Source organism: Marilutibacter chinensis, from assembly GCF_021725675.1.
GTDB classification, from domain to species: domain Bacteria; phylum Pseudomonadota; class Gammaproteobacteria; order Xanthomonadales; family Xanthomonadaceae; genus Marilutibacter; species Marilutibacter chinensis.
This window is the reverse complement of record NZ_JAKJPO010000008.1, coordinates 114228-228322: the sequence shown is the minus strand read 5'-3', so window position 1 is coordinate 228322 and position 114095 is coordinate 114228. Positions and strand designations below refer to the sequence as shown.

Genomic DNA, 114095 nt, shown 5'->3' with positions numbered 1-114095 from the left:
CAGCCGCGCCCAGCCATGCCGCAGCAGCAGCCAGGGGATCAGCGCGCCGATGCCGAACACCAGGATCGAGAGCGACGAGGCGCGCAGTTCGCGCCGCAATTGCGCCGACGTTACCGGCCTGGGATCGAGGCGGCGACCGATGCCGAGGCCGGGCAGCACGTGTTCGGTCAGCAGCCAGGCGACGGCGCCCGTGAGCAGGTACAGGGCGGCGAACCAGGCCGTGGCCGCGGCCACCACCGTCCATGCGTCCCATTCGACGAAGCGCGCGCCCATTCCGGCCACCATAGCGTCCTGCCGCGTCCGCTCTCAGTACGCGCGGCGGGGTTGCCGCCGTGGCCGGCACGCGCGCGCGGGTGTCGGCGTCAAAGTGTTGCGGTCTGTGCAGGCCGCAGCGCCAGCTCGGGCCAGCGCGCCAGCAGCGAGCGACGGATGCCGTCCGCATCGAGGCCGGCCTCGGCGAGCAGTTCCTCGCGACTGGCATGGTGCTGGAACGCGTCCGGCAGCCCGAGATGCAGGACCGGCAGGGTCACGCCTTCGGCCGCGAGGAGCTCGGCCACGCCCGAACCGGCACCGCCTGCCACCACGTTGTCCTCGAGCGTGACGAAGCCGTGGTGGGTCTTCGCCAGCTCGAGGATCAGCGCCCGGTCGAGCGGCTTGACGAAGCGCATGTTGACCAGGGTCAGCCCCAGCGATGCGGCGACGGTCTCCGCCGCGGCGACCACCGCGCCGAATGCGAGCAGCGCGACCGGACCGCCGCGCCGCCGCAGTTCGGCCCTGCCGATCGGCAGGGTGTCCAGGTCCGTCCCGACCTCGACGCCGGGGCCGGTGCCGCGCGGGTAGCGGACCGCGGCCGGGCCTTCGTGGTAGTGGCCGGTCGACAGCATCATCCGGCATTCGTTCTCGTCCGCCGGTGCCATCACCACCATGTTCGGCACGCAGCGCAGGTAGCTCAGGTCGAGATTGCCGGCGTGGGTGGCGCCGTCCGGGCCGACCACGCCGCCGCGGTCGATCGCGAACAGCACGTCGAGGTTCTGGATCGCGACGTCGTGGACGAGCTGGTCGTAACCGCGCTGCAGGAAGGTCGAGTAGATCGCCACCACCGGTTTCGCGCCCTCGCAGGCCATGCCGGCGGCAAGGGTGACCGCGTGCTGTTCGGCGATCGCGACGTCGAAATAGCGCTCCGGGTATTCACGGCTGAAGCGCACCAGGCCGGAGCCCTCGCGCATCGCCGGGGTGATGCCCATCAGCTTCGGATCGGAGGCGGCCATGTCGCACAGCCAGTCGCCGAACACGTCGGTGTAGGTCGGTTTTTTCGCCGCGGCCTTCTTGACCATGCCCTGCGCAGGGTCGAACGGGCCGACCGCGTGGTAGCCGATCTGGTCGCCCTCGGCCAGTTCGTAGCCCTTGCCCTTGGTGGTGATGATGTGCAGCAGCTGGGGGCCTTTCAGGGTCTTGAGCGTCTTCAGCGCTCCCAGCAGCGAGGGCAGGTCGTGGCCGTCGATCGGGCCGGTGTAGTGGAAGCCGAGTTCCTCGAAGAACGTGGACGGCACGAACATGCCCTTCCAGTGCTCCTCCCAGCGGCGGACGAAACGCGCCGGCGCGCCGTGCTTGTCGCCGAGCAGCTTCTTGCCGCCCTCGCGCAGCGCATTGAGCGTGCGGCTGCCGGTCAGCCGGCCGAGCATGCGGGTGACGCCGCCGACGTTCTCCGAGATCGACATCTGGTTGTCGTTGAGGATCACCAGCAGGTTCGGCTCGATGCCGCCGCGTTCGTCGCCCATGCCGCCACCGTGCGCCAGCGCCTCGAACGCCATGCCGCCGGTCATCGCGCCGTCGCCGATCACCGCGACTACCTTGCGTTCGTCGCCGCTGCGCTGCAGGGCGATGGCCATGCCGAGCGCGGCCGAGATCGAGGTCGAGGAGTGGCCGACTCCGAAGGTGTCGTACTCGGATTCCTCGCGCTTCGGGAACGGCGCCACGCCGCCCTTCTGCTTGACGGTGTGGATGCTGTCGCGGCGGCCGGTCAGGATCTTGTGCGGATAGCACTGGTGGCCGACGTCCCAGACCAGGCGGTCGACCGGGGTCTCGTACAGCCAGTGCAGGGCGACGGTCAGCTCGATCACGCCCAGGCCCGCGCCGAAATGCCCTCCGACCCGCGCCACCTGCTCGATCAGGTAGGCGCGCAACTCATCGGCGATGGCGGGGAGCTCCTCCTCCGGGAACTGGCGCAGATCGGCGGGAACGGCGATGCGGGAGAGGCGGGGATAGCGTTGCGGATCGATCATCAGGACAGGCAGCCTCGCCGCGGAAACGCGGCGCATCCGTCATTGTCCTGCGGCCAAACGAGGGGGGCAAGCGTCCGGCAGGCACGACCGCAGGGGGCGGCCCCGATCAAATCCGGGACAGGCCGCGGCCGCGATCCAGGCATCCCAGAGGCCCATCGCGGCTCGCGCCGCTCCTGCGGGAGCGCTCCCACGGGGGCGGCGGGCGGAGCGCCGCTGTCAGCGGCCGCGCAGGCGGCCGAACAGCCCCGACTTGGGCTGATCCGTCTCGGGTTCGGGCTCGCGGTATTCCTCGGCGAAGCCGGTGGCCAGGTTGGCGTTGATGAAGTCGGCCACGTCGGTCGCGGGCACGCCGCTGGCCGCCGCGATCTCGGCCAGGGTCGCAGGCCCCTTCATCATCACCGTCGAGATGCGGAAATGCTTGGGATACTCGCGTTCGGTCTGCGGCCACTTCAGCATCTGGAAGCGGCCATCTGGGTCGTAGCCTTCGACGATGCGGCCTTTGCCGGCCAGCAGTCCGCCCAGCCAGACCAGACGGACCAGCGGTTGCGGTTCGGCCTTGCCGGCCTCGGCCGCCCAGCGGGCGTCGTCGACCGGGGCGAAATCGCTGCCGATGACGCCGCCGTCGAACAACGGTGCCAGCGGCTTCAGCGCGCTGCCGGCGATGTACTGGCGGGCATCCGCGTCGATCAGAATCTGCTGGCCGCCGCGTTCGAGTCTGACCCGGCCCTTGAGCCGGCCCTCGGCAAGCCAGTGGGCAAGATTGGCGGCGGCCGCCCCGGGGGCCGGTGTCGCAGCCGGAGCGGGCGCCGGCACGACTGCTGCTGCAGCCACAGCAGCGGGCGGTGTCACCGGGGGCGCCGGCGTGGTCGGACTCGCCGGTTGCACGGTGGCGACCGGAGCTGCCGGCCGGGACGGTGCGATCACCGGTCGCGGGGGCGGTGCCGCCGGTGCGACGGCCGCGTCCACGGGTTCGCGGACGGTGGCGGGGCTGGCCGGGGCAGGAGCGGCAGGAGCCGCGCTGGCCGGAGCGGGGGCGGTCGTGGTGGCGCCGGCTGCGGACAGTGGCACGCCAGCCGCCGTCGCGAGCTCGCCGAGCAGGGTGGCGACGGTGTCGGCATCGAACGGGCGCTCGAGACGGAAGTCGGTCTGCGTGCGCGAGGCGGTGGTCAGGCCCACGACCTGCTTCTGCGCGGCATGCAGTCGAAGCCAGCTCATCGGCCCGTACATGCTGTCCATGTCGACGATCACGTATCCGGCATCCTTCTCGGACAGCAACTGCCAGGGCCGGCCGAGGCGGGCATTGGCGGCATTGAAGGCGGCGGTGAGCGCCGATTCGGTGTCCGGGTCCATTCCGGTAAGGCCCAAGGTCAGAGGCATCGTCCAGTCCGTTCGCATGCGGGTCGCGCGTTAACACGCGAGTGTTGCCAAGCCCGCCGGTCGCGTCAACGGATCGCAATCGCTTTCAGGCAATCCGTCCGGAGTGGGCGGTGCGGCGTGCCCGCGAACGGCACATTGGGACGCTGCAGGTCCACTCCCGGTGGCGCGCAGCGGTCATCGATCGCCGGTCCACGGCCGCATGCTGCATTGCGGCGGGCGGCGTGCGCGGACCGGTCGGGATCCCGGCGCGGTTCAGGTGACCAGTCGGGTGTTCTTCGGCAGCTGGCTGCGCAGGAAGCTCATCTGGTCGGCGAGAATGTTGCGGTTCGACAGGATCAGGTGCTCGACCCAGCTCGGGCGATACGGCACCGCCAGCAGCGGCATGTGCGCCTGCTGCGGAGTGCGGTTGCCCTTGCGCGAGTTGCAGCTGAAGCAGGCGCTGACCACGTTCTCCCAGATGTCGCGGCCGCCCTTGGAAACCGGCTGCACGTGGTCGCGGGTCAGCTGCGGGCGGTTGAACTGCTGGCCGCAGTACAGGCACAGATAGCTGTCGCGGGCGAACAACGCCGCGTTGGTCAGCGCCGGGGTCGGGTCGAGCGCGCTGGCACGGGCATGACCGCGTGCGGCGATGATCGGCGGCAGGTCGAGCACGCTCTGCTCGCCGGTCAGGCGACTGGTGCCGCCATGCACGCGCAGGCAGGGCTCGCCGAGGGTCCAGGCGACCGCGTCGCGGGCATAGAGGCAGGCGGCGTCCTGCCAGCTCATCCAGTCGAGTACCCGGCCGCATGCGTCGAGCGACAACAGCCGCACCGAGTTCAGGCGCTCGATCGCGTTGCGTGGGACGGGTCGCGGGAAGCCGGCAGCGGAATGGCCGGAGTGGAAACCGCCGGACGACGCCGACAGGGTGGCCGGGTCGCTTCGATGCCGGGCATCGGATGCATCCCCGTGGATCAAGCGTAATGGCGCTCTATCGGTCTCCATCGGGACACCAGCTTATACGCCATTGTTTACGTTTTGTGTAGACGAAGGGAATGAAGGCAGGCCGCGGGGTGCCGCGGCCTGCATCGTTCAGCCGGCGGCCGGCAACGGTTTGCTCATCCTCAGCAGATCGTCCTCGTAACCGACGGCCTCGTACAGGCGCCGTGCCCGCACGTTGCCGGGGAATACCGACAGGGTCAGCCGGCTGCAGGCGTGTTCGCGGGCGAAGCGTTCGGCATGGGCCAGCAGCCGGCGGGCGAAGCCGCGTCCTTCGCACGCCGGCAGCACCGCCAGGTCCGACACGTGGCAGGTCGGTGCACCGCCGAAGAAGTCGGTGCCCAGCAGCAGGTGGACGAATCCGGCCGGCATGCCGCCCTGTTCGACGACGAAGAAATGCGAACCCTGCGGGCGCTCGTCCAGATGCCGGACGATGTCGGCGCGTACGCCAGCGTCGACGGCATCGCGGCTGCGACCGGCCGGCAGCGGAAACGCACTGAAGCTTTCCGCGAAGCCGAGGATGAAATCGCGATCGGCGTTCGCCGCCGCACGGATCCGTACCGCGTCGCCGACGGCGCCGTCAGTCACCGCCGCCTCCGTCGCCACCGCCACCGCAACCGTCTCCGCCGAACGCGCTGCCGCAGGCGCCGTCGCCGGAGAGGGCGGGGTAGCCATCGCCACTGGCTCCATCGCTGCATGCATATGGATCCAGCCGTTCGCGTTCCCTGGCGTCGCCGATCGCCTGCGACCGGGCGAACGCGATGCAGATCGTCGCGCCCATCACCGGCAGCAGCCAGGTCAGCATCAGCTGAACCAACTGCTGCGACGGCGAGAACGCGACCGCGCGCAGGATCCGCGTGGTCGCCACCAGGTTCAGCACGATCACGACGGCTGCCGCGACCAGCATCCAGCCGGACATTCCGCTCATCGCCGTTGCGTCCGGGTCATTCCAGCGGCAGCTCGGGCAGGCCGGCGATGCCGCTTTCGATCGCGGAGGCGTGGGTGGCGGTGCGCGGCAGGATCCGGGCGAAGTAGAAGCGGGCGGTCTCGCGCTTGTCGTCCTTGAACGCCTGCGGCTGCGCTGAGGACTCGGCCGCAGCGACGCTGCGCGCCCACCAGTAGGCCAGCGCGACGTAGCCGGAATACATCAGGTAGTCGTAGGCGGCGGCACCGATCTCGTCCGGGTCGGCAGCCGCGCGCTTGCCGATCGCGAGTGTCAGCTGCTGCCACTGCGTGGCCTTCTGCATCAGCTCGGCGACGAACGGCGCCAGCGCCGCATCCTCGGCGTGCGCCTGGCAGAACTCGGCGATCATCCCGAGCATCACCTTCAGCCCGGCGCCCTGCAGCTGCATGACCTTGCGGCCGAGCAGGTCGAGCGCCTGGATGCCGGTGGTGCCCTCGTACAGGGTGGTGATGCGGGCGTCGCGGGCCAGTTGCTCCATCCCGTGCTCGGCGATGTAGCCGTGGCCGCCGAAACACTGCAGCGCATGGTAGGTGCATTCCACGCCCCACTCGGTCAGGCAGGCCTTGACGATCGGGGTCATGAAGCCGACCAGGTCGTCGGCGCGCTGGCGCGACTCCGCGTCGGGTGCGTGATGGGCTTCGTCGACCAGCAACGCGCCGTGGTAGCCCATCACCCGGCCGCCCTCGACCAGCGCCTTGCAGGTCAGCAGCATGCGCCGCACGTCGGGGTGGACGATGATCGGATCGGCCGGCCTGTCGGGGAACTTCGCGCCGCTGAGCGCACGCATCTGCAGGCGCTCGCGCGAATAGCGCAGCGCGTTCTGCAGTGCGCGGTCGGACAGGCCCAGGCCCTGCAGGCCGACCGCGAGGCGGGCGGTGTTCATCATCGTGAACATGCCCATCAGGCCCTTGTGCGGTTGGCCTACGAGGTAGCCCTCGGCGCCATCGAAGTTCATCACGCAGGTGGCCGAGCCGTGGATGCCCATCTTGTGTTCGAGGCTGCCGCAGCGCACCGCGTTCGCCGCGCCCATGTTGCCTTCACGATCGACCTTCACCTTCGGCACCACGAACAGCGAGATGCCCTTGCTGCCGGCCGGGGCGTCCGGCAGCCGCGCCAGCACCAGGTGCACGATGTTCTCGGTCATGTCGTGCTCGCCGGCGGTGATGAAGATCTTGGTGCCGGTGATCCGGTAGCTGCCGTCGGCCTGGGGCTCGGCGCGGGTCTTGAGCAGGCCCAGGTCGGTGCCGCAGTGGGGCTCGGTCAGGCACATCGTGCCGGTCCAGCGGCCCTCCACCAGCGGGCCGAGGAAGGCCTGCTTCTGCCAGTCCTCGCCGTGCTGCAGCAGCGCCTCGGTGGCGCCGTGCGAGAGCAGCGGGAAGTTGCCCCAGGACAGGTTGGCGGCGTCGATCATCTCCTTCATCGGCACGCCGGCGGCATGCGGCAGCCCCTGGCCACCGAATTCCACCGGCGACACCAGGCCCGGCCAGCCGCCCTCGACATACTGCGCGTAGGCCTGACTGAACCCCGGCGGCGTGCTCACCTTGCCGCTGTCCTTGTCGAACGTGCAGCCCTGCTGGTCGCCGACCGCGTTCAACGGCGCGAGCACGGTCTCGCAGAAGCGGGCGCCTTCCTCTAACACGGCATCGAGAATGTCGCGGGTCGCGTCGGCGAAGCCCAGGCGCTGGAACGCGGCCTCGGCGTGAAGCACGTCGAACAGGGCGAAACGGATGTCGTCGAGCGGGGCTTTGTAGGCACTCATTGCGGATATGTCGTCCTTAGGAAATGGGGCGGCGATGCGGGAAAGCGGTCAGCGCAGCACGCCGGGCAGGCCCGGCGCCGGGTTCAGGCTGCTGCGGTACTCGACCTCGAAGTCGCGCGGCTTGCGGCTTTCCTCCGGCGTGGCGACGACCTTGCCGGTGAGCTGGTAACCGAGCCCGCGACCGGCCGCCAGCGCGTCGGCGACCGCCAGCTTCGCGGCCGCGGAAGGCATCAGGCGGGTCTCGACCACGTCGGCGGACTCCGGACCGATGTCGAGCGCGGGGCTGGCCTGCAGCGTGCCCGCTTCATGGCCGCCGGCCTGCAGCGTCAGTTCGAAGCGATCGAAGCGCATCGGGATGCTGCTGTAGTTCTCGATCCGCACCTGCACGGTCCAGCTGCCGTCGGTGCCGACGGTGAGCTGCTGCAGGCGCGCGGCCGGTTCCGACACGCGCCGCACCGGGCCGCTCGAGCACGCGGCGAGCAATGCCGCCAACAGCGCGAAACCGAGCCAGTAGCCGAAACCATTCGCCTTTATGCCCATGCGTCGCCTCGCTGTCCGATCAGGGAAGCGCGAGGATACTACGGCGCATGGAACCGCGAGGAAGTGCCGCGTTCCGTCGCCCGCCGGCGTGGCTCAGTCCAGCAGTCCCTTGCGCAGCGCGTAGCGCACCAGCTCGGCGGTGTTGCGCACGTCGAGCTTGGCCAGCACGCGGGTGCGGTGGTTCTCGGCGGTCTTGGCGCTGATCCCGAGCTGGCGCGCGATCTCCTTGGTGGTCAGGCCTTCGGCGATGAGGTGGAACACCTCGCGTTCGCGCGCGGTCAGGCGGCCGTAGGGATCGTCGACCACGCGCTGCGGGTTCTGCATCTGCTCGGCCAGGGCCCGCGCCGCCTGCGGACCGAAGTAGCCGCGCCCGGCCTGCAGGCTGCGCACCGCGGCCAGCAGCTCGGACGCCGCGCTGTCCTTGACCAGGTAGCCGGAGGCGCCGGCGCGGACCGCCTGCAGCACGTACTCGTCCTCCTGGTGCATGGTCAGTACCAGCACCCGCGTCTGCGGCAATGCCTCGTGCAGGCGACGGACCACCTCGATGCCGTTCAGCCGTGCCATCGAGATGTCGGTCACGACCACGTCCGGACGCACGGCGATCGCCTTCTCGATGGTTTCCGCGCCGTCGGATGCCTGCGCCACCACCTGCACGTCGCCATCGGCCTGCAGCATGCCGGCCAGGCTCTCGCGGACCAGGGTGTGGTCGTCGGCGAGCAGCACGCGGATCGGCGCATGCGGGTTCCAGGAATGGGGAGCGGCTGACATGGACGATCCCTCCCGCGCGTGGAACACGCCCCACAGTGTATGCCATGCCCGGATGGCGGGTGGAAATGCGACCCGTTCTAGCCGTCCAGCGGCACGATCGCGCGCAGGCGCGCGCCGTCGCCGGGGTTGGAGTGCAGCTCCAGGCGGCCGCCATGCAGGCGCAGGCGTTCGCGGATGCCGCCCAGCCCGCTGCCGCCGGCGGCGAACACCGCCTGCGGATCGCAGCCGCGGCCGTCGTCGGCCACCTGCAGTTGCAGGTCGCGTCCGCGTGCGACCAGCCGCAACAGCACGTGCTCGGCGCCGGCATGCTTGGCGACGTTGTTCAGCGCCTCCTGCGCGACCCGGAACAGCAGGGTCTGCAGGTCGCCGTCCAGCGCGGGCAGCGGTTCGATCTCGACCGTGATCGACAGCCCGCTGGCCTCGCCCTGGCTGCGCGCCAGCCAGCGCAGCGCGGGCTCCAGACCGAGATCGTCGAGGATCGGCGGGCGCAGCAGCCGCGACAGCTGGCGGGTGTCCTCGAGGGTCTCGCTGCACAGCGCGATCGCGGCGTCGAGGCGGGCGTGCTGCTGTGCGTCCATGCCTTCGCCCAGCTGTGCCAGGCGGTGCTTGAGCGCGGTCAGGTTCTGGCCGATGCCGTCGTGCAGCTCGCGCGCCAGCCGCCGCCGTTCGTCCTCCTGCACTCGCCAGACCGAACGCGCGAGCCTGCGGAACTCGCGCTCGTTGGCTTCCAGTCGCTGCAGCAGGCGCTGGTACTGGTCGCGGATCGCCGGCAGCGAGAACGCGTCCGGCGCGTCTCTGGAACCGTGATTCCCGTGCTTCATCGTGGATCGTCCTGACGGGCGGTCACCGTCGCCTCGGGTTCGGCGGCGACGTCGAAGCCCGCGCGCAGGGCTTTGGGCAGGCCCTCGCGCAGACGCGCCTGGGCGGCGTCCGCGAGGGCCCGGGTGCGTGTGGCGGCGCGGACGTCGCCGGTTGCGGCATGGGCGGCGGCGGCAAGCCGGTGCAGGTCCGCGGCGCGCCGGTAGTCGCCATTGCGCAGCAGACCGGCGGCTTCGCGATAGGCGTCCAGTGCCGTCCGGGGCTCGGCTTCGGCGAGCGCCAACTCCATCGCCAGCTCCAGCCATCCCAGCCGCAGACCGGCATGGCCCAGTGCGGCGGTGGCGGCGTCGAGCCGTTCGCGGGCTTCGCGCAGGACCGCCGGGTCGTCGCGGGCGCGATCGAGTTCGATCTGCAGCTGCAGCTGGCGCACGCCCGAGGTCGCGGCCAACTGCCGCGCCTGCTGCAGGGCGGCCGCGGCCAGTGCGGGATCGCCGGCGCGGCGTGCGAGTCGTGCCCGCTGCAGTCCGGCGATCGCCTGCTGCTCGGCTGGGGCCTCGGCCAGCGCCGGTGCGAGCGCGTCGAGGGCGCGCCGAGCCTGATCGTCGGCATGGGCGGCGAGCAGCGCCTGCGCCTCGAGCAGGGCGCAGTCGAGGGTTCCACGCTGGTCTTCGCGCTGGCGGAACAGTGCGCCGGCTGCTTCGGCCTCGGTGATCGCGTCGCCGAAGCGGCCCTGCCACAGCGCCAGCTCGGCCAGGTTGCGGCGGCTGACCGCGGCCTCTTCGGGCATCTGCTGCTGTTCGGCGCTGGCGAGCGAGTCCTGCAGGCGACGCTGCGCGTCGTCCCAGTCGCCGCGCGCGGTGGCGAGCAGGCCCAGATTCTGCGCCGTGCGGATCAGGCCGGTCTGCGAGCCGAGCTTGCGGTACGTTTCCGAGGCCTGCTGCCAGTAGACCTGGGCGTCGTCGTAGGCGCCGAGCTGGTAGTGGGCGAAGCCGATGTTGTTCAGCGCCTGGGCGCTGCCGTGGCTGTCGCCGGCCTGCTGCCAGCTCTGCAATGCGCGACGGAATGCGGCCAGCGCACCGGCGTAGTCGCCGCGTTCTTCCGCGAGCAGGCCGAGTTCGTTCTCGATCGCCGCCAGGCCCTCCCGGTCGCCCAGTTCGTTGTAAAGCGCCCGCGCCTGCTGCAGATGGTCGGAGGCCTCGTCGAAGCGGCCGGTCAGCGACAGCACGTTGGCGAGGTTGCGCAGGCTGGTGGCGACGCCGCGGCGATTGCCGACCGTGCGGCGCAGCTCGACTGCCTTGCGGTACTGCTCGGCGGCATCGGCGGTCTGGCCGAGACGGCCGTAGCCGATTCCGAGCGCATTGACCGTCTCCGCTTCGCCGAAGGTATTGCGGCTGCGCTTGTACAGCACCAGCGCGCGCACGAGGTACTCGTCGACCGCGCGTCGCGCGTCGCCGCCGAGGATGCTGAACTTGCCCAGTTCGTACCAGCCGCGCGGGTCGTTTGCGTCGCGGCGGGTCAGTGCCTGTGCGGTCGCCGCCGCGGCGGTGAAGTCGCCGCCCGCGCCCTGCGCGCGCGCCAGCTGCAACTGGGCGTAGGTGTCGTCCGGCGCCACCTGCAGCCTGGCCTGCCATTCGCCGGCTGCGCCGGCTGCGTCGCCGTCCAGCAGCAAGCGTGTCGCGGCCAGGCGGCGTTGCAGGCTGGCCGGAGCCGTCGATGCGCCGCGTCCGGCCCGTTCGACCGCATCCCAGGCGCTGTCGACCTCGCCGATCGCCTGCGCGGTTTCCGCCGACGCCATCCAGGCGGCGGTGTAGCCGGGCGCGGCGGCGGTCGCCTCGCGCAACCGTTCGATCGCCCGGTCGAGCGCACCGTCACGGCCCGCGAGAAGTCCGGCGCCGTAGGCGTCGAGGGCGGCGGTGGACGCCGGCAATGCCAGCAGCTCCCGGCCGTCGTCGTCACCGAGCGCAAGCACGCGCCGGGTCGTCGCTGCCGCCATCCATGCGTGCAGCGCGGCCGATGGATCGGCGGCCGCAGGACCATCGAGGACGGTGGGCGCCGCATCGTCATGGTGCAGTCGTGCGCGTACCTGCCAGTGGCCGTCGACGGACTGGAGACGCGTCTGCAGCACGTCGCGGGCAGCGGCGATCTCGTGCAATGCAGCGATGTCCGGCCGTGCGGCGCCGGTCGGATCGAGCTGGCGCAGCGCCTGCGCGGTGCGCTCGCCGTCGACCACGGCCAGGCCGGAGCCGAATGCGAGCGCATCGCGCAGGTGGGCGCCGAGCGCGGCCAGGCGGACCGGGGGCAGGTCGCTGCCGGGGTCGCCCGCCATCGGCAACACCAGCACCCGGCTCAGCGGAGCCGACGCCGTCACCGGCATCTTTTCGGCGGGCGCACCGACCGGCCATTGCCACCACGCAACGAGGCCAGCGCCCAGTGCCAGCACCGCTGCCAGTGCCCAGACCATCGCCTTGCGCGGCCGCAGTTCCCGCGGCACTTCGCGGCGGTCGATCGCGGCGATCACCTCGGTACCGGTCTGGAAGCGATGCGCCGGCTGTGGACGCAGCAGTTTGTCGAGCAGGCGTGCGACCCACGCCGGCACGTCGGCGCGCTCGCCGGTCACCGGCGCGGGCGTGCGCAGCATCCGCTGCGCCAGCACCTCGGCCATCGTTCCGCTGGCGAACGGCGGCTTGCCGGTCAGCATCTCGTAGAGGATCAGGCCGAGCGCATAGAGGTCGCTGCGGCCGTCGATCGCGTCGCCGCGCGCCTGCTCCGGCGACAGGTAGTCCGGGGTGCCGATGACCGAACCGGAGCGGGTCAGTCCACTGGTCGCCAATGAACGCGCCACCCCGAAATCGCTGATGTACGCGTTGCCCGCGGCATCCAGCAGCACGTTGGCCGGCTTCAGATCGCGATGGATCACGCCCTTCGCGTGCGCGGCGGCCAGCCCCTGCGCCAGCTGGCGTGCGATCCGCAACGCATCCTCGACCGCGAACGCGCCGTCGCGATCGAGCACGCGGTCGAGCGCAGCGCCGTCGACGTAGTCCATGCTGATCAGCCACTGGTCGTTGTGGCGGGCGAGGTCGTGGATCCGGACCACGTGCGGATCGGAGACCTGCCGTGCCAGCAGCAGTTCGGAGCGGAAGCGTTCGAACGAATCGCTGCGGTGCGCCAGTTCCGGACGCAGCAGCTTGATCGCGACCGGCACGTCCAGCGCGAGATCGGTCGCGCGGTAGACCACGCCCATGCCGCCGATTCCGAGCAGCGACTCGATCCGGAAGCGCCCGGCCAGCACCGTGCCCGGTACCAGCCCGGCCTGGGCGTAGATGCCGGTGGCGGTCTCGTCGCCGGACGGGGCGCCGGTGCTCATCTGAAAGCCCCGGCATGGGCGGCGACGATGCCATCCCAGTACATCGCGTCGGCATCTCCCGGGTCCTGAAGCCGCGATGCCGACGCCGACGCCGATGCATGCGCATCAAGCAGTTCGCGGGTCCGTTGCGCCGCGATCCACATCGCCGCGTTGTCGGCGAAGGCGGCGAGCAGCTCGACGTCGAGGTCGCTGACCGGCGGTCCCGGACGCACCCGGTCGGCATAGATCGCGCCCAGCACGCGGGTGCCGTCGAGCAGCGGCACGCAGACCAGGCTGTTGAGGCCGGCCACCGCGACCGATGCGCGTTCGGCCAGCCAGGCGAGGCGGGCGACGTCGTTGGCGACGATCGCCCTGCGTTCGGCCAGCGCCCGTCGGACCGCGCCGACGCTGCCGGAAAAGGCCCGCGTCGACAGCATCGCCGGGTCCAGCGCCATGCTCGCGCGCACCGCGTAGCCGCGGTCGCTCTCCAGCAGTACGAACCCGCGCTCGCAGTGGGCCAGCTCCACGACCGCGCGCAGGCTGGCGTCGACGAGATCGCCGATCCCGGTCATCTGTTGCAGCTGGGCGGTGTGCGCGGTGGCCAGCGCGCGGCGGGCGGTCGCCTGCTGCCGGCCGGCTGCGGCTTCGCCTTCGTCGATTGCCGCGAACTCGCAGTGCACGTCGCCGAAGCGCAGCCAGCACGTCGGCGGCAGGTGCACGTCCTCGCCCCGGGCGCCGTCGACGAAGCTGCCGTTCTTGCTGCCCAGGTCGAGCAGCCGCCAGCCGTCCTGCGTACTGCGCAGCTCGGCGTGGGTGCGCGACACCGAGGGATGGTCGAGGATCAGGTGGACGCTGCCCGGTGGCGCGGTGGCCAGGCCACTGTCCGGGGTGCGGCCGATGCGCAACGTTCCGTCGGCCTGGACCAGACAGATGTTGGCAGCGCCTTCGGGCGGATAGGCGATCAGTCGCGCCGGCATCCGGTCATCTTAGCGCGGGCCGGTCCGACGGCCAGGGGCGGGTCCGTGCCGGGCCCGGCCGGGGAGCCGTAGGCGGCGGATGCGGTCGCGCCCGGCGCGTCCGCCTTACGGTCCGTAGTCGCGCAGGTAGGCGATGCTGAACTTCAGCGTGTTCGCGCCCGCGATCAGGTCGCCGGCCTGGTTGCTGCCGCCGCCGCCCGCCTGCCACTGCTGGCTCAGGCTGCTGCCGGCCTGGCTGGCGGCGCTCGCGCGCAGGGTGTCGAGTTCGGCGATCGCGGTGGCGTAGTCCTCGGCGGCGATCGCGGCTTCGGCGGCGTCGAGGCTGGCGATGTGGCCGGCGCGTACGCCGACGGGCAGCGCATCCACGCGGTCGCGCAGCCAGTCGAATTTCTCTGCGACCACCTCGTCGGTATCGCGCAGGTCGAGCAGCACCAGGAACTGCGAGAAACCGCCGGTGGTGCCGCGTGCGCGCACGCTGCCGGGGGCGATCTCGTCGGTGATGTCGCGGAACGCGCCGCCGAGCGGCGCCTTGAACAGCCGATAGGCGCTGCCCGCGGTGTAGCTCAGTGCGTGGGTGTGCACCTCGACCCGCACCGTGCGGTTGAAGGTCAGCCCGCCGCCACTCGGTGGCTCTATCGTGATCAGCAGCGGCAGCGCGGAATCGAGCTGGGTCAGCTGCAGGTCGGGCAGGCGGGCGAGCAGCAGCGGATCGTTGAGACTCACCAGCGTCGCGCCGACGCCGAGACTGGAAGCGCTCAGGCCGCTGGCGTCGTCGAAGTTCAGGCTCACGTCGGCCACGCTCTGCCCGAGCACCCCGATCTGCGCGGTGGCGTTGTTGCCGGACACCTGGACCTGCACGGGCAGCGTTTGCGCGGTGGCGCTGCCGACCGCAGCGAACATCAGCGCGAGCAGCACGACCGGCAGCAGCCGGACCGGCGACGGTCTCTGGAACGGGGCGAATCTCGGCATTGCTTCCTCCGGGGTGGGCCGCTGCCGGGGGGCGTGCGAACGGACAAGCAGGGCGGATACGCGCCCGAGCCTAGCGCGAAACCGTGAGCACCGTCTCTAGGGGTTTTCCCTCAGGCGCGCCCGCCTCCCTGGGTTCTCGGCTCCGTTTCCGATCCCTCGCCGGCAAGGAGTGGGTGTATTCACCTTCATGAACTGAAGGAAATCCCCGATATGCCCGCGAGCGCGGCTGGGAATACTCGATGCGGATCCCGATCAACGAGTCCGAGGAGAGATCCGGCATGAGCAGTCCGCACCCGCACCGTATTCCCGCCCGCCTGCGCCTGTGTGCGATCGCGGCAGGCCTGCTGGCCAGTGGCGTCGCCGTGGCCGAGGCCCGGCTGGATCCGCAACTGGTCGCGGAGCTGGCCGGCGCGCTGCCCGTCGACGAGCTGGAGATCGTGATCAGCTATGGTCAGTCCGGCCCGCTCACCACCGGGCAGCTCGAGGTGCTGCGCAACCTGGGCATCACCCGCGGTCGCACCATGCACCACCTGCCGATCGCCGGCGCGCTGGCCACCCCGGCGGAGATCCGCGCGCTGGCCGGGCGCAACGACGTGCTGTCGATCCACCTGAACCGCGAACTGCGGTACTACAACGCCGATGCGCGGGAGCTGTCCGGCGTCGACGCCGTGCAGGCCGATCCCGATTACGGCTATACCGGGCAGGGCGTGACCGTGATGGTCAACGATTCCGGCATCGACGCCACCCACGAGGACCTCAAGCTCGGCGAGAACGTCGTCGAGAACGTGCAGGCGCTGACCAACCTGTCGTCGGTGCTGGGTTTCCTGCCGGCGACCTATCTTGAGGGCCAGCCCAATACCGACGTCAGCTCCGGCCACGGCACCCACTGCGCCGGCTCGGTCGGCGGCACCGGCGAGCGTTCCGGCGGCCTGCATCGCGGTGTCGCGCCCGGCGCCGACATTGTCGGCTACGGTTCCGGCGCGCTGATCTCGATCCTCGATGCGGTCGGCGGCTTCGACTATGCGATCGGCAACCAGCACGCGTTCGACGCACCGATCAAGGTGATCTCGAACTCGTGGGGGACTTCGGGCGACTTCGACCCGACCGACCCGGTCAACATCGCCAGCTACGAGGCCTACAAGCACGGCATCGTCAGCGTGTTCGCGGCCGGCAACGATGGCCCCGGCGCGGACACCCACAACCCCTACGCGCAGGCGCCGTGGGTGATCTCGGTCGGTGCCGGCAACAAGGACGGCACCCTGGCCGACTTCTCCTCGCGCGGCAACCCGGGCGAGAGCGGCAGCTTCAGCATGCCCGACGGCAGCCAATGGACCTACGTCAACCAGCCGACCCTGGTGGCGACCGGCGTGGACATCGTCTCCGCCCGTGCGCTGACCGGCGCGCTGCCGCTGCTGGCGACCGGCCAGGACGCCAGTCTCGACCCGCTGCACGTGCCGTTCTACACCCACATGAGCGGCACCTCGATGGCGACGCCGCACGTGGCCGGCATCGTCGCGCTGCTGCTGGAGGCCAATCCGGCGCTGACCCCGCTGGAGGTCAAGACGGTGCTGCACGACACCGCCGACCCGATGCCCGGCCGCGCCAGCTGGGAAGTCGGCGGCGGCCACGTCGATGCCTACGAGGCGGTCGGCGTCGCGGCCGGACTCTGATCGAACGCCTGCACCCCGGGGCGAGGGGCGCGGGCATCACCGGAGCAGTCCGGGCAGCACCGGCGGCAGGATCGAGGGGGCTCGGTCCTGCTGTCCGGTGCTGTCTTTTTCGGAGTGCCTGGATCGGGCAGCACGTGCCGCCCTCTTCGCCATCGCACCGGAGGGCGGCTGGTTGGGGAGGGCTGATTGGAGAGGGCTCGTTGGGGGGAGGGCTGGTTTAGGGCGGCTGGTTGAGGGGGGGCTGGTTCAGGAGGACTGGTCTGGCGGACCGCCCCGAGCCGCACGTGAGCCGACCCCGCCGGCTGGCCGGTCCGCGCAGACGCCAGCATGAGGGCTTTCCCCCAGTACGGTTGAAGGCAATCCCGGATGGCCGGCGGCGCCGCGCCCGGCGAAGGTGATGCGACCCCCGGTTTCCCGGGGGATCCACACCGGAGCCTGTCCATGTCATTCCAGTCCCGTTCCATCACCCGTCGCAGGAGCTTCCGCGTCTGCGCCCTGGCCGCCGGCCTGCTCGCCAGCGGCGTGGCGCTCGCCGACGCCCACCTCGACCCGCAACTGCTCTCGCGCATGGACAGCGCATTGCCGACCGACCAACTGCAGATCATCGTCAGCTACGAACAGTCCGGGCCGGCCACCGCCACCCAGCTCGACGCGCTGAAGCTGCTCGGCATCGACCGCGGCGTGCGCATGCAGAGCCTGCCGATCGTCGGCGCGCTCGCGACCCCGGCCGAGATCCGTGCGCTGGCCGCGCGCGACGACGTCGCCTCGATCTACTTCAACGCGCCATTGCGCTACTTCAACAAGGAAGCGCGCGAGATGTCCGGTGCCGCACGCACCGTGCAGAACCCGGGCGACTACGGTCGCGCGATTCCGTTCAGCGGCTGGGGCGTGACCGTGCTGGTCAACGACTCGGGTGTCGACGCCACCCACGAGGATCTGAAGTTCGGCGAGAACGTCGTGCAGAACGTGCTCGGCCCGCAGAACATCCTCGCCGAGCTGGCCGGCGAGCTGGTCGCACCCGGCATCGTTCCGATCACCTATCTCGAGAACATTCCCAACACCGACCTCGGGTCCGGCCACGGCACCCACTGCGCCGGCACCATCGGCGGCACCGGCGAGCGCTCGAACGGCCTGTACCGCGGCGTCGCACCGGGCGCCGACCTGGTCGGCTACGGTTCGGGCGCGGTGATCCTCGTGCTCGACGCGGTCGGCGGCCTCGACTACGCCGCCACCCACCAGTTCAGCTTCGACTCGCCGATCCGGGTCACCAGCAACTCCTGGGGCAGTTCGGGCAAGTTCGATCCGCTGAACCCGGTCAACATTGCGACCTACGAGCTGTACAAGCGCGGCATCGTCAGCGTGTTCGCGGCCGGCAACGACGGCCCCGGCGAGGACACCCACAACCCGTACGCGCAGGCGCCATGGGTGATCTCGGTCGGCGCCGGCGAGAAGGACGGCGTGCTGACCGGCTTCTCCTCGCGCGGCAAGCGCGGCGAGATCGGCGATTTCACGATGCCCGACGGCAGCCAGTGGACCTACATCAACGAGCCGACCGTGGTCGCCACCGGCGTCGACATCGTCTCCACCCGCGACACCGCCGGCTCGCTGCACCTGCTGGCCGACGACAGTTCGCTCGACCCCGCCCACCAGCCCTTCTACAGCCACATGAGCGGCACCTCGATGGCGACGCCGCACGTGTCCGGCATCGTCGCGCTGATGCTGGAGGCCAACCCGAACCTGACCCCGGCGCAGGTCAAGGACATCCTGCAGCGCACCGCGACCAACATGACCGGGCGGTTGCCATGGGAAGCCGGCGCCGGTCACGCCAACGCCTACGCCGCGGTCGCCGAAGCCGCCGGCCTGCGCGACGATCACGGCGGCACCGTCAACGCGCTGCGCGAGTTCAACGCCAACGCGATCCTGGTGCCGGGCAGCAGCCAGCCGTTCTCGTTCGACTTCTCGCCGGTCGGCGAAACCGGCAAGCAGCAGTTCACCGTCGGCGACAAGGCGGCCTGGGTCTCGGTCCGCGCGACCATCGGCGAGAACACCCTGGCCCTGGTGCTGACCGACCCCGACGGGGTCAGGTACGGCTCGGCGATCGCTCTGCCGGTGCTCGGCGACACCGTGACCACTGGTGCGCCGGCCAAGCCGGGCGTGTGGACGGTCAGCGCGCGCGGCATCGGTTCGGTGTCCGGCACCGGCCTCGACCCGCTCGGTGTCACCAACGGCTATGGCCTGCCGGGTACGGTCAGCGGCGAGATCAGCCTGATCAACAGCGGCGGCTACACCGGCATGGGCGACGTCGCCAGCCACCCGGCGCGGTCGGCGATCGAATACGCGGTCGGCAACCGGTTGGTCGATGGCCACTCCGATCACCAGTTCCGTCCGGACGCGGTGCTCAAGCGCAGCGAACTGGCCGAGTACCTGGTGATGGGCGCCAGCATCCGCCAGTGGCTGCCGTTCTCCGGCAACAGCAGCTTCAGCGATATCGGTCCGGGCCACGCCGCGTATCCGTTCGCCGAATCGGCCGTCGCCCGCGGCGCCGCGCTGCGCGACCTCGGCCAGTCGCAGGCCGGGGTGATGGGCACGGTCAACGGCGCGTTCCGTCCCAACGACAAGGTCACCCGGATCAGCCTGGCGTATTCGCTGGTGCAGAGTCTGGCCCTGCAGAGCGAGGCGCAGGCCTTCAGCGGCGAGCTGACCGCGTTCTACGACGGCAAGCGCATCCCGGTCGAGGACGCCGGCAGCATCCCGGCCAGCCTGCGCGGCTACGCCCAGCTGGCGCTCGACCTGGGCCTGATCAACGCCCGCTTCACCGTGACCCAGGGGCCGTTCGACCTGGAGCCGACCCTGCATGCCTGGTTCGATCCGTCCCTGGGCGTGACCCGCGCCGCCTACGCGGTCGCCGCCGGCCGCTACATGGCGCACTACCAGAGCGCGGAGGACTGACTCGCAGACACCGAGCAGCAAGGAGCGGACGGTATCCCCCCGTCCGTTCTTCCCCGAGTGGCCCGGCATCCCCCCGGGCCACTCTTCTTTCTGCAATCTCCGCCGCGCTACCTGCGCAACGCCCGGGCGACCAGCAGCGCGATCGGCAGGCCGAACAGGAACATGTGCGACAGCAGGTCCAGGCTCGATGACAACGGCGGAAAGCTGACCGGCCGCGGATAGGCCGACAGCGGCAGCACCACGCAGCGCATCGCCAGGAACACCACGATGCCGAACAGCGGCCCCGTCCACATCGGCCGCTCGCGGAACCAGCCGATCCGCATCGCGACCGCTGCGTAGATCCCGGCCCAGCCGACCGATATCGCGAAATGGCAGAACAGACCCAACGCTGCGCTGGCGTTGCCGCCGTCGTAAGCGTCGGCACCCTGCAGGCCGCTGGCGATGGTCTGCAACACCCGGACCGGCGTCACCCCCAGCGTGGCGGCGAAGGAAATCGCGTAGACCAGATCCAGCGCGCCGCCGAGCAGGCCGCCCAGCAGCACCCCGGCAGGCAACGAAAGCTTCCGCATCGTGTATTCCCCGGTAGCGACGAAGGCGACGACTCTAGCGCGCTGCAGATGCGAGCGGAGGGCCGATCCGAATGGCTCCGGTAGGTCGGGGCGAACCGGTTCCCTGGGGCAGGCCGGCGCGGCACCGTCGAGCTCCATCGTCGCGGCGCCGGCAACTGGTGGCCTTCTCCGCCCCGCCTATATCCTGACCCGGTGCGGACGCGACCACCGGCGACATGAGCGATTCCTGTTGCGGATGCGGAACGACGATCGACGTGCAGGCGATGCACGCCAAACAGCGCCGCGTGCTGGTCACCGTGCTCGCGATCAACGCCGCGACCTTTCTGATGATGATCGCCGCCGCGATCCTTTCGCGTTCCTCGTCGTTGCTGTCGGGCGGTCTCGACAACCTCGGGGACGCGCTGACCTACGCCCTCAGCCTGGCCGTCGTCGGCGCCAGCGCCACGGCAAAGGCCAGGGTGTCGCTGTTCAAGGGCGGGTTGATCCTGATCGCGGCGCTGGCGGTCGGCGCACAGACCGCCTGGCGGCTCGTCAACCCGGTCACGCCGCTGTTCGAAGGCATGGGCCTGGCCGCCCTGCTGAACCTGGGCGCGAATATCGTCTGCCTGCGGCTGCTGACGCCGCACCGCGACGGCGACGTCAATCTCGCCTCGGCCTGGGAGTGCTCGCGCAACGACGTCGCCGAAGGCTTCGCCGTCCTTGCCGCCGCCGCGCTGGTCTGGCTGTTCAATGCCGGTTGGCCCGACCTGGTGATCGCTGCCGCGCTGCTGGTGATGTTCCTGAGGTCGGCGATGCGCGTGTTCCGCGCATCGTGGAACGAACTGCGCACGGCGGAAGCTGTCCGGCAGGGCGGGGCGGGGTGATTGCGCGGGGCTGCGGCTCGCGAAAATGTACCTGACCCCATTTCTGACCCCATTTCTGGTTATGTTTTTGGAGCGCCCGGCGCTGCGGCTCGCGCAAGGTGTCGCCATCACCAGTGGGCGCGAGGTCATTCCGAACTCCGTTGGCTGGTCGGTTCCGAAGGTGGAGCTGGTGAGCAAGGTCCAAGCGCTGCTGCACTCGGGCAGCTTGAATATCCGCCGGGATTTGTCTGACGCCCCGGTGCTGGTGCGCGAGTTGAAGGACTTTCGCGTGAAGTACTCCGACGCGGGCAATGCGACGTTCAACGCCCGCGAGGGCGCTCACGACGACCTGGTCCTTGCGCTGGCCCTTGCCGTGTTTGGCCTTTCGCGGCCCGAGTACGCGACCGCCGACGACCTGAAGGTGATATGGCCCCGTCGGGGACTGGTCCGCTAAAGGTAGGGCAAACGGCCTGACCGTCTTCTCAGCCTGTGCGACAGAGGGTATGGTCTAATGAGCCGTTTCATTAGGGGCGATGGGCGGGCAAACGTGGAGGCGCTGGAACTCTCCCGCGATGTGCTTGATTGGGCTGCTGAAAAGGCGGGCCAAACGCTGCACTCTTTCGCCGAAAGCGTAGCCAAGCGCGAGAAGGATCGCGAGCGCATCACCGAAGGCCGCTTGACCGTGCCACAGGCCGAGAAGCTGGCGAAGAAGGCGCGCATTCCCTTCGGCTACCTGTTCCTTGCCGAGCCGCCCGAAATCACGCGCCCTAGCATTCCCGATCTACGCCAAATCCAAGACGCGCAGCCGTTGAGCGAAGACTTCTATGAAACGCTCGAAGACGTGTTTGCGAAGCAGAGTTGGCTGATCGAATATCTGACGGAAGCGGGGGGCGGGGAGCTTCCCTTCGTTGGTCGCTTCGCTGCCGATGCGAAGCGCAATGCTGACGACATTGCCGCGGACATGCGCCGCGAGCTTGGCATTACCGACGACGACCGCCGCAAGAGCCCCGATGCCGCGTCCTATTTTTCCGCGCTGAGCGCGAAGGCCGAGGCTAAGGGTGTGTTGGTCTTTAAGACGAGCTACGTCAAGGCCAATACGCACCGGCCGATCTCCGAGAAGGAGTTTCGCGGCTTCGCGGTCGCGCACAAGCTGGTGCCGCTGGTATTCGTCAACGGGCGCGATGCCGAGGTAGCGGCCGTCTTTACACTCATGCACGAGTTGGCTCACATCTGGCTTGGCGTGACTGGCGTTTCTGACGTGACGCCCAGCCGATTCGGCAACCCGACAGAACGCCTCTGCAACCGCGTTGCGGCGAACCTGCTAGTTCCGATGAACGCCTTCCTGGAGCGCTGGGCTGGCCCGCAGGACGTGGACAAGCTCGCCAAGTATTTCCGAGTCAGCAAGCTCGTCATCGCGCGGCGCGCGCTGGACAACAAGCTTGTGGATCAAGCGTTTTATGACGAGGTCGCGGCCAACACGCAGCGGGTTAAGTCCAGCGGCAAGCCGACGGCCCTTGTCACGATCCCGATTAGAAACAGCAAGAAGTTCACGAGAACGATTGTGGCGAGCGCGATGAGCGGGCAAACGTTGCTCCGCGACGCCGCGAGTTTGTTGAACGTCAAGCCTGATACGGTCGTGGCGTTGGCAAAGGGGCGTGCCGAACGTGACTAACAAGTACATCATCGATTCCAATGTCTTCATTCAGGGCAAAAACTTCCACTACCACTTCGCGTTCTGCGAAGGGTTTTGGGACTGGGTGCATGAAGGCTTCGACAAGGGCGTGATCTACAGCATCGGCAAGGTTCGCGCGGAGCTGCTCGCAGGCAAGAAGGGCGACGAAGCGCGCAAGTGGGCCGAGGAAATGCCCGATGGGTTCTTTCTCGACGACGTGGGCGACGCCGACGTGATGAAGGAATATGCCCACTGCATGACCTGGGCTGCGGCCGACAAGCACTATCAGCCTGCGGCACTGACTCGCTTCGCCGAGGCCAAGAGGGCCGACGCATTTCTGCTCGCCTACGCACGCGCCCACGGGCATGTTGTGGTGACGCAGGAGTTGTCGCAGCCCGAGAAGCGTAAGGAAGTGCCGATACCCGATGCGGCACTGAAGATCGGCAAGATTAAGACCGTGACGATCTACGAACTGCTGCGGGCACACGCGCGGCCGACCTTCGTCTTTTCGCCGTAGCGCATACGTGGCCCGCAAGAGTTCCACGCCAGCCGGTGAGTCGCCTACCGAGCGCGAGCAGCGCGAAGCTATGGAAGAAACGCTGGGCCTCATCGAGCAGTGTGATGCGCTCATGGCCGAGTACGAAGCGCTGACCAAGGCTGGCACAACGCCCGGCAGCGACGACGCGACAGGCTAGCAGCGCGCGTCCTGCGCCCCAGCGTGGCGCGACCAATGCCGTACCACTGGCGACGCCCGCAGGCAGGGCTAGCCCGAAGCGCCCTAGCGCGCACGGGGCAGGGTCGGCCGAGTCGTGCCACAGTCGGGCCAGCGCGCAGCGCCGGGCCAGTGGGCGCACTAGCCGAGCGCCCTAAAACGAAAGGCCCCGCAGGGCAAAAAGCCTTGCAGGGCCTACGTTTACAGCGTCTCGACTTGCCACGCGAAATGGTGGCCGGGGAGGGAATCGAACCCCCGACACGGGGATTTTCAATCCCCTGCTCTACCAACTGAGCTACCCGGCCACGTCGCGGCGCGGCCAAGCGGCGTGCCATGCGAGGAGCGGCATCATACGGACGCGGGGCGGATGTGGCAAGCCTGTGACCGGCGGGCGACGCGCGCTGTAGCGTGTATGGGGAGGGGGCGGTGCCGGTCCGCATGCCTCGCGTCGCGTGCCGCGGCGGCTGTCGGGCGGTCCGGCGGCATCGGCGGGCCGCGGCCGGCGCGGGGCCTGCTCGCATCCCGCAGGTCGGTGGGAGGGGCAGGCCGTCGTGGCCCTGCGGCGGGCTGATGCTGACGACAGCTTAACCGGCGGGGCGGATCATGCGACTGCGGGTCGCCGCGGCGCGTACCACCAAGACGGACACGTACAGTGGCCGACCCGCATCGGAGCCGGCATGCGGCATCGGCGGCACTCACATCAGCCAAGGAGACCGACATGAACAAGATGCTCCCGACCCGGAAATCGACGATGAGGATGCTGCTCGCCGCCGCGGTCGCGCTGGGCCTGGTGGCCTGCGCGACCGGGCGGATCAGCGACGACGAGCGGCTGGCGATCTACCGTGCCAATGCGGGCGAGCCGGTCAAGAGTTTCCGCTACTTCGGCCGCCTGGACGGCTGGACGTCGCTCGGCGACAGCGCACTGGCGGTATGGACGCGGCCGAACGAGGCCTGGCTGCTGGAACTGGGCAGCCGCTGCCCGGACCTGGATTTCGCGATGGCGATCAGCGTGAGCAACCAGGGCGGGATGGTCTACTCGCGCTTCGACAAGGTGCAGCCGCTGGGGCAGGGCGCGGTGCCGATCCCGTGCATCATCCAGGAGATCCGGCCGCTCGACACCCGGGCGATCAAGGCCGACGAGGCCGAGCTGCGCGAGGCCTCGACCGCGCCGCGCGAGGGCTGAGCCCGGTGCCTCACTCCTCGCTGGCGGGCCCTCCAGTGGGCACGTAGCCGGCCGGCTTCTCGGCACCGCCCTCGAACAGGAACTTCTCCATCTGTTCGGCGAGGAAGGCGCGGTGCTTCGGGTCCATCGGCGACAGCCGGTTCTCGTTGATCAGCATGGTCTGGTGGGCCAGCCATCTGGCCCAGGCGGCCTTGCCGATGTGGGCGAACACGCGCTTGCCGAGTTCGCCCGGCCAGGGCACGAAGTCGAGCCCTTCGGTTTCCTTCTTTTCGTACTCGCAGTAGACGGTGCGGGGCATGGTTCGTCGATCCGTGGGAAGGGGAGGCCGGGCGGCTTCGTGCGGCGGGAGCCGGGTGGCGCGGGTGCACGACCGGTGCCCGTCCGGGTGCTTCAGGATTCCAGCAGCCGCCGTATCGGGGCCGGGATGCCGAGCGAGCGCAATTCGCCGCGCGCCACCCAGCGCAGGCCGTCATTGTCGCCGACGCGGTCGCGAAGCGCGACGCCGTGCCAGCGGCGCGGGTGCAGGGTCAGCCGATAGTGGCTGAAGGCGTGGGCGATCGCCGGCAGTGAAGCGCCGGCCGCCGGTGCGGCGGTCGTGGTGCGCTCCAGCCACTGCCGCGCCTGCGCCTCGTCGTCGGCCTGCGGCAGGGTCCACAGCGCCGCCCAGATCCCGGCCGGCGGGCGCTGCTGCAGCAGGATCCGGCCCTGCGCGTCCTCCAGCCACAGCACCTGCGCCTCGCGCTGCGGCAGGGTCTTGCCCGGGCGCGGAGTCGGCAGTTCGCCGGCGCGGCCCTCGCGATGGGCGACGCAGTCGGTGTGCAGCGGGCACAGCAGGCAGGCCGGGTTGGCGCGCGTGCACAGGGTCGCGCCCAGGTCCATCTGCGCCTGGGTGTAGTCGGGCAGGCGGTCGTCGGGCAGGGCTGGGCTGGCGACGTGGGCCTCGGCGAACGCCCACAGCTTCTTCTCGACCTTCGGCGTGCCGGGCCAGCCGTCGACGCCGTGGTAGCGGGCGAGCACGCGCTTGACGTTGCCGTCGAGGATCGCGTGGCGGTCGCCCCAGGCCTGCGACAGGATCGCCGCGGCGGTGCTGCGGCCGATGCCGGGCAGGGCGACGAGGGCGTCTAGGTCGCGCGGCAGCTCGCCGCCGTGCCGTTCGACGCAGGCCTTCGCCGCGGCATGCAGGTTGCGGGCGCGGGCGTAGTAGCCCAGCCCCGACCACAGTGCCAGCACCTGCTCCTGCGATGCCGAGGCCAGTGCCGGCAGCTCGGGGAGCGCAGCGACGAAGCGCTCGAAATAGCCGGTCACCGTCGCCACCTGGGTCTGCTGCAGCATGATCTCCGACAACCACACCCGGTACGGCGTGCGCGGATGCTGCCACGGCAGGTCGTGGCGGCCGTGGCCGTCGAACCAGGCCAGCAGGCGCGGAGCGAAATCGGCTGCGCCGCCGGTTTCCGGCGCGGCGCCATGTGGCTGGCGGCCCATCCGTCGGCGACTCACTTTTCGATGCTCTCCTCGAATTCGATCTCGACGCCGTGCAGGGTCGCGCCGCTGATCTCGACCCGCGGCGCGCTCAGCCGGCCCTGCAGCGGCGGCAGCGGGGTACCGCTGTCGACGGTGTCGAGCCAGTCCAGCATCGCTGGCAGCCGCAGGCGCGCGTCGAAGCGGGTCGCGTCGCGGGCCAGTCGCAGCTGCAGCGGGTCGCCGATATCGGTCGCACCGGCGTAGCGCAGCGAGAACGGCAGCGACGAATCCGACTGGCCGATCGGCGGCGGCAGCGTCGGCCAGGCCGTGGGCCAGCCGGCAATGCGGCCATCCAGTGCGAGCTGCAGGGCTGGATCGTGCTGGCGGCCGCCGACGGTCATTCTGCCGTGGGCCTGCAACCGCGGGACCGGGCTGTCGTCGTCCTCGCCGCGGAGACTGAGGCCGTCGGCGTCGAGCGCCAGCGTTTGTCCGGCGTAATGCAGCGGCCCCTGCACGCCGAGCCGCAGCGGCAGGTCGGTGTCGCCGTTGCGGTAACGGGCCGAGGCTCCAAGGCGCAACGGCTCGACCGCGAGCGTCGCATCGATGTGGCGCAGCGGCCCGGACAGAGTCACGGTCGCCGGCACCGTGGTCGCGCCGGAGCGGATTTCGATCCGCCCCCCGGCCGTGGCAGGGGTCGCGCGGCGTTCCAGCAGCGCCTGCGCCTCGCCCAGGGTGATGTCGAGGTCGAAATCGGTTTCCAGCGGCGCATCGAGATAGCGTCCGCCCAGTGCGGCGGCCAATGGCCGGCTCGGATGGAAGGTATCGGCGGACAATGCGATGTCGCGGATTTCCCAGCCGTCCCCAATGATCCGGCCGTCGTCGACCCCGATGCCGTCGATCAGCACCGGCAGCCGCCGTGTGTCCGAGGGCGGTCGCGTCGCCTGCCAGTGCTGCAGCGCCGCCAGGTCCAGCCGCGGCGAGTCGAGTTCGACCCGTTGCACGGTCAGGTCGGTGCCCTTGCCGCGGATCGTCGACCACGGCAGCGCCAGCAGGATGCGATCGGCCTCGAGCACGGCGGAGGCGGCGCCGGGCTCGCGTGCGCTCACCTCGCGCAACACCAGCTGCGGGGTGCCGCGCAGGCGGTATTCGGCAACTCCGCTGGCGGTGATCTGAAGCCCGAGCGCATTGCCGGCGCGGTCGAGAATCAGCGCGGCCAGCTGCCGCGGACGGCTGAGCCATACCAGCGACAGCACGAGCAGCGTCACGACCGCGAGTACGGCCAGCAGGACGCGTCGCTTGCGGCTCGCCGCCATCGGGTCCGCGCGATCAGCCGCCGGTGTCGCCGAGCGACTCCGGCAGCAGCGCGTCGACGAAGGCCCCGGCATCGAACACGCGCAGGTCCTCGGGGCGCTCGCCGATGCCGACGTAGCGGATCGGGATGCCGAACTCGCGCGCCAGCGCGAACAGCACGCCGCCCTTCGCGGTGCCGTCGAGCTTGGTCACCACCAGCCCGGTCACGCCGACGGCGGCATGGAACTGGCGCAGCTGGCTCAGCGCGTTCTGGCCGGTGGTGCCGTCGATCACCATCAGCACCTCGTGAGGCGCGGCCGGATCGAGCTTGGCCAGCACGCGCTTGATCTTGCCCAGCTCGGCCATCAGGCCCTGCTGGGTGTGCAGGCGTCCGGCGGTATCGGCGATCAGCACCTCGGTGCCTCGCGCCTTCGCCGCCTGCAGCGCGTCGAACGCGACCGAGGCGGCGTCGGCGTTCTGCCCCTGCGCGATCACCGGCACGCCGTTGCGCTCGCCCCAGGTCTGCAACTGGGCGACCGCGGCGGCGCGGAAGGTGTCGCCGGCGGCGAGCATCAGCGGACGGCCCTCGTCCTTGAAGCGGTGCGCCAGCTTGCCGATCGTCGTGGTCTTGCCGACGCCGTTGACGCCGACGGTGAGCAGGACGAAGGGTTTGGCGTCGCGATCGATCCGCAGCGGCATCGCGACCGGCTGCAGCAGCTCGACCAGGTCGCCGCGCAACGCGGCGAGCAGGGCGCCGGCGTCGGCGAACTGGCGCGCCTTCATCCGCTTGCGCAGATCGTCGACCAGCTCGGTGGTCGCGGTCACGCCGACGTCGGCGGTGATCAGCGCGGTCTCGATTTCGTCGAGCAGATCGTCGTCCAGGCGAGGATGGCGCGAGAACAGGCTGCCGAGGCTGCGCGCGAACGCACTGCCGCGCAGGCGTTCGCGCCAGCTGCCCGGGGCCGGCTTGTCCGTGCGTGCGTCCGCTTCGGCCGGCTCGGCGGTCGGTTGCGTCGGAGCCGCCAGCGGGACGGCCGGCTCGATCGTCGTGGCCGTATCGGCGCTGTCGCCGGCTTCCATTGCCGCGGCGATGATCTCGGCCGGAACCGGTTCGGGCTGCGACGTCGGTGCGGCCGGCTCCGCTGCGGTATCGGCCGCTGTCGGATCGGTCGCGTCCGACGACCCGGCCGGCGGCTGCGGCGGTTCGGACGGGGGCGCCGGGGCTGCATCGGGGAACGCAGCCGCGAGCTCGGCGATGCGCCGCTCGGCGTCGGCGTCGGAGGGCTTTTCAGGTTTCTTGCGGCGGAAAAAACTGACCATCGAGCAGGGGTGTGGGGGAATGCGCGAGAATGGCGACATGCTAGCACCGCGCACCCGGCTTACCTGATGAGAGACCTTCGATGACGGCCCGCCGCCGCAACGGCGCCGCCAGGCCCGCACCCACGGGTACGCGGAATGCGTCCGCGCCCGGCAGGGTCCGGCTGATCGGCGGGCGCTGGCGCGGTACCCGGCTCGAGGTGCCGGCGGTGGAGGGGCTGCGACCGACCCCGGACCGGGTCCGCGAGACCCTGTTCAACTGGCTGATGCCGGTACTGCCGGGCGCGCGGGTGCTGGACCTGTTCGCCGGCAGCGGCGCGCTCGGACTGGAAGCGGTGTCGCGAGGTGCGGCTTCGGCCACGCTGGTCGAGCGCGACCGCGATCTGGCCCGGTCCCTGCGCGCGGTGGCCGCGCGGCTGCCCGGCGGCGATGCGGTCAGTGTGGTCGAGGCCGATGCCCGCCACTGGCTGGCCGGAGTGCCGGAGGCGGCGTTCGACATCGCGTTCGTCGATCCGCCATTCGCCGAGGGACTGTGGAACGCGGTGTTGCCGCTGTTGTCGAGCCGGGTGGCGGCGAACGGCTGGTTGTACGTCGAGGCACCGCTGGACGCGGCACCGACCCCGCCGCCGGGCTGGACGCTGCACCGCGAGGGCCGCACCCGCGAGGTCGGCTACGCACTCTACCGGCGCAGTGTCCCGGCCGGCTGATAGACTGGTGCGCGAATTCGGGCCATTGCCGGCCTGCAGGCCAGCCCACTCACTGGGAACGCATTCCGTATGACCGCGGCACGCCAACGCATCGCCGTCTATCCCGGCACCTTCGATCCGATCACCAATGGCCATGTCGATCTGGTCGATCGCGCCGCGCCACTGTTCGAGAAGCTGGTGATCGGCGTCGCCGCGAGCCCGGGCAAAGGGCCGGCGCTGCCGCTTGAGCAACGCGTGGAGCTGGCCCGCAAGGCGGTCGCCCGGCACGCCAACGTCGAGGTCCGCGGCTTCGATTGCCTGCTCGCGCATTTCGTCGCCGAGGTCGATGGCGGGGTGCTGTTGCGCGGCCTGCGCGCGGTGTCCGACTTCGAGTACGAGTTCCAGCTCGCAAGCATGAACCGGCACCTGATCCCGGAGGTCGAAACCCTGTTCCTGACCCCGGCCGAGCAGTACGGATTCATCTCTTCCTCGCTGGTGCGCGAGGTCGCCCGGCTGGGCGGCGACGTGTCCGGCTTCGTGCCCGCGGCCGTCGCCGAGGCGCTGCAGGCCGAATGGCGGCGCGAGCGCCCCGCGTCATAATCCACCCGTTCAACGATCCAATCCGTACGACCCAACCCGAGGGGAAACCCATGAAGATGTCCACCCGCCTGATCCTGGCCGCCTGCCTGACCCTGCCTGTCCTCGTCGCGTGCAAGAAGGAAGAGCAGACCCAGACCGTCGAGGCCGCTCCCGTCGCCAAGCCGGCCACCAACGACGACAACGCCTGGGCCGAGTACCTGACCGACGTGGTCAAGCGCAATGTCGGCGACGCGACCAGCGTCTATCTGTACACGCTGCCGGCGGCCGATTCGGCCGACTACGAAGGCGAGTACGCGCGCCAGCTGGAGAAGGCGCAGACCGACGTGATGCGTGGTGGTGTGGAAGGCACCCTGCTGGCCTACGGTTCGCCGGATTCGGCCAAGACCGCCGACCTGGCGGTGACCTCATTCGAGGCGGCCCAGCCGGGTTCGATGAAGGGCGTGCGCGTGCTGTTCATCGGCAATCCGGCCGACAGCGATCGCGTCAAGGCGGCGGTCGAGCCGTCCGGCGCCGTGTTCCAGTTCGTCGAAGCCAAGTAAGTCCCGTGGGCGGCCGCCGGCGCGGCCGCTCCCCGTCGTTCCGGTCGTGCGCCAGCGCCGGCCGGACGGCGCCGCCGGCGGTCGGGCCGCATCCCACCGACGACACACTGCATCCCGCGAACCGCGGCTCACGCGGCTTGCATGCCGCGGCCTTCCCCCGCACAGTCGGGAGGGCGTCCGCACCGGCGGAAGCCGCGAACCGTACAGCAGGAATCGAGCGCGAGCCGTCCGGCCGCGTGCCCCCATGTCCCTGAAGATCAACGAGCTCTGCGTCAACTGCGATGTCTGCGAGCCGGCCTGCCCGAACCAGGCGATCTCGCAGGGCGAAACCGTCTACGTGATCGATCCCGCCCGCTGCACCGAGTGCGTCGGGCATTTCGACGAGCCGCAGTGCGTCGTCGTCTGTCCGGTCGAATGCATCGATCCCGATCCCGACCACCCCGAAACGCAGGACCAGCTGCTGGCGAAGCTGGCACGCCTGCAAGAAGCATCCTGAGCCGGCGGTGACGGCTCGCGTCCCACAGGAGTGAATTCATGCGCGTGATGTTGCGAACGCTGGTCCTCGTCGTCCTGCTGGCCCCCGCGTTGGTGCCGTTGCAGGCCTGTGCCGAACAGGCATCCGCGCAGCGCGAGGCTGCGGCCGCCGGCGCGACGCAGCCGCCGGGGACGGCGATCGCCAGCGCGCATGCGCTCGCCACCGATGCCGGCCTGGAGATCATCGCCGCCGGCGGCAACGCCTTCGATGCCGCGGTCGCGGTGTCGGCGACGTTGTCGGTGGTCGAACCGATCAGTTCGGGCCTGGGCGGTGGCGGCTTCTTCCTGCTGCACGACGCGCGCAGCGGCAGGGACGTGTTCGTCGATGCGCGCGAGACCGCGCCGGCCGCGGCCACGCCCGAGGTCTATCTCGACGCCGAAGGCAATCTCGATCGCGACCGTTCGGTCAACGGCCCGTGGTCGGCCGGCATTCCCGGCCTGCCGGCGGCGCTGGTCCACGTGGCGGAGAAGTACGGCCGCCTGCCGCTGAAGCAGTCGCTGGCGCCGGCGATCCGGATCGCCCGCGACGGCTTCCCGGTGTACGGGCGGATGGCACGCGGCTACGCGGCGCGGCGCGAGGTGATGGAGCGCTATCCCGGCACCCGCGCGGTGTTCCTGGCCGACGGCGACACCGTCGAGGAAGGCGAACTGTTCCGCCAGCCCGACCTGGCGCGGACGCTGGAGCGGTTGGCCGGGCACGGCTTCGACGGCTTCTATCGCGGCGAGACCGCGCGCCTGCTGCTGGACGGCGTGCGCGCCGAGGGCGGGCGGTGGACCGCCGAGGAGCTGGCCGGCTACCGCGTGCGCGAACGCGAACCGCTGCGCTTCGAATACGACGGCTGGCAGATCGTCACCGCGCCGCCGCCGTCCTCGGGCGGCGTCGCGCTGGCGCAGATGCTGCAGGTGCTGGCGCCGTGGGACCTGGCGAAGCTGCCGGAAGCCGAGCGCGTGCACCTGACCGTCGAGGCGATGCGCCGCGCCTACCGCGACCGTACCTTCTACCTCGGCGATCCTGACTTCGTCGACGTGCCGGTCGGCATCCTGGCCGACCCGGCCTACGCGGCCGGCCTGCGCGCGTCGATCAATCCCGACCGCGCCACCCCCAGCGACATCTTCTCCGGCCGGCCGACGCCGTTGGAGGACGAGGAAACCACCCATTTCTCGATCATCGACGCCGACGGCAACCGGGTCGCCGCGACCCAGACGGTGAACCTGCTGTTCGGCTCCGGCCTGGTCGCGCCGGGCACCGGTTTCCTGCTCAACAACGAGATGGACGATTTCGCGCTGAAGGCAGGCACGCCGAACGCGTTCGGCGTGATGGGCTTCGACGCCAATGCGCCGGAGCCGGGCAAGCGCATGCTCAGCTCTATGACGCCGACCTTCATCAGTTCGCCCGACCGCGTCGCCGTGCTCGGCACGCCCGGCGGCAGCCGCATCATCACGATGGTGCTGCTGGGCATCCTCGGCTACGCCGACGGCCTGTCCGCCCAGCAGGTCGCGGCATTGCCGCGCTTCCACCACCAGTGGATGCCGGATGCGGTCTCGATCGAAAAGAACGCACTGGCGCCGGAGACCGTCGCGGCGCTGCGCGCGATGGGCCACACCGTCGATGTGCCGGGCGAGGAGGTCGCCGGCGGGCGCCGTTCCAGCGACAGCTGGGGCAACCTGCAGACGGTGTCGTGGGACCGCCGCGCGAACACGCTCGAAGGCGGCACCGATCCACGCAACCCGGTCGGCAAGGTCGGCATCCGCCCGGCACGCTGACGGGTCGCCTCGGGGAAGTGCGGATGGCCGCGAGGGCGCCGTCGGTACGATGAACGCCGACCAGCGCGTGTCGTCGGTCATGCGTCCGGCGCCGGCCACCGGCGTTACCCTTGTTCCGTCTCCATCGGTTGCAAGCGCATGAAGCTCTGGTCACTTCTTGGAAACAGTCAGAAGCTCGACGGCGGCGCGATGTTCGGCAACGCGCCACGCGCATTGTGGGAGCGCTGGGCCACGCCCGACGAGCACAACCGCATCGACCTCGCCTGCCGCGCGCTGCTGGCGACGCCGCTGGCGGGCAAGACCGTGTTGTTCGAGGCCGGCATCGGTGCGTTCTTCGAACCGAAGATGCGCGAGCGTTACGGCGTGGTCGAGCCGCAGCACGTATTGCTGGACTCGCTGGCCGCGGCCGGCTTCGGCCCGGACGACATCGACGTGGTCGTGCTCTCGCACCTTCATTTCGACCACGCCGGCGGCGTGCTGCGCGCCTGGCAGGACGGCGAGCCACCGCGACTGGTATTCCCGAACGCGACCTATGTCGTCGGCCGCGAGCATTTCGAACGCGCTCGCGAGCCGCATCCGCGCGACCGCGCCAGTTTCATTCCCGAACTGCCGGCGTTGCTGGAGAACACCGGCCGGCTCGAACTGGTCGACGGTCCGCACTGCCGGACGCTGGGCGACAGCGTCCGCTTCCACTACAGCAATGGCCACACGCCGGGACTGATGCTCGCCGAGATCGCCGGTCCGGAGCTCGTCGACGGCGAGCCGCACGGCGGAGTGGTGTTCTGCGCCGACCTGATCCCGGGCCGTCCGTGGGTGCATGTGCCGATCACGATGGGCTACGACCGCAACGCCGAGCTGCTGATCGACGAGAAGAAGGCCTTCCTCGCCGACAAGCTCGCGCGCAACGTGCACCTGTTCTTCACCCATGATCCGGGCTGCGCGCTGGCCCAGGTGGTGCGCGACGAGAAAGGGCGTTACGGCACCGCGCACGAGGTCGCCGAACTGCAGGCCAGGGCGCTGGCCGCATGAGGTCGCGGCTGCACGCCGCCTTCGGGTCGCTGCGGTACCTGGCGGTGTCGTGCATGCTGGCGGTGTCGATCGCTCCGGCCGGCAGCGCGCAGGCTTTCGACTGGGCGCAACAGGCACCGGTGGCTGGGACGGGGAATGAACGGACCGATGGCGATGCCGTAGGCGAACCGGTCGGCGAGCTCGACCCCGGCGCGCCGATCGTCGACCGCGATTTCGGCGTATCCACGCGCTCGGCCGGTCTCGATCGCCAGGTCGAGATGTACCAGTGGCGGCTGCATCGCGGCGAGTACCAGCGCGTGTGGAATGCCGCGCGCATCGATTCCTCGGATTTCGACGACGCCCACCGGAATCCTCCGTTTCTGCTCGACAACCGCCGCTGGTGGTCGGACGACGCCCGCCTCGACGGCAGGCCGGTCGATCAGGAGGTGCTGCAGGCGCTCGGCGAGTGGCGTGTGTTCCGCCCAGGCTTCTCGCGGTTGCCGCTGAACATGGCAGCGACCTTCCAACCGGAAGGCGACGGCCTGGGCAGCGCCGAGAACCCGCTGCAGCCGCAGATCGGCGACCTGCGCATCCGCTGGCGCGAACTGGTGCTGCCGCCCCTGCAGGGGCGGGTGGTGTTCCGCGACGGCGCATGGCGACTGCGCCCGTCTGCCGCTCCGGGGGCCGCCCACGCGGCCGCTCCGGCCGCCGCGCGGGGTGCCGCCGCAGCGAGCCGGTCGGGATCGAGCGACGACGGAACGCTGTCGTGGTGGTGGCTGTCGCTGCCGCTGGTACTGTTGTTGATCCTGGCGCTCTGGCGCCGATCGCCGAAGGGGAAACGCTGATGCCGGTGACGATGCCCGCGATCACGCTGCTGTTCGCATCGCTGTTCGTGCTGTTCAATCTCGTGCTGATGGCGCGCGTCAGCCTGGCGCGTCGCAGCAGCAATGTCGGCATCGGCAGCGGTGGCGACCCGCTGCTCCGGCGGCGGGTGCGTGTGCACGCCAATTTCATCGAACAGGTGCCGATCGCGCTGCTGCTGATGGCCCTGCTGGAGCTGGCCGGCCTGGCGCAGGCATGGCTGTGGGCATTCGGCGTCGTGCTGCTGGCCGGGCGCCTGCTGCACGCGCGCGGACTGTCCGCCAGCGCCGGTTACTCGTACGGCCGCTTCCTCGGCACCGTGCTCAGCTGGGGCGTGCTGCTGGCCGAGGCGGTCGCGGGACTGGCGATGGCCGCGCGCCACCTCGGCTGACGGGCTGTGGCGAATGGGCCAGCCATCGCCGGAGCGGCTCAGCCGCGGGTGCCGAAGATCTTGTCGCCGGCATCGCCGAGCCCGGGCAGGATGTAGCCGACCTCGTTGAGCCGCTCGTCGATCGATGCGGTGTAGACCTCGACGTCGGGATGGCGCTCTTCCAGCGTCTTCAGCCCCTCCGGCGCGGCGACCAGGAACAGGCCCTTGATCCGCCGGCAGCCGGCCGCCTTGAGCATGTCCACGGTGGCGATCAGGGTGCCGCCGGTGGCGAGCATCGGGTCCAGGATCAGCGCGGTCCGCTCGTCCATGCGCCCGGTCAGTTTCTCGTAGTAGCCGACCGGCTGCAGGGTCTGCTCGTCGCGCTGCAGGCCGACCACGCCGACCTTGGCGGCCGGGAGCAGTTCGAGCACGCCCGGCAGCATGCCCAGGCCGGCGCGCAGGATCGGCACCAGGGTGATCTTGGCGCCCTTGATCTGGCGGGTCGCGACCGGTCCGGCCCAGCCTTCGACCATGGTCGGTTCGGTCTCCAGGTCGGCGGTGGCCTCGTAGGTGAGCAGGGTGGCGACCTCCGAGGCGAGTTCGCGGAAGGTCTTGGTGCTGTTGTCGGCCCGGCGCATCAGGCCGAGCTTGTGCTGAACCAGCGGGTGGCGGACTTCGACGATCTTCATGGCAGCATCCGGATGCGATGACGCAAGTCTGCATCAAGGGGCCGGTGCTGTCGAAGCCGGGAGGAACTGCGCGGGCGCTGCGATGGCGGGCACGGCGTCGGCAAAGAAGAAGCCGGCGCGGGGCCGGCTTCTTCGTGACGGTGCGCAGCGCAGATCAGAACGACCAGCGCATGACCATCTGGTAGCTCGGACCGGCTTCCTCGGTCTCCAGTTCGTACTCGTCGTAGTCGCGGTCGGTCTGGTCGCCGAGGGTGTCGAACTTGTGGAAGAACTCGTCCTTCGAGGCGTCCAGCAGGTTGGCCGCGGACAGGCGCACCGAGACGCTCTTGCCGAAGCGCTTCTCGACGAAGGCTTCCAGGTCGTCGCCGTACCTGACGGTCACCTCCTCGCCCAGGATGCGCTCGTACGCATCGCCCTGCTTGCGGTAGGTCACGCCGAAGCTGGCGGCCAGCGAAGGCAGATCCTGGATGAAGCCGATATTGAACACCGATCTGGCCTGGTTGTTGAAGCGGCGCTCGCCCAGGAAGTCGTCGATTTTCGAGTCCACCCACGCGTAGTTCAGGAACACGCCGGTGTTGTCCAGGCCGAATGCGCTCAGCGGCGTGGACAAGTCGAATTCGGCGCCCCATACCTTGCCGTCGCCGACGTTTGCCGAGGTGAACACCCAGCTGTCCGCCGGTTCGGCCGCCATGGCTTCCTCGATGGTGGCGACTTCCCCGTCCTCCACCATTTCTTCCCAGGTGTCGAGCATTTCCTCGCTCGGCTCGCCCGTGTTGACGACCTCGATCAGATCCTGGACATCGCGGTAGAAGAGATTGATGCCGATCACGCCCTTGCGGCCAAGGCGGTGTTCCCAGCCCAGGTCGATGCCGTTGGCGGTTTCCGGATCCAGCTGCGGGTTGCCGATGTAGTCGTTGTCGCCGAATTCGCCGTCCAGCAGGGCCGGGATCAGTTCGTTGAAGTTCGGGCGCTTGATGCTCCTGGCCAGCGACAGGTTGATGCGGTCGGCGTCGGTCACGTCCCAGCGCAGGTGCATGGACGGGAGCAGCTCGTCGTAGTCCTTGCTGGCGGAACCTTCGACCTCGCCGTCCTCGCTGTAGCGGATCTCGGAGCGGGTGGTTTCATAGCGCAGGCCGGCTTCCCAGGCCATGGTGCCGGCCTGGCCGCTGAACTGGATGTAGGGATCGATGCGCTCTTCCTCGATGACCGATCCGATGATGCTGTCCGGCTGGTAGACGACCGGATCACCTTCGTTCTCGGCCTCCCACTCGAAGAAGGAGTAGGTGACGTCGCGCTCCTTGTTGCGGTAGTCCACGCCGAACTCCATCTCGGTCGCGCCCAGCGAGCGCATGTGCGCGACCTTGAAGCTGGTCTCTGCGTCCTTTGCATCGACGTACTCGGCTTCGCCCTCGGACTCGTCCCACTCATCGTTTTCGTACTTGTGCTCTTCCTCGCGTTCGAAGCTGTCGTCGACGAAGCGGGCGTGGTCGAGGTCGAACTCGGTGCTGCCGCCGGCCATCTCGAACCTGTATTCCAGGCCGGCGCCCCAGTTCTTCTGGTCAACGTCGGCCATGCCCGGAACGTCGGCGGTGATCACGTCTCCATCGTCGTACTCTTCCTCGTACGACACTTCGGTCACGTCGCGATCGGTCTTGACATAGAAGGCGTCGACGCCGAGGCGACCGGTTTCGCCGACGTCGACGGTGTAGCTGAAGTTGGCCGAGTAATCGCGGCCGTCCTTCACCTCGACCTGATCTTCCCAACTTGCCAGCTCTTCCTTGGACGGGTCGGTGAAACGGTCCGAACGCTTGTCCTTGCGGCGGTAGCGGTCCTGCACGTTGACACCGGCCAGCACGCGGCCGCCGAGGGCCTCGCCGCTGGTCACGGCGCCGAAGGTCGGGTTCACCTCGCCGTCGTACCAGCGGTTGACGCCGACGCGGATGTAGTGACCGTCGAACGCGTAGGCGTCGCGCAGGATGATGTTGATCGCCCCGGCGACGGCATCGCCGCTGCGGTTGGCGCTGTTGCTGCGCAGGATCTCGATGCGGTCGACCATTTCGGCGGGGATGCGATCGACCCAGAACGAACGGTCGTCGCCGGCACCCGGCACTTTCTTGCCGTTGATCAGCACCTGGGTATAGCCGCCGGCGAGGCCGCGCATCTGGGCACCGTCGAACTCCATGACGTCCGAACCGACGAAGCCGACGCCGGGCACGCGCTTGACCATGTCACCGACGGTGTTCGGCTCGAAGCGCTGGAAGTATTCGAGGTCGTACGACAGCACCGGTTCGATGTCGAGCGTGCGGTTGCGGTAGGCGATTTCGCCCTGGACGACGACCGTGTCGAGTTGCTTGGCGTCCATGCCCTCTGCGCTACTGCCTGCGTCCGGTGTTTCGACGGACTGGGCGGCGGCCTGGTAGCTGGCCGGCAGCATGACGGCGCACAACAGCGCGCGTGAGAGGCTGGTGGCCAGGAGGGTTCGCTTCATCGGCTGGGGTTCCGGTCTGGTTAAACCCCCATTTGTAGGTCGTTAAGATTTCGGGGAAGTGACACGACGGCGGCGTGTCGTCATCGCGTCGCATCGTGGCTGTCACCTGACGACGCGCTGCCTCGCGCGTCCGCGAGGGCAGAGTCGTGCGACGACACGAAACCGTCATCAAACCGCCGTAAAACTTTTCAGTTTGTTGACAGCCGTCCGTCTCCGTCCTGTATGAGGATCCGCTTCGTGAATCCAAGCCGTGTCGTTCCGCTCGCCATCGCGATCTGCCTTGCCGCCTGTGCCACGCCTCCCGCCGCCGACCGCGATGTTGCCGGCCAGGTCGCCGATGACCGCGAACCCGACGAACAGGCGGAGGTCGACCCCCTGCTGGCCGATTTCCGGATCGCGCACGCGACGGTCGCCGAAGCGTTCACGACCCGCGCGACGCCTGACGACAACATCGATTCGCCGACCGCGTGGACCGCGCCGGACGGACGACGCTGGTTGATCGCCAGCGCCAAGGCCACCGATCGGCTGGTGATCTACGATGGCGATACCGGCGAGCGCCTGCGCGAGGTCGCCGGACCCGGTTCCGGTCCGGGCCGGTTGCAGAGGCCCAACGGTGTTGCCGTGATCGACGACCTGCTGCTGGTGGTCGAGCGCGACAACCGGCGCGTGCAGGTGTTCGGGCTGCCGACGTTCGAGCCGGCGATCGACTTCGGCGCGGACGAGCTCGAGCAGCCTTATGGCCTGTGGGTGCGCAGACGGGACGACGGCTACGAGGTCATCGTCAGCGACAACTACATGTCGCCCGCCGACGAGGACCTGCCGCCGCCATTGGCCGAACTCGACGAGCGTTTCAAGCGCTATTTTCTGAAGCGCGACAATGCCGGCTGGAACGCGCGCCTGCTCGGCAGCTTCGGCGCTACCGACCCCGCGGGTGCGATCCGCATCGCCGAGTCGGTGTTCGGCGACGAAGCCCACGACCGCCTGCTGCTGGCCGAGGAAGACACGGCGTCCGGCACCCGGCTGCGCGAGTACGGCATCGACGGGCGCTATCGCGGCCGCGACATGGGCGCCGGGTTGTTCAAGGCCCAGGCGGAGGGCTTGGCGCTGTACGCCTGCGACGACGGCAGCGGCTACTGGCTGGCCACCGACCAGTTCAAGGACCGCAGCCTGTTCCATGTGTTCGACCGGGTGAGTCTCGCCCACGTCGGTGCGTTCGCCGGTACCCGTACCGCGAATACCGATGGCGTCTGGTTCGATCCGGCGCCGGGCGCGCGTTTTCCGCAAGGCGTGTTCTATGCGGTCGACGACGATCAGGGCGTGTCGGCGTTCGACTGGCGCGACATCGCCCGTGCGCTGTCGCTGGACACCTGCGAAGGGCGTTGACGATGGGCACCGTCGCAATCCGCGCGCGCTGGGCCGTCGCGCTGACCGCCGGTGTGTGGCTGGGACTGGCTGCTCCGGTCTCCGCCGAGACGCCGGCCGCGCGTGCGCCGGAACCGAACACGCTGGTGCCTGCCGGGGTGATGCGCTACGCGCCCAGCGGGTTTCCCGATCGCATCGTGGCGACGCCGGCACAGGATGCCGCGCACGGATTCGCGGTCGCCTGGCGCACCGACGCCACGGTCAGTGCGCCGATGCTGGAGGTCGTGGTGGCCGGCGACTCGCCCGACCTCGGCGTGCCGCGACGCATCACCGCCAGCACCCGCACGCTGCGCAGAGAAAATGGCGTCGCCCACCATCACCGCGCCGACGTCGACGGCCTCGAGGCCGGCACGCTGTATGCCTACCGCGTGCAGGGCGACCGCACCTGGAGCCCGTGGATGCAACTGCGCACCGCCGGCGATGCATCCGCGCCGCTGGAGCTGCTGTACTTCGGCGACACCCAGAACAAGAACGCGAGCCTGACCACCCGCGTGGTTCGCGAAGCGCTGCGCCACGCGCCCGATGTCCGCCTGGTCCTGTATGCAGGCGACCTGGTCAGCGGCGGCGACGGCGAGGACGACAACGAATGGGGCGAGTGGTTCGACGCGACCGGTGTGCTGTCGACCTCGTCGATGACCGCGCCGGCGCCGGGCAACCATGAGTACTTCGAGGAGTTCGAGGACACGCCGCAGGAGCGTCGCGTGCTCGGCGCACATTGGCCATTGCAGTTCGCGCTGCCGCGCAACGGCATCGCCGGCGGTGACGGTGTGGCGACGACCTACTGGTTCGACTACCAGGACGTACGGGTCGTGGTCGTCGACGGTACCTCGGCGCTGGATCTGGGTACCGCCGCGGCGCAGGCCGAATGGCTCGACGGGGTGCTCGCCGCCAATCCGCGGCGCTGGAGCGTCGTGCTGGTCCACCAACCGTTCTACTCGCCGCGTGCGGGTCGCGACAATGTCGAACTGAAGCGGCATCTGCTGCCGGTGATCGAGCGCCGCCGCGTCGACCTGGTCCTGCAGGGACATGACCACACCTACGGGCGACGCGGCTCGGAGAGCGGCGACGACACGCCGGTCTACGCGGTGTCGGTCGCCGGCGCGAAACAGTACCGGCTGTCGGAGCGGGCGAGGGCGACGATGGACCCGGTCGGCGAGGACACCCAGCTGTTCCAGGTGATCCGGATCGTCGACGGGCGCCTCCGGTACGAGGCGCGCACCGCGACCGGCCGCCTGTACGACGCGTTCGAACTGGTGGACGACGGCGACGCCGGGGGCAAACGCCGCGTCGAGTTGGAGCGGGAGCGTATTCCAGAGCGTTCCTGCGCCCGCGAGCAGACCCTGAAGGGGCGCAAGGACCGGTGCTGGGAATGAGCGGCCGATGACCCGGTCGAGGAACATACCGATGAGCCGGCCGACGAACCGTGCTTCGCGCGCATGCCGTGGCGTTCTTGCCGGATGGTTGCTGGCGATGGCGCCGGTGGCGATGGCGGCGGCGGATGAGAATGTCCGCCATCCCTTCCGTGCGCGGCAACCGTCGTCCACGCCCGAGGCGGTCCTGATGGTCGTGGAGATCCCGGCCGGAGGCTCGATCAAGTACGAGATCGACGAGGACGGGCTGATCCGGGTCGACCGCTTCCTGACGATGCCGATGGCCTATCCGGCCAACTATGGCTCGATTTCCCGCAGCCTCGCCGGCGACGGCGACCCTCTCGACGCCCTGGTGCTGACGCGCACGCCATTGCAGCCGGGCACGCTCGTCGAGTTCCGGCCGATCGGGTATCTGAGGATGCGCGATCGCGGCGATGGGGACGAGAAGGTCATCGGCGTGCCCACAGAACGCGTCGATCCCACGTACTCCGGCGTCCGCGACCTCGCCGACCTGCCGTTGGCCGAACGGCAACGCATCGAGGCGTTTTTCCGGGTCTACAAGGAGCTTGCCGACGGAGGCAATCCGGTCGTGCTCGACGGGTTCGCGGGGGCGGCGGAGGCTCGCGAGCTGGTCGAGCGTTCGCTGCAGCGGTTCGAACGCGGTGCGGGCGACTGACGGGCCCGCCGGCAGGGCCCGCCCCGGGCGGGGCCAATCTGGAACCGGCCGATCCGGAACGGCCGATGGAAGCGTTCGATGGGAGAGGGCGGTTGCAGCCCGCGTGCGGCCGCGCGCCGCTCCCGGCATTGTCGCGCGAAACGCCGTGTGTCGGCGACGTGGTCCATCCCGTCGACGAACCCATCGCCGCACGCAGTCCGGAGCCTGTCGTACACTGACCGGCCTGGTCGCAGCGGGGAATCGCCGCATGGATCCATCGTCCGCCAAGGGGAGCTGCCTCTGCGGCAGCGTCCGCTTCTCCGCCCGCATGCCCGCCAGGTGGGTCGCGCATTGTCACTGCACACGCTGCCAGCGTGCGCACGGCGCCGCCTTCGTCACCTGGGCCGGGATGGAAGCCGGACGGGTCTCGATCGACGACCCGTCCTCCACGTTGCGCTGGCATGTCGCCGACGAAGGCGGTCAGCGAGGCTTCTGCTCACGATGCGGCAGCCCGATGTTCTTCAAGGGCGATCGCTGGCCGGGTGAACTGCACGTGGCCCGCGCGCTGTTCGCGGATGACCTCGAACAATTGCCGCAGGTGCATGCCTATTACGACACCCACGTCGACTGGTTCGAGGTCGCCGACGCGTTGCCGAAGAAACCGGCGCCGGAAGCCTGACCGGGTCGCCACGGCGGCGTGCATCGCGATGGGCGGGTGAGGGTGCCGACCCGCAGGCGATCGCGGAAGCGCGGCTGATGGAAGTGAAGTGCTGTTGATGCAGGAAAGGGGCGACATTGCCGCCGCCCCTCGCCAGTGCATCTCCTGCCAGCTCAGGCAGCGACGGCCTGGCTCGCGCGCGGGCCTTCGCGCAGCGCACGGGCGATCATGCCGACCAGCAGGTCGATCTCCTCGCTGGTGATCGCGAAGGTCGGGGTGAAGCGCAGTGAGTTGGCGCCGCCGTGGATCACGCCGATGCCGTGCTCGCGCAGCCATTCCTCGGTCGAGCCGGTGCCGTAGCACTTGTACTCCGGCGACAGTTCGCAGGAGAACAGCAGCCCGGTGCCCTGGACCTTGGTGATCGCGCCACCGGACTCGGCCTTGAGCTTCTCCAGCTTCTCGACCGCCTCGGCGCCGCGTGCGCGGATGTTCTCGCGCAGCTCGGGGGTGACCATCGACAGCACCGTGCTGGCGACGTCGAGCGCGCGCGGGTTGGTGGTCATCGTGTTGCCGTACAGGCCTTTCCTGTAGATCCCGGCGGCACGCGCGTTGACCGCGAGTACCGACAGCGGGTACTGGCCGGCGTTGAGCGCCTTGGAATAGGTCTCCATGTCCGGTGCGTCGACGTTCTCGAAGCCCGGGTAGTCGACGATCGACAGCACGCCGTTGGCGCGCAGGCCGGCCTGGATCGAATCGACCAGCAGCAGCGAACCGTGCGCGCGGGTCAGTTCGCGGGCGGCGGTGTAGAACTCGACCGGGACGCTGCGGCCCGGGTCGCCTTCGCCCATCACCGGTTCCAGGAACATCGCCTCGATGAACCAGCCGTTGTTGTCGGCGTCGGCGAATGCCTGCTTCAGCGCCGCGATGTCGTACGGCTCGATCGCGATCACCGAGGATTCGCCGCGGTAGCTGGCCAGGTGTTGCAGGTAGGTCTTGCGGGTCGAATCCGAGTACAGCGCCGGGCGGTCGGTGCGGCCGTGGAAGCTGCCCTTGACCACGATCCGCTTGATCGCGCGGCCGGCGTGGCGCGCGCCGTCGTCGGTCATCGCCTTGGCGTTGGCGTCGGCGATGCGGGCGGCGAGGGTGACCGACTCCGAACCGGAGTTCAGGCACAGGAACTTCGCGTACGGGCAGTCGCGGCCCAGGGCGATCGCGTCGCGGATCAGGCGCTCGAAGCGCAGCTGCGACAGGCTGGGGGTCATCACGTTGGCCATCGCCTGCGGGCGCGCCATCGCCTCGATCACCGCCTTGGGCGCATGGCCGAAGCCGAGCATGCCGTAGCCGCCGGAGTCGTGCAGCACCGCGCCCTTCAGGGTCACGATCCACGGGCCGCGCGCCACCAGGGCGACGTAGGGGTTGACCGCATCGTCGGCGTAGAAATTCACGTAGCCGGCCTGGACGGCGCGGATCTGCGCGTCCTCGTCCTGGTCGAGCAGGTCGCCGAGCAGATCGGCGGACTCGTCCTTCAGCCGCGCGTACTCGGCGGCGGCGGCCTCGATCGCCTCCACCAGCGACGGGTGGCCGGCGGCGAAGCGCTCGATCGTCGCGTCGTCCAGACCGGTGGTGCGGCGCTTGCCGCCGTGGGCGCGCAGCGGGGCAAGGATGTCGGTGATGGCCATGGATGCTCCTTCTTCAGCAGTTTGTCGGGAAACGCGCATCCTCCGCGTTCCGGAATCGTGGGGCTGGCGTCTTCCCGGATCTCTGGTTCCGGGAAACCGGTCGAGGTGGCGGTGCCGGCGTCGGTCGGGTCGGCATGGCCGCTCCGGGATCGTGCAGCAGCCCCGCCGCGCCAGACGCCCATCCATCCATTATCTGGATAAAATCGTCGATCGACAGTATTAATTTGGACGAAATTTTCCACAATTTCGTCGAATCGACGAAAGAGCCGCCCCGATGAAGATTACTCCCGCCGATCAGCAGCTGCTGTCGGTCCTGCGCGAGAACGCTCGCGCCTCGACTGCCGAGATCGCCCGCAGGCTGAGGCTGTCGCGGACCACCGTCCAAAGCCGGATCGAGCGGCTGGAGCGCAGCGGCGTGATTGCCGGCTATACCGTCCGGGTCCACGACCAGGCCGAACGCGGGCATATCCGCGCGCACATCATGATCACCGTGCTGCCGAAGCAGATGCCGGCCGTGGTGGATGCGCTGAGGGCGATGCCCGAGGTGCGCAGCCTGCACTCGGTCAGCGGGCCATTCGACCTGGTCGCGCTCGGAGTCGCCCCCGGGGTCGGGGAGATGGACGAGCTGACCGACCGGATCGGCGCGATCGACGGGGTCGAGCGGACCACCTCGTCGATCATCCTGTCGGCCAAGTTCGAGCGCTAGACGACCGGTCTATTCATTGCTAGGCTCCACCCCATGAGCCAGTCCGCCGATGCCGCCGCCCGTCGTCACGATGTCCGACAGCATGCCGCCAGCCAGCATGACGGGAGACCGCGCGATGTCAGGCAGCACATTCTGGACGTCGCCCAGCCACTGCTGCTGCGCAGGGGGTTCACCGCGGTCGGCCTGAGCGAGCTGCTGGCCACGGCTGGCGTACCGAAGGGCTCGTTCTACCACTACTTCGGGTCCAAGGAAGCGTTCGGCGAGGCGGTGCTGGAGGATTACTTCAGCGATTACCTGGCCCAGGTCGACGCGCTCCTGGGCGGGCCGGGCAATGCGGCCGAGCGGGTGATGCGCTACTTCGGCCACTGCCTGGACACCCAGGTCGGCGACCAGATGCAGAGCCGCTGCCTTGCGGTGAAGCTCGGCGCCGAAGTCTGCGACCTGTCCGAGCCGATGCGTGCGGCCCTGGATCGCGGCATAGCCGGGGTGGTCGCGCGGCTGACCCGGTGCATCGCCGACGGCGCCCGCGACGGCTCGCTGCCGGCGGTCGCCAACCCCGCCGCGGTCGCCAGCACGCTGTACCAGAGCTGGTTCGGCGCCAGCCTGTTGGCCAAGATCAGCCGCGACCGGGCGCCGCTCGATGCGGCAATGGCCGGTACCCGGCATCTGCTGGGACTGGCACAGCGGACCTAGCCAGGCGCAGACACGGATGGACATGCATGCCTCGATTTGCGCCTGGATCATAGACGACCGGTCTACTCAAGTCTCTTCAGGTGCGAGCACTCGCCGGCGCGACCCCGCTGGCGACGCCCGCCGCCTTCCCGCACGACGCTCCCCAACCCACCCGCAAGGAGAACCCGATGTCCGACGACACCATCCGCAACCGCCGCATCGTGCTGGCCGCCCATCCGCGGGGCCTGCCGACCCCGCAGGACTTCCGCCTCGAGGATGCGCCGATGCCGGCGCCGGCCGAGGGGCAGATCCTGCTGCGCACGCTGTACCTGTCGCTGGATCCGTACATGCGCAACCTGATGGATGCGGTCGGGCCGGTCTATGCGGAGGCGGTGAAGCCCGGTGAGACGATGGTCGGCGGCACGGTGAGCCGCGTGGTCGCATCCCGGCACCCGGACTTCAAACCCGGCGAACTGGTGCTCGGCAACGCCGGCTGGCAGACCCACGCGCTGTCCGACGGCGAAGGGCTGGTCCGGCTCGGCGAGGTCGAACGGCCGTCGCTGGCGCTGGGTGGGCTCGGCATGCCGGGCTTCACCGCCTATGTCGGCCTGTTCGACATCGGCCAGCCGCGCGCCGGGGAGACCGTGGTGGTGGCCGCGGCCAGCGGTGCGGTCGGCTCGGTGGTCGGGCAGCTTGCCCGGTTGCGGGACGCTCGGGTGGTCGGTATCGCCAGCGGCGCGGACAAGTGCCGCCAGGTGGTCGAGGAACTGGGCTTCGACGCCTGTCTCGACCGCCGCGAGCCGGATCTGGCCGGGCGTCTGGCCGCGGCCTGTCCGGACGGGATCGACGTGTATTTCGAGAACGTCGGCGGCGAGGTGTTCGACGCGGTGCTGCCGTTGCTCAACATCGGCGCGCGGGTACCGGTCTGCGGGGTGATCGCGCATTACAACGACGATGCGCCGCCGCCCGGCCCGGACCGTCTCGCCGGCGCGATGACCGCGATCCTGCAGAAGCGCATCCGGGTGCAGGGCTTCGTGATACTTGACCATTACGCGGACCGGTACGAAGAGTTCCGCCGCGAGATGGGGCAGTGGGTCGACGAAGGCCGGATCAGGCTGCGCGAGGACGTGGTCGACGGCCTGGGCGCCGCCCCGGAGGCTTTCATCGGCCTGCTGCAGGGGCGCAACCACGGCAAGCTGGTGGTCCGGGTCGCCGCGGACTGAGCAGGCACGCGGTGCGGGCGCCGTCCCCGCTTCCGCGCGGCGAATGCCTTCGCGGCCGATGCTCTTACAATGCGCGGTCGTCCCCGGCATCCGAGCTGGTTTGAAGAAGTCCCTGCTTGAAAAAGTCTGATTTCCACTACGACCTTCCGCCCGAGCTGATCGCCCAGGCGCCGCTGGCCGAGCGTTCGGCCAGCCGGCTGCTGGTCGTGCCTCCCGCGGCGCCGCAGGTCCCGGCCGCGTTCGAGGATCGCGTGTTCCGCGAGCTGCCCGGGCTGCTGCAGCCGGGCGACCTGCTGGTGTTCAACGACACCCGGGTGATTCCGGCGCGGCTGTTCGGCCACAAGAGCACCGGCGGCCGGGTCGAGATCCTGATCGAGCGGCTGCTCGGCGGCGCCGAGGTACGCGCCCAGCTCGGCGTCAGCAAGTCGCCCAGGCCGGGGGCGATGATCGCGCTGGATGCCGGCGGCGAGGCGGAGGTGCTCGGCCGTGACGGCGAGTTCTACCGGCTGCGGTTCCAGCTGGAAGAACCGCTGGAGAGCTGGCTGCTCAAGGCCGGCCGCCTGCCGCTGCCGCCGTACATCGAGCGCGAGCCGGGCGCGGACGACAGCGAGCGCTACCAGACCGTGTTCGCCCGCGAGACCGGTGCGGTCGCCGCACCGACCGCGGGCCTGCACTTCGACGATGCGCTGCTGGCGGCGTTGAAGGCGCGCGGCATCAACACCGGCCACGTCACCCTGCATGTCGGCGCCGGCACCTTCCAGCCGGTCCGCGTGGAACGCCTGGACCAGCACGTGATGCACAGCGAATGGCTGAACGTCGGCGCCGAACTGGTCGAGCAGGTCCGCCGCACCCGCGCCGCCGGCGGGCGGGTGATCGCGGTCGGCACCACCGTCGTGCGCGCGCTGGAATCGGCGATGCGCGAGGATGCCGACGGCGGCCGCGAGTTGCGCCCGTTCGCCGGCGAGACCCGGTTGTTCATCCTGCCCGGTTACCGGATCCGTTCGGTCGACGCGATGATCACCAACTTCCACCTGCCCGAGAGCACCCTGCTGATGATGATTTCCGCGTTCGCCGGCAAGGACCGGGTATTCGAGGCCTACGCCCACGCGATCCGCGAACGCTACCGCTTCTTCAGCTACGGCGACGCGATGCTGCTGTGGCCGCGCGGCGACGACGGCCGGACACCGGAACGATGAACGCGTCGCCACGCGCCAGGGAAACCGCCATGCCGGTCGCGGCCGGTTCCTCTTCGACGGGGAGGCGCACCCGATGAGCCGCATGTCCTTCCAGCTCCTTGCCAGCGACGGCGCCGCCCGCCGTGGCCGCATCCGCTTCCCGCGCGGCACCATCGAGACCCCGGCGTTCATGCCGGTCGGCACCTACGGCACGGTCAAGGGCGTGCTGCCGCACCAGCTCCGCGAGCTGGGCGCCGAGATCATCCTCGGCAACACCTTCCACCTGTTCCTGCGGCCGGGGCTGGAAGTGATCGGCGAGCACGGCGGGCTGCATGGCTTCGCGCGCTGGGACGGACCGATCCTGACCGACTCCGGTGGCTTCCAGGTGTTCTCGCTGGCGCACAAGCGCAGGATCACCGAGGCCGGCGTGCATTTCGCCGCGCCCACGGACGGCCGCAAGGTGTTCCTCGGGCCGGAGGAGAGCATGCATATCCAGAAGGTGCTCGACTCCGACATCGTGATGATCTTCGACGAGTGCCCGCCTGTGCACGTCGACGGGCAGCCGGTCGCCGTCGAGGTGGTGAAGCGTTCGATGGAGCTTTCGCTGCGCTGGGCCGAGCGCTCGAAGCGGGCGCACGAGGGCAACGACGCGGCGCTGTTCGGCATCGTCCAGGGCGGCGTCCACCACGACCTGCGGACCCGTTCGGCCGACGGGCTCAAGGCGATCGGCTTCGACGGCTACGCGATCGGCGGGCTGGCGGTCGGCGAGACCGAGAGCGAGCGCAACGCGATGCTCGACCACACCTGTCCGCAGTTGCCGGAGGACCGGCCGCGGTACCTGATGGGGGTCGGCCGGCCGGAAGACCTGGTCGAGGCGGTCGCCCGCGGCGTCGACATGTTCGACTGCGTGATGCCGACCCGCAACGCCCGCAACGGCCACTATTTCACCGCCGGCGGCACGATCCGGGTCCGCAACGCGAAATACGAGCACGACCTGCGTCCGATCGAGGAGGGCTGCGACTGCCACGCCTGCGCGAACGGCTTCAGCCGCGCCTACCTGCGCCACCTGGACCGTTGCAACGAGATGCTCGGGCCGATGCTGGGCACCCTGCACAACCTGCGCTACTACCAGCGGCTGATGGCGCAGATGCGCGAAGCGATCGGGCAGGGAACCTTTGCCGCCTTCCGCGAGTCCTTCTATGCCGCACGCGGGCTGGTGCCTCCCGTCTGAACCGGTTTCCGGCCGCCTTCGCCACCCGGCGGACGGCCGCTGCGGGCACGGCGGTGGAGCCGGACCGCCTCGTGGCATAATCCCCCGTTATTTCGCTCCAGGACGCTCCAGATGAACCTGCCCGACCTGCTGATCACCCCGGCCCACGCGCTGGTCGCCGCCGCTCCGGCCTCGCCCGGAATGGGCATGCAGCTGCTGTTCCCGATCGCGCTGATCGCGATCATGTACTTCCTGATGATCCGCCCGCAGATGAAGCGGCAGAAGGAGCATCGCGCGATGCTCGAGAAGCTGGCCAAGGGCGACGAGGTCATCACCGGCGGCGGCATCGCCGGCACCGTCAGCGAGATCGGCGACAGCTTCGTCACGGTCCAGATCGCCGACAACGTGCAGGTCCGCGTGCAGAAGGGCGCGATCTCCAACGTGCTGCCCAAGGGCACCTTGAAGTCGGCCTGAGCCGTCGCCATCGGTCATGGGGCCCCGGGGGAGTTCGGGGTCGCCGCAGGCCATGAAAGGTTTGTCCCGCGACGCGCACACGAGCGCCTGTCGCGGCGAGGCCGGTCCGGACACCGCCGGGCCGGTCGCCCCGGGGAACGGCCAGGACGGTCGTTTTGCGGGGAGACCCAATAATTCTGGCGGCCCGGTGGCCGCCGCAGGATCCGTTAGATGCTGACTTACGCGCGCTGGAAGTACGCCCTCCTCCTGGTCATCCTGGCCCTCAGCACCCTGTATGCGCTGCCGAACGTGTTCCCGCAGGATCCGTCGGTGCAGATCAGCGCCAACCGCGGCGCGGTCGTCGACGAGGCGCTCAAGACCCGCGTCGAGACCGACCTGCAAAAGGCAGGCGTGACCGCCAAGGCGGTCGAGATCGAAGGCGACAACCTGCTGGTGCGCCTGTCCGACGCCGATGCCCAGGTCAAGGCCGCCGACGCGCTGCGCCCTGACCTGGGCAGCGACTACGTGGTCGCGCTGAACCTGGCCTCGACCGTGCCCGACTGGCTCGAGAAGCTCGGCGGCAGGCCGATGCTGCTGGGCCTGGATCTGCAGGGCGGCGTCCACTTCACGATGCAGGTCGACCAGAAGGCCGCACTCGACAAGCGCCTGGAGGCGACCGCCGAGGACATCCGCGTGCTGTTGCGCGAGAAGCGCATCCGCTACGAGTCGGTCGAGCGCCGCGCCGGCAACACGGTCGTCGCCACCCTCGGCGACGCCGCCGAGGCGGAGAAGGCGCGCGAGGCGATCGTGCTCAGCCAGCCGACGTTGCAGCTCAACGTCGTCGGCAACACGATCAGCGTGGAGATGAGCGACACCGAGCTGCGCCAGCTCGCGGTCGACGCGATCGAGCAGAACGTTGGCACGCTGCGCAACCGCGTCAACGCGCTCGGTGTCGCCGAGCCGATCATCCAGCGCCAGGGCGAGGACCGCATCGTGGTCCAGCTGCCGGGCGTGCAGGACACCGCCCAGGCCAAACGCGTGCTCGGTGCGACCGCGACCCTCGAGTGGCGCGCGGTCATGGAAGGCAACGCCTACGACGCACGCGATACCGGCATCGTGCCGCCCGAGGCCCGGCTGTACCACCACGCCAGGGACGTCGGTCCCGACGGCAAGCCCGTGCCCTACCTGCTCAGCAAGCGGGTGATCGCGTCCGGCGACCAGATGGTCAACGCCACCTCCGGGATGGATCCGCAGTCCGGCACGCCGTCGGTCAGCGTGCGCCTGAACGGTGCCGGCGGCCAGCGCATGTTCGAGTTCACCAGCGAGAACGTCGGCAAGCCGATGGCGGTGGTCTACATCGAGCGCGTGCCCGAGGTCCGCATCGTCGACGGCGAAGAGGTGCGCAGCACCCGCATCGACGAGGAGATCATCTCGGTGGCGACCATCCAGGGCGTGTTCGGCAAGGACTTCCAGACCACCGGGCTGGACAGCACGAAGGAGGCCGCCAACCTGGCCCTGCTGCTGCGTTCCGGCTCGCTTGCCGCGCCGATGGACTTCATCGAGGAGCGCATCGTCGGCCCGAGCCTGGGGCGCGAGAACGTCGAGCGCGGCATGACCGCGATCAAGTACTCGTTCGCCTTCATCCTCGCCTTCTTCCTCGTCTACTACCGCATGTTCGGCGTGATCACCACGATCGCGCTGCTGCTGAACCTGCTGATGGTGGTCGCGGTGATGTCGCTGTTCGGCGCCACGATGACCCTGCCGGGCATGGCCGGCATCGCGCTGACAGTCGGCTTCTCGGTCGACGCCAACGTACTGATCAACGAGCGAATACGCGAAGAGCTGCGCGCCGGATTGCCGGCCAAGGCCGCGATCGCCGCCGGCTACGACCGCGCGGTCGGTACGATCGCCGACGCCAACATCACCGCCGTGCTCGCCGGCATCGCGCTGTTCGCGTTCGGTACCGGCCCGGTGAAGGGCTTCGCGGTCGCGCTGATCGTCGGCATCGCCACCTCGATGTACACCGCGGTCTCGGCTTCGCGCGGTGTCGCCACGCTGATCTACGGCGGCCGCCGCAAGCTCAAGTCCATTGCCATCTGACGGGGCACGAGAGAAATGAAACCATTCAACCTGTTCCCCTACGACAGCAAGATCGACTTCATGCGCCTCGGGCGCGTGTCGCTGGCGATCGCCGTGCTGCTGGTGCTGGGTTCGTTCGCGGCGATGGCGTTCAAGGGCTTCAACTTCGCCCTCGACTTCACCGGCGGCACCGTGACCGAGATGCGCTTCGAGCAGCCGGTCGACGTCGATGACGTGCGTGCGCGGTTGGGCGAGGCGGGTTACGGCAACGCCCAGGTGCAGACCTTCGGTTCGGGCAACGATCTGCTGATCCGGGTCCAGCCCAGGACCGAGGGCGGCGAGGGCGGCGCCGACCAGAACACCGCACGCGAGATCCAGCAGGCGCTGGCGATCGAAGGCAACCCGGGCACCGTGCTCAAGAGCGACTTCGTCGGCCCGCAGATCGGCAAGGAGATCGCCGTCAACGGCATCTGGGCGCTGATCTTCGTCGTCGTCGGCTTCATGATCTACATCTCGTTCCGGTTCGAGAAGAAGTTCGCCGTCGCCGCGACCCTGACCACCCTGCACGACGTGGTCGTGGTCACCGGTTGGTTCGCGTTGACCGGGCACGAGTTCGACCTGACCGTGCTGGCCGGCATCCTGTCGGTGATGGGCTTCTCGATCAACGACACCATCGTGGTGTTCGACCGCATCCGCGAGAACTTCCGTTCGATGCGCGCCGACTCGATCAGCGTGATCAACGCGGCGATCAACCAGACCCTGTCGCGAACCGTGATCACCTCGTTCGTCGCGATCCTGACGATGCTGGCGCTGTACCTGTATGGCGGCGGCTCGCTGCGCGGCCTGGCCGAGTCGATGCTGATCGGCGCGGTGATCGGTACCCTGTCGTCGATCTTCGTCGCCAGCACCCTGCTGACCTTCGGTCCGCTCAAGGTGACCAAGCAGGACCTGATGCCGAAGGCGCGCGACGAGGAGGCGCTGGCGCGCCGCCCCTGAGATTGCCGGCCCTGGCCCCAACAGAAAGGCCGCGCTCATGGCGCGGCCTTTTTCGGTTCTTCTCCCGATTGCGGGGAGGGTGTGGGGAAGCCGGTGGGCATGGGGTTTGCGGAGAGTGGGCCAGGATGGTCCACGACCCGACTTTGAGGCATGGATGCCGATCGGAGGGCGGAGCAACTCCCGTCCCGGTGGGTCGCGACCCTGTCCGGAGTCACCTACCCGCAGTCGGCAGTTCATGCCGTCATCGCGGCGAAAGCCGGAATGACGGGCAGGCGTCAGTCGAACGCCGCGGCGTAGCCGGTATCGACGATCTTCTTCTGCAGTTGGTCGCAGATCTTGAGATTGCCGGCGACCACGGCACGCGGGGCGGTGCCGCGGGCGTCCATCGGCCCGGTGCCGCGGCCGCGGAAGTCGCAGACCTTGCCGCCGGCTTCGCGCACCATCAGGGCGCCGGCGGCGATGTCCCAGGGCTTCACCCCGGCCTCGAAATAGGCGTCGGAGCGTCCGCAGGCGACGTAGGCCAGGTCGAGCGCGGCCGAGCCGGTGCGGCGGATGTCCTCTGCCTCCAGCAGCAGGTTGTCGATGGTCCTGAGCTGGGCGCCGGCACGGCTGCGCTCTCGCGGCGCGAAGCCGGTCAGGATCACGCTGCCGCCGATGTCCTTGCGCTCGGCCACGCGCACGCGCTTGCCGTTGAGCTGGGTGCCGCTGCCCTTGCTGGCGGTGAACAGGTCGTTGCGGATCGGATCGAAGATCACCCCGTGGACCGGCTCGCCGTTCTCGACCAGGGCGATCGACACGCAGAAGTGCGGGAACCCGCGCAGGTAGTTGCTGGTGCCGTCGAGCGGATCGATGACCCAGGTGAAGCGCTGGTTGTAGCCGCTGCCCCCGCTGGCACCGGTTTCTTCACCAAGAAAGGCATAGTCGGGGTGGGCTCGCTTGAGCTCGCGGATGACGACCTTCTCGGCCTCCTCGTCGACCTCGCTGGCGTAGTCCTGGCGGTCCTTCTCGACCACGTTCAGCGCATCCAGCCGGTGCATGTGGCGCAGCAGTACGTTGCCGGCGGCACGAGCGGCCTTGACCATGAGGGTGACGGCGGGTTTCTGCATGGCGGTACGCCTCGACGGATGAGGTGGGGCGGGCGCTGGGCCGCGACCGGACTGGGGAGGAGTGAAAGAGCGTCCCGGCAGTGGCATGCCGAGGCATGGCCGGGGCGCGGAGTTTACCATTGGCGGCGATGACTACCCATTCGACAGCTGAATCGACGGCATCGCGCCTGCGCATCGTCCTGGTCGGCACCCAGCACCCCGGCAACATCGGTTCCGCGGCCCGGGCGATGAAGACCATGGGCCTGACGCGGCTGGTGCTGGTGGCGCCGGAAAAGGCCCCCGACCACGAGTCGCTGGCGCTCGCCGCCGGCGCAGACGACGTGCTGGCGTCCGCCCGCACCTGCGCGAGCCTGGCCGAGGCGGTTTCCGACTGCCGCCTGGTGCTTGGCTGCACCGCCCGCAGCCGCCGGATCGCGCTGGACGAACTGGCCCCGCGCGAGGCCGCGACGCGTGCGCTCGCGCGGGCGGCCGATGGCGGCGAGGTGGCGCTGGTCTTCGGCCGCGAGCGCACCGGTCTGGACAACGGGGAGCTGCAGCTCTGCCACGCGGCCGTGCACATCCCGGCCAATCCCGGCTACAGCTCGCTGAATCTGGCTGCGGCGGTGCAGGTGCTGGCCTACGAGCTGCGCCTGGCCCTGCTGGCGTCGGCCCGGAATGACGACGGGGAGCTGGCCCGTGGCGACCCGCCGGCCTCGCATGCCGAGCTGGAGGGCTTCTTCGGCCAGCTCGGCGGTGTGCTGGACCTGATCGACTTCCACAAGGGACGCAGCCCCGAATCGGCGTTGCGCAAGTTCCGGCGGCTGTTCCTGCGCGCCGGGCTCGATGCCCGCGAGGTGCGCCTGCTGCGCGGCGTGCTGGCCGACGTCGAGCGGACCGTGCGACTGGGCCCGGCGGCGGCTCCGCGGGTGCCGTCGGACGGGCAGGACTGCGGCGATCCCTGAAGGCCGGTTCCGGCAGGGGTTGCCGACGGGCGGGTTACCGGTCTGACGATGCGGCGACGGATGGGGGCAACCGCCGTTTCGCGGATTTCGTTTCCGATAGCCGCCGCCGCCGGTTTTCGATTAGTCTGGCCGCCGGTTTTCCCGTTTGTGGCATTCGTCCTTGACCGTACGCCTGTCGTGCCTCGTGGTGCTGTTGATCGGCCTTGCTCTCCCGGTGCCGGGATGGGCCGACGACACGCCCGCTGCGGTGCCGGTCGATGATGCCCACGTGCTGGTGCTGGGGCGCATCAGCGACGACCCCAAGGCGCATTTCGAACAGCTCAAGCCGCTGCTGGACTACGTGGTGCCGCGGCTGGCCGACGTCGGCATCCGCGAGGGCCGGATCCTGATGGCCAAGGACCCGCAGCAGATGGCCAGCTATCTGCGCCGCGGCCGGGTCGACTGGATCACCGAGACCGCGGGCACCGCGATGGTGATGCACGAACGCGCCGGCGCGGTGCCGCTGGTGCTGACCGAGCGCGACGGCACCAGCCACTATCACAGCCTCTTCTTCGCACGTCGCGACAGCGGCCTGGGCTCGCTCGACGAGCTGGCCGGACATTCGGTCGCGTTCCAGCGGCCGTCCTCGACCAGCGCCTATTTCGTGCCGGCCGCGGCGATGCTCGACCGCGGCCTGGTCCTGGAAATGCTGCTGTCGCCGATGGACCACGCTGGTGCCGATTCGGTCGGCTACCTGTTCGCCCGCTCCGAGCTCAACATCTCGACCTGGGTCCACAAGCGTCTGGTCGACGTCGGTGTCATGAGCAACCTGGACTGGGACAACCCGCGCCGGATGCCGCCGGCGTTCAAGGACGACCTGGTCGTGATCGGCAAGACCCATGAGTTCCCGCGGGCGGTGGAACTGGTGCGCGCGAACATGGACCCGAGGGTGCGTGAACGCCTGCGCGAGGTGCTGATGGCGGCGGCCGACGATCCCGCCGCCGGCGACGCGATGAAGCGGTTCTTCGGCACCACCCGGTTCCTCGCGATCGACGCGGCGTCGATGCAGGCGCTGGATCGTGTGGCCGCCGGCGTCGGGCGGGTGCGGGCGGACGTCGAATGAACCTGCGCAGCGGGCTGCAGGCGAAGTTCCTGCTCGTGATGGCGCTGGCCCTGGTGGTGCAGCTTCTGCTGATGGCGGTCCTGCTGCAGCGCCAGGAACGCGCCCAGGAGGAAGTGATCGCGGTGACCCGCGACGCGATGTCGGGTGTCGCCAGCAACAGCCTGCGCCGACGCGGCGAGGGCACGGTCGCCCAGCTCGGCGAAGCCCTGGCCAACCCGCTGTACTACTTCGACCTCGACGCGATCGGCAGCCTGAGCGCATCCGCGCTGAACCAGGCCGACGCGCACTACGTCCTCGTCTACGACGCGGAAGGCAACATCATCCACGACGGCAGCGAAACGATTCCGAGCTATGGCAAGCGCATGGACGACGTGTTCGCCGACGAGGTGATCGCGTCGGATTCGCTGCTGACGCAGTTCAGCGATGACCTGATGGACGTTTCGGCGCCGATCCTGATCGGCGAGGAGCGCCTGGGCGGCGTGCGCATCGGCTTCGACCTGGCCATCGCCCGCGGCTTCCAGGACCGTGCACTGGAGGAAATGCGCGGGCAGCTGGACGGGCTCGGCCTGCGCCAGTTGCTGTGGGCCGGCACGATGGCCGGCGGCATCGTGCTGCTGGGCGTGGTGATGTTGTGGCTGGTCCAGCGCTGGCTGGTGCGCCCGATCCGGCTGCTGGCCGACTCCGCACGCCAGATCGAGGCGGGCCGCTTCGAGGTCGACCTGCCGACCAGCCGTCGCCGCGACGAAGTGGGTGAGCTGATGCGCGCGTTCAGCCGGATGAGCGAGAGTCTCGCCCGCCACGACCGCGACATCCGCCGGATGGCCTATACCGACTCGCTGACCGGCCTGTCCAACCGGCTGGCATTCCGCGAGGCGCTCGACGAGCAACTGCTGATGATCCGCGGTGCCGGGCAGCAACTGGCGCTGCTGTTCGCCGACATCGACGACTTCAAGCGCGTCAATGACACGCTCGGCCACGACGTCGGCGACGAGGTGCTGGTCCAGTGCTCGGCGCGGATCCGCGACACCATCCAGCGGCATGCCGGCGAGAACGCGTTGCTGGCGCGCTTCGGCGGCGACGAGTTCGTGATCCTGGTGCACGCCTCGCCCAAGGATGGGCACGACGTGCGCGCGGTCGCGATGGCCCTGGCCGACGCGCTGGTCGCCGAGCTGGGCCAGCCGATCCTGGTCCAGGACCGCCAGGTCTTCCTCGGTACGTCGATCGGCATCACCCTGTTCCCGGACGATGCCTCGACCGCGACGGCGCTGATGAAGAACGGCGACATCGCGATGTACCAGGCCAAGGTCGCCGGCAAGAACTGCTACCGCTTCTACAGCCGTGCGATGGACCTGGCGGTGGAACGCCGGGTCAACCTCGAGCACGAACTGCGCGGCGCCTGGGACCGGGGCGAGCTCAGCCTGGTCTACCAGCCGGTCTACCGGCTGGCCGACCGCACCATGGTCGGAGCCGAGGCATTGCTGCGCTGGAACCACCCGCGCCATGGGCAGGTCGCTCCATCGGTCTTCATCGACGTCGCGGAGCAGAGCGGGCTGATCGAGACGCTCGGTCCGCAGGTGTTGCGTACCGCCTGTGCCGAAGCCGTGCGCTGGCAGCGGGCGCGGCCGATGGCCGAACCGCTTTCGGTGGCGGTCAACGTTTCCTCGCGGCAGTTGCGAAGCGGCGGCGAACTGGCGCAGATCGTCGCCGACTGCCTGCAGGAGACCGGCCTGGAACCCGGACGGCTGCACCTGGAGCTGACCGAGACCGCGGTGATCGGCGACGAGACCCATGCCAGCGAGCTGCTCGCGAAGCTGCGCGAGACCGGAGTCAAGGTTCTGCTGGACGACTTCGGCACCGGCTTCTCCGGGCTCAGCCACCTGCGCCGGGTGCCGGTGGACGGGGTCAAGATCGATCGCAGCTTCATCGCCGACATCCTGCGCGATCCGGACGACCTCGCGCTGACCAGCGCGATCATCGCGATGGCGCATTCGCTGGGCATCACGGTGATCGCGGAGGGCGTGGAGAAGGCCGGTCAGTACGCGTTGCTGCGCGAGCGCGGTTGCGACCAGGCCCAGGGCTACTGGCTCGGACAGCCGCTGCCGGCGAACGAGTTCTTCGCGCTGCTGGGTTGAATGCGGTCGCCCGGCCGAGCACGCCGGACCGACCACGAAGCGGACGCGGAGCGCGGAAGATGAAACGCGGACCCAGGAGCCGCGCACGGTTCGCGGATGCCGGTCCAGGGAGGAAGACCGCGGCCGCGACGGCCGTTCGTCACTCCGTTGCGGCGCCGACGCCCAGCATTTGCAGGCCCTCGGCGGCCATCGCCGCCAGACTGCCCGAAAGCACACCGAATACCGCCACCGCCGTGATCCCGGCCAGCCAGGCGACGCCCATCAGGTAACCGTCGCGTTCCAGCAGGGCCAGCGCGAACATCAGCAGCAGCACCCCGAACAGGTAGTTGGTGAACGGGATCGGCAGCGACAGCAGCAGGCCGAGCAGCATCACCAGCACGCCGGTGACCGCACTGGCAAGGCGGCGGTCGAGCAGGAAGGCGGCGCGCGGTCGCACCACGCGCTCGAGCCGGGACAGCCACGGCGAGAGCAGGTCGCGGAAGCGCACCATCGAGTGGCGGGTCGGCCCGCGGCGGGCGATGAACGCCGGCAGCCACGGCTTGCGCAGGCCGATCAGCAGCTGCGCACCGATCAGCAGCGCGAGCGGACCGCTGATCGCGCCGCCCACGCCGGGGATCGGGATGAACGCGGGCAGGGTGGCGACGAACAGCAGCATCCCGAACGAGCGCTTGCCCAGCCCGGCGAACACGTCGCCCAGGCGCAGCGGCGCATCGGGGTCGCCGACCGCGAACGCGTCGAGCAGCGCACGGGTGCCGGCTTCCGACAGCGGCCGCGGTCCGTGCGCGTCGTGCGGTGGCTCAGCCGAGCGTTTCATCGCTGTCCGCGTCCAGGTCCGGCAGCGCCTGCAGCAGCAGCTTGTCGATCCGCGGGCCGTCCAGGTCGACGACCTCGATGCGCCAGCCGTCCCAGTCGACGTGCTCGCCGACGTGCGGGATGCGCCCGAAGTGGCTGATGACCATGCCGGCGGCGGTGTGGAAGTCGGGCTCTTCGTCTATCGGCAGGCGGCCGCCGTCGATCAGCTCGCGCAGGTCGTCGAGCGACAGGCTGCCGTCGAGCAGCCAGGTACCGTCCGCGCGCTGGACCACGGGCGCCTCGCTGTCCTCGGCCTCGGTGGCCTGGATGCGGCCGATCACCGCGCCGAGCAGGTCGTTGACGGTGACCAGGCCGGTGACGTCGCCGTATTCGTCGACCACCAGCGCGATCGACTGCTGTTCCTCGCGGAAGATCTCCAGCAGCTTGAACGCGTGGGTCGACTCGGACACGAACAGCGCTTCGCGCAGGCGCTCGAACAGCCGCGGCGGGCCGGGCTGCTGCAGCGACTCGAACAGCGACTTGGTCTCCAGGATGCCCAGCACCTCGCGGTCGTCGCCGCGGTAGACCGGGTAGCGCGAGAACGGCGTCTCGCGCATCCGCTCGAGATTCTCGGCGACCGGCGCTTCCGCATCCAGCCAGGCGATGCGGGTGCGCGGCGTCATCAGGCTCTCGGCAGTGCGATCGCCGAGGCTGAGCACGCGATAGACCATCTTGCGTTCGTCGGCGTCGATCACGCCCTGCTCGTGGCTCTCGCTGACCAGCAGCCGGATTTCCTCTTCGCTGATCGCGGTGCGGGCGTCGTCGCGGATACCGAACAGCCGCAGCACGCCACGGTTGATCGTGCCGAGCAGGGCCACCACCGGTCGGGCGAAGCGTGACAAGGCATCGAGCGGAATCGCGACCGTGCTGGCGATCCCTTCGGGATTGGTCAGGGCCAGCCGCTTGGGCACCAGCTCGCCGAAGATCACCGTGCCGGCGGTGATCAGTCCGACCGCGGTGCCGATGCCGATGGTCCGCGCATATTCGGCCGCACCCGGCCACACTCCCTGCAGCCAGCCGGCGATCAGCAGGCCGATGCCCTCGCCGCCGAACAGGCCGGTGAGGACGCCGATCAGGGTGATGCCGACCTGCACCGTCGACAGCAGGTTGTCCGGGTGCTCGGCCAGCGCCAGCGCGACCCGCGCTCCGCGCTGACCACGGCCGGGCGTTTCGGCCATCTGCTTCAGGCGCAGCTTGCGCGAGGTCACCAGCGCCATCTCCGACATCGCGAAGAAGCCGTTCAACGCGATCAGGGCCAGGACGATCGTCAGCTCCAGCATGGCGGTCCCCCCCGGGTCGTGGAGCGGGCGGCCGGCAGGGGCCGCCAAGGGCGGGGGGCGTGGCTACTGGAAGGTTCCGGGTCGTCGTCCATTTCTGAAAGTCTGGAGCCGATAGGGCCCACCGATATTAACAGGCCCGCAATCGTGGGCCCGCCAGACGCCACGGCCGCCGGAGGAAGGCGGGGCGGCGGCCCAGCGGGCGTCGGGACTGCGGTCCGGTCACAAAACGGTCATAATTCCGCCCGCGAGTTCCGCCTGCGAGCACGGACAGGACCGCAGGCCTTCATGTGCCCCTTCTTTCCCATCCTTCGCCCTGGCCCGCCAGGGTCGCGACCAGAGGCGTTTTGACGCATGTTTTCCCTGCAGACCATCTTCGGCCAAGGCAACCAGTTCTACTCCCTGCTCGAGGAGGCCGCGCTGGCCGCCCACGACAGCGCCAAGGCCCTGCACGCGATGCTGAAGGAAGCCGACCGGCAGCCGGCGCTGGACGCCTTCAAGCTGGCCCGCCAGCGCGAGCGCGACGTCTCGATCCAGCTGAGCCAGGAGCTGGTCGACAGCTTCATCACGCCGATCGAGCGCGAGGACATCGAGGCGCTGGCCTCGGCCCTGCACAAGATCCCGAAACAGGTCGAGAAGTTCGCCGACCGCTATGCGCTGGCGACCCAGCATCTTGAGCACATCGACTTCGCGCCGCGCGCGGCCATGCTCGAACAGGCCGCATCGGTGGTGGTGAAGATGGTCCGCCAGTTGCGCAACCTGAAGCTGGAGCCGATGAAGGCGCTCAGCGACGAGCTGCGCGCGCTGGAGAACGATGCCGACCGGCTGATGCTGGAGCTGTACCGCGACATCTACTCCGGCAGGCTCGACCACCTGCAGATGTTCCTGCTCAAGGAGTTCTTCGAGATCCTGGAGAAGGCCATCGACCGCTGCCGCGAAGCCGGGGTCGTCGCCTACCAGATCGTGCTGAAGAACTCCTGACGGGCCGCCGCATATGTGTGCGTTCTTCGGCTTTGAATGCGCGGCCGCCCGCGGCGTCGCCATCCCGGCATGTGCCGGCCATCCGTCCCACGCGCGTCACGACCGGGCGCCGGAAGGCGCGCCGGCGTGTTCCGCCGCCCGTCGTGACCGGGGGAGGCCGTGATGCTGGTCCTGGTACTGGTGGTCGTGCTCGCGGCACTGATCTTCGAATACATCAACGGCTTCCACGACACCGCCAACTCGATCGCCACCGTGGTCGCGACCAAGGTGCTGTCGCCGATGCAGGCGGTCGGCATGGCGGCGTTGATGAACCTGATCGGCGCGCTGCTGGGCACCGCGGTCGCCAAGACGATCGCTTCGGGCCTGATCGACGTCGGCGTGGTCGAGGTCGGGTCGCAGATGATCCTGTGCGCACTGCTTGGCGGCATCGTCTGGAACCTGATCACCTGGTGGCTGGGACTGCCGTCCTCGTCCTCGCATGCGCTGATCGGCGGCCTGTGCGGCGCTGCGCTGGCGGCGGCGTCGAACAACATCGATGCGATCATCTGGTCCGAGCCGAAGGAGCCGCTCTACCGCAGCGCCGGCGTGCTGTGGAAGGTGATCGTGCCGATGGTGACCTCGCCGGTGCTGGGCTTCGTCGCCGGTTTCCTGGTGATGGGACTGCTGTTCTTCGTGATCTCGATGATGGCGCGCAGCGGCGGCTGGCTGGCCCGCATCGCCCGCCCGCGCTGGGTCAACAGCCTGTTCGGCAAGGCGCAGCTGGTCAGCGCCGCCGGGATGGGGCTGGCGCACGGCATGAACGACGCGCAGAAGACGATGGGCATCATCGCGCTGACGCTGTTCAGTGCGCAGTCGGCGGGCACCCTCGACGACCTGCCGGCCTGGCTGGCCTTCCTGCATCCATCCGACGAGGCGATGGCCAGCCAGGGCATCGACCTGTGGATCAAGATCACCTGCGCGCTGGTGATGGCGGCGGGCACCGCGGCCGGCGGCTGGCGGATCATCAAGACCCTGGGTCACAAACTGGTCAAGTTGCACCCGATCCACGGCTTCGCCGCCGAGACCAGTGCGTCGGCGGTGATCTTCGCCGCCTCCTGGCTCGGCATCCCGGTCTCGACGACCCACAACATCTCGTCGGCGATCATGGGTGTGGGCACGGCCAAGCGCTTCAACGCGATCAAGTGGACCGTGGTCGAGAAGATGATCTGGGCGTGGATCCTGACCATTCCCGCGGCCGGCGGAATCGCCTACCTGTTCTTCGAGCTGATGCGGGCGATGGGCTGGACCTGAGGGCAGGGACAGGCGTCAGGCGCAGCCCGGGCAGGTTCCCGGCCCGGCTGCCTCATCCCGGGCGCGCTGCGCTTGCCCGGGCCGCGGGGCCGGTCAGTACAGGTCGCCGCCCGCCGACAGGGTCCGCTCCATGCGGTCGCCGACGCCGCCGATCTCGAGGATCAGGCGGTCGATCTCGGCCGCGTCCAGTCCCTCGTAGGGACGGTTCTCGCACAGTTGCAGGTGCGGCACGCCGTCGAGCTCGCCGATCGCGAGATAGCCGACCCGGCTCTGCCAGTTGAAGACCAGCGCACGACGCATGTCGAGCCCGGTGATCGGAGCGACCGCGGTGCTGACCCGCAGGTACGGGCGGCCGTCGTCGTCGTCGAGTTCGGACAGGAAGATCGCCTGGTGCCGGCGGCCCTGCTCCAGCGACAGCTCGATGCAGACCACGTCGACGTCGTGCTCGGTCAGGTTGTAGCCGGCCGCTTTCAGGTGGCGGTTGATGGATTCGAAATTGCGCACGTAGCTGCTCCCTTCGCGGTCAGGGCCGTATGCTACCGCTTCATTGGTGATCCGGTCCTGCCGGTCGGATGGAAACGTGCCGGAAGCCGTGCGGTCGCGGCGGCGCGCACGAGCCGGACACGGCGGCAGTGCGTGGGCATGGGAGGGAGGTTCCATCGATGGACAGCGACGACGCGGCCCGACGCATCCGGGCGGCGATCCTGGCGATACCGCGAGGCGAGGTCGCCGGCTATGGCGAGGTCGCGCGCCGCGCCGGGCTGCCCGGCCGGGCCCGGCTGGTCGCGCGGATGCTCAGCCACAACGACGATCCGCGCCTGCCCTGGCACCGGGTGCTGCGCTCGGATGGGCGGATCGCATTGCCCGAGGGGTCGGACGGCTACCTGGAGCAGTGCCAGCGGCTGAGGGCCGAGGGCGTGCGGGTCGTCAACGGCCGTGTCGCCGGCGTGAAGGCGCGGGCGACGGTCGACGAGCAGGTCTGGGGGCCGCCGGACTAACCGGCGCAATCCGCCCGGACCGGGAGGCGGCGGCGCGCCGTCGACAGCGGGTGCGCGGCGTTGCCGTTACCATGTGCGCTCTTGCCCCGGAGCCGCGATGTTTTCCAACCTTCCCCCGATCACCAAGGCGCTGCTGATCGCCAACGGCGCGGTGTTCCTGCTCCAGTACGCACTCGGCGATCAGGTGTTCGCCACGTTCATGCTCTGGCCGCCCGGCAGCGACGGCGCGTTCGGTGTCGGCGGCTTCATGCCGTGGCAGGTGCTGACCTACGGCTTCATGCACGGGAACATGCCGCACCTGTTCTTCAACATGCTCGCGCTGTTGATGTTCGGCGCGCCGCTGGAACACGTCTGGGGCAACAAGCGGTTCCTGAACTACTACCTGGTCTGCATCGTCGGCGCCGCGGTCTGCCAGATCGGCGTCGGCATCTGGGCGATGTCCAGTGGCCAGCCGCCGTATCCGACGGTGGGCGCTTCCGGCGGCGTGTTCGGCCTGTTGCTGGCCTACGGCATGCTGTTTCCGCATCAGCGGGTGATGTTGCTGATCCCACCGATCCCGATGAAGGCGCGCACCCTGGTGATCGTCTACGGCCTGATCGAGCTGTTGCTCGGCGTGACCGGCCGGCAGCCCGGGGTGGCCCATTTCGCCCACCTGGGCGGAATGCTGTTCGGCTGGTTGATGATCCGCTACTGGCGCGGTCAGCCGCCGTTCGGTGGTGGCGGCCGCAAGCCGCCCGGGCCGCGCCGGATCCACTGAGCCGGGATCGCGGAAGCCGCGATCGGGCCCCCTTCGGAGTCTCATCCAGACCTGCCGCCGTCCCTGCGGTACGTCCCCGGGTCGAGAGACCGCCAACGAGAAACGGCGCGGGAAACCGCGCCGTTTTCGTGTCCATCGATGACGATGCCGCTCAGGGCAGGATCGTGATCCTATCGTCGGGCTTGTGGCGCATCACCGCGCCGACCCGGCAGCCGTAGGTCGCGCCGAAGGCATCCAGGTTCGACAGCGGACCGTTGGTCCGCCATTGGCCGGGTGCGTGCACGCTGGTCGAGGCCAGCTGGGTCGCCGCCTCGGCGCTGAGCTGCTGCGGCCACAGCGAGGCCCAGGCGGTGAAGAAGGACTGCCTGGTCTCCTTGTCCGCGTCCGGCTCGGCCGTGCTGAAGGTCGCCCATGCCAGTTCCATGCCGGCGATGTCGGCGATGTTCTCGTCCACCGTCTGCTGGCCGTTGACCTTCACCCCTTCCAGTGCCGGGTAGGGCAGGGCCGAGTACTGCGCGGCGACGCGGTTGGCCAGCGCCTGCCAGCCGGCGTTCTCGCTGGCGGTCCACCAGTCGCGGACCTCGAGCTTGTCGTCGATCAGGCGGCCGCGGTTGTCGAAGGCGTGGCTGAGTTCGTGACCGACCAGGGCGCCGAACGAGCCGTGCAGCCAGGCCGAGTCCTTGCCCAGGTCGAACACCGGCGGCTGCAGCATCGCGGCGGTGATGATCAGGCGGTTCTGGGCGATGTCGTAGGCCAGCGCCGGCGTCTGCGGCAGCACGTCCCAGCGGCGGCTGCCGGTGCCGCGGCCGATGCGGCGCATCTCCGAGCCGTGGCGCCAGGTCGATGCGATCAGCATGTTGCCGCCGAAGCTGCCGCGGCCCATCGGCTGCACGGTGTAGTCGAGGTCGCGCCGGGGCGTGCCGACCTCGACCTTCAGGTTGTCCAGCTTGGCCATTGCGACCGCCTTGGCTTCGGCGCTGAAGCGGGTGTTGCGCTCCATCGCGGCGCGCAGGGAAGCCTTGACCTGTCCGACGACCTGTTCGGCGCGGGCCTGGTTGGCCGCGGTCAGGTAGCGGGCCGCGTACTGGCGGCCGAGCATCGGGCCGGCCGCCAGATTGATCGCGTCGAGCACCTGCTGCTGGCGCGGCAGCGGTGCGCTGCGGCCCTCCAGCACGCGGCCGCGGAAATCGAAGCTGGCGTCGCGGAAGGCCTTGGACAGGTACGGCGCCATCGCGTCTCCGACGCGCCACTGCAGATAGGTCTTCCACTGCGCCGGCTTGAGATCGTCGACCAGCGTGTCCAGGGTGGCGAACAGGGCCGGGTTGGCGATCGAGACGGTGTCGTCCTCGACGCCCTGCGCCTTGAGGAACTCCTCGAGCCTGAGGTAGCGGTACTGCTTGTCCAGACCCGCCACCGCGACCGGGGCGTAGTTGTTGCGCGGGTCGCGCAGGTCCGGCAGCGGCCGCGACGCGCTGGCGATGCGGGTCTCCAGGTCGAGGACCTGCGTGGCCTCGGCCTGGAGCTTGTCGGCCGGGGTGCCGGTCAGCGCGAGGATCTGCTCGACATACTTGCCGTATTGGCTGCGCACGGTCTGCGCGTCGGCGTCGTTGCGGGTGTAGTAGGCCGGGTCGGGCAGGCCGGTGCCGCCCTGGCTGAAGTAGCCGATGTGGCGGTCGAGATCGGACAGGTCGGCGTCGGGGCTGAAGTTGAACGCCACCGGGATGCCGACCTGGTGAAGCGCGGCGATCGCCGGCGCGATGTCCTTGTCGCGGCGGATCGAGTTGATGCGGTCGAGCAGGGGCGCGATCGGATTGGAGCCGTCGCGCTCGACCGCCGCTTCGTCCAGACCGCTGGCCCAGAAGTCGCCGAGCAGCTTCTGGACATTGTCCTGCGGCGCCTGCATTGCCGCCTGCAGCAGGTCGATCTGCTGCTGGCGCGCGCGCCCGGCCAGCTCGCCCATCGCCGAGACCGAACCCGCGCCGGTCGACAGCGGATGGGCCTCCAGCCAGTCGGCATTGGCGTTGCCGTAGAAATCGGCGCAGGCGACCGGCGGCTTGGCCAGCGCCACCGGAGCGGCGACGGCGGCGGTCAGTCCGAACGAGAGCGCACACGCGAGCGGGCGCAGCGAAAACGGGAGAAGCGAAAGGCCAGGGATGCGCTGACGGGACATTGCGGATTCCATCCAGAAGATCGGCGGAGTGTAGCAAGTGCCCATGCCAGGACGGGACGCGCGCCACGGGCGTTGGCGACACCGTGCAGATCGCCACACGGGCGGGGTGACGGCCGTTCCAGCCGGCCGCGGGACGGAACAAAGAAGGCCCGGCATTGTGCCGGGCCTTCTGCAGGACGAGGGCGGGCCCTTCGGGGAAACCCGCCGGCCGTGTCGCTTACCAGATCACGACCTGGTCGTCGCCCTGGCGGACCATCGGCTGGCCCGGCTTGCACTCGAACGCGGCGGCGAAGGCCGGCAGGTTCGACGGAGCCCCGATCGCGCGGAAGTTCGCCGGCGCGTGCGGGTCGGTGGCCAGGCGCACCTTCAGCTCCTCGGGAGTGAAGTTGCGACGCCACACCGTCGCCCAGTTGGCGAAGAAGCGCTGGTCGCGGCTCATGCCGTCGATCATCGGGTCTTCGCTGTCGCCGGCGGCGGCCTTCATCGCGTCGTAGGCGGTGGCCAGGCCGCCGAGGTCGGCGATGTTCTCGCCCAGGGTCAGCTTGCCGTTGACGTGCTCGTCGTCGTTCGCCTTGTAGCCGTCGAACTGCGCGATCAGCTTGTCGGTACGACCGCTGAAGCCCTTGGCGTCGGCATCGGTCCACCAGTTCTCGAAGTTGCCGGTCGGTCCGAAACGGCTGCCCTGGTCGTCGTAGCCGTGGGTCATCTCGTGACCGATCACCGCGCCGATGCCGCCGTAGTTGATCGGGTCGTCGGCCTCCGGATCGAAGAACGGCGGCTGCAGGATCGCGGCCGGGAACACGATCTCGTTCTGCAGCGGGTTGTAGTAGGCGTTGACGGTCTGCGGGCTCATGCCCCACTCGGTCTTGTCGACCGGCTTGCCGACCTTCGACAGCTCCCACTTGTAGTTGAACTCCATCGCGGCGAGCACGTTGCCGATGTAGCTGTCGCGACTGGTCTGCAGGCTGCTCCAGTCGCGCCACTTGTCCGGGTAGCCGATCTTCGGCGTGAAGCTGGCCCACTTCTCCATCGCCTTGGCCTTGGTTTCGTCGCTCATCCAGGCCAGGTTCTCGATGCGCGTCTTGAGCGCATCGCTGAGGTTCTTGACCAGTTCCTGCATCCGCGCCTTGGAGTCGGGGGAGAACGCCACGTCGACGTACAGCTGGCCCAGCGCCTCGCCGGCGCCGTCCTCGATCGTGCCGAGCACGCGCTTGCCGCGCTCCTTCAGCTCCTTCTGGCCGCGCAGGGTCTTGTTGTAGAAGTTGAAGTTCTCCTCGACGAAGGCGTCGGACAGGTACGGCGATGCGCCGTCGACGGCATGGAAGCGCAGGTAGCTGCGCCACTGCGCTGCCGGCACGTCGGCGAGCATGCGGCTGACCTCTTCGTGGAAGGCCGGTACCGCCAGCGAGAATTTCTCCGGCGCCTGCAGGCCCTGCGACTCGAAGAAGCGGGTCCACGGGAAGTTCGGTGCCAGCTTGTCGGCCTCGGCCGGCGACACCGCGTTGTAGTACAGCGAGACGTCGCGCGACATCTCCTCCTGCGACTTCGACACCGAGGCCAGGCGCTTCTCGAACGCGACCACGTCGGCGGCCTGGGCGGCGGCATCCGCGGCGGGCACGCCCGACAGCTCCAGCACCTTGGCCACGTGCTCCTGGTACTTCTGCAGCTTGTCGGCCTTGTCGGCGTCCTCGTAGTAGCTCTTGTCCGGCAGGCCCAGGCCGCCCTGGAAGGCGTAGGCGATGTTCATCGACGAGTCCTTGAAGTCGGCCTCGGGGCCGAAGCCGAACACGTAGAACTGGCCCTTGGCCGCGCTGCTGCGCAGGAACTCGGCGACCTTCTCCTGGCTGTCGAGCGCGTCGATCTCGGTCAGGGTCGCGCTGATCGGCTCGATGCCCTGGGCGTTGATCTTGTCCGCGTCCATGCCGGTGGCCCAGAAGTCGCCGACGATCTTCTCGACGCCGGTCGCGCCGGTGTCCCGGGCGGCCTGCTCGGCGATCTGGCGCTGTACCGCCAGCGAACGCTCGGCCAGCATCTCGAACGCGCCCCACGAGGTGCGGTCGCCCGGAATCTCGTTGGCGGCCAGCCACTTGCCGTTGACGTAGCCGCCGAAATCGGTGCAGGCGTCCTTGCTGGTGTCGAGGTCGCTGGCAAGGAAGCGGTTGACCGGCGGCAGCTTGCTCTCGTCGAGGGTGATGCCCTGGTCCTGATCCGCCGCGGCGTCGGTGGAAACGGCCGGCGAGTCGGTCTTGCCGCAGGCCGAGACGGCTGCGGCAATGGCGAGGGACAGAAGCAGGACTTTGGGGGTGTTGAGGGTCACGGTGTACTCCGACCTTGCGAATATGGGAAAGCCGTGCCGAACCGGAATGGCGGCGGGCACATCGCTCCCACCATAGCTCCGTGCCGGCGCGGGCCATAGGTGTCGAAGGTCATGGGCGGCGCCGGGCGCCGGGACGGGGCCCTACAGGGCGATGCTGTCGCCGGGGTTCGGGAGATGGGCGGACACGCCGAGGCGCTGGCCCAGCTCGCCCGCGAGGGCCTCGCGGGCACGCTCCTCGCCGTGGACCAGGGCCAGCGACGGGCGGGTGACGCCGGCATCGCCCTCCCGGCCGGCGATCCTGGCGAACCAGTCGATCAGCCCCTGCTGGCCGGCATGCGCCGACAGGCCGCCGACGGTGTGGATCTGCGCATTGACCCGGTAGTCGCGGCCGTGGATGCGGACCCAGCGGGCCCGCTCGACCAGGCGCCGGCCCAGGGTGCCCTCGGCCTGGTAGCCGACGAACATCACGTGCGCCTGGCGATGGCCGAGGTTGTGCTTGAGATGGTGGACGATCCTGCCGGCCGTGGCCATGCCGCTGCCGGCGACGATGATCGCGCCGGAGCGGATCCGGTTGATGGCCATCGACTCGGCGACGGACGCGGTGAAATGCAGGTTCGGCATCCGCAGCGGCGCGATCGGCGCGGCCCAGGTCGCACGCGCACGCGCGTCGAACAGGCCCTGGTGCCGCTGGTAGACCGCCGACACCCGCGCCGCCATCGGGCTGTCGAGAAAGATCCGCCAGCGATCCATCTTCCACTGTTGCCAGTGCCGGGCGAACCAGTACAGCAGCTCCTGGGTTCGGCCCACCGCGAAGGCGGGGATCATCACGTTGCCGCCATCGCGCCACGCCGCTTCCAGGATTTCGCCGATCTCGGCGACGGTGGCGGGACGGTCGCGGTGGTCGCGGTCGCCATAGGTCGACTCCATCAGCACCAGGTCGGCACGCGCGATCGCGGCCGGATCGCGCAGGATCGGCGCGCCGCAGGGGCCGAGATCGCCGGAGTAGACCAGGGTCCGGTCCTCCGCCTGCAGCTCGAGCACGCAGGAGCCGAGGATGTGGCCGGCCTCGCGCAGCGTCAGCACGATGCCCGGCAGGATCTCGCTGGGCGCGTCGTAGTCCAGCGGCCGCAGCCGTTCGAGCGCGGCCTCCACGTCGTCGCGCGAGAACAGCGGAACGGCCTCGGGTTCGTCCCGCCGGCGTCTGCGGTTGTAGCGTTCGGCCTCGCCCTCGGCGATCGCGGCAGCATCCAGCAGCATGATCGGCATCAGGTCGGCGGTCGCGGCCTGCGCGTAGATCGGGCCACGGAAGCCGCGACGGACCAACAGCGGTACCCGGCCGATGTGATCGATGTGCGCGTGACTGAGGACCAGCGCGTCGATCCCGCCGGGCTCGAACGGGAACCGGTCCGCGTTGCGGCGCTCGGCCGCCGGGCTGCCCTGGATCATTCCGCAGTCGAGCAGCAGGCGGTGCCCGGCGGCCTCCACCTCGTGCATGGAGCCGGTGACCTCGCCTGCGGCGCCATGGAAACGTATTTGCATTGGACTCGTCCCGGGAGCGGGCGTACCGGCGCACAGTAGCAGGCCGGAGGCGGGGCGGCATGTCAGACTGTCGACTCGGCTTTCGGTATCCGGACAAGCGGGGGGACACGGTGGCGAGCGGCATCGAGGAGGGCTTCGGCCAGCGCATCGCGGCCGCGACCGACGTCGCGGCGGTGGTGGACGCCTGCCGCTGGCTCGAGGCGGAGGGCCGCGGCCGCGTCGACCCGCAGCGGCTGCGCCAGGCCCTGCCGGCGCTGCTGCATGCCCACCTGGCCCGGATCACCGACCACCCGGCGTTCCGGCTCTGGCTGGATGCTTACTTCGGGCGCCGGCCGGCGGCCTTCCGTTCGCGGCTGCAGCAGCCCGGTTACCTGTATTACCCGGCGCTGGAGCCGCGCGCATGGTTCGACATCGACGTGCTGCCGGAACTGGCTCCGCTGGTGCCGCGGATCCCGGCGGTGCGTGACGAACTGCTCGCTGTTCTCGCCAATGCCGGGGATTTCTCGCCCTATGTCTCCGCCGAGGCGGCGCGCAGCCGGACCTGGGCCGGGCTCGCCGACCGTCCCGACTGGTCGGCACTGCACCTGTTGCGGCGTGGAGAGTGGCACCGCGAGCTGATGGCGCGCCTGCCGCTGACCGACGCCTTCCTGGCCGGGGCGCCGCTCGCGCAATATCCGCCGCACGCGCCGGAATGTTTCGTTTCGCGGCTCAAGCCCGGGGTGGTGCTGCCGCCGCACCATGGCTTGTCGAACATCAAGCTGACCGTCCACCTGCCGGTCGACCTGCCGCCCACGGGGTGCGACATCACCGTGGCCGGCGAAACCCGGATCTGGCGCGACGGCGAGTTCCTTGTCTTCGACGATTCGTTCCTGCACAGCGCGGCCAACCGTTCCGACCGCGACCGCACGGTGATGATCTTCGACGTCTGGCATCCGCATCTGTCGGAGGACGAGCGCGCCGCGCTCGCCCATGCGATCGCGGTGCTGGATGCGGTGCAGTCGGCGATCGCGAGGCTCGCCGGCCCGGCGACTTCGTCCTGAGAGCCTGAACGGGCTCTGATGGCCGCCCGGCCCGGGACGGCCGGTGCTGGCGCCCGGCACGGCGTTAGCGTAGAGTGCGCCGCGTCCAGCGTACGGTGACCGCCCGCAAGGGTACGTTTCCCAGGCAAGTCCGCTGCGCCAGGCCGGCCCCCGCCGGCGACCGCCCGATACGCCGATGCGTCCAGGGAGGACGGGCGCAGCCTCTCATTCCGCACGTCCTTCGTCGCGCTGACACGGTCCGGAACATCCGTGCCGTCACACGATCATTCGCAGCGCGGCTTCAGGGAAGGCTCCGGGTGACCACCGCACGAAGGTGCGGGACGCATTTTTGGAGCATTGCATGTCCTTCGATTCTCTCGGGCTCGCGCCCGCGTTGCTGCGCGCGCTGTCCGAACAGGGCTACACCATGCCGACGCCGATCCAGGCCGAGGCCATTCCGCTGATCCTGGCCGGCCACGACCTGCTGGGCGGCGCCCAGACCGGCACCGGCAAGACCGCGGCATTCAGCCTGCCGCTGCTGCATCGGCTGTCGAAGCAGACGCCGGCCCGGGGCCCGCGCAAGCCGCGCGTGCTGGTGCTGGTGCCCACCCGCGAACTGGCGGTGCAGGTGCACGAGAACCTGCGCGGCTACGGCCGTCACCTGCAGGTCGCCAGCTGCACGATCTTCGGCGGCGTCGGCATGGGACCGCAGGTCGACGCGCTGCGCCGTGGCGTCGACGTGCTGATCGCGACGCCGGGTCGGCTGATCGACCACATGGAGCGCGGCAGCGTGCGCCTGGACGGCATCGAGGTGCTGGTCATGGACGAGGCCGACCGCATGCTCGACATGGGCTTCCTGCCGGCGATCAAGCGCGTCCTCGGCAAGCTGCCGCGGGAGCGGCAGACGCTGTTGTTCTCGGCCACCTTCGAGGCGCAGCTGAAGGCGCTGGCGCTGGAGTTCATGCGCGATCCGAAACAGGTGCAGGTCGCGGCCAACAACACGATCGCCGAGACGATCGCGCACCGCGCCCATCCGGTCGATGCCGAGCGCAAGCGCGAACTGCTGATCGAGATCCTGGCCACTCGCCACACCGACCAGGTGATCGTGTTCGGCCGTACCAAGCATGGCTGCAACCGTCTCGCCGAACAGCTGGAGAAGTCCGGCATCCGCGCGGTCGCGATCCACGGCAACAAGAGCCAGGCGCAACGGCAGAAGGCGCTGAACGCGTTCAAGGGTGCGAAGGCGCGGGTGCTGGTCGCGACCGACGTGGCCGCACGCGGCCTCGACATCCCGAACCTGCCGCTGGTGATCAACTTCGACCTGCCGATGGTGGCCGAGGACTACGTGCACCGGATCGGCCGCACCGGCCGCAACGGCGCGCAGGGCGAGGCGCTGTCGCTGGTCTCGCACGACGAGGGCGGCCTGTTGAGACAGATCCAGCGCGTTCTGAAGAAGGACGTCGAGCTGGTCGACTTTCCGGGGTACGAGCCCGGCCGGTCGCTGCGGCTCGACGTGGCGCTGCCGAACCCGCGCGCGAAGCGCGCTGGCGACGGTCCGCGCAAGCCATCGCATCGCCCGCACGGGAAGCCGGCGCCGCGGCATGCGCATGCCGGGACGGCTCAGGGACGCGGCGAGCGCAACGGACGCAGCCGGCGGCGCGGCGGACAGGGCGCGGGCTGAGGCCGGCGGCCGTGTCCGGGTCGTCCGCCGCAGTCCGCCTGAATCAGGCCGGCGCGTACAGCATGTAGCCGTTCCGGCCGTTCTGCTTGGTGCGGTACAGCGCCTTGTCCGCCTGCTCGAGCATCAGGCGCGGGGTGGTCGCCGCATCGGGAATGCAGGTGCAGATCCCGATGCTGAGGCCGGCCGGGGTCGGTTGTTCGCGCATCGCCGCCAGGATGCCTTCGGCGATCCGGCCGGCGCCGGCGGCGGGGGTGTCCGGCAGGATGAGGGCGAACTCGTCGCCGCCGAAGCGGGCGGCGAGATCACCGCTGCGGCGGGCATGTCGGGCGATGGCGGTGGCGACCCGCATCAGCAGGCGGTCCCCGGCCAGGTGCCCCTCGCTGTCGTTGTAGCGCTTGAAGTGGTCGACATCGATCAGCAGCAGCGACAGCGGCGACTGCGAGCGCCGCGCGGCGGCGATGCGGCGTTCCATCACCGCATCGAAGTGGCGGCGGTTGGCGAGCAGGGTCAGGGTGTCGTGGTGGGCCTGGCGGCGCCAGTGCAACAGGTGGCGGCCCATCCACAGCATGTGGGTCGCCGCGATCACCCCGGCCGCCGCGACCGGCGCGAACCAGACGCTTCCCAGTCTCATCAGCAGCACGCTGGCGAGGAACGACGCGCCGACGCCGGCGACCGTCGCCGACAGCGGCCGCATCACCCCGGGCGACAGCGACAGCAGCGCGCAAGCGAACACGATCAGGCCGACGATCGCCGCCTGCGGCAACGGTGCCAGCGGGATGATCGCGCGCCGGTGCAGCAGCATCTCGATCACGTTGGCCTGGTACTCGACGCCGTTCATCGGCAGCCCCGACATCGGGGTGCGGAAACCCGGCGCGATGCCGGTGGCGGTGACGCCGACCACCACCCAGCGGCCGCGCAGCGCCCCGTCGGGGATCCGGCCTTCCAGCACGTCGAGGTATGACATCTCCGGGAAGGTTCCGGGCGGGCCGGCATAGCGGATCCGGACCCGGTGATCGCGCACCCACCGGTAAGGCGATCCGGCCTGTCCGTCGGGGCGGCGTAGGCCGGGCACCTCATCGTCGGTGATGACGCCATCGAGCCGCAGCAGCGCCAGCGCCAGCGCCGGCCAGCGCGACTCGCCGAGGCCGGCATGCAGGTACAGTTCGCGCGCGGCGCCAGACGGCTCCAGCTCCACGTCGGTGTGCCCCAGTGCCGCGACGCTGGAGGCGATCACCGGGTTCGGCAGTACCTCGATCGGCGGCCCGCTCTGGTTCTGCATGGTCGGAATCACCGGCAACACGACGCGGCCGTTGCGCTGCATCGCCTCGGCCAGCAGCAGGTCGTTGTCGGGGTCGTTGCGGTCGGGCTCGGACAGGATCAGGTCGAACGCGATCCCGCGGACGCCGCTGTCGTCCAGCCGCTCGAGCAGTTGCGCATGCACGCTGCGTGGCCACGGCCATTGGCCGATCACACCGAGACTGCGATCGTCGATCGCGATCATCGCGACGTCGCCGTCGACCGGGTAGCCCCAGCGGGACGCATGCAGGTCGTAGAACAGGTCGTCCGCGCGCTGGGTGACGTCGCCGAGGCTGAGCACGGCCGCGGCTACCGCGGCGGCGCCGGCCAGCGCCCCCCGCCACGTCCACGGCAGCCCGCTACCGCTCACAATGCCAGCAGCAACAGCAAGGTGGTCGCACCGGCGCCGTAGCAGAGGCGGCAGGGGAACCTGGCCTCCTGTGCCGGGCCGAACGGATGGGCGTAGCCGTCATCGTCGATCGCCTGCACCCGGATGTACCAGCGGCCGCCCAGCGGACGGTCGAGCTGGAGCTGCGGGACCTCGATCTCGCGATCGACGAAGGGTTTGGCGAAATCCGCCTTGCGCGCGATCTGGATGCGATAGCGCTGTCCCGGCGGGCCTTCCTGCCAGTGCAGGGTGACCCGGCCGCGGCCGGCCTCCGTTTCCAGGCCGGGGTCGACCGGCCGGTCACTCACCTCGAATGCCAACGCGTCGCCGAACGGTCCCTGGCGACCTGCGGCGTCGCGCGACGCGACCCGCCACCAGTAGCGGCCCGGTGGCAGCTCCCGTTCCGTGCGTCGGCGCGTCTGACCGGTCACCGCGTCGCTCAGCAACGTGTCGAACGAGGGGTCGGTGGCGAGCTGGAACACCGTCTCGGTGGCCTTCTCGGGACGGGTCCACTCGAAGCGCGGGCGCGGGTGGTGCAGCACCGCGTCGCGTCGCGGACCGATCGCGATCGGCGGCGCCGGATCGGCATTGATCGTGAAGCTCCGCATCGCATCGTGGCCCTGCAGGCCGTTGGCATCGACCGCCCGCAGCCGCAGGCGATGTTCGCCGGCGGGCAGGGTGTCGATGCGGAGCTCTGTCGCCGTGGTCAGGGTTTCGAACAGCAGCACGTCCGGTTCGGCCTCGCTGACGACCTCGACCTGATAGGCGGCGGCGTCCTCCGTTCCCGACCAGGCGAGCCGGACCGGAAGCGAGTGCAGGCGGGTCTGCGGGTCGTCGATCACCGGGGCAGGCGGAAGTTCGAGCACGCCTTCGGGGGCGTTGGCACCGGCCAGCGCGCCATGGCCGTGGCGCAACAGTACGTCGCCGGCCTCGCGGCCGACATGGACGAGCCCCTCCAGAACCTCGGTCAGATCCGGCCCTCCGCCGTTGCCGGCACCGACGCGGAAGCGGGTGCCGCGCACGCTGGTGGTCGCCGACGGCGTGTCGATGACGTAGCGCGACGCCGGACCGGTGGCCGGCTTGACGTGGTTGGAGGTACGGCCCTGGATCAGCCGCAGACGGGTGTCGACCATGCCGGTCGCACCGTAGGCGCTGAGCTTGTCAAACTCGACCCGGCTGCCGGCCTGGACCAGCATCCGCGAGCCGTCGGCGAACTCCAGCGTCGCGCTGGCCTGAGGACCGGTCTGCAGCCAGCCGCCGATGCCCAGGCGCATGCCCTCGCTGGCGTCCTGCTCGGGTGTCCGCGGCGACGGTTGCGCACGCACCTCGCCACGTACTGCGACCAGCCGCGCGCGTGCGGGGTCGACCCGCAACCATTCGACCGGTATGTCGAGCCGGGATCCCGGCGGCAGCCGGTAGGGATCGGAGATCGCGTTGTGCATCTGCAGTCTTTGCCAACCGATGTCGGCCCGCAGGTAGCGTGCGCCGAGATCCCACAGGGTGTCGCCGGGGCGGACGCGATAGGTCCAGTCTGCCGCGGTCGCGACGACCGGCAGCAGCATCAGGATCAGGACGAGGAGACAGGTCGATCGGGAAGAAAGGCGACAGCGGCGGCGGCCGGACATTGCCGTCGTGTTGATACAACGCATTGGATCTCCCTGTCTGGCGGTGCTTGTGAAGCCGGCGGCATCGCGTATGCGCGGCAAGTCTGGCGGCAATTTCCGCTACTGGCCGGCTCATCCGTCCCGGGATCGAAAGCCGTCCGGCCAAGACCTCGTTGTGACAATGATCTCAATTATGCCGGTTTTTCCTGACTTATCCCCAGGAAAAGGCCGGACCCGGTCGCCCGGATCCGGCCTGGCCAGTCGCTGTAGCGGATGCGTTCAGCTTTGTTGAGAGGCGATCCAGCGGTCGATCTTGGCTTCCAGCACGTCCAGCGGCACCGAGCCGTCCTTCAGCACCTCGGCGTGGAATGCGCGGACGTCGAAGCCGTCGCCCAGCGCCTTCTCGGCCCGCGCGCGCAGTTCCTTGATCTTCAGCTCGCCGATCTTGTAGGCCAGCGCCTGGCCCGGCCACGCGATGTAGCGTTCGGCCTCGGCGGTGGCCTGGGTCTCGCTCTCGGCCGAGTTCTCGCGCATGTAGTCGATCACCTGCTCGCGGGTCCAGCCCTTGCTGTGCAGGCCGGTGTCGGTGACCAGGCGGATCGCGCGCCACAGCTCGTTCTGCAGGTAACCGAAATGGTTGTAGGGATCGGTGTAGACACCCAGGTCCTTGCCCAGCGACTCGGCGTACAGGCCCCAGCCCTCGATGAACGCGGTCTCGCCGCCGAAGCGGCGGAACGCCGGTACATCCTCCAGTTCCTGCTGCAGCGCGAGCTGGAAGTGATGGCCGGGAATCGCCTCGTGCAGGAACAGGTCCTCGGCATCCCAGGTCTTGCGGGTCGGCAGGTCATAGGTGTTGACGTAGAAGATGCCGGGGCGGCTGCCGTCCTCGCTGGGTGGCATGTACGAGCCGCCGGCGGCGGACTGGGCGCGGAACGGCTCGACCGGACGGATCTCGAACGGCGCCTTCGGCGTCAGCGAGAACAGCTCCGGCACCTTTTGATTGATCTTGTCCTCGAGCCCGCGGTAGTAGGCGAGCAGGGCGTCCTCGCTCTCGAAGCTGAAGCGCGGGTCGGTCTGCATGAACTTGAAGAAGTCCTGCAGCGAACCCTCGAAGCCGACCTCGGCCATCACCTTGCGGATCTCGCCGTGGATGCGCGCGACTTCGTCCAGGCCGATCTGGTGGATCTGCGCCGGGGTCAGGTCGCTGCTGGTGCTCTGGCGGGCGTTGAACGCGTACCAGGTCTGGCCTTCCGGCAACTGGTCGAGGCCGACGCTGTCGCGGGTCGCGGGCAGGTACTCGTCGTTGATGAATGCACGCAGCTCGCGGTAGGCCGGCATCAGCTGGTCGGCGATCAGGCTGCGATAGGCCTCGGTCAGCCGCTGCCTGTCGGCATCGGAGAAGTCCTCCGGGAAGTTCCTGACCGGTCCCCAGAACAGCGTGTCCTCGGGCTTGTCCTTGATCAGCGCGTCCAGCTGCGGCACGACTTTCTCCATCAACGCGCGCGGCTGCACCACGCCGGCCTCGATGCCTTCGCGCATGTTGGCGATCTCGGTATCGAACAGTACCGGCATGCGTCCGGCGCGCTTGAGCCAGTCCTCGTAGTCCTTGACGGTCTTGAACGGCTGCAGGCTGGTGCCGGAGCCGAACTGGGCCGCGTAGGAGGCCAGGCTGCCCATCTGGTTGACCGGCATCATCCAGCCCGGGAACTTGAAGCCTTCGAGCGTTTCGCGAGCGTCGGCGACGAAGATCTCGTAGTTCAGCAGGTCCTGGCCCTGCAGCCCCTCGCTGCCGACCGCCTCGACCCTGGCCAGCCAATCACGGGTGAACTGTTCGGAACGCTCGCGATACTCGGCCGAGCCCATGTCGGGCAGCTCGGCGTTGTAGCGCGGGTCGCCCTGGAACGTCGCCATGATCGGGTTGAGTTCGAGGAAGGCTTCCCAGTAGTCGGCATAGATCCTGTCGAGCTGTTCGGCGCGGGCCGCGGCGTCCTGGGCGGTGGCTGCCGGTTTGGCGGTGTCGTTGCCGGCCGGCTGGCTGCAGCCCGACAGGGTGGTGAGCGCCGCGGCGACCGCGGCGGCGAGCAGGATGGGGCGAAGCGTCACGTGGACCTCCAGGGGGTGGGGCGGCCGATGGACAGCGGCCGCGTGGAACAGTCGCGGATCAGTCGCCTTGAGCGGCGATCCAGCGGTCGATCTTGGCTTCCAGCACGTCCAGCGGCACCGAGCCGTCCTTCAGCACCTCGGCGTGGAACGCGCGGACGTCGAAGCCGTCGCCCAGGGCCTTCTCGGCCCGCGCGCGCAGTTCCTTGATCTTCAGTTCGCCGATCTTGTAGGCCAGCGCCTGGCCCGGGATCGCCATGTAGCGTTCGGCCTCGGCGGTGGCCTGGGTCTCGCTCTCGGCCGAGTTCTCCAGCATGTAGTCGATGACCTGTTCGCGGGTCCAGCCCTTGCTGTGCAGGCCGGTGTCGACCACCAGGCGGATCGCGCGCCACAGCTCGTTCTGCAGGTAGCCGAAATGGTTGTACGGATCGGTGTAGACACCCAGATCCTTTCCAAGCGATTCGGCGTACAGGCCCCAGCCCTCGGAGAACGCGGTCTCGCCGCCGAAACGGCGGAACTTCGGCAGCCCGGTCAGCTCCTGCTGCAGCGCGAGCTGGAAGTGATGGCCGGGAATCGCCTCGTGCAGGAACAGGTCCTCGGCATCCCAGGTCTTGCGGGTCGGCAGGTCGTAGGTGTTGACGTAGAAGATGCCGGGGCGACTGCCGTCCTCGCTCGGACGCATGTACGAGCCGCCGGCGGCGGACTGGGCGCGGAACGGCTCGACCGGACGGATCTCGAACGGCGCCTTCGGCGTCAGCGAGAACAGCTCGGGCACCTTGTGATTGATCTTGTCCTCGAGCCCGCGGTAGTAGGCGAGCAGGGCGTCCTCGCTCTCGAAGCTGAAGCGCGGATCGGTCTGCATGAACCTGAAGAAATCCTGCAGCGAACCCTCGAAGCCGACCTCGGCCATCACCTTGCGGATCTCGCCGTGGATGCGCGCGACCTCGTCCAGGCCGATCTGGTGGATCCGCGCCGGACTCAGATCGGTGGTGGTGGACGCACGCACCCGATACGCGTACCACGCATCGCCGCCGGGCAGCGCGTCCATGCCGGCACTGGCGCGGGTATGCGGCATGTATTCGTCGACGATGTATGCGCGCAGCTTGCGGTAGGCCGGCATCAACTGGTTGGCGATCAGGCTGCGATAGGCCTCGGTCAGCCGCTGCCTGTCGGTGTCGGAGAAGTCCTCCGGGAAGTTCCTGACCGGTCCCCAGAACAGCGTGTCCTCGGGCTTGTCCTTGATCAGCGCGTCCAGCTGCGGGACGACCTTCTCCATCAACGCACGCGGCTGCACGACGCCGTTCTCGACGCCGGTCTTCATGTTCGCGATCGCCTGGTCGAACAGTTCCGGCAGTTGCGAGGCACGCTCGACCCAGTCGTCGTAGTCCTCGACCGTCCTGAACGGCTGCGCACCGGTGCCCGATCCCAGCTGCACGGCCATCGAAGCCAGGTTGTAGAACTGGTTGATCGGCTGCTGCCAGCCGGGGAACCGCTCGCCCTCCAGCTCCATCCGCGCGTCGCGCACGAAGATCTGGTAGCTGAGCAGGTCCTGGCCGCGCAGCCCGTCGGAGCCGACGTCCTCGATCGTCTTCAGCCAGCGCAGCGTGAAGTCGTGGGACTTCTGGCGGAACGCTTCGGACAGGAAGTTCGGCAGGCGATCGTTGTAGCGCGGATCGCCCTGGAAGGTGGCGGCCAGCGGGTTCATCTCCAGCATCTCTTCCCAGTACTGCTCGTACAACGCGTCGAGTTTCGCGGCCTTGGCGTTGTCGGATGCCGTCGCGGCGGCTGACGGCAAGACCTCCGGCGGCTGCGCGGATGCGCCGGGCGAGGTGGCGAGGCCGGCGAAGGCGACGGTCAGCGCCATTGCGGCGGCCAGCGGGGTCCGGGCGAGGCTGGAACGGATCATCATGGGCTCCTGTGATGGCGCGACAGGCGGGTCGGCGGCGGTCGCTCGTGCGGCGCCGGATCGGGGCGTGCGACCGGGGCAATGACCCAGCATCATCGCTGCCATCGGGGCGGGCATGGGCCTTTGGTCATGCCGAAGGCCCCGGCGCAGGCAGTTGGAGACCTCGGACAGCCTCTCAGGCACCGGCCTCGGCACGCAGCAGTGCGGCCCGTTCGGGCCCGAGATAGCGGGTTATACCCGCCCTCAGCAGGTAGATCAGCGGAATCATCGCGAAGGCGGCGAGCATCTTGTAGCCGTAGTTGACCGTGCTGACCGCCAGAAACAGCGAGGCCGGCCACTTCTGCGGCCCGAGCACGAAGGCGATGTAGAGCACAACGAAACTGTCGACCAGTTGCGACACCGCGGTCGATCCGGTCGCACGCAGCCACACCCAGCGTTCGCCGGTCGCGCGGCGGATGCGGTGGAACACCGCCACGTCGATCAGCTGGCCGAGCAGGAACGCGACCAGCGAACCTGCGATCGTCCACAGGCCCTGGCCGAACACCGCCGCGAACGCGGCCTGGTAATCGGGTACGCCCTGATCGGCGGCGGCGCCGACCCACCAGCCGGCCGGGGCCAGCGAAATCGCCGCGAACGCGAACATGAAGCCGTAGCAGATCAGTCCCGCCGCGAGCCAGGAGATGTAGCGCACGCCACGCTGGCCGAAGAATTCGTTGATGACGTCGGTCATCAGGAACACGATGGGCCACAGCAGCGTGCCTGCGGTGAAACTCAGCGAGCCGCTCTGGCCGAACAGGTTCCACTGCAGCGGGGCGATCCCGAGGGTGTCCTCGAGCGCGAAGATCTTGACCCCGATGAACTCGGCCAGCACCGCGTTGACGCAGAAGAACACCGCCAGGGCGATGAACAGCCGGGTGGCGCGGTCCTCCAGCAGCGGCCGGCTCAGCGCGATGCGCCGTCCTCCGGGACCGCTTCGGCGGGGGGGCTGAACGGGATGCTTTCCGGCGACACCGCGCCGCCTGAGATGATGAAGCTCATCGCCTGGTCGACGCTCCAGTCGGTCGGGGTGATCTTCTCGACCGGGACGATTTCCAGATAGCCGGAAGTCGGATTGGGCGTCGTCGGCACGTAGACCGCCGCCAGTTCGCGCCCGCTGCCCTGTTCCTTCAGCACCCGGGTCACGAAACCGATCGACTTCATCTCCGTATGCGGGAAGTCGACCAGCACCACCCGCTGGGTGCCGTCGGGCTTGGTCTGCAGGATGTCGAGGAGCTTGCGCGCGCTGCCGTAGATCGTGCTCGCGAACGGGATGCGCTCGATCAGCGATTCCAGCCAGCGCAGCATCCGCTGGCCGAACACGCGGCGCGCCATCACTCCCGACAACAGGATCACCCCGAGCGTCGCCAGCAACGCGAGGGCGGTCTGCAGCCAGGGATCGTCGACCCAGCCCAGCGTCCGTGGCGCGCTGGCGGCGAGCTGTCCGAGCAGCGGCGCGACGAAGGGTTTGCTGATGTCGGTCAGCAGCACGAACACGAACTTGACCACCACCCATGTCAGCCACAGCGGGAACAGGGTCAGCAGGCCGGTAAGGAACAGCCGTTGCAGGGAATGGACGCGCATCCGCGGATTGTACGGGGCGGCCCGCAGCGGAACGAGGGGCAGTGTGGTGCGGCGACAACGGCGACGGCCGTGCCGATCGGCCCGCGCAGCCGGAGACGGAGAGTGCGACCGCGCAGGCGCCGGGCGTGCTCCGGATGGCGCCTTCTCTCCGGGCCGCCGCCGGGCGACGAGGGTGCGGTGGCTGTTGCGTCTTCTGTTTTTTGTCGAGGACCTGAAGGGCAACGGCAACAACGTTCCCACGCCCCGGTCCTCACCCCGCGATGAAGCCGTTGGAGAGAGGGAACGGATCGAGGGGTTCCTAGTCCTCGCGGATCAGGCGGAAGCCAACGTCGTCGAAGCCGCGCGACGACTGCAGCAGGCGATCGTCGTCGTTGCTGCGCCATGAGCGGCCGCTGACCCGGCGCCTGTTGCAGTCCTGGGCGCAGTCGCGCTGCCACAGCGACAGCTCGCGGCCGCTGACGACGGCCGCGGTCTCGCGCGATTCCGCCAGCGTCGGCACCCGGTACCGGTGCCCCGTCTGCTGGCTCAACCACAGCGCATAGGCCTCGGCGTCGATCATCGAGACGCAGACCACCGGCGAATTGCCGTTCTGGTCGAACCCCGGCGAACGGTAGTCGCGGGGAGCCAGCACGCGCAGCAGGGAGCCGCGTTCGCGGCACAGGCTCGGCTTGCGGCCGGTGGCCTCGGCGAAGCGGGTGTAGTCGGCGACCGTGACCGGTCTGCGCTGCAGATGCGGTTCGGCGATACCGGTGGCCCCGCCCTCCGGCTCCGCGGCCGCTGCCGGCTGCGCCGACTTCGCATGCGCGGCCAGCCGTGCCGACTCGGCGGCCGGCACGCCGAAGTCGGGAGCGAGCGCGGCGATCCTGACCGCCGACGCGCGATCGTTGCCGGCGACCGATGCGTCGACGCGCGCGGTCAGCGCGGCGAGCACCTGGCGCTGCTTCTCCTTCCGCAGCTCCGGAGCGAGCGCTCCGGTCTGGCCGGTCAGGGCATCGAGGTGCCGCTGGTAATCGCCCGCGCGGCCGAAGCGACCGTCGCGCAGGTTGGCGATCAACTCGGCGGTCAGCGCCTGCGACAGCTCGCCGGCCAGCGCCTGGACGTTGGCATTCGCCGGCTCCAGCCGCGAGGCCTCGATCACGCTGGCCAGCGCGTTGTCGCCGTCCGGCGCGGTCAGGTTGCGCTGGTCCAGCTGCCGCCGCGCGTTTTCCAGCGTGGCCTGCAGCGGCGCCTCGGGCAACGGGCGCAGCATCGACGCGGTCGGGTCGACCACCTCGACCGGTGCGGTGGCCTCCGGCGAGGCCGTGAAGAATCCTTCGTTGTCGCGGCTGCCCAGCCACCAGGCCAGCAGGCCGAGCGCGGGCAGGGCGAGCGCCAGGCCCGCGATCAACGCCGCGTGGCGCGCCAGCGGCGCGCCGATCTGGCGCAGCAGTGACTGCCCCGGCCAACTGCGCCGGGTCTCGATCCGGTCGATCGCCGCCCGCATCTGCGCGACATCCTGGAAGCGCGCCGACGGCGCCTTGGCGAGCGCGCGCTGCATGAACCGCTGCCAGTGGCGGAGACCCAGCGGCAGTTTCGGCACCGGGTCCTGCGCGTGCATCACCGCCATCGACAGCGCGTCGGCGGCACGATACGGGAGCTCGCCGGTCAGCATTTCCCAGATCAGCACCGCGAGGCTGTAGAGATCGGCGCGGCCGTCGACCTCCTCGCCACGCGCCTGTTCCGGCGCCATGTAGGCGGTGCTGCCGACCGCCAGCCCGGTCGCGGTGACGCGCGGGCCGTAGCCGCGGCGCAGGGCGATGCCGAAGTCCGCCAGCAGCGGCCGGTCGACATCGTCGAACAGCACGTTCTCGGCCTTGACGTCGCGATGCACCACGCCGTTGCCGTGCGCGTATTCGAGCGCCGACAGCAGCGCCCGCACGATCGCGATCACCCGGCTCTCGTCGCCGACGGCCACCTGCTTGCGGAAGCTGCGCTGGCCGAGATGGCCGCGCGGCATGTACGGCATAGCGTAGTAGGGCAGGCCGCTGTGGGTGCGGCCGACCTCGTGGATGCCGACCACGTGAGGATGCTCGAGCCGGGCGATGGTGCGGACTTCGTTCTCGAAGCGGCGCCGGCTGACCTCGTCGCCGAGCGCGTGCGGCATCATCACCTTGATCGCGACCTGGCGGGACAGCGAGGTCTGCTCGCCCAGATACACGGTCGACGCCGAGCCATGATTGAGCACGCGGATCAGCCGGTACCCGTCGATCTCCGGAAACGGTACAGAACCGATGTCGTTGCTGGACGCGTATGAAGCCATTGCCCGCCCCCTGTTGCGGACCCCAGAGAATACCGTCATCGGATGGCAGGGGAAGGCGCAGCGACCGCCGGAGAGCCGTTCCCGACGGGTGCGAACGGCCAAACTGCGATGCCGGTCAAGCTGGCCGGCAGGGAGCGGGCATCCGGGTTGATGACGGATGACGGACTGCCCGGCGGAACCGGCGCAGGCAGCGGAATGGAAAGAGAGCGGCGCGTTCAGCCTGTCCGTTCGCGCTTGCGACGCACGTACAGCTGCTTGCGGACGCGGGCAACCACTTCGCCGTCGTCGTCGATCACGTCGGTATCGAACCAGCGCAGCGTCTTGTCGCCCTCGGCGGTGGCGGCGCGCAGTTCGTCGAGTACGGCATCGTTCAGCTCGAAGCGCGCCCGCACGTGGCTGCGTCCCGGTTTCACGAACTCGATTGTGCCGGCCTTGTCCCAGACGATGTAGTCGCGCCCGAGGGCGTTCATCACCAGCAGCATCCAGAACGGATCGGTCATCGCGAACAGGCTGCCGCCGAAATGGGTGCCGACGTAATTGCGGTTCCACGGGCGCAGTCGCAGTTCGACCTCGGCATGGCGATAGTCGTCGTCGATCGCGACGACGTGGACGCCGCTGAAGAGGAATGGCGGCCAGAAGTTCAGGACCCGGCGCAGGGTGCTGGCTTTCATGCGGGGCGGAGGTGACGGGGGGAGTGCCAGATTGCCATACGCATGCGTATTGTCAAAGACGGCGTTTGCCCGGGCGAGTGGCACTGCCCGGGCACGACCGTAGGAGCGGCGCCGCGATGGGGCCTGCCCACGAAAGCTTCATCGCGGCTCACGCCGCTCCTGCGAAGCCTTTGCTTCGTAGCCCGGGTATGCGCAGCGCACCCGGGATGAACGCTGCATGCCCCGGGTGGGCCCTGCGGGCCTACCCGGCTACGCTCTGCGAGTACCGAGTCCGGGCCTCAGAACAGCACCGACGACATCTTGCGGCGATATGCGCCGACAAGGGCGGCGTCCTCGATCACCCGGAACGCGTCGATCAGCGCCTTGCGCGGCAGTCCGTCCTCGAAATCGCGATCGCGCCGCAGCATCTCCAGGAACTGTGCCAGTGCGGCCTCGCTTTCCCCGCCGACCAGCCGGTGCGTGCCGAGCAGATGGCGCGCGCGCAGATCGTCCGGATCGCTGGCGACCGCCGCCTCCAGCACCTCCGGCGCCGGCGCGTCCTTGAGCAGGGCGGCGAAGCCGAGGCGGGCCCGGGCGTTCACGGTGCGGTCGTCGGTGGCCAGGTTGGCCGGCAGGGCGTCGAGCAACTGTTGCGCCTCCGCGGCCGCGCCGGTCTTGAGCAGGGCCAGCGCCAGGTCGAGCTTGAGTTCGTCCCTGTCCGGGGCTGCGGCGATCTCGCCGCGCAGGCGCACGACCTCGGCATGCGGATCGACCGGAGCCGCCGCGGCCTCCGCATCCGCTGCGTCGGTGTCGGCGCCGGCGATCGTGACCGCGGGCTCGATGCCGTGGTGGGCGAAGAACTCGCGCAACTGGCCCTCGGTCAATGCGCCGGGGATCGCGTCGACGACCTGGCCGCCCTTGAGCAGGAACAGGGTCGGGATCGAGCGGACCTGGAACGCGCCGGCCAGCTGCGGCTCCTTGTCGACATCGATCTTCGCCAGCTCGAAAGCGCCGCCGTAGTCCCGGGCGAGCTTTTCCAGCACCGGCCCCAGCGACTTGCAGGGGCCGCACCATTCGGCCCAGAAGTCCACCAGCACCGGCGTCTGCGTCGAGCGTTGCAGGACGGCGGTCTCGAAGGTGTCGGTGGTGACGTCGAAGACGTGGGCGGGCGGAGCGGTTTCGGCTGTCATCGGCGGGCTCGCGGCATGGCGGGGTTGTCTGCTCAGATGGGGCCGGGCAGCGGCGATGCAAGCAGCCGATGGCATCGCGGCGGTTCCGGGCTAGCATGCCGGGATGGGGACAAGACTCGCCTATTGGCTCTCATGGGCGCCGGTCGCGGCTGCGGCGGCATTCGTACTGACCGCGCTGGCCGGAGGCCTCGCCGTCGACGGCTACTCGCATGCGCGTCATCCGCTGGCTCTGCTGGGCGCGCGCGGCGTGCCCGGCTCCGACACCTTCAACCTGCTGGGCTGGGGCGTGCCCGGCCTGTTGCTGGCGATGCAGGCGGTGATGCTGCGCGAGTGCCTGCCCGGAAAGGGGAACTTCGTCGCACGGCTCGGGGCCTGGTCGCTGGCGCTGTCGGCGCTCGCGTTCGCGGCACAGGGCCTGTGGCCACTGGACGCGGCCGATCTCGAGGGCGTCGGCAGCCGCCGCCATGCGTTGGCCTGGATGCTGTGGTGGGTCGCCTATCCGGCTGCGGCGGCGCTGCTGGCACCGGCCCTGCTGCGGCAGGCGGGCCAGCGCCGGGCGGGTGCCTGGCTGCTGCTTTCGGCGCTGGCGGTGCTTGCGTGCGTGTTGTCCGCGCGGGCCGGATGGTGGCCGGCGCCCGGCGGACGGCTGGCGATCGCCGCCTGGTTCGCCGGTCATCTCGCCTGCGGTGCATTGATGCGGCGCAGCCCGGAAATCGCGCCCGCGCAAGCCTTTTGGGAGCCGCCGCCGCGATGAGCATGGGCTTCGCGGCGAGCGGAGCCGGCCGCGCCGGCCGTCACGGGAAAACCCGGTTCGAGACGGGTGCCGCTCCTGCGATGAAGGATCAGGGCTGCCGGTAGACCACGCCGTCCTTCATCACGAAGTCCACGCCCATCACCGCGTCGATGTCCTCGACCGGATTGCCCGGCATCGCGATCACGTCGGCGCGCTTGCCGGGCTCCAGCACACCCTGGTCGTCGACCCCGAGCACCTCGGCGGCATGGATCGTCGCCGACTGCAGCGCCGCCGCCGCCGGAATACCGGCTTCGACCATGTAGACGAACTCGCGGGCGTTGTCGCCGTGCGGCCCGACGCCCATGTCGGTGCCGAAGGCGATCTTCACGCCGTTGCGATGGGCGCGGGCGGCGGTGTCCTGGATCAGCGCACCGATCCGAGCCGCCTTCGGACGCACCACTTCCGGGAAATAGCCGTCGACCTTGGCCTTGTCGGCGACGAAGCGCCCGGCGTAGATCGTCGGCACGTACCAGGTGCCCTTCTGCTTCATCAGCGCCATCACCCGCTCGCTCATGTAGGTGCCGTGCTCGATGCTGGTCACGCCGCCCTCGATCGCGCGGTACATGCCTTCCTCGCCATGTGCGTGGGCGGCGACACGGTAGCCGTAGTCCTGCGCGGTCTCGACCACGGCGCGGACCTCGTCGACGGTGAACTGCGGCGCATCGCCGGACTTCGCGTACGACAGCACCCCGCCGGTGGCGGTGATCTTGATCACGTCGCTGCCGTCCTTGTAACGCTGGCGCACCGCCTGGCGTGCGTCGTCGAGCGAGTTGATCACGCCCTCGGTCGGGCCGGGCGGGCCGATCAGGTGCGACAGCGCGTCGTTGTAGCCGTTGGTCGGATCGGCATGGCCGCCTGTGGTCGCGATCGACTTGCCCGCGGCCCAGATCCGCGGCCCCTCGACCAGGCCCTGGTTGATCGCATCGCGCAGGTGCGGGGCGACCTCGCCGCCGAGGTCGCGGACGCTGGTGAAACCGGCCATCAGGGTCTTGCGCGCATAGCCGACCGAGCGGTAGGCGAAGTCGACCGGATCCAGGCGGAAGCCCTCCGAATAGCTCTGCGGGCTCGACTGGCTGGCCATGTGCACATGCAGGTCGGTCCAGCCGGGGCTGCAGGTGCGGTCGCGCAGGTCGACCGATGCCACCCCGAGCACATCGGCATTGCCGCCGCTGATCATCTGTTCGATCCGGCCGTTGCGCACCAGCAGGGTGTGCGGCCCGAGCACCTCGCCGCTGCGCGCGTCGAACAGGCGACCGCAGTGCAGGGCGATCGGCTCGCCATCCCCCATCGCGCCATTGGTAGCGGGCGTCTGTGCGACGGCGGGCAACGGAGCGGCCAGGGTGGCGGAGAGGGTGGCAAGGGCAAGCACGCGCATGGGCAGGTATCCCGAGAGTCGATGGCAGGCTGAAGGGTCCGGCTTCCCCTGGGCGGCGGCTCCATGGAGCCGGAGTATCCGTGGAACCGCTCCGCGCATCGCGCGGCGGGCGCCCATTGCCGGGGCGTGGCCCGAGCCTACCCGAGCGGTCGGAGCCGGGCATAGGCCGGTCGCCATGGTGCGACACCCGACCTCGTCCATGGTGGCCGGCGACGGGGACCGCGTACCCTTGCCGGCATGGACCGATTCCCGCCCCCTGCGAATGCCGGCACCGACGCACTCGACCATGCCCGTCGCGAATGGCTGGCCGGCCTGGCTGCGGCGCACCGGGAGGCGCCGTCGGCGCGGACCGCGCTGGAACTGGCACAGGGCTGCTGGCGCTGCGGCGAGTACGCCGACGCCTGGCCCCGCTTCGTCGAGGCGCGCGACCGGGCCCCCGATGCCGCGGGTGCGCACCTGGCATTGCTGCGGGCGGCGTCGATGCTCGGTTTCCGCGAGGACGAGGCCGCGGCGCTGGCATCGGCCCTGCAAGCGCACCCGGACGACCCGCAGATCGTGCTGCACGCGGCGCTGTCCGAGGTGCCGGACGACCTGGAACAGGCGCGGGCGCGGCTCATGCGGGTGGCGAACGAGCCGGCGTGCGCTGGCTACGCGCTGGCGATCGACGTCGTTGCAGGGAGGCAGCCGCCGGACACGATCGAAGCGGTGCTGGCGACGCCCGGCCTGGATCCGGGGCAGCGCGCGCGCTGGGAATCGCTGCGCTGGGCGGCGCGGCACGCGGACGGGCCTGCACGCCACGTCGGCCTGCCGTCGCGGGTGCTGGAGTGTGCGCTCGCGGCGGCGTCGCTCGAAGGCCTGACAATGGAGTGCGGGGTCTATTTCGGCCGGTCGCTGGACATCATCGCCCGTCGCCTTGGGCAGCCGGTGCACGGCTTCGACAGCTTCCAGGGGTTGCCGGAGGCGTGGAAGGCAGGCGAGGGCGCGGGCAGCTACAGTACCGCCGGGCGGCTGCCGAAGGTCGCTGCCAACGTGAGCCTGCATCCGGGGTGGTTCGAACGGAGCCTGCCGCCATTCCTGGACGCCCATCCGGGCCCGGTGCGGCTGCTGCACATCGACTGCGACATCTACAGTTCGACCCGGACCGTGCTGGAGGCGGTCGGTCCACGCCTGCAGGCCGGCAGCGTGATCGTGTTCGACGACATGCTCGGCTACCCGGGCTACGAGACGCACGAACTGCGCGCATTCACCGAGTTCGTCGAGCGGACCGGCCTGCGCTGGGAGCTGCTGGCCGCCTGCCTGCTCGGGCGCGAGGTGGCCGTGCGGATCAGCGGTCACTGACCGGCGGAGCGGTCCTGCCCGGTCTTCCGGCGGCCATGCATGGCGGCCCATGCTGCGCTGCGGTAGGCTTCCCGGTCCCCTGTTGCCAAGCCCGTGCCGTGTCCATCGAAGCCGCCAGCGAGTCCGCCCGCGAACCCCGACCCTACGAACCGCAGCCGATCGAGGACGCCGCCCGGCGCTTCTGGTCGCAGAGCCGCGCGTTCGAGGTCGACGAGGCGTCCGACAAGCCCAAGTACTACTGCCTGTCGATGCTGCCGTATCCGTCCGGCGCGCTGCACATGGGCCACGTGCGCAACTACACCATCAGCGACGTGATCAGCCGCTACAAGCGGATGACCGGCTTCAACGTGCTGCAGCCGATGGGCTGGGACGCGTTCGGCCTGCCGGCCGAGAACGCCGCGATCAAGAACCGCACCGCACCGGCGAAGTGGACCTACGCCAACATCGAGCACATGAAGGCGCAGCTGCAGCAGATGGGCTACGCGATCGACTGGTCGCGCGAGTTCGCGACCTGCCAGCCGGACTATTACGTGCACGAGCAGCGGATGTTCGTGCGGCTGATGAAGCGGGGCCTGGCCTATCGCAGGAACGCGGTGGTCAACTGGGACCCGGTCGACCAGACCGTACTGGCCAATGAGCAGGTGATCGACGGCCGCGGCTGGCGCACAGGCGCGCTGGTCGAGAAGCGCGAGATCCCGCAGTGGTTCCTGAAGATCACCGATTATGCGCAGGAACTGCTCGACGGGCTGGATGCATTGCCGGGCTGGCCGGAAGCGGTCAAGACCATGCAGCGCAACTGGATCGGCCGCAGCGAAGGCCTGGAGATCCGCTTCGACGTCGTCGACGAGGACGGCAACGCGGTCGCGCCGGTCGAGGTCTACACCACGCGTCCGGACACCCTGATGGGCGTCACCTTCGTCTCGATCGCCGCCGAGCATCCGCTCGCGGCCCATGCCGCCGCCGGCAATCCGCAACTGGCCGACTTCATCGCCGAACTGCGCAAGGGCGGCGTCTCCGAGGCCGAGCTCGAGACCCAGGAGAAGCGCGGCATGTACACCGGCCTGCGCGCCGTGCATCCGGTCAGCGGCGAGGAGGTGCCGGTCTATGTCGCCAACTTCGTGCTGATGGGCTACGGCACCGGCGCGGTGATGGCGGTGCCGGGTCACGACCAGCGCGATTGGGAATTCGCCAAGCGCTACCACCTGCCGATCAGGCCGGTGATCGCGTCGACCGTCGTGCGCGACGCGCTGGAGGAGATCGGACGCCACCTCGACAGGCACGACGACGCGATGGCCGCCGCGCTCGGCAACGGCGCCGCGATCGACGTCTACGACACCGCCGCCGCGGTGCAGGTGGTGCAGGACTTCGTGCGCGCGATCGAGGAGGAGGGTGCGTACACCGAACGCGGCTGGCTGGTGAATTCCGGCGAGTTCGACGGGATGGATTTCGACCAGGCGCTGGACGCGCTGGCGACCCGCTTCGAGGCCGAGGGGCGCGGCCGTCGCCGGGTCAACTACCGCCTGCGCGACTGGGGCGTCAGCCGCCAGCGCTACTGGGGCTGCCCGATCCCGGTGATCATCTGCCCGTCCTGCGGCGACGTACCTGTGCCGGAGGCGCAGTTGCCGGTGGTGCTGCCGGAGGACGTCGAGGACGCGTTCGCAACAGCGGGCGTCGTCGCCTCGCCGATCAAGTCCGACCCCGAGTGGCGGAAGACGACCTGTCCACAGTGCGGCGGTCCCGCCGAGCGCGAGACCGACACCTTCGACACCTTCATGGAGTCGAGCTGGTACATGCACCGCTACACCAGTCCGGGTGCGGCGGAGATGGTCGACGCGCGCGCCAACTACTGGATGCCGATCGACCAGTACATCGGCGGGATCGAGCACGCGATCCTGCACCTGCTGTACTTCCGCTTCTACCACAAGCTGATGCGCGACCAGGGTCTCGTCGACAGCGACGAGCCGGTACACAACCTGCTGACCCAGGGCATGGTGATCGCCGACACCTTCTATCGCGAGAATGCCGGCGGTTCGAAGGACTGGTTCAACCCCGCCGACGTCGAGGTCGAGCGCGACGCCCGCGGCCACGTCACCGGCGCCACGCTCAAGGCCGACGGCCGTCCGGTGATGATCGGCGGCACCGAGAAAATGTCGAAGTCGAAGAACAACGGCGTCGACCCGCGCGAGATGGTCGGCAGGTTCGGCGCCGACACCGTGCGCCTGTTCTCGATGTTCGCCGCGCCGCCGGAACAGTCGCTGGAGTGGAACGAGGCCGGCGTCGAGGGCATGGCGCGGTTCCTGCGCCGGTTCTGGAGCGCGGTCACCACCCATGCCGCGCAGCCGGACCATCCCGAGGTCGACGCGACGCAGTTGGACGCCGCGCAGAAGACCATGCGCCGCCAGTTGCACGAGACCATCCAGAAGGTCGGCGACGACTACGGCCGCCGCCACAGTTTCAACACCGCGATCGCCGCGCTGATGGAGCTGCTCAACCACGTGTCGAAGTTCAACGACATGAGCGACCAGGGCCGCGCCGTCCGCCACGAGGCGCTGCAGGCGATGGCGCTGATGCTCAACCCGGTCACTCCGCACGTCAGTCACGCGTTGTGGCAGGTGTTGGGACATCCGGAGACCCTGCTGGAGGACGTGCCGTTCCCGGCGGTCGATCCTGCCGCGCTGGTGCGCGATTCGGTGAAGCTGGCGGTGCAGGTCAACGGCAAGCTGCGCGGCACCATCGAGGTGCCGGTCAACGTGTCGAAGGAGGACGCCGAGAGGATCGCGCTGGCCGAGCCGAACGTCGCCCAGTACGTCGAGGGCCTGAGCATCCGCAAGGTGATCGTCGTGCCGGGGAAGATCGTCAACATCGTCGCGAACTGACCGCAAGCAGGAGTTTTCATGGACGAAACTCCGCCGCTCTCCAGCGGGGACCTGATCGGCCGTCTTGTCTGCCCGGCCGGCAGGGGCGCTCCCTGGAGCCCTGCCGGGCCTGGTGGTCGTCGCGGCCAATGTGCTGGCGTTCTGGTTCCTCCGGGCGGATGCCGCACGGCGCATGAGGCGGGTCGAGCCATCCCGGGCATTCACCCGGATGCTGATCTTCGGAGCGTGCGCCCTGTTCCCGGCCCTGCTGCCGATGGAAGGCCTCTCCGAGGGGACGATCCGGTTTCCGGCCCGCCACGGGATGGTCGGGTTCCCGACCTCGTGCGATCCGCGGGCGTTCTGGTCCGTCGCGTCGCCCTACGGGTGCGCGACCATGGCAGCGGTTGCCCATGCCATTGCCGCGTGGTCGCGCTGGCGCGAGACCTTTGCGTTCCGGGACATGAACACGGGTGCCGAGCGGGTTCAGGGCGCCGGTCCTGCCTATTGATACCGAATCCCCGGTCCTCCAGACTGCGCGCATGATCCGTCGCATCGTTCCCGTTTTCCTTGCGCTGGCGCTTGCCGGCTGCGGCTTCCATCTGCGCAACGCCCTGGTGCTGCCGCCCGACCTGGGGCCGGTGAAAGTGGTCTCCGCCGATCGCTACAGCCCGCTGGCGGAGAGCCTGGCGCAGGCGCTGGTGCGTTCCGGCGCGGAGATCGCGCCCGCAGACGCCGCCGACACGGCCGTGCTCGACCTGGTCGCCGAACGCTGGGGCGACACTCCGATCAGCGTCGATGCCCGCGGCCGCGCACAGGAATACAGCCTGCGCTATGCGGTGATCTTCGAGGTGCGCGGGCGCGACGGCACCGCGATCCTGCCGCGCCAGGCGGTCGAGCTGTCGCGCGACTACATTTCCGTACCGACCAATTCGATCGGCACCGAGGGCGAGCGCGACATCCTGGTCAAGGAGCTGCGGCGCGAGATGTCGGCGTCGATCCTGCGCCGCATCGATGCGGTCGCCCGCCGCCAGTTCTCCGCCGCCGGCGTCGCGTCTTCGCCGGCCGCGACCACCGGGACGGTGCCTGCAGCGATGGAGTCGACCGCGGTGGAGCCGGTTCCTGGCGAGACGGCACCGGAGCCCACGGACGGCGGTCGCTGATCGATGGAGCTGAAGCCGGAGCAGCTGGCCGCCCGGCTCGAATCCGAGCCCCTCAGGCCGGCCTACCTGATCGCCGGCGCCGAACCGCTGCGGGTGCTGGAGGCGGCCGACGCGGTCCGCGCCGCCGCCCGCGCCCAGGGCGTCGCCGAGCGCGAGGTGTTCGAGGCCGAGGGCAACCAGCGCGAGCCCGACTGGGCGGCGCTGGAGGCGAGCTTCAACGCGCCCAGTCTGTTCGCCAGCCGCCGTCTGGTCGAGCTCAGGCTGCCGACCGGCAAGCCGGGCAAGGACGGCGCCGCCGTGATCGCCGATTTCTGCACTACGCCGGCCGCCGACGTCACCCTGCTGGTCACCGCGGGCGAATGGAGCAAGAAGCACGCAGGCAAGTGGAGCGAGGCGATCGGCCGCATCGGTCATGTCGCGGTCGCCTGGCCGATCAAGCCACACGAGCTGCCGGAATGGATCGAGCGGCGACTGCGCAGTCACGGCCTGTCCGCCGAACGTGATGCCGTGCAGCTGCTCGCCGACCGGGTCGAGGGCAACCTGCTCGCGGCCGCGCAGGAGATCGAGAAGCTGGCCTTGCTGGCCGGCGAAGACAGGACACCGCTGGACGTGACCCGGATGCAGTCGCTGGTCGCCGATGCCGCGCGTTTCGACGTGTTCCGTCTGGTCGATGCGGCGATGAACGGCCAGCCGCTGCTGGTCTCGCGGATGCTCGCCGGGCTGCGCGGCGAAGGCATCGCCGTACCGGCGCTGATGGGCATGGTGGTGATGGAGCTGCAGCGCGCCGCCGCGCTGGCGCGGGTCGCCGCCGGCGGCGGCAACCTCGCGGCCGAGTTCAAGGCGCAGCGGATCTGGGATTCGAAACAGTCGGTCTACAGACGTGCGCTCCAGCGGCATCCGGCCCCGCGCTGGGAGGCCTTCGTCGGCGTCGCCGGCAAGGTCGACCGGATGGTCAAGGGCCGCGAGGCCGGCGACCCCTGGCTCGGCCTGGAGCGGCTGCTGCTGGCAGTGGCCGACCCCAAGGCGGTCCGGCTGCTGACCGCGGCGGCGGCGTGAGGGCGCCGCGTTGGAGCTGTGGCTGATCTACGGCGGCACTTTCGACCCGGTCCACAACGGGCATCTGGCGATCGCGCGTTGCGCCCGCGACGCCCTGCGCACGACGGTGCGCCTGATGCCGGCTGCCGATCCGCCGCACCGTCCGCCGCCCGGCGCCGATGCGCTGCAGCGCGCGCGAATGCTGGACATCGCGATTGCCGGCGAACCCGGGCTGAAGGTCGACCGCCGCGAACTGGAGCGCGACGGCCGCTCCTGGACCGCCGATACCCTGCGCGCGCTGCGCGCGGAGATCGGAGCGCAGCGGCCGGTGGCGCTGCTGGTCGGTGCCGACAGCTTCCTCGGATTGCCGGACTGGAAGGAATGGCGCGCGCTGTTCGGACTCGCGCACTTCGTGGTCGCCGAGCGCCCCGGCAGCCCGATCGACGGGCACCTGCGGCCGGAGTTGGCCGAAGAGGCCGCCGCCCGATGGACCGACGGGCCCTCGACCCTGGGCGAGGCGCCGGCAGGCCGGATCTGGCGGTTGCGGCAACCGCTGTCGAACACCTCGGCGAGCGATATCCGCCGACGGATGGCGACGGGCGGCGACTGGCAGGCCTGCATGCCCGCGGCCGTGGCCGCCTACATCGAGCGTCATGGCCTGTATGGACTGGCGCCATTGCGATCGCCCGCCCGCATCTCCCGTTGAGCGGTCCCGGCCGATGTTCCGCGGCGCCACGCCCCTGCCTCGCTGAACCGGCCCCGGCTTCCTCGGCCGGCACGCTTCGATGAACACGCGCCTGTCGCGCATGCGCGGACGCAAATGATGCCGGGATACCGGTGCCGGAACTGGTGCGGCGCATGAACCGGAGCCCCCATGCCGGCGCGGCCGGAGGGCCTCCGCTATAATCGCCATGCAACCGCGTCCCCCCGAACCGACCCCGAGTGAGCACTTGAGCAACCAAGCCCACGTCATCAAGACCCGTATCCCCGATCCGCCTCCCGCCGCCGAGCAGCTGCTCAGCGCGGTCCGCGATGCGGTGGAGGCACTCAAGGCCAAGGATGTCGTCGAGATCGACGTGCGCGGCAAGAGCAGCGTCACCGATTTCATGGTCGTCGCCTCCGGCACCTCGACCCGCCACGTGAAGTCGATCGCCGACGAGGTGGTCAAGCACGCCAAGCTGCTGGGCTTCATGCCGCTGGGGGTGGAGGGCGAGCGCGAGGCCGAGTGGGTGCTGGTCGACCTCGCCGACGTGGTCGTCCACGTCATGCTGCCGCGGGTGCGCGAGTTCTACGCGCTGGAGCGGCTGTGGACGGTCGGCGACCAGCCGCCGGAGATCCACCCGGCGGACGACACGCCGGCAGGCTGACCGCCGCTGCGTCGGAAGGTCTCCGCGCAATATTGAGGACGGCGCCCCGCGGGGCGCCGTTGTCGTGCAGGAATGGTGGAGTTCAGAGGCCGCCGCGCGCCCAGGGGCCGGTGATCGCGAAGGTGATTCCCGGCGTCTGGATGTTGACGAACATCGTGCGTCCATGCGGATCCCAGCAGGCGCCGGCGAATTCGCTGCCGCGATAGTCGCCTTCCTCGATCGTCTTGTCGGCACCGGCGATCTGGCTATCGGTCAGCTCGACGTTGTTCTTGCACAGGTAGAACGATTCGCCGCGGCGGGTCAGCCCGAGCAGGCGTGCGCCGGGACCGTAGCTGTCGGAGCTGTTGCCGCCGTCCTCGCACAGCACCACGCCGCCGCGCGGACTGACGGTGATGTTGTCGGGGTTGTTGCCGGCCAGCTGGTTGCCGCTGACGAACAGCGCCTTCAGCCGCTGGCTGTATAGATCGAGTACCCAGACCGCGCCTTCGCCGCGGCCGGGTCGGCCCTGGCTGTCGACGCCGGTCGAGGTGTCGACGATGAACATCTTGCCGTGCGCGTACCAGATGCCCTCGCCGCGGCTCATCCGCAGGCCGCCCTCGCTCCAGGCCTGGGCGAACGGGCCGCTCAGCGTGTCGCCGCTGCCGATGTCGGGAAAACCGGCCGGCGCCGCGATCGAATCCATGTCCGGGTCCGGGATGTCGATCCACTCCAGCCAGTAGCTGTCGCCGACCTCCGCGACGGTCAAGTCGGCGTTGGGCCTGCGGCGCACGCGTGCGGCCTGCAGGCGTCCACCGTTCTCGAGGGAGCCGTAGCGGCCGAAGCGGTCGTTGGGGATGAAGCGGTACAGGCCGGCCTTGTTGCGGTCGTCCTCGGTCAGATAGACGATGCCGGTGCGCGGGTCGACCGCGACCGCTTCGTGGCTGAAGCGGCCCAGCCCGACCAGCGGACGGCCGCTGGTGCGCTCGGCCTCCGGATGTACCTCGAACACGTAGCCATGCTTCTTGCCTTCGCTGGAGCTGGCATTGGTCTTGATTTCCTCGCAGGTCAGCCAGGTACCCCACGGCGTCGGCCCGCCGGCGCAGTTGACCAGGGTGCCGCCGAGGCTGGGTTCCATGTCCTGCCAGCGGCCGTCGCGCCAGACCAGGTTGGTGGTGCCGCCGCCAGCGCGCTGGCCGCCGCCGAGATCGCCGGTGTCGTACATGCCGGCGGCCTGGATCGGCGTGGCCGCCCCGCGCTCGTGGTTGCGGACGAGGACCAGCTCGGCGCCGTGCGGGCGGCCGCGACCGCGCCCGTGATGCGGGCGGCCATGGTGATAGGCACGGACCACGGCCATGCCGTCGTGCTTGCCCGGACAGGGTTGGCCGTCGGACATCAGGTCGCCGGTCCAGCCGAACGAACGGTAGCTGAAGCCTTGCGGCAGCTGCAGCAGCGGCAGTCCGGTGGTCAGGTCGGCGACCGGTTCCAGCGGACCGTAGGGGCTGGGCGCGGGTTCGAGCTGGACCGGATCGCGGTGATGGAGACCACTGTCGTGGGCATGGGCCTGGCGGGACTGGAGCGCGCCGAGGCTGCCGATGGCGCCGACCGCCATGGCGGCGGCGCTGCCCTTGAGGACCTGGCGGCGGGACGTGTCGAGATCGTGCATCTGCAACTCCTGCTGGCTGGGGGGGTCAGGGGGGACCAGGATGGAAACAACACGGATGGCTGCGCATGCAGCCGGCGACGGCTGCGGAACGGGAAGCAGCCGGTAGAGCCCGCCCGACGCTAGGGCGCCTGCATAACGTTCCGATGACCTGTGGGTTTCAGCGTCGCGTCGCGTGACCGACGGCCGTTAACATCCGTGACATGAAGGCGAAACTGATCGCGGTCGGCGAGCGTCCGCCGGCCTGGGTGGCCGAGGGCTTCGAGGAGTACCGCAAGCGGCTGTCGCACTGGTTGCCGCTGGAACTGGTGGAAGTCGCACCGGGCATGCGCGGCCGCAACCGCGATGCGGCGCGGGCGATGCAGGACGAGGGCGGGCGGGTGCTGGCCGCGTTGCCGCGGGGCGGGCTGGTGGTCGCCCTGGACGGCCGCGGCAGGTCGTGGAGTTCGGAACAACTGTCGCAGCGGCTCGAGCACTGGCGGGCTCAGGGACGCGATCTCGCGTTCCTGATCGGCGGCCCGGAAGGCCACGCGCCGCAGGTGTGGGAGCGCGCCGACGAATCCTGGTCGCTCGGCCCGGCGACCCTGCCGCACATGCTGGTGCGGCTGCTGGTCGCCGAGCAGCTCTACCGGGCCGCGGCGATGCTGGCCAACCATCCTTACCACCGCGCCTGACCGCGATCCCCGGGGCGACACCCGCGAATCCCCGAAGTCTGCTTCGCAAACCATTGGGCCCCGCCGTTGCGCTGCCACGCCCGATTCGCGCCTTCGGCGCGAATCGCCCCCCTGACTCAGGGGTTGGGCGCTGTGATGCAGGCGTGGCACATGCCGCGATGAGGCTTCCCATGAAAGTCCGGTCGAGGCCTACGCCGCGCCTGTGGCCGTTGCCATTGGATGTCGAGGCAACGGCCGGAGCGACTACAGCTTGAACTCGACCGGCACCAGGCCGATCGCGCGGATCGGATGCCCGTCACGGGTCGCCGGCTGGAAGCGCCAGCTCTTCAGCACCTGACGGACTGCGGCCTGGTCGAGATCGCGATGGCCGCTGCTGCGCGAGACGATGACTTCGACCGGATGGCCGTTCTCGTCGACGGTGACCTGCAGCAGCACGGTGCCGCTGCGGCCCTCGCGCACCGCCTTGACCGGGTAGCGCGGCGCCGGCGCACTGGCATAGGCGAGGCGGGCGCCGGTCATCGGCGACAGGTCGGGCGGGCCGCCGATCGCGCTGTCGGTCGGGCTTTCCGCGACATCGACGGCTTCGCCGACGCTGTCGTCGAGCGGCGGTGTGTAGATGTCGATGGGCTCGGAGACGGGCGTCGTCACCGGAGCCGGATCGGGCAGCGCCGGACGCTGCACCGGCCGCGTCGGAGTCCGCTCGACCGGGACCACCGGCGGTGGCGGCGGGGCGATGCGTGGCGGGTCTACGACGACGATGGTCTCGCGCCGTGCTTCGACCGGTTCGAACGCGGGCGGCCGCAACAGCAGCAGTACCGCGATCACGTGCAGCACGATCATCGCGGACATCGCCATGATCCGGTTGATGTCGGGTCCGCGGCCGTCTTCCAGCGCCGCAAGCGGTTGTCCGGCGACGTGCAGTCCGGAACGGGTCGTCAGGATCATCGGCCACCTCCACATTCATGGGTCGTGTGATCCGGAACGCGCGTAGAGCACGGTCGGGGTTGGCGGGGTGCCTATGCGGAGAGGCCCGCCGAAGCGGGCCTCCGTTTTGCGATCGGGACCATCTCCCGCCGCTGCGCCGGCCCTGGCGGGCCGGCAGCGCTCATCTGCCGAGTTCGAACACGATGTCGAGATTGACCGACAGGGTGCTTTCGCCCGGCGAGATCGAGGTATCCGCCATCTTCTCGGCTCGCGCCATCGCCATCATCGGCATCGGTCGCGGGAAGCCGTCGCCGCCCTCGCTGATGCTGACGATCCGCCGTACCTTGAGGCCCAGTGTCTCGGCGTACATCGCCGCACGGCCGCGCGCTTTCTCCACCGCGGCGCGGCGCGCCTCGTCGTAGGCCGATTCCTTGTCCTCGACATCGAAACTCGGGCCGTTGATCTGGTTGGCGCCGGCCGCGACCAGGGCGTCCATCACCTGGCCGAGCTTGCCGATGTCGCGCACGGTGACGTTCACGGTGTTGCTGGCCTGATAGCCGGTGATCGTCGGCGCGCGGTCGTTTTCGTGCCGGTACTGCGGATACAGGTTCACGCCGCTGGTCTGGACATCGCGTTCGGCGATGCCGGCCTTGCGGATCGCCGCGATCACCCGATCCATCTGCTCGGCGTTGCTGCGCATCGCGGTGTTGGTATCGGCAGCCTGGGTGACGACGCCGGTCGAGAGGGTCGCGACGTCGGGAACGCGCCGGGCCTCGGCCTGCGCGCTGATCGACAGCAGGGTGCCGTCGGCGCTGGCCATGGGGGCGGAGGTCTGGGCATGGGCGGTCATGGCGGGCAGGGCTCCCAGGGTCAGGGCGATGGCGAGGGCGGCCGTCGCGAAGACGGGACGGCGGGCGGCGGATCGGGGACGGATCGGGGTCAGGGGCATGTTCGGCTCCATCGAAGGGTGGGACAAGCCTGCCGGTGGCGAGGCGGGTCGTCGGCAGACGATGCCTGTTCATCCGGCAGGACGAGGTGAACGGGTGAACGGAGCGTGAGCTGCGTCGGGGTTATCGGGTAGACGTCGGCTGGTGCTCAGTCAGTGCGGGTTATGCTTTCCCGACCATGGGGCCGGTGCGTTCCGGGCTGCGCACGACCGGTCCGGGCAGAATCTCCGGGGCGGGCCGTCCGGCCCATTCAGTTTTCGGGAAGCGGCCTGCCGGCCTCCGCTTCCTTCCGTTCCGGGAGCCTTGATGCTCTACCTCGCTTCGAAATCCCCGCGCCGTCGCGACCTGCTGGCCCGGCTGGGCGTCGACTTCGACACCATCGACCTGGATATCCCCGAACAGCGCCAGCCCGGCGAGGCGGCCGACGACTACGTGCGCCGGGTCGCCCGCGAGAAGGCCGGCGCCGGCCTGCTCCAGGTGGTTGCCACGCCCGGTGCGGCGGTACTGGGAGCCGATACCGAGGTGATCCTCGACGACGAAGTGTTCGGCAAGCCGGCCGACGCCGACGACGCGGCGGCGATGCTGCGCAGGCTGTCCGGCCGTACCCACCGGGTGGTCTCGGCGGTCTGGCTGGTGTCGGCCGAGCGCGAGGCCGAGGCGGTGTCGGTGTCGAACGTGACCTTCGACCGCCTCGACGAGGCGCGCATCGCCCGCTACATCGCGACCGGCGAGGCCTTCGGCAAGGCCGGCGCCTACGGCATCCAGGGCGCGGCCGAGGTGTTCGTATCCCGGCTCGACGGCAGCTTTTCCGGCGTGATGGGCCTGCCGCTGCACGAGACCGATGCGCTGCTGCACCGGTTCGGCTTCGTACAGGCCGCGGGGAGCGAGGCATGAGCGAGGAGATCCTGGTCAACGTCACCCCCCGCGAGACCCGCGTCGCGGTGGTCGAGAACGGCATGCTGCAGGAGCTGCACATCGAGCGCGGCTGGGCCCGCGGCGTGGTCGGCAACATCTACAAGGGCAGGGTCCAGCGGGTGATGCCGGGAATGCAGGCCGCGTTCGTCGAGATCGGGCTGGAGCGCGCGGCCTTCCTGCACGCCGCCGACATCGTCAAGCCGCCGCCGGTGACCAACGGCGAGGGCGAGGAGGCTCCGTTGCCGCCGGCGCCGACCCGGCCGATCACCGAACTGCTGCGCGAGGGACAGGAAATCATCGTGCAGGTGGTCAAGGACCCGATCGGCAGCAAGGGCGCGCGCCTGACCACCCAGCTGAGCATCCCGTCGCGCTACCTGGTGCTGCTGCCGCGCGCGCGGGTGATCGGGGTATCGGCACGGATCGAGGACGAGGACGAGCGCGCGCGGCTCAAGTCGCTGGTCGTCGCATGTGCCGCTGAACGTTCCGGCGCGATGGCGACCGGCGCGGCCAACGGCGGTCCCGCACCGGTCCACGGCTACATCGTCCGCACCAACGCCGAGAGCCAGCCGGCCGAGGCGTTGGCCGAGGACATCGCGTACCTGGGGCGGGCCTGGGCGCTGATCGAGGAGCGTGCGGCGAACGCTCGGGTCGGCGCGCGCGTCTACGAGGATCTGAGCCTGCCGATGCGCGCCGTGCGGGACCTGATGCGCAAGGACGTGGAGCGGGTCAAGGTCGATTCGCGCGAGACCTGCGAGCGCCTGCGTACCTTCGCCGCCCAGTTCATGCCCGGCCTCGACGAGAAGATCGAGCACTACAGCGGCGCGCGTCCGATCTTCGACCTGTACGGGGTCGAGGACGAGATCGGCCGTGCGCTCGACAAGCAGGTGCCGCTGAAGTCCGGCGGCTACCTGGTGATCGACCAGACCGAGGCGATGACGACGATCGACGTCAACACCGGTTCCTTCCTCGGCCAGCGCAATCTCGAGGAGACCGTCTACCGCACCAACCTGGAAGCCGCGCAGTCGGTCGCGCGCCAGCTGCGGCTGCGCAACCTGGGCGGGATCATCATCATCGACTTCATCGACATGACCGATCCCGAGCACCGTCGCCAGGTGCTGCGGCAGCTGGAGAAGTCGATGGCACGCGATCACGCGAAGTCGACGGTCTACGAATTCTCGCCGCTGGGCCTGGTCGAGATGACCCGCAAGCGCACCACCGAGAGCCTGGAGCGACAGCTCAGCGAACCCTGCCACGAGTGCGGCGGCCGCGGCACCCTGAAGACCCCGGAGACGGTGACCTATGAGATCTTCCGCGAGATCGTCCGCCAGGTGCGCCAGTTCGATGCCCAGCGGCTGCTGGTGATCGCGTCGCCGCAGGTGGTCGTGCGGATCACCGACGAGGAGTCGGCGGCGGTGGCCGAGCTGGAGGAGTTCCTCGGCAAGAGCATCCGTTTCCAGGCCGACGAGCAGTATTCGCAGGAGCAGTTCGATGTGGTGCTGCTCTGAAACCGGGGCTCGGGACGGTCAGTTTCTGGCCGCCAGGAAGCGAGCGGGACCTGGAACTCGCGGGAGCGGTCCTGAGAAAGCCGGCATGCGGAAGCTGACCGGCCGGCCACCGGGCTCGTCCCTGTCCGCCCCGGTTCCGGCAGGGCACGGAGCGGAGGCCTGATGCCGACGCCTTTGCGCCGCCGCATGCGCATCGCACGACGTGGCCTGGGCTACGCCGTCGCGGTATCGCTGGTGCTGGTCGCCATGCTGCTGGGCGTGGCCAGCCAGTTGTTGCCGCTGGCCGAACGCCATCCCGAGCGGATCGCGGCGTGGCTGGCCGAGCGCAGCGGGCGGCCGGTCGCGTTCGACCGGGTCGAGACCGAATGGACCCGGCGCGGGCCGCTGCTGAAGCTGGACAACCTGAGGATCGGACCGGCTGCGGATGCGATCGTGGTCGGCGATGCCGAGATGCTGGTGTCGATCTACGAGGGGCTGCTGCCGGGGCAGGCGCTGTCGGAGCTGCGGCTGCGCGGGCTCGACCTGACCCTGGAGCGTGCCGGCGACGGTCGCTGGCAGGTGCGCGGACTGCCGGGCCAGCAGAAGGCGGGCGGCGACGTGTTCGAGACGCTGGAGGCGCTGGGCGAGCTGCAGGTGATCGACGGCAAGCTGTCGGTGGCCGCGCCGGCGCTCGGCATCGATGCCCGCATCCCGCGGGTCGACGTGCGCCTGCGGGTCAGTGGCGAGCAGGTCCGGGCGGCGGTGCGTGCATGGCCCGAACTGGATGGCGCGCCGCTCGATGCGGTGCTCGCGCTCGACCGCGGCAGTGGCGACGGACATGCCTACGCCGGCGCACGCAAGGCCGATCTCGCGGCCTGGCGCGAATTGCTGCAGCTTGCCGGCGTGCAGGTCCGCTCGGGACTGGGCCGCGCCGAGGCCTGGGCCGAGTTGCGTGGCCACCGGGTCACCGCGGTCACCCTGGACACGCTGCTCGACGACGTCGCACTGGGCAGGGCCGATTCGCAGGATGTCGTTGAAGTCGGCTTCGGCCGGGTCGAGGGCCGCGCGCGCTGGCGGCTGGTCGACGGGGGCTGGCGCTTCGACGCGCCGGCGCTGCGGATCGGCGAGGGCGACGACCGGCAGGTGCTCGATGGACTGACCGTGGCTGGTGGCCGGCGCTTCGCGATGCTCGCCGAGCGGGTCGACGTCGCGCCGCTGCTGATGGTGGCCGCGCTCAGCGACCGATTGGCGCCCGGCCTGCGGGACTGGCTGCAGCGCACCCGCCCGCAGGCGGTGCTGCGGGAGATCCGCATCGTCGGCGAAACCGGTGGTGCGATGCGCGCCAGTGCCCGGGTCGAGCGGGCGGGTTTCGACGCGGTCGGCGATGCGCCCGGGATCAGCGGCCTCGGCGGCGCGATCGAAGGCGACCAGGACGGTTTCGTGCTGCGGCTGGACGAGACCGCGCCCATGCGTTTCGACTGGCCGAGCGGCTTCGGCGTATCGCATGCGGCGAAGCTCGATGGCGAGATCGTCGGATGGCGCGACGGGCAGGGCTGGCGGGTCGGTACCAGTGCGCTGCGCCTGGACGGCGGCAGTTTCGCTGCCGGCGTGCGCGGCAGCCTCGGCTGGCAGGGCGATGGCAGCCGGCCGCGGGTCGATATCGCGGCGCGCCTCGACGATGCCGCGGTGCCGGTGGCCAAGGGGTTCTGGGTCCGCCACCGGATGCCGCCGCCGGCGGTCGAGTGGCTCGACCAGGCGTTGCAGGGCGGCACCGTGCGCGGGGGGCGCGCAGTCATCAGCGGCGACCTCGACGACTGGCCGTTCCGCGATCGCGAGGGTCTGTTCGAGGCCACCGCGCGTATCGAACAGGGCGTGATCCGCTTCCAGCCAGACTGGCCGGCGGCCGAGGACCTGGACGCGGAGGTGCGGTTCGTCGCCGACGGTTTCGAGGTCGAAGGCAGCGGTCGGCTCGCAGGCCTCGAGATCTCCCGCATCCACGCCGGTATCGACCGCTACAGGGGCGGGCGTCTGGCGGTCGACGCCGAGGGCGGCGGCGACGCGAAGCAACTGCTCGAACTGCTGCGGCAGAGCCCGCTCGACGGGAAGATCGGCGAGACGCTCGCCTCGCTCGACGCCAGCGGTCCGGCACGGGTCGGGTTCGGACTGCGGCTGCCGCTGCAGAAAGGCAGCCGCACCGAGATCCAGGGCACGGTCGACGCCGACGGCATCGAGCTGGCCGATTCGCGCTGGGAGCTGGCGTTCGACCAGGTCAGCGGCCGCGCGCGGTACTCGCGCAACGGCTTCCAGGCCGATGGGCTGAGCGTCCGTCATGAAGGTCTGCCGGGCACGCTCGCGCTGCGTGCCGGCGAAGGTCACGTGCGTGTTCCCGACCATGCATTCGAGGCCGAACTGCAGGCGTCGATCCCGGTGCAGGACCTGATCGCGCGCGTGCCGGACCTGGCATGGTTGAAGCCGCATCTGTCCGGCCGTTCGTCGTGGACCGTCGGGGTCGACGTGCCGCGCGAGCGTGCCGGCACCCCGACGGTATCGAGACTGCAGCTGGGGTCGGATCTGGTCGGCACGGACCTCGATCTGCCGGCACCGTTGAGCAAGCCGGCCGGCGAGGCGCTGGCCACCACGGTCGAGACGCCGTTGCCGCTGGGCAGCGGCGACGTCCGCGTCGCGCTTGGCGACCGCATGGCGGTGCGTGCGCGCAGCGATGGTGGCCGTACCGGTGTGCGGATCGCGCTGGGCGAAACCGGAGTGGCGCAGCCGCCGCCGGCCCACGGGCTGATCGCCAGCGGTCATGCCGGACGGCTGGATGCGATCGACTGGATCGCGCTGGGACGGGCGGGCACGACCGGTGGTGCGATGCCGTTGCAGCGCATCGACGTGACCGCCGACGAGCTGCGGATGCTCGGCGGCGTGTTTCCCGATACCCGGGTGGTGGTCACGCCGTCCGCCGGCGGTGCTCTCGCGGTGACGGCTTCCGGCCAGCGCCTGCTGGGACGCCTGGCGATTCCCCGGGCCGCCGAGCAGGCGATCAGCGGACGCTTCGAGCGGGTGCACTGGCGATCTCCGGTGGCGCCGGCCACGGCTGAAGCGCAGGATACGAATACGGCGACGGTCGCACCCGCGGTCATCGCCCGTCCCGACGAGGATGCGCTGGACCCGGCGGCGGTACCGGCGCTGGCGATCGACGTCGACGATTTCCGGATCAACGACGCGGCCCTGGGCAAGGCGGAATTCCGTTCGCATCCGACCGCATCGGGCATGCGCATCGAACGGCTGCAGACACGCGCCGACAAGCAGGCGATCGACGTCAGCGGCGACTGGACCGGCAGCGGGTCCGCCGCGCGCACGCGGATGCTGCTGGACCTGCGCAGCGAAGATTTCGGCGAGCTGTTCAACGGCCTCGGCTTCGGTCTGGCCGGACGGATCGGGGACGGCCGTGGCAGCGTGCATTTCGATGCCGGCTGGGTCGGCAGCCCGGCGGCGTTCTCGGCCGGTGCGCTGGAAGGCCGGCTCAGCGTGGACGCGCGCGATGGCCACCTGCTCGAGGTCGAGCCCGGCGCCGGCCGCATGCTCGGGCTGCTCAGCATCGCGCAGCTGCCGCGCCGGTTGCTGCTCGACTTCGGCGACCTGTTCTCCCGCGGGTTCGCCTTCAATCGGATCGCCGGCGAGGTGCTGTTCGCGGACGGCATGGCCCGCAGCAACGACCTGCTGATCGACGGCCCGGCGGCGGCGATCGCGATCCGCGGCACGACCCATCTGCGCAGCGAGCGCTTCGACCAGACCATCGAGGTGAGGCCCAAGGCCGGCAATCTGCTGGCCGCGGTCGGCGCGATCGCCGGCGGGCCGATGGGCGCTGCGATCGGCGCCGCCGCGAACGTGGTGCTGGAAAAACCGCTGGGCCAGATCGCGGCCAAGGTCTACCGTGTGACCGGCCCCTGGAAGTCGCCGAAGGTCGAGGTCCAGACCCGCGAACAGAGCCGTCGGGCGGAAGCCGGGGCCGCTCCGCCGGCGGGTTGATTGCCTGCCTTCCGGCACCCATCCTGCATGTAGCAGCGAGCGGGCAGGGGCGGCGTAAGCCGCGATGAAGCTTTCCCCATGAAAACCGATCGCGGCTTACGCCGCCCTGCCCGCGCGCTACAACCCCTGTTCCCGGACGCCACAGCCCATGACCCTGCCGCTGCAACTCGCCGAATCCCGCCTCCTGCTCCCCGCCGGCCTCGACACCGGCGGCCTGGAGCATGCCTTCGGCACCCTGCTCGGGCCGGGCGTGGATTTCGGCGACCTGTATTTCCAGCACAGCCGGCGCGAGAGCTGGTCGGTCGAGGACGGCATCGTCAAGGACGGCGCGCATTCGATCGAGCAGGGCGTCGGCGTGCGCGCGATCAGCGGCGAGAAGACCGGCTTCGCCTACTCCGACGAGATCAACGGGCAGGCGTTGCTCGAGGCCGCCGGATCGGCGCGCGCGATCGCCCGCGATGGCCGGGTCATCGGTGCGCAGTCACTGAACCGTGGCGGTGGACGCGCTCTGGATGCGGGCGGGCTGTATCCGGCCGAGGATCCGATCGACGGCTATGCGAACGAGGCCAAGGTCGAGGCCCTGCGCCGGGTCGACCGGCTGCTGCGCGCCGCCGACCCGCGGGTGCGACAGGTGATGGTCGGGCTTTCCGGTGGCGTCGACACGGTGCTGGTCGCGCGCAGCGACGGGGTACTCGCCGCGGACGTGCGTCCGCTGGTCCGCCTGAACGTGCAGGTCATCGTCGAACAGGACGGTCGCCGCGAGAGCGGCTACGCCGGTGGCGGCGGACGTTACGGCTATGCCGAACTGCTCGACGGCGGCCTGCCGGAGAAGCTCGCCCGCGAGGCGCTGCGCCAGGCGCTGGTCAACCTGGAGGCCATCGATGCGCCGGCCGGGGTGATGCCGGTCGTGCTCGGCCCGGGTTGGCCCGGCGTGCTGCTGCACGAGGCGGTCGGCCACGGCCTGGAGGGCGACTTCAACCGCAAGGGCACCAGCACCTATGCCGGCCGCATGGGCCAGCGGGTGGCCGCCCCTGGCGTGACCATCGTCGACGACGGCACCCTGGCCGGGCGCCGCGGTTCGCTCAACATCGACGACGAGGGGACGCCGACGAACTGCACGACCCTGATCGAGGACGGCGTGCTGGTGGGCTACATGCAGGACACCCTCAACGCCAGGCTGATGGGGATGGCGCCGACCGGCAACGGCCGTCGGGAATCCTTCGCCCACCTGCCGATGCCGCGCATGACCAACACCTACATGCTCGCCGGGCAGCACGATCCGGAGGAGATGATCCGCTCGGTGAAGAAAGGGCTGTATGCCGTCAATTTCGGCGGCGGCCAGGTCGACATCACCAGCGGCAAGTACGTGTTCAGCGCAACCGAGGCCTACCTGATCGAGGATGGCAAGATCACCGCGCCGGTCAAGGGCGCGACCCTGATCGGCAACGGTCCGGAGACGATGCAGAAGGTACGCATGGTCGGCCATGACCTGGCGCTCGACGAGGGCGTCGGTGTCTGCGGCAAGGACGGCCAGAGCGTCCCGGTCGGCGTCGGCCAGCCCTCGCTGCTGATCGAGGGCCTGACGGTGGGCGGCACCCAGGCATGAATCTCTTCAGCCGCGGATCTTCGCGGATGGACGCGGATAAAGCCTCGGAAGCGGAAGGTCTGATCCGCGCTCACCCGCGTAACCCATGGCTTGCAGGCGTGCCGCTACTCCTCCGGCGTGTCGTCGGCCATGGCCTCGCGGATCTCGCGGAACAGTTCGCGAAATGCGCGCGGGGGCTTGTTGCGCTTGCGTTCGTCCAGCGCGTTGCGGGCCAGCTGGCGCAGGTGCTGGCGGTCGGCCGCCGGGAACGCGTCGATGAACTCCGCCAAGGCCGCATCGCCGCCGTCGAGCAGGCGTTCGCGCCAGCTCTCGGCGCGGTGCAACGCGGCGACCTCGCGGCGGGCGGCCTCGCCGCTCTCGTCCATCGCGTCGCGGATCGCGTCCAGCGTCTCCTCGTCCTCGCGGCGCATCTGCTTGGCCAGGTACGCGAGCTGCCGCTTGTGCGCGATGTGCGAGGTGATCCGGCGGGTCTCGCGGATGTGCGGCAACAGCGCCTCGGGTACAGGCAGCCGTTCGAGCTGGGCGTCGGTCAGCTCCGACAGCCTGCGGCCCAGCTCGAGGACGTCCAGCGCCTCGCGGCGCCGCTGGCTGCGGCTGGGGCCGAGGTATTCGCCGCTGTCTTCGTCGATTCCGCGCATGATCGCCTTGCCGCAGGAAAGAATGTGGGCCCCGGATTTTCGCGGATAAACGCGGATAAAGCACTTTCTTCAGCAGTACCCGCGTGAATCCGTGGCTGGAACGCTTTTGCAACAGGACACTCCCTTGAACCAGATCACCACCGTTATCGACGATTCCCACGCCCGCCTCGACGCGCTGGCCGAGCTTTCGCAGAGCCTGCTGGAGCGCTGCCGCGCGGCCGGTGCGAGCCAGGCCGAGGTGTCCTGCAGCGAGGAGACCGGCCTCAACGTCAGCGTCAGGATGGGCGAGGTCGAGACCGTCGAGGCCTCGCGCGACCGCGGCATCGCCGTCACCGTCTATTTCGGCCAGCGCCGGGGCAGCGCCAGCACGGCCGACCTGCGCGAGGACAGCCTGGCGGCCACGGTCGAGCAGGCCTGTGCGATCGCCCGCCACACCGAGGACGACCCGGCCGCTGGCCTGGCCGATGCCGGGCTGATGGCGGCTCCGTTCGAGGATGGCCGCTGGCGCGACCTCGACAGCTGGCATCCGTGGACGGTCGAGCACGATCCCCAGCGTGCGATCGACCTGGCGCTGGCCGCCGAGCAGGCCGGCCGCGACTTCGACGCACGGATCGAGAATTCCGATGGCAGTTCGCTGGGCACCGGCACCAGCCTCGGCGTCTACGCCAACTCGCATGGCTTCACCGGCCACGAACGCAGCAGCCAGCACAGCATCGGCAGCGCCTTCATCGCCGGTCGCGGCGATGCGATGCAGCGCGACGGCTGGTACAGCATCGCGCTCGCGGCGGAGGATCTGGAAGATGCCGCGGCGATCGGCCGCCGTGCCGCCGAGCGCGCGGTCTCGCGGCTGGCCCCGCGTACGCTCGCGACCGGCCGCTACCCGGTGCTGTTCTCGGCGGAGATGGCACGATCGCTGGTCGGCCACCTGCTGGGGGCGGTCTCCGGCAGCGCGCTGTACCGTCGCGCCAGCTTCCTGCTCGACAGCGCCGGTACGCAGCTGTTTCCGGACTGGTTCGCGATCGAGGAACTTCCGTTCATGCGCCGCGGCTTCCGCTCGGCCAATTTCGACGCGGAGGGCGTGGCGACGCGCGAATCGGCACTGATCGCCGGCGGCGTGCTGCAGCGCTACATCCTCGGCAGCTATTCGGCGCGCCGGCTCGGCCTGCAGACCACTGCCAACGCCGGCGGCGTGCACAACCTGCAGGTCGCGGCCAATACCGGCGATTTCGAGGACATGTTGCGCGGCATGGGTCGCGGTCTGCTGGTCACGGAACTGATGGGACAGGGCGTCAACAACATCACCGGAGACTATTCGCGCGGTGCGGCCGGGTTCTGGGTCGAGAATGGCGAGATCGCCCATCCGGTCGACGGCGTCACCGTCGCCGGCAACCTGAAGGACATGTTCCGCGCGATCGAGGCAGTCGGCAGCGATATCGACGCACGCTCGCACGTGCGCACCGGCTCGATCCTGGTCGGCGGCATGACCGTGGCCGGAGAGGGTTGATCCGGCGTCATCCGCCCGGCGGCCGGCTCGCGCCGTTCCGTCGTCACGGTGCCTTCCGGCAGTTGACGGCCACCGGCGATCGGCCGAGAGTGATGCTTCGAAATCTTCAGGGAGAACGACGATGAGCGGTACCCAAGACCCGAACGATCCGTCCCCCATGCCGCCTCCGCACAACGAGCCGCCACCCGCGCCGCCGCCGCCGCAGGGCGAAAGTGCCCAGGCCGGCGCGGATTCGGGCATCCCGGCCGATCAGCGGCAGTGGGCGATGTTCGCGCATCTGTCGGCGCTGGCCGGCGCGATCCTGACCTCGGCGGTCGGTGGCATCGGCTGCCTGGTCGGGCCGCTGATCATCTGGCTGGTGAAGAAGGACACGATGCCTTTCGTCGACGACCAGGGCAAGGAAGCGCTGAACTTCAACATCACCGTTGGCATCGCCTTCCTGGCGCTGCTGTTGCTGTCGATCCTGACGCTCGGCATCGGCCTGATCATCGCGATCCCCTTGTGGGTGATCATCGGCATCGGCTGGCTGGTGCTGACGATCATCGCCTCGATCAAGGCGAACGAAGGCCAGGCCTACCGCTATCCGTTCGCGTTGCGGCTGGTGAAGTAACCGGCAACCGCGCGGAGCCGGTTCCACGACGACGCCACCGGTGCGAGCCGGTGGCGTTTTCGTTTGCGGCGGCGCACTGACCGGCAATGGTAGTGGCCGTCGGAGCGGCGTGAGCCGCGATGGGCATTCCCGGGAAGCGTCATCGCGGCTCACGCCGCTTCTGCCGCCGCTCCTGCGCCAGGCCCGCGGCGGCTCAGCGGTCGCGCTCGATCGCCAGCCGGCCGAGTGCGGCCAGGGCCGAGGCGCGTTCGCCGAATTCCGACAGCGCCGCGTCCATCGTCGCGGCGAGATCGGACAGCAGGCAGCGCGAGGCCACCATGCCGATCAGCGCCGGGAAGGTCGCCTTGGCCTGGGCCTGGTCCTTGCCCGCGGTCTTGCCGAGGGTCGCGCTGTCGCTTTCGATGTCGAGGATGTCGTCGCGGACCTGGAAAGCGAGTCCCATCGCATCGGCGAAGCGGTCGAGCGCGTCGAGCCGGGCCGGGTCGGCGTCGCCGCACAGCGCGCCCATCCGCACCGCGGCGCGGATCAGCGCGCCGGTCTTCAGCGCATGCAGCCGCTTCAATGCCTGTACCGACATCGCATGTCCGCTGCCGGTGGCATCGAGGTCGAGCGCCTGTCCGCCGCACATCCCGGCCGCGCCCGCAGCGCCCGCCAGCACCCGCAGCAGCGCCACACGGGTCGTATCGGATACCGGAGCGTCGGCGAGCAGTTCATAGGCGCGCGCCTGCAGCGCATCGCCGGCCAGCACCGCGGTCGCTTCGTCGAAGGCGACGTGTACGGTCGGCTGGCCGCGACGCAGCGCATCGTCGTCCATGCACGGCAGATCGTCGTGCACGAGCGAATAGGCGTGGATCAGCTCGACCGCCGCGGCCGGCGCATCCAGAGATGCCGGGGTGGCGCCGAGCAGTTCGCCGCTGGCATAGACCAGCATCGGCCGCATGCGCTTGCCGCCCAGCAGCACCGCGTGCCGCATCGCCGCGTGCAGACGGTGCGGGGGACGGTCGGCGTCGGGCAGGGCACGGGACAGCGCTGCGTCCGCGCACGCGCGCCAGCGCGCGAAGTCGCGCTCAGGCATCGTCGGAGCGGGCGCTGTCGCTGGCGTCGAAAGGCCGGGCGCTGGCCGGGTCCTGCGGATCGGTGAGCAGCCGCACGCGCAGCTCGGCCTGTTCGAGCGCGACCTGGCATCTGCGGTACAGGCCGACGCCACGCTCGTAGGCGGCGAGCGAGTCTTCCAGGCTCATGTCGCCCTGTTCCATCTTCTCGACCAGTTGCTCGAGGGCGTCAAGCGACTGCTCGAAATCGGCGACCGGTGAGGTTTCGGCGGCGGCGGGTTTCTTGGCCATGAGGCAAGTTTATAGCTTCGGCCCGTTCTTTTGTGCGCGTGGGTCGGCACCGAAGCACAGGAGCGGCATACGCCGCGATGAGGCGTTCCGATGAAGGCCCGGTCGCGGCTTGTGCGGCTCCTACGAAAGCGGGGCAGGGGGATCGTCGTACCACACCAGTCGCGCCCCGTTGCTCCGCAGCCACTCGTCGAATGCCGCCGAATAGACCAGGTCGCCGGCCGCCAGCAGCCTGCCGGCGGCATCGCCGAGCAGCGGCAGACGCTCCCGTACCCACGGCGGGATCCCGAGATCCTGCAGTACCTGCTTGAGCGCGTGGCGATGAGCACGGCCTGGCAGGACGATGCGCTCGCCGCCCCTGCGCGCATGCACGCGGCAAGGCTCCGGCAGGGCATCGCTTCCTTCCAGCTGCAGACTGCCGCCGCCGGGCAGCGCCAGCGGCTGACGGCCATCCCAGGGCAGGTCGAGATCATCCGGCAGCGGTGCCCGTTCCCGTCCGGCATGCATCAGTCCGCGCCAGCGCCGGATGCGGGCACCGGCCCAGCGGAAACAGGCATCCGCATCGCCACGCGCCTGCAGCAGGTCGGCCTCGAGGCGGGCGATGCCGTTGGCCGGCAGCGGCGGCAGCGACAGCATCTGGATCCAGCGGCGCAGCACGCGACGGCGCCGGGCCGCGGGCAGGGCCAGCAGCGTGGCGACGTCGATGCATCCGGGATCCGCGCCGATCGCGGCCGCCAGCGCCTGCGCGTCGCCGCTGTCGAGCAGGCCGGCCGCCTCGGCGCTCAATGCCGCGCTGCGGGCCAGCGCCGCACCGGCATGGGGCCAGCGCTCGCGCAGCAGCGGCAGCACGCGCTGGCGCAGGAAATTGCGGTCGAGCGCGGTGTCGGCATTGCTCGGATCCTCGATCCACGCCAGACCGTGCGTCCGCGCGTGAGTCAGCAGTTCGGTGCGCGGAATCCCGAGCAGCGGCCGCCACAGCCAGCCCGGCCCGTAGCGACGCCACGGACGCATCGCCGCCAGCCCATCCGTTCCCGATGCCCGCAGCGCGCGCAGCAGGAAGGTCTCGGCCTGATCGTCGAGATGATGGCCGACGACCAGCACCTCGTCGGTGGCGAGTTCGGCCTCGAACGCCGCGTGGCGCACCCGGCGCGCGGCCGCCTCGGGCCCGGCTCCGCTGTCACGCGGCACCTCGACCCGCACGGTGATCAGTGGAATCCCGAGTCCGTCGCAGAGCCGCCGACAGTGTCGTGCCCACGCGTCTGCATCGGGATGCAGTCCATGGTGGACGTGGATCGCGCGCAACCCGTCGGCGCGACGTGCGGGGTCGCCCGCCAGCAGATGCAGCAGCACCGACGAATCCAGGCCGCCGCTGCAGGCCACCAGCAGGGGCGTGGGCTTTGGCGCGTCGGACGGCAGGTCGGGCAACATGGAACAAGTCTAGGGGCTATCGGCCAGGACCAGCAGGTTCGCGGGCGACGTGTACCATCGGGCCCGGATCTCACCGCGGATTACACCGCAGATCTCACGGAGGGACGATGACGGGCTGGCGGAGATGGGTGCTTCGGGGGCTGGCGACGCTGGCGGTGCTGCTGCCGGCCATGCTGATCTGCGTCTACTTCATCAATCCGTTCGGCGCGAGGTCCCTTGACCCGCGCCAGCGCATCATCGGTTTCGCGCCTTACCGGATGCCGTCCTCGGCGATGTTGCCGACACTGGAACCGGGCTCGATCGTGATCGTGCGGGCGGGGGCCTACCGGGAGCATGGTCCTGCGCGCGGCGACATCGTCGTCTTCTCGAACCCCGCGGACGGCAACCACTGGCTGCAGCGCGTGATCGGCCTGCCCGGCGAAACGGTATCGATCGAACAGGGACGGGTGTTGATCGATGGTCGTGGCCTGTCCGAGGACTACGTCGATCCCGGCAACGCGGCCATGGCCTACTCGTTCCACATGGAGCCGGTGGAGGTGCCGGAGAACAGCTATCTGTTGATGGGCGACAACCGGGACAACAGCATGGACGGCCGTCTCACGGGGCCGATACATGGAGACGCGCTGGTTGGTCAGGTGGTGGAGATCCTGGCGCCCGAGTGAAACCGCCCATCGACGCTTTGGCACGACTCGCCGCCGTCGCGATTGCCCGTCGGAGCGGGAATACGGCGAAGCCGCAGGGAATCCGCAACATGAAGCGACGCCGCGGCCGCATGCGAAGTCGTCTCTAATGCCCGGCCTGCGCAATCGGCAAAGCGCTCACTCGTATGCGCCGTAGCTCCGCAGGCGGCGATAGCGGCGCTCGACGAGCTCGTCCAGCGGCACCTGAACCAGCGTGTCGATCTCGTTGAGCAGGACAGCCTTCAGGCGGGTCGCCATCTG

At 69.8% G+C, this 114095-nt stretch carries 97 protein-coding genes, 1 tRNA gene and 2 pseudogenes (2 of these 100 cut by a window edge); 53 read left to right on the top strand and 47 right to left on the bottom strand.

Translation table 11 applies throughout. The annotated features are described in order from the left end of the window. The 13 genes from L3V18_RS13405 to L3V18_RS13345 form a co-directional block, all read right to left on the bottom strand. Window positions 1-273 carry the 5' portion of a sterol desaturase family protein gene (locus L3V18_RS13405; RefSeq protein WP_237055680.1) on the bottom strand. It extends 546 nt beyond the left edge of the window, so only the first 273 of its 819 coding nucleotides appear in the window; the start codon lies at window positions 271-273; its stop codon lies off the left edge, out of view. An 89-nt stretch (window positions 274-362) separates the two neighbouring features. Continuing rightward, window positions 363-2282, bottom strand: a complete 1920-nt coding sequence (gene dxs / locus L3V18_RS13400; protein WP_237055726.1) for a 1-deoxy-D-xylulose-5-phosphate synthase — start codon at window positions 2280-2282, stop codon at window positions 363-365. A gap of 216 nt (window positions 2283-2498) precedes the next feature. Continuing rightward, on the bottom strand, window positions 2499-3659 hold the full coding sequence (locus tag L3V18_RS13395; RefSeq protein WP_237055729.1) for a hypothetical protein: 1161 nt from the start codon (window positions 3657-3659) through the stop codon (window positions 2499-2501). A 252-nt stretch (window positions 3660-3911) separates the two neighbouring features. After that, a complete protein-coding gene (locus L3V18_RS13390) occupies window positions 3912-4424 on the bottom strand; it encodes an HNH endonuclease (RefSeq protein ID WP_343226341.1) in 513 nt (170 codons plus the stop codon). A gap of 303 nt (window positions 4425-4727) precedes the next feature. Further along, a complete protein-coding gene (locus L3V18_RS13385) occupies window positions 4728-5222 on the bottom strand; it encodes a GNAT family N-acetyltransferase (protein WP_237055678.1) in 495 nt (164 codons plus the stop codon). Continuing rightward, the gene (locus L3V18_RS13380; protein ID WP_237055677.1) at window positions 5215-5562 is read right to left on the bottom strand and encodes a hypothetical protein; all 348 of its coding nucleotides are present in this window, start codon (window positions 5560-5562) and stop codon (window positions 5215-5217) included. The genes L3V18_RS13385 and L3V18_RS13380 overlap by 8 nt, the downstream gene beginning before the upstream one ends. A 16-nt stretch (window positions 5563-5578) precedes the next feature. Beyond that, window positions 5579-7357 (bottom strand): acyl-CoA dehydrogenase C-terminal domain-containing protein, encoded by a 1779-nt coding sequence (locus L3V18_RS13375; RefSeq protein ID WP_237055676.1) that lies wholly within the window; start codon window positions 7355-7357, stop codon window positions 5579-5581. Between the two features lie 48 nt (window positions 7358-7405). Beyond that, window positions 7406-7897 (bottom strand): LEA/WHy family protein, encoded by a 492-nt coding sequence (locus tag L3V18_RS13370; RefSeq protein WP_237055675.1) that lies wholly within the window; start codon window positions 7895-7897, stop codon window positions 7406-7408. A gap of 93 nt (window positions 7898-7990) precedes the next feature. Beyond that, window positions 7991-8665, bottom strand: coding sequence for a response regulator (locus L3V18_RS13365; RefSeq protein ID WP_237055674.1), 675 nt, complete (start codon window positions 8663-8665; stop codon window positions 7991-7993). A 77-nt stretch (window positions 8666-8742) separates the two neighbouring features. Further along, entirely contained in the window at window positions 8743-9486 is a 744-nt protein-coding gene (locus L3V18_RS13360) for a sensor histidine kinase (RefSeq protein ID WP_237055673.1), read from the bottom strand. Further along, a complete protein-coding gene (locus L3V18_RS13355) occupies window positions 9483-12848 on the bottom strand; it encodes a serine/threonine-protein kinase (RefSeq protein ID WP_237055670.1) in 3366 nt (1121 codons plus the stop codon). The genes L3V18_RS13360 and L3V18_RS13355 overlap by 4 nt, the downstream gene beginning before the upstream one ends. Then, window positions 12845-13804 carry a GAF domain-containing protein gene (locus tag L3V18_RS13350; protein WP_237055669.1) on the bottom strand — a complete coding sequence of 320 codons (960 nt, stop codon included), beginning with the start codon at window positions 13802-13804 and terminating at the stop codon, window positions 12845-12847. Before L3V18_RS13350 ends, L3V18_RS13355 begins: the two co-directional genes overlap by 4 nt. Window positions 13805-13909: 105 nt before the next feature. After that, window positions 13910-14773: a DUF6689 family protein gene (locus tag L3V18_RS13345; protein ID WP_237055668.1), complete on the bottom strand. Its 864-nt coding sequence runs from the start codon at window positions 14771-14773 to the stop codon at window positions 13910-13912. A 278-nt stretch (window positions 14774-15051) separates the two neighbouring features. On the opposite strand from L3V18_RS13345, the gene L3V18_RS13340 reads away from it, so the two are divergent. Both L3V18_RS13340 and L3V18_RS13335 read left to right on the top strand, forming a co-directional pair. Beyond that, window positions 15052-16443: a S8 family peptidase gene (locus L3V18_RS13340; protein WP_237055667.1), complete on the top strand. Its 1392-nt coding sequence runs from the start codon at window positions 15052-15054 to the stop codon at window positions 16441-16443. A gap of 441 nt (window positions 16444-16884) precedes the next feature. Then, complete coding sequence (locus tag L3V18_RS13335) at window positions 16885-19392, top strand: S8 family peptidase (RefSeq protein WP_237055666.1); 2508 nt, start codon at window positions 16885-16887, stop codon at window positions 19390-19392. A 107-nt stretch (window positions 19393-19499) separates the two neighbouring features. Here the strand turns inward: L3V18_RS13335 and L3V18_RS13330 are convergent, their stop codons facing one another. Beyond that, complete coding sequence (locus L3V18_RS13330) at window positions 19500-19961, bottom strand: DUF1440 domain-containing protein (protein ID WP_237055665.1); 462 nt, start codon at window positions 19959-19961, stop codon at window positions 19500-19502. Between the two features lie 215 nt (window positions 19962-20176). Here L3V18_RS13330 and L3V18_RS13325 point away from each other — a divergent pair, with 215 nt between their 5' ends. From L3V18_RS13325 to L3V18_RS13310, 4 genes are read left to right on the top strand one after another with little or no spacing between them, the layout of a single operon-like run. After that, window positions 20177-20824, top strand: coding sequence for a cation efflux transmembrane domain-containing protein (locus L3V18_RS13325; protein WP_237055663.1), 648 nt, complete (start codon window positions 20177-20179; stop codon window positions 20822-20824). Between the two features lie 25 nt (window positions 20825-20849). After that, the gene (locus tag L3V18_RS13320; RefSeq protein WP_237055660.1) at window positions 20850-21257 is read left to right on the top strand and encodes a hypothetical protein; all 408 of its coding nucleotides are present in this window, start codon (window positions 20850-20852) and stop codon (window positions 21255-21257) included. 57 nt (window positions 21258-21314) lie between these two features. After that, window positions 21315-22475: an ImmA/IrrE family metallo-endopeptidase gene (locus tag L3V18_RS13315; protein WP_237055658.1), complete on the top strand. Its 1161-nt coding sequence runs from the start codon at window positions 21315-21317 to the stop codon at window positions 22473-22475. After that, window positions 22468-22992 (top strand): DUF4411 family protein, encoded by a 525-nt coding sequence (locus L3V18_RS13310; protein ID WP_237055657.1) that lies wholly within the window; start codon window positions 22468-22470, stop codon window positions 22990-22992. Before L3V18_RS13315 ends, L3V18_RS13310 begins: the two co-directional genes overlap by 8 nt. Window positions 22993-23416: 424 nt before the next feature. On the opposite strand, the gene L3V18_RS13305 is transcribed toward L3V18_RS13310, so the two are convergent. Beyond that, a tRNA-Phe gene (locus L3V18_RS13305) sits at window positions 23417-23492 on the bottom strand. 422 nt (window positions 23493-23914) lie between these two features. Between L3V18_RS13305 and L3V18_RS13300 the strand changes: the two genes are divergently transcribed. Next, window positions 23915-24370 carry a DUF6491 family protein gene (locus tag L3V18_RS13300; protein ID WP_237055724.1) on the top strand — a complete coding sequence of 152 codons (456 nt, stop codon included), beginning with the start codon at window positions 23915-23917 and terminating at the stop codon, window positions 24368-24370. 10 nt (window positions 24371-24380) lie between these two features. On the opposite strand, the gene L3V18_RS13295 is transcribed toward L3V18_RS13300, so the two are convergent. The 4 genes from L3V18_RS13295 to ftsY form a co-directional block, all read right to left on the bottom strand. Then, window positions 24381-24668, bottom strand: coding sequence for an oxidative damage protection protein (locus L3V18_RS13295; protein WP_237055655.1), 288 nt, complete (start codon window positions 24666-24668; stop codon window positions 24381-24383). Window positions 24669-24760: 92 nt separating this feature from the next. Next, window positions 24761-25852 carry an A/G-specific adenine glycosylase gene (gene mutY, locus L3V18_RS13290; protein ID WP_237055654.1) on the bottom strand — a complete coding sequence of 364 codons (1092 nt, stop codon included), beginning with the start codon at window positions 25850-25852 and terminating at the stop codon, window positions 24761-24763. An 11-nt stretch (window positions 25853-25863) separates the two neighbouring features. After that, window positions 25864-27144 (bottom strand): AsmA family protein, encoded by a 1281-nt coding sequence (locus L3V18_RS13285; RefSeq protein ID WP_237055653.1) that lies wholly within the window; start codon window positions 27142-27144, stop codon window positions 25864-25866. A gap of 13 nt (window positions 27145-27157) precedes the next feature. Beyond that, entirely contained in the window at window positions 27158-28441 is a 1284-nt protein-coding gene (ftsY, locus tag L3V18_RS13280; protein WP_237055722.1) for a signal recognition particle-docking protein FtsY, read from the bottom strand. 80 nt (window positions 28442-28521) lie between these two features. Between ftsY and rsmD the strand changes: the two genes are divergently transcribed. The 8 genes from rsmD to L3V18_RS13240 all read left to right on the top strand — a co-directional run bounded on the left by rsmD (window position 28522) and on the right by L3V18_RS13240 (window position 34821). Next, window positions 28522-29145: a 16S rRNA (guanine(966)-N(2))-methyltransferase RsmD gene (gene rsmD / locus L3V18_RS13275; RefSeq protein ID WP_237055652.1), complete on the top strand. Its 624-nt coding sequence runs from the start codon at window positions 28522-28524 to the stop codon at window positions 29143-29145. 69 nt (window positions 29146-29214) lie between these two features. Further along, window positions 29215-29724 carry a pantetheine-phosphate adenylyltransferase gene (gene coaD / locus L3V18_RS13270; RefSeq protein WP_237055651.1) on the top strand — a complete coding sequence of 170 codons (510 nt, stop codon included), beginning with the start codon at window positions 29215-29217 and terminating at the stop codon, window positions 29722-29724. A gap of 50 nt (window positions 29725-29774) precedes the next feature. Next, window positions 29775-30263: a hypothetical protein gene (locus L3V18_RS13265; protein WP_237055650.1), complete on the top strand. Its 489-nt coding sequence runs from the start codon at window positions 29775-29777 to the stop codon at window positions 30261-30263. Window positions 30264-30507: 244 nt separating this feature from the next. Beyond that, window positions 30508-30759, top strand: a complete 252-nt coding sequence (locus L3V18_RS13260) for a YfhL family 4Fe-4S dicluster ferredoxin (RefSeq protein WP_237055649.1) — start codon at window positions 30508-30510, stop codon at window positions 30757-30759. A gap of 38 nt (window positions 30760-30797) precedes the next feature. Continuing rightward, window positions 30798-32561 (top strand): gamma-glutamyltransferase, encoded by a 1764-nt coding sequence (ggt, locus tag L3V18_RS13255; RefSeq protein ID WP_343226339.1) that lies wholly within the window; start codon window positions 30798-30800, stop codon window positions 32559-32561. A 138-nt stretch (window positions 32562-32699) separates the two neighbouring features. Then, window positions 32700-33590 (top strand): MBL fold metallo-hydrolase, encoded by an 891-nt coding sequence (locus L3V18_RS13250; RefSeq protein WP_237055648.1) that lies wholly within the window; start codon window positions 32700-32702, stop codon window positions 33588-33590. Continuing rightward, window positions 33587-34414 (top strand): TMEM43 family protein, encoded by an 828-nt coding sequence (locus L3V18_RS13245; RefSeq protein ID WP_237055647.1) that lies wholly within the window; start codon window positions 33587-33589, stop codon window positions 34412-34414. Before L3V18_RS13250 ends, L3V18_RS13245 begins: the two co-directional genes overlap by 4 nt. Further along, window positions 34414-34821: an MAPEG family protein gene (locus L3V18_RS13240; protein ID WP_237055645.1), complete on the top strand. Its 408-nt coding sequence runs from the start codon at window positions 34414-34416 to the stop codon at window positions 34819-34821. The genes L3V18_RS13245 and L3V18_RS13240 overlap by 1 nt, the downstream gene beginning before the upstream one ends. A 38-nt stretch (window positions 34822-34859) precedes the next feature. Here L3V18_RS13240 and upp read toward each other — a convergent pair whose 3' ends face one another. Next, entirely contained in the window at window positions 34860-35489 is a 630-nt protein-coding gene (upp, locus tag L3V18_RS13235) for a uracil phosphoribosyltransferase (RefSeq protein WP_237055643.1), read from the bottom strand. 154 nt (window positions 35490-35643) lie between these two features. Further along, window positions 35644-37977, bottom strand: a complete 2334-nt coding sequence (locus tag L3V18_RS13230; RefSeq protein ID WP_237055641.1) for a TonB-dependent receptor plug domain-containing protein — start codon at window positions 37975-37977, stop codon at window positions 35644-35646. Window positions 37978-38214: 237 nt separating this feature from the next. Here L3V18_RS13230 and L3V18_RS13225 point away from each other — a divergent pair, with 237 nt between their 5' ends. From L3V18_RS13225 to L3V18_RS13210, 4 genes are all read left to right on the top strand, one after another. Continuing rightward, on the top strand, window positions 38215-39360 hold the full coding sequence (locus L3V18_RS13225; RefSeq protein WP_237055639.1) for a phytase: 1146 nt from the start codon (window positions 38215-38217) through the stop codon (window positions 39358-39360). A gap of 2 nt (window positions 39361-39362) precedes the next feature. Beyond that, on the top strand, window positions 39363-40772 hold the full coding sequence (locus tag L3V18_RS13220) for a purple acid phosphatase family protein (protein WP_343226338.1): 1410 nt from the start codon (window positions 39363-39365) through the stop codon (window positions 40770-40772). Between the two features lie 31 nt (window positions 40773-40803). Next, window positions 40804-41445, top strand: coding sequence for an inorganic diphosphatase (locus L3V18_RS13215; protein WP_425493530.1), 642 nt, complete (start codon window positions 40804-40806; stop codon window positions 41443-41445). Between the two features lie 247 nt (window positions 41446-41692). Continuing rightward, window positions 41693-42103: a GFA family protein gene (locus L3V18_RS13210; protein WP_237055636.1), complete on the top strand. Its 411-nt coding sequence runs from the start codon at window positions 41693-41695 to the stop codon at window positions 42101-42103. A gap of 152 nt (window positions 42104-42255) precedes the next feature. Here L3V18_RS13210 and L3V18_RS13205 read toward each other — a convergent pair whose 3' ends face one another. Continuing rightward, on the bottom strand, window positions 42256-43761 hold the full coding sequence (locus L3V18_RS13205; RefSeq protein ID WP_237055633.1) for an aminotransferase class III-fold pyridoxal phosphate-dependent enzyme: 1506 nt from the start codon (window positions 43759-43761) through the stop codon (window positions 42256-42258). 274 nt (window positions 43762-44035) lie between these two features. Here L3V18_RS13205 and L3V18_RS13200 point away from each other — a divergent pair, with 274 nt between their 5' ends. The 8 genes from L3V18_RS13200 (at window position 44036) to secF (ending at window position 52275) form a co-directional block, all read left to right on the top strand. Next, complete coding sequence (locus L3V18_RS13200) at window positions 44036-44467, top strand: Lrp/AsnC family transcriptional regulator (protein WP_237055631.1); 432 nt, start codon at window positions 44036-44038, stop codon at window positions 44465-44467. Between the two features lie 33 nt (window positions 44468-44500). Further along, the gene (locus L3V18_RS13195) at window positions 44501-45160 is read left to right on the top strand and encodes a TetR/AcrR family transcriptional regulator (RefSeq protein WP_237055629.1); all 660 of its coding nucleotides are present in this window, start codon (window positions 44501-44503) and stop codon (window positions 45158-45160) included. Between the two features lie 167 nt (window positions 45161-45327). Further along, window positions 45328-46362 carry an NADP-dependent oxidoreductase gene (locus L3V18_RS13190; protein WP_237055628.1) on the top strand — a complete coding sequence of 345 codons (1035 nt, stop codon included), beginning with the start codon at window positions 45328-45330 and terminating at the stop codon, window positions 46360-46362. Window positions 46363-46478: 116 nt separating this feature from the next. Continuing rightward, window positions 46479-47558, top strand: coding sequence for a tRNA preQ1(34) S-adenosylmethionine ribosyltransferase-isomerase QueA (gene queA, locus L3V18_RS13185; protein ID WP_237055627.1), 1080 nt, complete (start codon window positions 46479-46481; stop codon window positions 47556-47558). A gap of 73 nt (window positions 47559-47631) precedes the next feature. Further along, window positions 47632-48768: a tRNA guanosine(34) transglycosylase Tgt gene (gene tgt, locus L3V18_RS13180; RefSeq protein ID WP_237055626.1), complete on the top strand. Its 1137-nt coding sequence runs from the start codon at window positions 47632-47634 to the stop codon at window positions 48766-48768. Between the two features lie 111 nt (window positions 48769-48879). Next, on the top strand, window positions 48880-49221 hold the full coding sequence (gene yajC / locus L3V18_RS13175) for a preprotein translocase subunit YajC (protein WP_237055625.1): 342 nt from the start codon (window positions 48880-48882) through the stop codon (window positions 49219-49221). A 210-nt stretch (window positions 49222-49431) separates the two neighbouring features. Further along, window positions 49432-51300, top strand: coding sequence for a protein translocase subunit SecD (gene secD, locus L3V18_RS13170; protein ID WP_237055624.1), 1869 nt, complete (start codon window positions 49432-49434; stop codon window positions 51298-51300). Window positions 51301-51315: 15 nt separating this feature from the next. Then, window positions 51316-52275, top strand: coding sequence for a protein translocase subunit SecF (gene secF, locus L3V18_RS13165; RefSeq protein WP_237055623.1), 960 nt, complete (start codon window positions 51316-51318; stop codon window positions 52273-52275). Between the two features lie 275 nt (window positions 52276-52550). Here secF and L3V18_RS13160 read toward each other — a convergent pair whose 3' ends face one another. Continuing rightward, window positions 52551-53381, bottom strand: a complete 831-nt coding sequence (locus L3V18_RS13160; protein ID WP_237055621.1) for an inositol monophosphatase family protein — start codon at window positions 53379-53381, stop codon at window positions 52551-52553. Between the two features lie 128 nt (window positions 53382-53509). Between L3V18_RS13160 and L3V18_RS13155 the strand changes: the two genes are divergently transcribed. From L3V18_RS13155 to L3V18_RS19485, 4 genes and pseudogenes are all read left to right on the top strand, one after another. After that, window positions 53510-54322 carry an RNA methyltransferase gene (locus tag L3V18_RS13155; RefSeq protein WP_237055619.1) on the top strand — a complete coding sequence of 271 codons (813 nt, stop codon included), beginning with the start codon at window positions 53510-53512 and terminating at the stop codon, window positions 54320-54322. A 160-nt stretch (window positions 54323-54482) separates the two neighbouring features. After that, window positions 54483-55424 carry a phosphate/phosphite/phosphonate ABC transporter substrate-binding protein gene (locus L3V18_RS13150; RefSeq protein WP_237055617.1) on the top strand — a complete coding sequence of 314 codons (942 nt, stop codon included), beginning with the start codon at window positions 54483-54485 and terminating at the stop codon, window positions 55422-55424. Beyond that, a pseudogene (locus L3V18_RS19490) lies at window positions 55421-56740 on the top strand (diguanylate cyclase domain-containing protein); the annotation flags it as partial. The gene L3V18_RS13150 and the pseudogene L3V18_RS19490, both read left to right, overlap by 4 nt. A gap of 69 nt (window positions 56741-56809) precedes the next feature. Beyond that, window positions 56810-57556, top strand: a pseudogene (locus L3V18_RS19485) (putative bifunctional diguanylate cyclase/phosphodiesterase); the annotation flags it as partial. 139 nt (window positions 57557-57695) lie between these two features. Here L3V18_RS19485 and L3V18_RS13140 read toward each other — a convergent pair. Further along, the gene (locus L3V18_RS13140) at window positions 57696-58370 is read right to left on the bottom strand and encodes an exopolysaccharide biosynthesis protein (RefSeq protein ID WP_237055613.1); all 675 of its coding nucleotides are present in this window, start codon (window positions 58368-58370) and stop codon (window positions 57696-57698) included. After that, a complete protein-coding gene (locus L3V18_RS13135; protein WP_237055610.1) occupies window positions 58354-59688 on the bottom strand; it encodes a hemolysin family protein in 1335 nt (444 codons plus the stop codon). The genes L3V18_RS13140 and L3V18_RS13135 overlap by 17 nt, the downstream gene beginning before the upstream one ends. Window positions 59689-60039: 351 nt before the next feature. On the opposite strand from L3V18_RS13135, the gene L3V18_RS13130 reads away from it, so the two are divergent. Next, on the top strand, window positions 60040-60666 hold the full coding sequence (locus tag L3V18_RS13130) for a DUF47 domain-containing protein (RefSeq protein ID WP_237055608.1): 627 nt from the start codon (window positions 60040-60042) through the stop codon (window positions 60664-60666). Between the two features lie 162 nt (window positions 60667-60828). Further along, complete coding sequence (locus tag L3V18_RS13125) at window positions 60829-61956, top strand: inorganic phosphate transporter (RefSeq protein ID WP_237055606.1); 1128 nt, start codon at window positions 60829-60831, stop codon at window positions 61954-61956. 93 nt (window positions 61957-62049) lie between these two features. On the opposite strand, the gene L3V18_RS13120 is transcribed toward L3V18_RS13125, so the two are convergent. Then, a complete protein-coding gene (locus tag L3V18_RS13120) occupies window positions 62050-62460 on the bottom strand; it encodes a hypothetical protein (protein ID WP_237055604.1) in 411 nt (136 codons plus the stop codon). Window positions 62461-62528: 68 nt separating this feature from the next. On the opposite strand from L3V18_RS13120, the gene L3V18_RS13115 reads away from it, so the two are divergent. Next, window positions 62529-62954 carry an MGMT family protein gene (locus L3V18_RS13115; RefSeq protein WP_425493529.1) on the top strand — a complete coding sequence of 142 codons (426 nt, stop codon included), beginning with the start codon at window positions 62529-62531 and terminating at the stop codon, window positions 62952-62954. A gap of 97 nt (window positions 62955-63051) precedes the next feature. Then, window positions 63052-63711, top strand: coding sequence for a rhomboid family intramembrane serine protease (locus tag L3V18_RS13110; RefSeq protein WP_237055601.1), 660 nt, complete (start codon window positions 63052-63054; stop codon window positions 63709-63711). 151 nt (window positions 63712-63862) lie between these two features. Here L3V18_RS13110 and L3V18_RS13105 read toward each other — a convergent pair whose 3' ends face one another. The 3 genes from L3V18_RS13105 to L3V18_RS13095 all read right to left on the bottom strand — a co-directional run bounded on the left by L3V18_RS13105 (window position 63863) and on the right by L3V18_RS13095 (window position 69737). Then, window positions 63863-65881: a M13 family metallopeptidase gene (locus tag L3V18_RS13105; protein WP_237055599.1), complete on the bottom strand. Its 2019-nt coding sequence runs from the start codon at window positions 65879-65881 to the stop codon at window positions 63863-63865. Between the two features lie 217 nt (window positions 65882-66098). Next, window positions 66099-68198 carry a M13 family metallopeptidase gene (locus tag L3V18_RS13100; RefSeq protein ID WP_237055597.1) on the bottom strand — a complete coding sequence of 700 codons (2100 nt, stop codon included), beginning with the start codon at window positions 68196-68198 and terminating at the stop codon, window positions 66099-66101. A 141-nt stretch (window positions 68199-68339) separates the two neighbouring features. Beyond that, window positions 68340-69737: an MBL fold metallo-hydrolase gene (locus L3V18_RS13095; protein WP_237055595.1), complete on the bottom strand. Its 1398-nt coding sequence runs from the start codon at window positions 69735-69737 to the stop codon at window positions 68340-68342. 59 nt (window positions 69738-69796) lie between these two features. On the opposite strand from L3V18_RS13095, the gene L3V18_RS13090 reads away from it, so the two are divergent. Both L3V18_RS13090 and L3V18_RS13085 read left to right on the top strand, forming a co-directional pair. Further along, a complete protein-coding gene (locus L3V18_RS13090) occupies window positions 69797-70777 on the top strand; it encodes an aspartyl/asparaginyl beta-hydroxylase domain-containing protein (protein ID WP_237055593.1) in 981 nt (326 codons plus the stop codon). A 340-nt stretch (window positions 70778-71117) separates the two neighbouring features. Then, a complete protein-coding gene (locus L3V18_RS13085) occupies window positions 71118-72437 on the top strand; it encodes a DEAD/DEAH box helicase (RefSeq protein ID WP_237055591.1) in 1320 nt (439 codons plus the stop codon). Window positions 72438-72480: 43 nt separating this feature from the next. Here L3V18_RS13085 and L3V18_RS13080 read toward each other — a convergent pair whose 3' ends face one another. The 9 genes from L3V18_RS13080 to trxA all read right to left on the bottom strand — a co-directional run bounded on the left by L3V18_RS13080 (window position 72481) and on the right by trxA (window position 85490). Then, complete coding sequence (locus L3V18_RS13080) at window positions 72481-74103, bottom strand: CHASE2 domain-containing protein (protein ID WP_237055589.1); 1623 nt, start codon at window positions 74101-74103, stop codon at window positions 72481-72483. Then, on the bottom strand, window positions 74100-75683 hold the full coding sequence (locus L3V18_RS13075) for a FecR family protein (protein WP_237055587.1): 1584 nt from the start codon (window positions 75681-75683) through the stop codon (window positions 74100-74102). The genes L3V18_RS13080 and L3V18_RS13075 overlap by 4 nt, the downstream gene beginning before the upstream one ends. A 321-nt stretch (window positions 75684-76004) precedes the next feature. Next, window positions 76005-77828: a DUF885 domain-containing protein gene (locus L3V18_RS13070; protein ID WP_237055585.1), complete on the bottom strand. Its 1824-nt coding sequence runs from the start codon at window positions 77826-77828 to the stop codon at window positions 76005-76007. A gap of 58 nt (window positions 77829-77886) precedes the next feature. Further along, window positions 77887-79731 carry a DUF885 domain-containing protein gene (locus L3V18_RS13065; protein WP_343226337.1) on the bottom strand — a complete coding sequence of 615 codons (1845 nt, stop codon included), beginning with the start codon at window positions 79729-79731 and terminating at the stop codon, window positions 77887-77889. A 175-nt stretch (window positions 79732-79906) separates the two neighbouring features. Next, entirely contained in the window at window positions 79907-80677 is a 771-nt protein-coding gene (locus tag L3V18_RS13060) for a queuosine precursor transporter (RefSeq protein ID WP_237055717.1), read from the bottom strand. Next, entirely contained in the window at window positions 80674-81351 is a 678-nt protein-coding gene (locus L3V18_RS13055) for a DUF502 domain-containing protein (RefSeq protein WP_237055584.1), read from the bottom strand. The genes L3V18_RS13060 and L3V18_RS13055 overlap by 4 nt, the downstream gene beginning before the upstream one ends. A 298-nt stretch (window positions 81352-81649) precedes the next feature. Then, window positions 81650-83650 (bottom strand): bifunctional serine/threonine-protein kinase/formylglycine-generating enzyme family protein, encoded by a 2001-nt coding sequence (locus L3V18_RS13050; protein ID WP_237055582.1) that lies wholly within the window; start codon window positions 83648-83650, stop codon window positions 81650-81652. A gap of 215 nt (window positions 83651-83865) precedes the next feature. Beyond that, a complete protein-coding gene (locus tag L3V18_RS13045) occupies window positions 83866-84321 on the bottom strand; it encodes a DUF4442 domain-containing protein (RefSeq protein WP_237055580.1) in 456 nt (151 codons plus the stop codon). Between the two features lie 278 nt (window positions 84322-84599). Next, window positions 84600-85490 carry a thioredoxin gene (trxA, locus tag L3V18_RS13040; protein ID WP_237055577.1) on the bottom strand — a complete coding sequence of 297 codons (891 nt, stop codon included), beginning with the start codon at window positions 85488-85490 and terminating at the stop codon, window positions 84600-84602. Window positions 85491-85593: 103 nt separating this feature from the next. On the opposite strand from trxA, the gene L3V18_RS13035 reads away from it, so the two are divergent. Continuing rightward, the gene (locus L3V18_RS13035) at window positions 85594-86244 is read left to right on the top strand and encodes a DUF998 domain-containing protein (protein WP_237055575.1); all 651 of its coding nucleotides are present in this window, start codon (window positions 85594-85596) and stop codon (window positions 86242-86244) included. Between the two features lie 88 nt (window positions 86245-86332). Here the strand turns inward: L3V18_RS13035 and L3V18_RS13030 are convergent, their stop codons facing one another. After that, on the bottom strand, window positions 86333-87658 hold the full coding sequence (locus L3V18_RS13030) for a metal-dependent hydrolase family protein (RefSeq protein WP_237055572.1): 1326 nt from the start codon (window positions 87656-87658) through the stop codon (window positions 86333-86335). Window positions 87659-87895: 237 nt separating this feature from the next. Here L3V18_RS13030 and L3V18_RS13025 point away from each other — a divergent pair, with 237 nt between their 5' ends. From L3V18_RS13025 to rsfS, 7 genes are all read left to right on the top strand, one after another. Continuing rightward, window positions 87896-88996, top strand: a complete 1101-nt coding sequence (locus L3V18_RS13025; protein WP_237055570.1) for a class I SAM-dependent methyltransferase — start codon at window positions 87896-87898, stop codon at window positions 88994-88996. Window positions 88997-89094: 98 nt separating this feature from the next. Continuing rightward, a complete protein-coding gene (gene leuS / locus L3V18_RS13020; RefSeq protein ID WP_237055568.1) occupies window positions 89095-91872 on the top strand; it encodes a leucine--tRNA ligase in 2778 nt (925 codons plus the stop codon). A 112-nt stretch (window positions 91873-91984) separates the two neighbouring features. Continuing rightward, window positions 91985-92359 (top strand): hypothetical protein, encoded by a 375-nt coding sequence (locus tag L3V18_RS13015; protein ID WP_237055566.1) that lies wholly within the window; start codon window positions 91985-91987, stop codon window positions 92357-92359. A gap of 31 nt (window positions 92360-92390) precedes the next feature. Then, on the top strand, window positions 92391-93011 hold the full coding sequence (locus L3V18_RS13010; protein WP_237055564.1) for an LPS-assembly lipoprotein LptE: 621 nt from the start codon (window positions 92391-92393) through the stop codon (window positions 93009-93011). Window positions 93012-93014: 3 nt separating this feature from the next. Further along, window positions 93015-94067 carry a DNA polymerase III subunit delta gene (gene holA, locus L3V18_RS13005; protein ID WP_237055561.1) on the top strand — a complete coding sequence of 351 codons (1053 nt, stop codon included), beginning with the start codon at window positions 93015-93017 and terminating at the stop codon, window positions 94065-94067. 10 nt (window positions 94068-94077) lie between these two features. Continuing rightward, window positions 94078-94752, top strand: a complete 675-nt coding sequence (gene nadD / locus L3V18_RS13000; protein ID WP_237055559.1) for a nicotinate-nucleotide adenylyltransferase — start codon at window positions 94078-94080, stop codon at window positions 94750-94752. Between the two features lie 244 nt (window positions 94753-94996). After that, the gene (rsfS, locus tag L3V18_RS12995; RefSeq protein WP_237055557.1) at window positions 94997-95413 is read left to right on the top strand and encodes a ribosome silencing factor; all 417 of its coding nucleotides are present in this window, start codon (window positions 94997-94999) and stop codon (window positions 95411-95413) included. 82 nt (window positions 95414-95495) lie between these two features. Here the strand turns inward: rsfS and L3V18_RS12990 are convergent, their stop codons facing one another. Beyond that, entirely contained in the window at window positions 95496-97055 is a 1560-nt protein-coding gene (locus L3V18_RS12990; RefSeq protein WP_237055554.1) for an alkaline phosphatase PhoX, read from the bottom strand. A gap of 200 nt (window positions 97056-97255) precedes the next feature. Here L3V18_RS12990 and rlmH point away from each other — a divergent pair, with 200 nt between their 5' ends. Next, window positions 97256-97726 (top strand): 23S rRNA (pseudouridine(1915)-N(3))-methyltransferase RlmH, encoded by a 471-nt coding sequence (gene rlmH, locus L3V18_RS12985; RefSeq protein ID WP_237055552.1) that lies wholly within the window; start codon window positions 97256-97258, stop codon window positions 97724-97726. 243 nt (window positions 97727-97969) lie between these two features. On the opposite strand, the gene L3V18_RS12980 is transcribed toward rlmH, so the two are convergent. Both L3V18_RS12980 and L3V18_RS12975 read right to left on the bottom strand, forming a co-directional pair. After that, the gene (locus tag L3V18_RS12980) at window positions 97970-98671 is read right to left on the bottom strand and encodes an energy transducer TonB (protein ID WP_237055550.1); all 702 of its coding nucleotides are present in this window, start codon (window positions 98669-98671) and stop codon (window positions 97970-97972) included. Between the two features lie 160 nt (window positions 98672-98831). Beyond that, on the bottom strand, window positions 98832-99500 hold the full coding sequence (locus tag L3V18_RS12975; protein WP_237055716.1) for an SIMPL domain-containing protein: 669 nt from the start codon (window positions 99498-99500) through the stop codon (window positions 98832-98834). Between the two features lie 403 nt (window positions 99501-99903). On the opposite strand from L3V18_RS12975, the gene L3V18_RS12970 reads away from it, so the two are divergent. From L3V18_RS12970 to tldD, 4 genes are all read left to right on the top strand, one after another. After that, window positions 99904-100491, top strand: coding sequence for a Maf family protein (locus L3V18_RS12970; protein ID WP_237055548.1), 588 nt, complete (start codon window positions 99904-99906; stop codon window positions 100489-100491). Beyond that, window positions 100488-102017: a ribonuclease G gene (gene rng / locus L3V18_RS12965; protein ID WP_237055546.1), complete on the top strand. Its 1530-nt coding sequence runs from the start codon at window positions 100488-100490 to the stop codon at window positions 102015-102017. Before L3V18_RS12970 ends, rng begins: the two co-directional genes overlap by 4 nt. Before the next feature lie 186 nt (window positions 102018-102203). Beyond that, a complete protein-coding gene (locus L3V18_RS12960) occupies window positions 102204-106028 on the top strand; it encodes a YhdP family protein (RefSeq protein ID WP_237055545.1) in 3825 nt (1274 codons plus the stop codon). Between the two features lie 148 nt (window positions 106029-106176). Beyond that, a complete protein-coding gene (tldD, locus tag L3V18_RS12955) occupies window positions 106177-107634 on the top strand; it encodes a metalloprotease TldD (RefSeq protein ID WP_237055543.1) in 1458 nt (485 codons plus the stop codon). A 104-nt stretch (window positions 107635-107738) separates the two neighbouring features. On the opposite strand, the gene yjgA is transcribed toward tldD, so the two are convergent. Further along, window positions 107739-108272 carry a ribosome biogenesis factor YjgA gene (yjgA, locus tag L3V18_RS12950; protein ID WP_237055539.1) on the bottom strand — a complete coding sequence of 178 codons (534 nt, stop codon included), beginning with the start codon at window positions 108270-108272 and terminating at the stop codon, window positions 107739-107741. Window positions 108273-108396: 124 nt separating this feature from the next. On the opposite strand from yjgA, the gene pmbA reads away from it, so the two are divergent. Next, window positions 108397-109776: a metalloprotease PmbA gene (pmbA, locus tag L3V18_RS12945; protein ID WP_237055537.1), complete on the top strand. Its 1380-nt coding sequence runs from the start codon at window positions 108397-108399 to the stop codon at window positions 109774-109776. A gap of 121 nt (window positions 109777-109897) precedes the next feature. Beyond that, window positions 109898-110386, top strand: a complete 489-nt coding sequence (locus L3V18_RS12940; protein ID WP_255783979.1) for a DUF4870 domain-containing protein — start codon at window positions 109898-109900, stop codon at window positions 110384-110386. A gap of 193 nt (window positions 110387-110579) precedes the next feature. Here L3V18_RS12940 and L3V18_RS12935 read toward each other — a convergent pair whose 3' ends face one another. From L3V18_RS12935 to tilS, 3 genes are all read right to left on the bottom strand, one after another. Continuing rightward, entirely contained in the window at window positions 110580-111461 is an 882-nt protein-coding gene (locus L3V18_RS12935) for a polyprenyl synthetase family protein (RefSeq protein ID WP_237055535.1), read from the bottom strand. Further along, window positions 111454-111729 carry an exodeoxyribonuclease VII small subunit gene (locus tag L3V18_RS12930; RefSeq protein ID WP_237055533.1) on the bottom strand — a complete coding sequence of 92 codons (276 nt, stop codon included), beginning with the start codon at window positions 111727-111729 and terminating at the stop codon, window positions 111454-111456. The genes L3V18_RS12935 and L3V18_RS12930 overlap by 8 nt, the downstream gene beginning before the upstream one ends. A 120-nt stretch (window positions 111730-111849) precedes the next feature. After that, entirely contained in the window at window positions 111850-113154 is a 1305-nt protein-coding gene (gene tilS, locus L3V18_RS12925; RefSeq protein WP_237055531.1) for a tRNA lysidine(34) synthetase TilS, read from the bottom strand. A gap of 107 nt (window positions 113155-113261) precedes the next feature. Here tilS and lepB point away from each other — a divergent pair, with 107 nt between their 5' ends. After that, entirely contained in the window at window positions 113262-113816 is a 555-nt protein-coding gene (lepB, locus tag L3V18_RS12920; protein ID WP_237055529.1) for a signal peptidase I, read from the top strand. Window positions 113817-113972: 156 nt separating this feature from the next. Here lepB and L3V18_RS12915 read toward each other — a convergent pair whose 3' ends face one another. Next, a protein-coding gene (locus tag L3V18_RS12915; RefSeq protein ID WP_237055527.1) for an acetyl-CoA carboxylase carboxyltransferase subunit alpha crosses the window boundary here: on the bottom strand, window positions 113973-114095 show its final stretch. It continues 831 nt past the right edge of the window; only the last 123 of its 954 coding nucleotides appear in the window; its start codon lies off the right edge, out of view; the stop codon is at window positions 113973-113975.

Coding starts and splice junctions, on each gene's coding strand:
- dxs (WP_237055726.1), bottom strand. CDS start 2,282: ATGATCGATCCGCAACGCTATCCCCGCCTCTCCCGCATCGCCGTTCCC.
- L3V18_RS13395 (WP_237055729.1), bottom strand. CDS start 3,659: ATGCCTCTGACCTTGGGCCTTACCGGAATGGACCCGGACACCGAATCG.
- L3V18_RS13390 (WP_343226341.1), bottom strand. CDS start 4,424: ATGAGCTGGCAGGACGCCGCCTGCCTCTATGCCCGCGACGCGGTCGCC.
- L3V18_RS13380 (WP_237055677.1), bottom strand. CDS start 5,562: ATGAGCGGAATGTCCGGCTGGATGCTGGTCGCGGCAGCCGTCGTGATC.
- L3V18_RS13375 (WP_237055676.1), bottom strand. CDS start 7,357: ATGAGTGCCTACAAAGCCCCGCTCGACGACATCCGTTTCGCCCTGTTC.
- L3V18_RS13370 (WP_237055675.1), bottom strand. CDS start 7,897: ATGGGCATAAAGGCGAATGGTTTCGGCTACTGGCTCGGTTTCGCGCTG.
- L3V18_RS13365 (WP_237055674.1), bottom strand. CDS start 8,665: ATGTCAGCCGCTCCCCATTCCTGGAACCCGCATGCGCCGATCCGCGTG.
- L3V18_RS13360 (WP_237055673.1), bottom strand. CDS start 9,486: ATGAAGCACGGGAATCACGGTTCCAGAGACGCGCCGGACGCGTTCTCG.
- L3V18_RS13355 (WP_237055670.1), bottom strand. CDS start 12,848: ATGAGCACCGGCGCCCCGTCCGGCGACGAGACCGCCACCGGCATCTAC.
- L3V18_RS13350 (WP_237055669.1), bottom strand. CDS start 13,804: ATGCCGGCGCGACTGATCGCCTATCCGCCCGAAGGCGCTGCCAACATC.
- L3V18_RS13345 (WP_237055668.1), bottom strand. CDS start 14,773: ATGCCGAGATTCGCCCCGTTCCAGAGACCGTCGCCGGTCCGGCTGCTG.
- L3V18_RS13340 (WP_237055667.1), top strand. CDS start 15,052: ATGAGCAGTCCGCACCCGCACCGTATTCCCGCCCGCCTGCGCCTGTGT.
- L3V18_RS13335 (WP_237055666.1), top strand. CDS start 16,885: ATGTCATTCCAGTCCCGTTCCATCACCCGTCGCAGGAGCTTCCGCGTC.
- L3V18_RS13330 (WP_237055665.1), bottom strand. CDS start 19,961: ATGCGGAAGCTTTCGTTGCCTGCCGGGGTGCTGCTGGGCGGCCTGCTC.
- L3V18_RS13325 (WP_237055663.1), top strand. CDS start 20,177: ATGAGCGATTCCTGTTGCGGATGCGGAACGACGATCGACGTGCAGGCG.
- L3V18_RS13320 (WP_237055660.1), top strand. CDS start 20,850: ATGTACCTGACCCCATTTCTGACCCCATTTCTGGTTATGTTTTTGGAG.
- L3V18_RS13315 (WP_237055658.1), top strand. CDS start 21,315: ATGAGCCGTTTCATTAGGGGCGATGGGCGGGCAAACGTGGAGGCGCTG.
- L3V18_RS13300 (WP_237055724.1), top strand. CDS start 23,915: ATGCTCCCGACCCGGAAATCGACGATGAGGATGCTGCTCGCCGCCGCG.
- L3V18_RS13295 (WP_237055655.1), bottom strand. CDS start 24,668: ATGCCCCGCACCGTCTACTGCGAGTACGAAAAGAAGGAAACCGAAGGG.
- mutY (WP_237055654.1), bottom strand. CDS start 25,852: ATGGGCCGCCAGCCACATGGCGCCGCGCCGGAAACCGGCGGCGCAGCC.
- L3V18_RS13285 (WP_237055653.1), bottom strand. CDS start 27,144: ATGGCGGCGAGCCGCAAGCGACGCGTCCTGCTGGCCGTACTCGCGGTC.
- ftsY (WP_237055722.1), bottom strand. CDS start 28,441: ATGGTCAGTTTTTTCCGCCGCAAGAAACCTGAAAAGCCCTCCGACGCC.
- rsmD (WP_237055652.1), top strand. CDS start 28,522: ATGACGGCCCGCCGCCGCAACGGCGCCGCCAGGCCCGCACCCACGGGT.
- coaD (WP_237055651.1), top strand. CDS start 29,215: ATGACCGCGGCACGCCAACGCATCGCCGTCTATCCCGGCACCTTCGAT.
- L3V18_RS13265 (WP_237055650.1), top strand. CDS start 29,775: ATGAAGATGTCCACCCGCCTGATCCTGGCCGCCTGCCTGACCCTGCCT.
- L3V18_RS13260 (WP_237055649.1), top strand. CDS start 30,508: ATGTCCCTGAAGATCAACGAGCTCTGCGTCAACTGCGATGTCTGCGAG.
- ggt (WP_343226339.1), top strand. CDS start 30,798: ATGCGCGTGATGTTGCGAACGCTGGTCCTCGTCGTCCTGCTGGCCCCC.
- L3V18_RS13250 (WP_237055648.1), top strand. CDS start 32,700: ATGAAGCTCTGGTCACTTCTTGGAAACAGTCAGAAGCTCGACGGCGGC.
- L3V18_RS13245 (WP_237055647.1), top strand. CDS start 33,587: ATGAGGTCGCGGCTGCACGCCGCCTTCGGGTCGCTGCGGTACCTGGCG.
- L3V18_RS13240 (WP_237055645.1), top strand. CDS start 34,414: ATGCCGGTGACGATGCCCGCGATCACGCTGCTGTTCGCATCGCTGTTC.
- upp (WP_237055643.1), bottom strand. CDS start 35,489: ATGAAGATCGTCGAAGTCCGCCACCCGCTGGTTCAGCACAAGCTCGGC.
- L3V18_RS13230 (WP_237055641.1), bottom strand. CDS start 37,977: ATGAAGCGAACCCTCCTGGCCACCAGCCTCTCACGCGCGCTGTTGTGC.
- L3V18_RS13220 (WP_343226338.1), top strand. CDS start 39,363: ATGGGCACCGTCGCAATCCGCGCGCGCTGGGCCGTCGCGCTGACCGCC.
- L3V18_RS13215 (WP_425493530.1), top strand. CDS start 40,804: ATGAGCCGGCCGACGAACCGTGCTTCGCGCGCATGCCGTGGCGTTCTT.
- L3V18_RS13210 (WP_237055636.1), top strand. CDS start 41,693: ATGGATCCATCGTCCGCCAAGGGGAGCTGCCTCTGCGGCAGCGTCCGC.
- L3V18_RS13205 (WP_237055633.1), bottom strand. CDS start 43,761: ATGGCCATCACCGACATCCTTGCCCCGCTGCGCGCCCACGGCGGCAAG.
- L3V18_RS13200 (WP_237055631.1), top strand. CDS start 44,036: ATGAAGATTACTCCCGCCGATCAGCAGCTGCTGTCGGTCCTGCGCGAG.
- L3V18_RS13195 (WP_237055629.1), top strand. CDS start 44,501: ATGAGCCAGTCCGCCGATGCCGCCGCCCGTCGTCACGATGTCCGACAG.
- L3V18_RS13190 (WP_237055628.1), top strand. CDS start 45,328: ATGTCCGACGACACCATCCGCAACCGCCGCATCGTGCTGGCCGCCCAT.
- tgt (WP_237055626.1), top strand. CDS start 47,632: ATGAGCCGCATGTCCTTCCAGCTCCTTGCCAGCGACGGCGCCGCCCGC.
- yajC (WP_237055625.1), top strand. CDS start 48,880: ATGAACCTGCCCGACCTGCTGATCACCCCGGCCCACGCGCTGGTCGCC.
- secD (WP_237055624.1), top strand. CDS start 49,432: ATGCTGACTTACGCGCGCTGGAAGTACGCCCTCCTCCTGGTCATCCTG.
- secF (WP_237055623.1), top strand. CDS start 51,316: ATGAAACCATTCAACCTGTTCCCCTACGACAGCAAGATCGACTTCATG.
- L3V18_RS13160 (WP_237055621.1), bottom strand. CDS start 53,381: ATGCAGAAACCCGCCGTCACCCTCATGGTCAAGGCCGCTCGTGCCGCC.
- L3V18_RS13155 (WP_237055619.1), top strand. CDS start 53,510: ATGACTACCCATTCGACAGCTGAATCGACGGCATCGCGCCTGCGCATC.
- L3V18_RS13140 (WP_237055613.1), bottom strand. CDS start 58,370: ATGAAACGCTCGGCTGAGCCACCGCACGACGCGCACGGACCGCGGCCG.
- L3V18_RS13135 (WP_237055610.1), bottom strand. CDS start 59,688: ATGCTGGAGCTGACGATCGTCCTGGCCCTGATCGCGTTGAACGGCTTC.
- L3V18_RS13130 (WP_237055608.1), top strand. CDS start 60,040: ATGTTTTCCCTGCAGACCATCTTCGGCCAAGGCAACCAGTTCTACTCC.
- L3V18_RS13125 (WP_237055606.1), top strand. CDS start 60,829: ATGCTGGTCCTGGTACTGGTGGTCGTGCTCGCGGCACTGATCTTCGAA.
- L3V18_RS13115 (WP_425493529.1), top strand. CDS start 62,529: ATGGAAACGTGCCGGAAGCCGTGCGGTCGCGGCGGCGCGCACGAGCCG.
- L3V18_RS13110 (WP_237055601.1), top strand. CDS start 63,052: ATGTTTTCCAACCTTCCCCCGATCACCAAGGCGCTGCTGATCGCCAAC.
- L3V18_RS13105 (WP_237055599.1), bottom strand. CDS start 65,881: ATGTCCCGTCAGCGCATCCCTGGCCTTTCGCTTCTCCCGTTTTCGCTG.
- L3V18_RS13095 (WP_237055595.1), bottom strand. CDS start 69,737: ATGCAAATACGTTTCCATGGCGCCGCAGGCGAGGTCACCGGCTCCATG.
- L3V18_RS13090 (WP_237055593.1), top strand. CDS start 69,797: ATGTCAGACTGTCGACTCGGCTTTCGGTATCCGGACAAGCGGGGGGAC.
- L3V18_RS13085 (WP_237055591.1), top strand. CDS start 71,118: ATGTCCTTCGATTCTCTCGGGCTCGCGCCCGCGTTGCTGCGCGCGCTG.
- L3V18_RS13075 (WP_237055587.1), bottom strand. CDS start 75,683: ATGCTGCTGCCGGTCGTCGCGACCGCGGCAGACTGGACCTATCGCGTC.
- L3V18_RS13065 (WP_343226337.1), bottom strand. CDS start 79,731: ATGATCCGTTCCAGCCTCGCCCGGACCCCGCTGGCCGCCGCAATGGCG.
- L3V18_RS13055 (WP_237055584.1), bottom strand. CDS start 81,351: ATGCGCGTCCATTCCCTGCAACGGCTGTTCCTTACCGGCCTGCTGACC.
- L3V18_RS13050 (WP_237055582.1), bottom strand. CDS start 83,650: ATGGCTTCATACGCGTCCAGCAACGACATCGGTTCTGTACCGTTTCCG.
- L3V18_RS13045 (WP_237055580.1), bottom strand. CDS start 84,321: ATGAAAGCCAGCACCCTGCGCCGGGTCCTGAACTTCTGGCCGCCATTC.
- trxA (WP_237055577.1), bottom strand. CDS start 85,490: ATGACAGCCGAAACCGCTCCGCCCGCCCACGTCTTCGACGTCACCACC.
- L3V18_RS13035 (WP_237055575.1), top strand. CDS start 85,594: ATGGGGACAAGACTCGCCTATTGGCTCTCATGGGCGCCGGTCGCGGCT.
- L3V18_RS13030 (WP_237055572.1), bottom strand. CDS start 87,658: ATGCGCGTGCTTGCCCTTGCCACCCTCTCCGCCACCCTGGCCGCTCCG.
- L3V18_RS13025 (WP_237055570.1), top strand. CDS start 87,896: ATGGACCGATTCCCGCCCCCTGCGAATGCCGGCACCGACGCACTCGAC.
- L3V18_RS13010 (WP_237055564.1), top strand. CDS start 92,391: ATGATCCGTCGCATCGTTCCCGTTTTCCTTGCGCTGGCGCTTGCCGGC.
- holA (WP_237055561.1), top strand. CDS start 93,015: ATGGAGCTGAAGCCGGAGCAGCTGGCCGCCCGGCTCGAATCCGAGCCC.
- L3V18_RS12990 (WP_237055554.1), bottom strand. CDS start 97,055: ATGCACGATCTCGACACGTCCCGCCGCCAGGTCCTCAAGGGCAGCGCC.
- rlmH (WP_237055552.1), top strand. CDS start 97,256: ATGAAGGCGAAACTGATCGCGGTCGGCGAGCGTCCGCCGGCCTGGGTG.
- L3V18_RS12980 (WP_237055550.1), bottom strand. CDS start 98,671: ATGATCCTGACGACCCGTTCCGGACTGCACGTCGCCGGACAACCGCTT.
- L3V18_RS12975 (WP_237055716.1), bottom strand. CDS start 99,500: ATGACCGCCCATGCCCAGACCTCCGCCCCCATGGCCAGCGCCGACGGC.
- L3V18_RS12970 (WP_237055548.1), top strand. CDS start 99,904: ATGCTCTACCTCGCTTCGAAATCCCCGCGCCGTCGCGACCTGCTGGCC.
- rng (WP_237055546.1), top strand. CDS start 100,488: ATGAGCGAGGAGATCCTGGTCAACGTCACCCCCCGCGAGACCCGCGTC.
- L3V18_RS12960 (WP_237055545.1), top strand. CDS start 102,204: ATGCGCATCGCACGACGTGGCCTGGGCTACGCCGTCGCGGTATCGCTG.
- tldD (WP_237055543.1), top strand. CDS start 106,177: ATGACCCTGCCGCTGCAACTCGCCGAATCCCGCCTCCTGCTCCCCGCC.
- yjgA (WP_237055539.1), bottom strand. CDS start 108,272: ATGCGCGGAATCGACGAAGACAGCGGCGAATACCTCGGCCCCAGCCGC.
- L3V18_RS12940 (WP_255783979.1), top strand. CDS start 109,898: ATGAGCGGTACCCAAGACCCGAACGATCCGTCCCCCATGCCGCCTCCG.
- L3V18_RS12935 (WP_237055535.1), bottom strand. CDS start 111,461: ATGCCTGAGCGCGACTTCGCGCGCTGGCGCGCGTGCGCGGACGCAGCG.
- L3V18_RS12930 (WP_237055533.1), bottom strand. CDS start 111,729: ATGGCCAAGAAACCCGCCGCCGCCGAAACCTCACCGGTCGCCGATTTC.
- tilS (WP_237055531.1), bottom strand. CDS start 113,154: ATGTTGCCCGACCTGCCGTCCGACGCGCCAAAGCCCACGCCCCTGCTG.
- lepB (WP_237055529.1), top strand. CDS start 113,262: ATGACGGGCTGGCGGAGATGGGTGCTTCGGGGGCTGGCGACGCTGGCG.